General features: G+C 73.2%; 103 protein-coding genes (2 of these 103 cut by a window edge). 61 read left to right on the top strand and 42 right to left on the bottom strand.

The window, feature by feature from the left end:
• Positions 1–215 carry the end of a transglycosylase domain-containing protein gene (locus BLW43_RS10855; RefSeq protein WP_093253346.1) on the top strand. Its footprint begins 1666 nt before the window's first position, so 215 of the gene's 1881 nt are visible here — the last part of the coding sequence; its start codon lies off the left edge, out of view; the stop codon is at positions 213–215.
• Complete coding sequence (locus tag BLW43_RS10850; RefSeq protein ID WP_217632153.1) at positions 212–841, top strand: nucleotidyltransferase family protein; 630 nt, start codon at positions 212–214, stop codon at positions 839–841. Before BLW43_RS10855 ends, BLW43_RS10850 begins: the two co-directional genes overlap by 4 nt.
• On the opposite strand, the gene BLW43_RS10845 is transcribed toward BLW43_RS10850, so the two are convergent.
• From BLW43_RS10845 to BLW43_RS10805, 9 genes are all read right to left on the bottom strand, one after another.
• Positions 817–1761, bottom strand: coding sequence for a 1-phosphofructokinase family hexose kinase (locus BLW43_RS10845; RefSeq protein ID WP_093253103.1), 945 nt, complete (start codon positions 1759–1761; stop codon positions 817–819). The two genes, BLW43_RS10850 and BLW43_RS10845, sit on opposite strands and share 25 nt — an antisense overlap.
• A gap of 28 nt (positions 1762–1789) precedes the next feature.
• The gene (gene ahcY, locus BLW43_RS10840; protein WP_093253101.1) at positions 1790–3181 is read right to left on the bottom strand and encodes an adenosylhomocysteinase; all 1392 of its coding nucleotides are present in this window, start codon (positions 3179–3181) and stop codon (positions 1790–1792) included.
• A gap of 92 nt (positions 3182–3273) precedes the next feature.
• Positions 3274–5010 carry an ABC transporter ATP-binding protein gene (locus BLW43_RS10835; protein ID WP_093253098.1) on the bottom strand — a complete coding sequence of 579 codons (1737 nt, stop codon included), beginning with the start codon at positions 5008–5010 and terminating at the stop codon, positions 3274–3276.
• 105 nt (positions 5011–5115) lie between these two features.
• Complete coding sequence (locus BLW43_RS10830) at positions 5116–5802, bottom strand: HTTM domain-containing protein (RefSeq protein ID WP_093253095.1); 687 nt, start codon at positions 5800–5802, stop codon at positions 5116–5118.
• Positions 5799–6230, bottom strand: coding sequence for a hypothetical protein (locus BLW43_RS10825; protein WP_175478850.1), 432 nt, complete (start codon positions 6228–6230; stop codon positions 5799–5801). The genes BLW43_RS10830 and BLW43_RS10825 overlap by 4 nt, the downstream gene beginning before the upstream one ends.
• A gap of 76 nt (positions 6231–6306) precedes the next feature.
• Positions 6307–7644, bottom strand: a complete 1338-nt coding sequence (gene accC, locus BLW43_RS10820) for an acetyl-CoA carboxylase biotin carboxylase subunit (RefSeq protein WP_093253093.1) — start codon at positions 7642–7644, stop codon at positions 6307–6309.
• A gap of 5 nt (positions 7645–7649) precedes the next feature.
• Positions 7650–8135, bottom strand: coding sequence for an acetyl-CoA carboxylase biotin carboxyl carrier protein (gene accB / locus BLW43_RS10815; protein ID WP_093253090.1), 486 nt, complete (start codon positions 8133–8135; stop codon positions 7650–7652).
• 162 nt (positions 8136–8297) lie between these two features.
• On the bottom strand, positions 8298–9071 hold the full coding sequence (locus tag BLW43_RS10810; protein WP_093253087.1) for a DsbA family protein: 774 nt from the start codon (positions 9069–9071) through the stop codon (positions 8298–8300).
• 56 nt (positions 9072–9127) lie between these two features.
• Entirely contained in the window at positions 9128–10462 is a 1335-nt protein-coding gene (locus BLW43_RS10805; protein ID WP_175478849.1) for a M48 family metalloprotease, read from the bottom strand.
• A 58-nt stretch (positions 10463–10520) separates the two neighbouring features.
• Between BLW43_RS10805 and BLW43_RS10800 the strand changes: the two genes are divergently transcribed.
• A complete protein-coding gene (locus BLW43_RS10800) occupies positions 10521–11669 on the top strand; it encodes an aminotransferase class I/II-fold pyridoxal phosphate-dependent enzyme (RefSeq protein ID WP_093253341.1) in 1149 nt (382 codons plus the stop codon).
• A gap of 106 nt (positions 11670–11775) precedes the next feature.
• Here the strand turns inward: BLW43_RS10800 and BLW43_RS10795 are convergent, their stop codons facing one another.
• Complete coding sequence (locus BLW43_RS10795; RefSeq protein WP_093253071.1) at positions 11776–15069, bottom strand: Rne/Rng family ribonuclease; 3294 nt, start codon at positions 15067–15069, stop codon at positions 11776–11778.
• Between the two features lie 390 nt (positions 15070–15459).
• Between BLW43_RS10795 and BLW43_RS10790 the strand changes: the two genes are divergently transcribed.
• The 3 genes from BLW43_RS10790 to prfB all read left to right on the top strand — a co-directional run bounded on the left by BLW43_RS10790 (position 15460) and on the right by prfB (position 20680).
• Positions 15460–16734: an N-acetylmuramoyl-L-alanine amidase gene (locus tag BLW43_RS10790; RefSeq protein ID WP_093253069.1), complete on the top strand. Its 1275-nt coding sequence runs from the start codon at positions 15460–15462 to the stop codon at positions 16732–16734.
• 74 nt (positions 16735–16808) lie between these two features.
• Positions 16809–19367 (top strand): penicillin-binding protein 1A, encoded by a 2559-nt coding sequence (locus BLW43_RS10785; protein ID WP_093253066.1) that lies wholly within the window; start codon positions 16809–16811, stop codon positions 19365–19367.
• 185 nt (positions 19368–19552) lie between these two features.
• On the top strand, positions 19553–20680 hold the full coding sequence (gene prfB, locus BLW43_RS10780) for a peptide chain release factor 2 (RefSeq protein WP_093253064.1): 1128 nt from the start codon (positions 19553–19555) through the stop codon (positions 20678–20680).
• A 681-nt stretch (positions 20681–21361) separates the two neighbouring features.
• On the opposite strand, the gene BLW43_RS10775 is transcribed toward prfB, so the two are convergent.
• The 3 genes from BLW43_RS10775 to bcp form a co-directional block, all read right to left on the bottom strand.
• Positions 21362–21898, bottom strand: a complete 537-nt coding sequence (locus BLW43_RS10775) for a bactofilin family protein (protein WP_093253061.1) — start codon at positions 21896–21898, stop codon at positions 21362–21364.
• The gene (locus tag BLW43_RS10770) at positions 21888–23348 is read right to left on the bottom strand and encodes a peptidoglycan DD-metalloendopeptidase family protein (RefSeq protein WP_093253059.1); all 1461 of its coding nucleotides are present in this window, start codon (positions 23346–23348) and stop codon (positions 21888–21890) included. Before BLW43_RS10770 ends, BLW43_RS10775 begins: the two co-directional genes overlap by 11 nt.
• A 104-nt stretch (positions 23349–23452) precedes the next feature.
• Positions 23453–23938: a thioredoxin-dependent thiol peroxidase gene (gene bcp / locus BLW43_RS10765; protein WP_093253056.1), complete on the bottom strand. Its 486-nt coding sequence runs from the start codon at positions 23936–23938 to the stop codon at positions 23453–23455.
• 99 nt (positions 23939–24037) lie between these two features.
• Between bcp and BLW43_RS10760 the strand changes: the two genes are divergently transcribed.
• Positions 24038–27424: an AsmA-like C-terminal region-containing protein gene (locus BLW43_RS10760; protein ID WP_093253054.1), complete on the top strand. Its 3387-nt coding sequence runs from the start codon at positions 24038–24040 to the stop codon at positions 27422–27424.
• A 24-nt stretch (positions 27425–27448) separates the two neighbouring features.
• On the opposite strand, the gene tyrS is transcribed toward BLW43_RS10760, so the two are convergent.
• Positions 27449–28690 (bottom strand): tyrosine--tRNA ligase, encoded by a 1242-nt coding sequence (gene tyrS / locus BLW43_RS10755; RefSeq protein ID WP_093253051.1) that lies wholly within the window; start codon positions 28688–28690, stop codon positions 27449–27451.
• A 77-nt stretch (positions 28691–28767) separates the two neighbouring features.
• Positions 28768–29421, bottom strand: a complete 654-nt coding sequence (locus BLW43_RS10750) for an alpha/beta hydrolase (RefSeq protein ID WP_093253047.1) — start codon at positions 29419–29421, stop codon at positions 28768–28770.
• Between the two features lie 183 nt (positions 29422–29604).
• On the opposite strand from BLW43_RS10750, the gene BLW43_RS10745 reads away from it, so the two are divergent.
• The 13 genes from BLW43_RS10745 to BLW43_RS23500 all read left to right on the top strand — a co-directional run bounded on the left by BLW43_RS10745 (position 29605) and on the right by BLW43_RS23500 (position 38561).
• Complete coding sequence (locus tag BLW43_RS10745; protein ID WP_093253044.1) at positions 29605–30090, top strand: Rrf2 family transcriptional regulator; 486 nt, start codon at positions 29605–29607, stop codon at positions 30088–30090.
• Positions 30087–31175 carry a cysteine desulfurase family protein gene (locus BLW43_RS10740; RefSeq protein WP_093253041.1) on the top strand — a complete coding sequence of 363 codons (1089 nt, stop codon included), beginning with the start codon at positions 30087–30089 and terminating at the stop codon, positions 31173–31175. The genes BLW43_RS10745 and BLW43_RS10740 overlap by 4 nt, the downstream gene beginning before the upstream one ends.
• Positions 31176–31186: 11 nt before the next feature.
• Positions 31187–32707 carry a Fe-S cluster assembly protein SufB gene (sufB, locus tag BLW43_RS10735; protein WP_093253039.1) on the top strand — a complete coding sequence of 507 codons (1521 nt, stop codon included), beginning with the start codon at positions 31187–31189 and terminating at the stop codon, positions 32705–32707.
• 28 nt (positions 32708–32735) lie between these two features.
• On the top strand, positions 32736–33020 hold the full coding sequence (locus tag BLW43_RS10730) for a hypothetical protein (protein WP_093253036.1): 285 nt from the start codon (positions 32736–32738) through the stop codon (positions 33018–33020).
• Positions 33017–33304: a hypothetical protein gene (locus BLW43_RS10725; protein ID WP_093253034.1), complete on the top strand. Its 288-nt coding sequence runs from the start codon at positions 33017–33019 to the stop codon at positions 33302–33304. The genes BLW43_RS10730 and BLW43_RS10725 overlap by 4 nt, the downstream gene beginning before the upstream one ends.
• Positions 33301–33426 carry a hypothetical protein gene (locus tag BLW43_RS24575; protein WP_281243499.1) on the top strand — a complete coding sequence of 42 codons (126 nt, stop codon included), beginning with the start codon at positions 33301–33303 and terminating at the stop codon, positions 33424–33426. Before BLW43_RS10725 ends, BLW43_RS24575 begins: the two co-directional genes overlap by 4 nt.
• The gene (locus BLW43_RS10720; RefSeq protein ID WP_093253031.1) at positions 33423–33725 is read left to right on the top strand and encodes a hypothetical protein; all 303 of its coding nucleotides are present in this window, start codon (positions 33423–33425) and stop codon (positions 33723–33725) included. Before BLW43_RS24575 ends, BLW43_RS10720 begins: the two co-directional genes overlap by 4 nt.
• Before the next feature lie 2 nt (positions 33726–33727).
• Positions 33728–34483, top strand: coding sequence for a Fe-S cluster assembly ATPase SufC (gene sufC / locus BLW43_RS10715; RefSeq protein ID WP_093253028.1), 756 nt, complete (start codon positions 33728–33730; stop codon positions 34481–34483).
• Positions 34483–35721, top strand: coding sequence for a SufB/SufD family protein (locus BLW43_RS10710; RefSeq protein WP_093253025.1), 1239 nt, complete (start codon positions 34483–34485; stop codon positions 35719–35721). Before sufC ends, BLW43_RS10710 begins: the two co-directional genes overlap by 1 nt.
• 12 nt (positions 35722–35733) lie before the next feature.
• On the top strand, positions 35734–36333 hold the full coding sequence (locus BLW43_RS10705) for a YIP1 family protein (protein ID WP_139284035.1): 600 nt from the start codon (positions 35734–35736) through the stop codon (positions 36331–36333).
• Positions 36334–36437: 104 nt separating this feature from the next.
• Positions 36438–37019 carry a hypothetical protein gene (locus tag BLW43_RS10700; protein ID WP_093253019.1) on the top strand — a complete coding sequence of 194 codons (582 nt, stop codon included), beginning with the start codon at positions 36438–36440 and terminating at the stop codon, positions 37017–37019.
• On the top strand, positions 37016–38257 hold the full coding sequence (locus BLW43_RS10695; protein WP_245731013.1) for a cysteine desulfurase: 1242 nt from the start codon (positions 37016–37018) through the stop codon (positions 38255–38257). Before BLW43_RS10700 ends, BLW43_RS10695 begins: the two co-directional genes overlap by 4 nt.
• Before the next feature lie 127 nt (positions 38258–38384).
• Positions 38385–38561, top strand: coding sequence for a hypothetical protein (locus BLW43_RS23500; protein ID WP_175478848.1), 177 nt, complete (start codon positions 38385–38387; stop codon positions 38559–38561).
• Between the two features lie 21 nt (positions 38562–38582).
• On the opposite strand, the gene BLW43_RS10690 is transcribed toward BLW43_RS23500, so the two are convergent.
• Positions 38583–41048 carry a penicillin acylase family protein gene (locus BLW43_RS10690; protein ID WP_093253014.1) on the bottom strand — a complete coding sequence of 822 codons (2466 nt, stop codon included), beginning with the start codon at positions 41046–41048 and terminating at the stop codon, positions 38583–38585.
• A 107-nt stretch (positions 41049–41155) separates the two neighbouring features.
• Here BLW43_RS10690 and BLW43_RS10685 point away from each other — a divergent pair, with 107 nt between their 5' ends.
• Positions 41156–42019, top strand: a complete 864-nt coding sequence (locus tag BLW43_RS10685) for an NAD(P)-dependent oxidoreductase (RefSeq protein ID WP_093253011.1) — start codon at positions 41156–41158, stop codon at positions 42017–42019.
• A gap of 109 nt (positions 42020–42128) precedes the next feature.
• Positions 42129–42899: an SGNH/GDSL hydrolase family protein gene (locus BLW43_RS10680; RefSeq protein ID WP_093253008.1), complete on the top strand. Its 771-nt coding sequence runs from the start codon at positions 42129–42131 to the stop codon at positions 42897–42899.
• 35 nt (positions 42900–42934) lie between these two features.
• On the opposite strand, the gene BLW43_RS10675 is transcribed toward BLW43_RS10680, so the two are convergent.
• A complete protein-coding gene (locus BLW43_RS10675; RefSeq protein WP_093253006.1) occupies positions 42935–43507 on the bottom strand; it encodes a lipid-binding SYLF domain-containing protein in 573 nt (190 codons plus the stop codon).
• Between the two features lie 90 nt (positions 43508–43597).
• Here BLW43_RS10675 and BLW43_RS10670 point away from each other — a divergent pair, with 90 nt between their 5' ends.
• The 3 genes from BLW43_RS10670 (at position 43598) to BLW43_RS23495 (ending at position 44685) form a co-directional block, all read left to right on the top strand.
• The gene (locus tag BLW43_RS10670) at positions 43598–43972 is read left to right on the top strand and encodes a DUF2237 family protein (protein ID WP_093253339.1); all 375 of its coding nucleotides are present in this window, start codon (positions 43598–43600) and stop codon (positions 43970–43972) included.
• A 340-nt stretch (positions 43973–44312) separates the two neighbouring features.
• Positions 44313–44501: a hemin uptake protein HemP gene (locus BLW43_RS10665; protein WP_093253003.1), complete on the top strand. Its 189-nt coding sequence runs from the start codon at positions 44313–44315 to the stop codon at positions 44499–44501.
• A gap of 7 nt (positions 44502–44508) precedes the next feature.
• Positions 44509–44685, top strand: a complete 177-nt coding sequence (locus BLW43_RS23495) for a hypothetical protein (RefSeq protein WP_175478847.1) — start codon at positions 44509–44511, stop codon at positions 44683–44685.
• 7 nt (positions 44686–44692) lie between these two features.
• On the opposite strand, the gene BLW43_RS10660 is transcribed toward BLW43_RS23495, so the two are convergent.
• From BLW43_RS10660 to BLW43_RS10580, 17 genes are all read right to left on the bottom strand, one after another.
• Positions 44693–45226, bottom strand: coding sequence for a ParB N-terminal domain-containing protein (locus tag BLW43_RS10660; RefSeq protein WP_093253001.1), 534 nt, complete (start codon positions 45224–45226; stop codon positions 44693–44695).
• 144 nt (positions 45227–45370) lie between these two features.
• A complete protein-coding gene (locus BLW43_RS10655) occupies positions 45371–46219 on the bottom strand; it encodes a GNAT family N-acetyltransferase (RefSeq protein ID WP_245731012.1) in 849 nt (282 codons plus the stop codon).
• Positions 46220–46298: 79 nt separating this feature from the next.
• Positions 46299–47495, bottom strand: a complete 1197-nt coding sequence (locus tag BLW43_RS10650) for an ABC transporter substrate-binding protein (RefSeq protein WP_093252996.1) — start codon at positions 47493–47495, stop codon at positions 46299–46301.
• 98 nt (positions 47496–47593) lie between these two features.
• Complete coding sequence (locus tag BLW43_RS10645; RefSeq protein WP_093252993.1) at positions 47594–48589, bottom strand: hypothetical protein; 996 nt, start codon at positions 48587–48589, stop codon at positions 47594–47596.
• Positions 48590–48788: 199 nt separating this feature from the next.
• Positions 48789–49733, bottom strand: coding sequence for a lactate/malate family dehydrogenase (locus BLW43_RS10640; protein WP_093252990.1), 945 nt, complete (start codon positions 49731–49733; stop codon positions 48789–48791).
• Positions 49734–49812: 79 nt separating this feature from the next.
• The gene (gene pufC, locus BLW43_RS10635; RefSeq protein ID WP_093252987.1) at positions 49813–50928 is read right to left on the bottom strand and encodes a photosynthetic reaction center cytochrome PufC; all 1116 of its coding nucleotides are present in this window, start codon (positions 50926–50928) and stop codon (positions 49813–49815) included.
• A complete protein-coding gene (gene pufM / locus BLW43_RS10630; protein ID WP_093252976.1) occupies positions 50928–51935 on the bottom strand; it encodes a photosynthetic reaction center subunit M in 1008 nt (335 codons plus the stop codon). Before pufM ends, pufC begins: the two co-directional genes overlap by 1 nt.
• A 13-nt stretch (positions 51936–51948) precedes the next feature.
• Positions 51949–52806: a photosynthetic reaction center subunit L gene (gene pufL, locus BLW43_RS10625; protein ID WP_093252973.1), complete on the bottom strand. Its 858-nt coding sequence runs from the start codon at positions 52804–52806 to the stop codon at positions 51949–51951.
• Between the two features lie 117 nt (positions 52807–52923).
• Positions 52924–53124 (bottom strand): light-harvesting antenna LH1, alpha subunit, encoded by a 201-nt coding sequence (gene pufA, locus BLW43_RS10620; RefSeq protein WP_093253336.1) that lies wholly within the window; start codon positions 53122–53124, stop codon positions 52924–52926.
• A 16-nt stretch (positions 53125–53140) separates the two neighbouring features.
• Positions 53141–53347, bottom strand: coding sequence for a light-harvesting antenna LH1, beta subunit (pufB, locus tag BLW43_RS10615; protein WP_093252970.1), 207 nt, complete (start codon positions 53345–53347; stop codon positions 53141–53143).
• Between the two features lie 131 nt (positions 53348–53478).
• Positions 53479–53703 (bottom strand): hypothetical protein, encoded by a 225-nt coding sequence (locus BLW43_RS10610; protein ID WP_093252967.1) that lies wholly within the window; start codon positions 53701–53703, stop codon positions 53479–53481.
• A 25-nt stretch (positions 53704–53728) separates the two neighbouring features.
• Positions 53729–55180, bottom strand: a complete 1452-nt coding sequence (gene bchZ, locus BLW43_RS10605; RefSeq protein ID WP_093252964.1) for a chlorophyllide a reductase subunit Z — start codon at positions 55178–55180, stop codon at positions 53729–53731.
• A complete protein-coding gene (bchY, locus tag BLW43_RS10600; RefSeq protein ID WP_245731011.1) occupies positions 55177–56874 on the bottom strand; it encodes a chlorophyllide a reductase subunit Y in 1698 nt (565 codons plus the stop codon). The genes bchZ and bchY overlap by 4 nt, the downstream gene beginning before the upstream one ends.
• Positions 56875–56877: 3 nt before the next feature.
• Complete coding sequence (locus BLW43_RS10595) at positions 56878–57888, bottom strand: chlorophyllide a reductase iron protein subunit X (protein ID WP_093252961.1); 1011 nt, start codon at positions 57886–57888, stop codon at positions 56878–56880.
• Positions 57885–58814 carry a chlorophyll synthesis pathway protein BchC gene (gene bchC / locus BLW43_RS10590; RefSeq protein ID WP_093252958.1) on the bottom strand — a complete coding sequence of 310 codons (930 nt, stop codon included), beginning with the start codon at positions 58812–58814 and terminating at the stop codon, positions 57885–57887. The genes BLW43_RS10595 and bchC overlap by 4 nt, the downstream gene beginning before the upstream one ends.
• A 144-nt stretch (positions 58815–58958) precedes the next feature.
• Positions 58959–60113 carry a methyltransferase gene (locus BLW43_RS10585; protein WP_245731010.1) on the bottom strand — a complete coding sequence of 385 codons (1155 nt, stop codon included), beginning with the start codon at positions 60111–60113 and terminating at the stop codon, positions 58959–58961.
• A complete protein-coding gene (locus BLW43_RS10580) occupies positions 60094–60963 on the bottom strand; it encodes a polyprenyl synthetase family protein (protein WP_093252952.1) in 870 nt (289 codons plus the stop codon). The genes BLW43_RS10585 and BLW43_RS10580 overlap by 20 nt, the downstream gene beginning before the upstream one ends.
• Positions 60964–61103: 140 nt before the next feature.
• On the opposite strand from BLW43_RS10580, the gene crtD reads away from it, so the two are divergent.
• The 5 genes from crtD (at position 61104) to BLW43_RS10555 (ending at position 66038) form a co-directional block, all read left to right on the top strand.
• The gene (crtD, locus tag BLW43_RS10575) at positions 61104–62687 is read left to right on the top strand and encodes a 1-hydroxycarotenoid 3,4-desaturase CrtD (RefSeq protein WP_245731009.1); all 1584 of its coding nucleotides are present in this window, start codon (positions 61104–61106) and stop codon (positions 62685–62687) included.
• Between the two features lie 143 nt (positions 62688–62830).
• Positions 62831–63607, top strand: a complete 777-nt coding sequence (locus BLW43_RS10570) for a carotenoid 1,2-hydratase (protein WP_245731008.1) — start codon at positions 62831–62833, stop codon at positions 63605–63607.
• A 79-nt stretch (positions 63608–63686) separates the two neighbouring features.
• On the top strand, positions 63687–64100 hold the full coding sequence (locus tag BLW43_RS10565) for a 6-pyruvoyl trahydropterin synthase family protein (RefSeq protein WP_245731007.1): 414 nt from the start codon (positions 63687–63689) through the stop codon (positions 64098–64100).
• Between the two features lie 40 nt (positions 64101–64140).
• A complete protein-coding gene (locus tag BLW43_RS10560) occupies positions 64141–65250 on the top strand; it encodes a glycosyltransferase family 4 protein (RefSeq protein WP_093252947.1) in 1110 nt (369 codons plus the stop codon).
• On the top strand, positions 65247–66038 hold the full coding sequence (locus BLW43_RS10555) for an SseB family protein (protein ID WP_093252944.1): 792 nt from the start codon (positions 65247–65249) through the stop codon (positions 66036–66038). Before BLW43_RS10560 ends, BLW43_RS10555 begins: the two co-directional genes overlap by 4 nt.
• 3 nt (positions 66039–66041) lie before the next feature.
• On the opposite strand, the gene BLW43_RS10550 is transcribed toward BLW43_RS10555, so the two are convergent.
• A complete protein-coding gene (locus tag BLW43_RS10550) occupies positions 66042–67145 on the bottom strand; it encodes an esterase-like activity of phytase family protein (RefSeq protein WP_139284034.1) in 1104 nt (367 codons plus the stop codon).
• A 41-nt stretch (positions 67146–67186) separates the two neighbouring features.
• Entirely contained in the window at positions 67187–68056 is an 870-nt protein-coding gene (mepA, locus tag BLW43_RS10545) for a penicillin-insensitive murein endopeptidase (RefSeq protein ID WP_093253326.1), read from the bottom strand.
• 195 nt (positions 68057–68251) lie between these two features.
• Here mepA and fnrL point away from each other — a divergent pair, with 195 nt between their 5' ends.
• Positions 68252–69004, top strand: a complete 753-nt coding sequence (fnrL, locus tag BLW43_RS10540) for a transcriptional regulator FnrL (protein WP_245731006.1) — start codon at positions 68252–68254, stop codon at positions 69002–69004.
• A 34-nt stretch (positions 69005–69038) separates the two neighbouring features.
• On the opposite strand, the gene BLW43_RS10535 is transcribed toward fnrL, so the two are convergent.
• The gene (locus BLW43_RS10535; RefSeq protein WP_245731005.1) at positions 69039–70562 is read right to left on the bottom strand and encodes an alpha/beta fold hydrolase; all 1524 of its coding nucleotides are present in this window, start codon (positions 70560–70562) and stop codon (positions 69039–69041) included.
• 78 nt (positions 70563–70640) lie between these two features.
• On the opposite strand from BLW43_RS10535, the gene BLW43_RS10530 reads away from it, so the two are divergent.
• The 6 genes from BLW43_RS10530 (at position 70641) to BLW43_RS10505 (ending at position 77598) form a co-directional block, all read left to right on the top strand.
• Positions 70641–72410: an SLC13 family permease gene (locus tag BLW43_RS10530; protein ID WP_093252933.1), complete on the top strand. Its 1770-nt coding sequence runs from the start codon at positions 70641–70643 to the stop codon at positions 72408–72410.
• A gap of 5 nt (positions 72411–72415) precedes the next feature.
• Positions 72416–72757, top strand: a complete 342-nt coding sequence (locus BLW43_RS10525) for a hypothetical protein (protein WP_093252930.1) — start codon at positions 72416–72418, stop codon at positions 72755–72757.
• A 77-nt stretch (positions 72758–72834) separates the two neighbouring features.
• Entirely contained in the window at positions 72835–73581 is a 747-nt protein-coding gene (locus BLW43_RS10520; protein ID WP_093252928.1) for a YebC/PmpR family DNA-binding transcriptional regulator, read from the top strand.
• Positions 73582–73887: 306 nt separating this feature from the next.
• Positions 73888–76203 carry a tetratricopeptide repeat protein gene (locus tag BLW43_RS10515; RefSeq protein WP_139284033.1) on the top strand — a complete coding sequence of 772 codons (2316 nt, stop codon included), beginning with the start codon at positions 73888–73890 and terminating at the stop codon, positions 76201–76203.
• 130 nt (positions 76204–76333) lie between these two features.
• Positions 76334–76906, top strand: coding sequence for a hypothetical protein (locus BLW43_RS10510; RefSeq protein WP_093252923.1), 573 nt, complete (start codon positions 76334–76336; stop codon positions 76904–76906).
• A gap of 35 nt (positions 76907–76941) precedes the next feature.
• Positions 76942–77598, top strand: coding sequence for a YggS family pyridoxal phosphate-dependent enzyme (locus tag BLW43_RS10505; RefSeq protein ID WP_093252921.1), 657 nt, complete (start codon positions 76942–76944; stop codon positions 77596–77598).
• Positions 77599–77842: 244 nt separating this feature from the next.
• On the opposite strand, the gene xth is transcribed toward BLW43_RS10505, so the two are convergent.
• Both xth and BLW43_RS10495 read right to left on the bottom strand, forming a co-directional pair.
• A complete protein-coding gene (gene xth / locus BLW43_RS10500; protein ID WP_093252919.1) occupies positions 77843–78622 on the bottom strand; it encodes an exodeoxyribonuclease III in 780 nt (259 codons plus the stop codon).
• 456 nt (positions 78623–79078) lie between these two features.
• Complete coding sequence (locus tag BLW43_RS10495) at positions 79079–79969, bottom strand: N-acetylmuramic acid 6-phosphate etherase (RefSeq protein WP_093252916.1); 891 nt, start codon at positions 79967–79969, stop codon at positions 79079–79081.
• A 194-nt stretch (positions 79970–80163) separates the two neighbouring features.
• On the opposite strand from BLW43_RS10495, the gene BLW43_RS10490 reads away from it, so the two are divergent.
• The 4 genes from BLW43_RS10490 to BLW43_RS10475 all read left to right on the top strand — a co-directional run bounded on the left by BLW43_RS10490 (position 80164) and on the right by BLW43_RS10475 (position 85057).
• Positions 80164–81300, top strand: coding sequence for a glucosamine kinase nucleotide-binding domain-containing protein (locus tag BLW43_RS10490; protein WP_093252914.1), 1137 nt, complete (start codon positions 80164–80166; stop codon positions 81298–81300).
• The gene (locus BLW43_RS10485) at positions 81297–82412 is read left to right on the top strand and encodes an N-acetylglucosamine-6-phosphate deacetylase (RefSeq protein ID WP_093252911.1); all 1116 of its coding nucleotides are present in this window, start codon (positions 81297–81299) and stop codon (positions 82410–82412) included. The genes BLW43_RS10490 and BLW43_RS10485 overlap by 4 nt, the downstream gene beginning before the upstream one ends.
• 233 nt (positions 82413–82645) lie before the next feature.
• Positions 82646–83764 (top strand): OB-fold nucleic acid binding domain-containing protein, encoded by a 1119-nt coding sequence (locus tag BLW43_RS24730; protein WP_425441175.1) that lies wholly within the window; start codon positions 82646–82648, stop codon positions 83762–83764.
• A gap of 825 nt (positions 83765–84589) precedes the next feature.
• On the top strand, positions 84590–85057 hold the full coding sequence (locus tag BLW43_RS10475; protein ID WP_093252909.1) for a YtoQ family protein: 468 nt from the start codon (positions 84590–84592) through the stop codon (positions 85055–85057).
• Positions 85058–85228: 171 nt separating this feature from the next.
• Here the strand turns inward: BLW43_RS10475 and BLW43_RS10470 are convergent, their stop codons facing one another.
• Positions 85229–86683 (bottom strand): caspase family protein, encoded by a 1455-nt coding sequence (locus tag BLW43_RS10470; protein WP_093252907.1) that lies wholly within the window; start codon positions 86681–86683, stop codon positions 85229–85231.
• Between the two features lie 64 nt (positions 86684–86747).
• Between BLW43_RS10470 and BLW43_RS10465 the strand changes: the two genes are divergently transcribed.
• From BLW43_RS10465 to BLW43_RS10435, 7 genes are all read left to right on the top strand, one after another.
• Positions 86748–87107: a CU044_2847 family protein gene (locus tag BLW43_RS10465; protein ID WP_093252905.1), complete on the top strand. Its 360-nt coding sequence runs from the start codon at positions 86748–86750 to the stop codon at positions 87105–87107.
• 2 nt (positions 87108–87109) lie between these two features.
• Complete coding sequence (locus BLW43_RS10460; RefSeq protein WP_093252903.1) at positions 87110–88063, top strand: TrmH family RNA methyltransferase; 954 nt, start codon at positions 87110–87112, stop codon at positions 88061–88063.
• Positions 88064–88272: 209 nt separating this feature from the next.
• Positions 88273–88764 carry a CoA-binding protein gene (locus BLW43_RS10455; protein ID WP_093252901.1) on the top strand — a complete coding sequence of 164 codons (492 nt, stop codon included), beginning with the start codon at positions 88273–88275 and terminating at the stop codon, positions 88762–88764.
• Between the two features lie 165 nt (positions 88765–88929).
• Positions 88930–90234: an O-acetylhomoserine aminocarboxypropyltransferase gene (locus tag BLW43_RS10450; RefSeq protein WP_093252895.1), complete on the top strand. Its 1305-nt coding sequence runs from the start codon at positions 88930–88932 to the stop codon at positions 90232–90234.
• Between the two features lie 8 nt (positions 90235–90242).
• Positions 90243–91637: a LysM peptidoglycan-binding domain-containing protein gene (locus BLW43_RS10445; RefSeq protein ID WP_093252893.1), complete on the top strand. Its 1395-nt coding sequence runs from the start codon at positions 90243–90245 to the stop codon at positions 91635–91637.
• Positions 91638–91755: 118 nt separating this feature from the next.
• Positions 91756–92958: an alpha-D-ribose 1-methylphosphonate 5-triphosphate diphosphatase gene (locus BLW43_RS10440; RefSeq protein WP_093252891.1), complete on the top strand. Its 1203-nt coding sequence runs from the start codon at positions 91756–91758 to the stop codon at positions 92956–92958.
• Positions 92959–93059: 101 nt separating this feature from the next.
• The gene (locus BLW43_RS10435) at positions 93060–95111 is read left to right on the top strand and encodes a putative bifunctional diguanylate cyclase/phosphodiesterase (protein WP_093252890.1); all 2052 of its coding nucleotides are present in this window, start codon (positions 93060–93062) and stop codon (positions 95109–95111) included.
• Positions 95112–95202: 91 nt separating this feature from the next.
• Here the strand turns inward: BLW43_RS10435 and BLW43_RS10430 are convergent, their stop codons facing one another.
• Positions 95203–96237 (bottom strand): sigma-54 interaction domain-containing protein, encoded by a 1035-nt coding sequence (locus BLW43_RS10430; RefSeq protein ID WP_093252887.1) that lies wholly within the window; start codon positions 96235–96237, stop codon positions 95203–95205.
• A 269-nt stretch (positions 96238–96506) separates the two neighbouring features.
• Between BLW43_RS10430 and BLW43_RS10425 the strand changes: the two genes are divergently transcribed.
• From BLW43_RS10425 to BLW43_RS10410, 4 genes are all read left to right on the top strand, one after another.
• Positions 96507–97322, top strand: a complete 816-nt coding sequence (locus BLW43_RS10425) for an OmpA family protein (protein WP_175478845.1) — start codon at positions 96507–96509, stop codon at positions 97320–97322.
• Positions 97323–97563: 241 nt separating this feature from the next.
• Positions 97564–97881 carry a hypothetical protein gene (locus tag BLW43_RS10420; protein WP_139284031.1) on the top strand — a complete coding sequence of 106 codons (318 nt, stop codon included), beginning with the start codon at positions 97564–97566 and terminating at the stop codon, positions 97879–97881.
• Positions 97882–97934: 53 nt separating this feature from the next.
• A complete protein-coding gene (locus tag BLW43_RS10415; protein WP_425441174.1) occupies positions 97935–99779 on the top strand; it encodes a M3 family oligoendopeptidase in 1845 nt (614 codons plus the stop codon).
• Complete coding sequence (locus tag BLW43_RS10410) at positions 99772–100758, top strand: sugar phosphate isomerase/epimerase family protein (protein ID WP_093252881.1); 987 nt, start codon at positions 99772–99774, stop codon at positions 100756–100758. The genes BLW43_RS10415 and BLW43_RS10410 overlap by 8 nt, the downstream gene beginning before the upstream one ends.
• A gap of 103 nt (positions 100759–100861) precedes the next feature.
• On the opposite strand, the gene secB is transcribed toward BLW43_RS10410, so the two are convergent.
• Positions 100862–101353 carry a protein-export chaperone SecB gene (gene secB / locus BLW43_RS10405; protein WP_093252878.1) on the bottom strand — a complete coding sequence of 164 codons (492 nt, stop codon included), beginning with the start codon at positions 101351–101353 and terminating at the stop codon, positions 100862–100864.
• Between the two features lie 595 nt (positions 101354–101948).
• Between secB and BLW43_RS10400 the strand changes: the two genes are divergently transcribed.
• From BLW43_RS10400 to BLW43_RS10360, 9 genes are all read left to right on the top strand, one after another.
• Entirely contained in the window at positions 101949–102446 is a 498-nt protein-coding gene (locus BLW43_RS10400; protein WP_093252876.1) for a division/cell wall cluster transcriptional repressor MraZ, read from the top strand.
• Positions 102447–102565: 119 nt separating this feature from the next.
• Positions 102566–103561: a 16S rRNA (cytosine(1402)-N(4))-methyltransferase RsmH gene (rsmH, locus tag BLW43_RS10395; protein WP_245731017.1), complete on the top strand. Its 996-nt coding sequence runs from the start codon at positions 102566–102568 to the stop codon at positions 103559–103561.
• The gene (gene ftsL / locus BLW43_RS10390; RefSeq protein ID WP_093252870.1) at positions 103558–103905 is read left to right on the top strand and encodes a cell division protein FtsL; all 348 of its coding nucleotides are present in this window, start codon (positions 103558–103560) and stop codon (positions 103903–103905) included. The genes rsmH and ftsL overlap by 4 nt, the downstream gene beginning before the upstream one ends.
• Positions 103902–105746 carry a peptidoglycan D,D-transpeptidase FtsI family protein gene (locus BLW43_RS10385; RefSeq protein ID WP_093252867.1) on the top strand — a complete coding sequence of 615 codons (1845 nt, stop codon included), beginning with the start codon at positions 103902–103904 and terminating at the stop codon, positions 105744–105746. The genes ftsL and BLW43_RS10385 overlap by 4 nt, the downstream gene beginning before the upstream one ends.
• 7 nt (positions 105747–105753) lie before the next feature.
• The gene (locus BLW43_RS10380; RefSeq protein ID WP_425441173.1) at positions 105754–107289 is read left to right on the top strand and encodes a UDP-N-acetylmuramoyl-L-alanyl-D-glutamate--2,6-diaminopimelate ligase; all 1536 of its coding nucleotides are present in this window, start codon (positions 105754–105756) and stop codon (positions 107287–107289) included.
• The gene (locus BLW43_RS10375) at positions 107286–108755 is read left to right on the top strand and encodes a UDP-N-acetylmuramoyl-tripeptide--D-alanyl-D-alanine ligase (protein ID WP_093252864.1); all 1470 of its coding nucleotides are present in this window, start codon (positions 107286–107288) and stop codon (positions 108753–108755) included. The genes BLW43_RS10380 and BLW43_RS10375 overlap by 4 nt, the downstream gene beginning before the upstream one ends.
• Positions 108755–109843, top strand: a complete 1089-nt coding sequence (mraY, locus tag BLW43_RS10370) for a phospho-N-acetylmuramoyl-pentapeptide-transferase (protein WP_093252861.1) — start codon at positions 108755–108757, stop codon at positions 109841–109843. Before BLW43_RS10375 ends, mraY begins: the two co-directional genes overlap by 1 nt.
• Positions 109840–111273 (top strand): UDP-N-acetylmuramoyl-L-alanine--D-glutamate ligase, encoded by a 1434-nt coding sequence (murD, locus tag BLW43_RS10365; RefSeq protein WP_093252857.1) that lies wholly within the window; start codon positions 109840–109842, stop codon positions 111271–111273. The genes mraY and murD overlap by 4 nt, the downstream gene beginning before the upstream one ends.
• Positions 111270–111550 carry the start of a peptidoglycan glycosyltransferase FtsW gene (locus BLW43_RS10360; RefSeq protein WP_093252854.1) on the top strand. Its footprint extends 862 nt past the window's final position, so 281 of the gene's 1143 nt are visible here — the first part of the coding sequence; the start codon lies at positions 111270–111272; its stop codon lies off the right edge, out of view. The genes murD and BLW43_RS10360 overlap by 4 nt, the downstream gene beginning before the upstream one ends.

The raw sequence follows: 111550 nt of genomic DNA, 5'->3' as shown, positions 1-111550 counted from the left end.
GCGTCACCGGCGGCGGCCTGCCCGCCGAGATATGGCGCGAGACGATGGCGCGGCTGCACCAGGGCCTGCCGGCGCGGCCGCTGCCCGAACTGCGCCCCGCGCCGCGCGAGGCGGTCGTGGCGCAGGCCCGAGAGCCAGAGCGCACGGCCGACGAGGACGAGACGCTGATCGGCGGCATCCTGTCGGACGTGATGCGCGCGCTGGGGGTGAATTGAGCACGCTGGAGGCGCGCTTTTGCGACATCCTGCGCGCCGACCCGGTCGCCATGGCGGGACTTCGGCTGGCCCGCGACAGCGGCCTGCCCGATTGCTGGCTCGTCTCGGGCGCGCTCTACGGCGCCGTCTGGAACAGCCTTTCCGGCCGGTCGCCCGGCTACGGCCTCAAAGACGTCGACATCGTCTATTTCGACGCCGGCGACCCGAGCTGGGAGGCGGAGGACGCCGCGATCCGCGCCATGCCCGCCGCGCTCCCGTGCGCGCAGGGGCCGGTTCCGGTGGAGCTGCGCAACCAGGCGCGCACGCATCTGTGGTTTCCGCGCCGCTTCGGCTTCGCCTACCCCAAGCTCGCGAGCGCGACCGGATCGCTGCGGTTCTACGCCTCGCGCACCCACGCGGTCGCGGCGCGGCTGTCAGGTGCGGAGATCGTCGTCGCGGCGCCCTTCGGTCTCGACGCGATCTTCGCGCGGCGGCTGACTCCCAACCCTGTCCTGCCGAACCGCGCGACCCATGAGGCGAAGAGCGCCCGCATCGCCGCGTTGTGGCCCGAAGTCGTCGTCGAGCCTTGGCCCGAGGCGGCGGGACCGGCTCCCGCCGGGCTTCAGAGCGGCGCCGCCGTCACCTGAGGCAGCAGAAGCGCCACCGTCTCGGCGTCGCAGAGCCGGGTGTCGGGCGTCGTGACGGCCGCCGCCGCCGCGGCGACGCCGAAGGCGCAGGCCCGCTCCGGGGCGTCGCCGCGCGCGAGCCCCATGGTGAAGGCGGCCATGAAGCTGTCGCCTGCCCCCACGGCGCTGACGACCTGCACCTTTGGCGGCCGGCAGAACCAGCGGCCCGCCGCATCGGCGACGACCGTGCCCTCCGCCCCACGGGCGATCGCGACGATCTCCGCCGCGCCCCGCGCCACGAGGGCGCTCGCCATGGCGGCGGTGGCCTCCGGAGGCCCGGGCGGCGCGCCGGCCAGCTCCGCCGCCTCCGCGTCGTCCATCCGCAGCACGGCGAGGCCGGCGCCCTGCGCGGCGGCATGCGCCAACGCCGGGCCCGACGTGTCGAGCGCGACCCGCGCGCCGCGCGCCGCGAGCCGCCGCGCGAGCGCCGCCGGATGGTCGGCGGCGAGCCCCGGCGGCAGGCTGCCGCTGATCACCACCCAGTCGCCCGGCGCGACCTGGGCGGCCACGAGCGCCGCCGCCGCCTCGGCGTCGGCAGCGCTCCAGGGCGCGCCGGGCGTCACGAAACGGTACTGCGCGCCGGTCGTCGTCTCGATGACCGAGAAGTTGCGCCGCGTCTCGCCGGGCGCTGCGACGGCGAGCGGCGCGAGGCCCTCGGCGCGCAGCAGCGAAAGCACCGCCTCGCCGGCCGCGCCGGCGGCGGCGACGAGCGGCGCGCTGTCGCCCCCGAGGAAGCGGATGGCGCGGGAGACGTTGACGCCGCCGCCGCCGGGGTCGCTGCGCGGCTCGGCGCAGCGCAGCTTGCCCCCCGGCGCGACCACCGGCGTCTCGGTCGAGAGGTCGAGCGCCGGGGACAGCGTGACGGTGAGGATGCGCCCCATCGTCCGCCCTCTCCGGCGCCCGAGCCGATCAGTAGCGGTAGTGCTCGGGCTTGAACGGACCCTGCGGACTCACGCCGATATAGGCCGCCTGCTCCTCGCGAAGCTTGGTCAGCCTGACGCCGAGCTTGCCCAGATGCAGCGTCGCCACCTTCTCGTCGAGGTGCTTCGGCAGCACATGCACGGTGTTGGAGTACTGCTCGCCGCGCACGAAAAGCTCGATCTGCGCCAGCACCTGGTTGGTGAAGCTCGCCGACATCACGAAACTGGGGTGCCCCGTCGCGTTGCCGAGGTTCAGCAGCCGGCCCTCCGACAGCAGCAGCATCCGCTTGCCGTCGGGGAACTCGATCATGTCCACCTGCGGCTTGATGTTGGTCCACTTGTGGTTCTTGAGGGCGGCGACCTGGATCTCGTTGTCGAAGTGGCCGATGTTGCCGACGATGCACATGTCCTTGAACAGGCGCATGTCGTCGATGGTCACGACGTCCTTGTTGCCGGTCGTGGTTATGACGATGTCGGCCTTCGGCGCGGCGTCCTGCAGCGTCATGACCTCGAAGCCGTCCATCGCGGCCTGAAGCGCGCAGATCGGGTCGATCTCGGTCACGACGACGCGGGCGCCGGCGCCCTGCAGCGAGGCGGCCGAGCCCTTGCCGACGTCGCCGTAGCCGCAGACCACGGCCATCTTGCCGGCCATCATCACGTCGGTGCCGCGGCGGATGCCGTCGACCAGCGACTCCTTGCAGCCGTACTTGTTGTCGAACTTCGACTTGGTGACGCTGTCGTTCACGTTGATCGCCGGGAACGGCAGCTGGCCCTTCTTGGCGAGCTGGTAGAGACGGTTGACGCCGGTCGTCGTCTCCTCGGTCACGCCCTTGATCGCTGCGCGCTGCTTCACGAAGAAACCGGGCGACTGCTTCATGCGCTTCTTGATCTGCGCGAAGAGGTATTCCTCCTCCTCGGAGCCGGGCGTGGAGAGGATGTCCTCGCCCTCCTCCGCCCGCGCGCCGAGCAGGATGTACATCGTGGCGTCGCCGCCGTCGTCGAGGATCATGTTGGTCAGGCCGCCGTCGGCCCACTGGAAGATCTGGTCGGTGTAGGTCCAGTAATCCTCCAGCGACTCGCCCTTGATCGCGAATACGGGCGTGCCGCCCGCGGCGATGGCGGCGGCGGCGTGGTCCTGCGTGGAGAAGATGTTGCAGGAGGCCCAGCGGATCTCGGCGCCCAGTTCGGCGAGCGTCTCGATGAGCACCGCGGTCTGGATGGTCATGTGCAGCGAGCCGGTGATGCGCGCGCCCTTGAGCGGCTTCGCGGCGCCGAACTCCTCGCGGCACGCCATCAGGCCCGGCATCTCGGTCTCGGCGATGGCGATTTCCTTGCGGCCGTAGTCCGCGAGGCCGATATCGGCGATGGCGTAGTCTTTCATGGGTGCTTCTCCGTGAGACGGTCGCGGTTGGACCTAGCAGCGTGCAGCCCTGCAATCAACTCGCGTCATCGGTGCGCCGGCGACGCCGCGCCTCACTCCGCCGCCACTTGCCCCGAGGCGAGGGACTGGGCGGCCTGCATCCGCGCGTAGAGCCCGCCGCGGGCGACGAGGTCATGGTGGCCGCCTTCCTCGCGGACGCCCTCGGCCGTGAGCACCACGATGCGGTGGGCGTTGCGGACGGTGGCGAGGCGATGGGCGATGATCAGCGTCGTGCGCCCCTGTGACAGCGCCTCCAGCGAGGCCTGGATCTCCGCCTCGGTCTCCACGTCCAGCGCCGATGTCGCCTCGTCGAGAATCAGCACCGGCGGATTCTTCAGGAAGATGCGCGCGATCGCCACGCGCTGCTTCTGCCCGCCCGAGAGCCGCACGCCCCGCTCGCCGACCACCGTATCGAGCCCGTCGGGAAGGCTCTCCACCAGACCGCCGAGCCGCGCACGGCGCACGGCCTCGACGATCTCGGCCTCCGAGGCCTCGAGCCGGCCATAGGCGACGTTCTCGCGCAGCGTGCCGCCGAACAGGAACACGTCCTGCGAGACGACGCCGATGTTGCGCCTGAGCGAGGCGAGCGTCAGGTCGCGCACGTCATGGCCGTCGAGCGTCACCGCGCCGCCCGAGACGTCGTAGAAGCGCGGAACCAGGGCGAGCAGCGTCGTCTTGCCGGCGCCGGAGGGGCCGACGAAGGCGATCGTCTCGCCCGGCGCGACGCGCAGCGTGAGCTCTCCGATGACCGGACGGCCGGCGTCATAGGCGAAGCTCGCGCCCTCGAAGGCGACGGCGCCCGCCGCCCGGCCCAGCGCCAGCGCGCCGGGCCGGTCCGCGATGTCCGGCTCGGTCTGGAGAAACTGCCGATAGCGCCGGAAGCCGGCGATGCCCTTGGGATAGCTCTCCAGCACGTTGGAGACCTTCTCCAGCGGGCGGTAGAACACGTCGATCAGCAGCAGGAAGCCGACGAAGCCGCCCACGGTCAGGCTGCCGGCGGAGACGAACCACGCCCCCGCCACAAGGATCACCACCTGCAGCAGCCGCATCCCGAGGTAGTTGATCGAGATGGTCGAGGCCATCAGGCGGTAGGCGTCGAGCTTGGCGCGGCGGTAGCGCTCGTTGTCGGCGGCGAACAGGCGCCGCTCATGCTCCTCGTTGGCGAAGGCGCGCACCACGCGGGCGCCGCCCACCGTCTCCTCGATGCGGGCGTTGAAGGCGCCGACGCGGTCGAACTGCGCTTCCCAGTTCGCCGTCAGCCTGCCGCCGTAGCCGACCACGAGCCAGACGACGAGCGGCGCGATGCAGGCGGCGATCATCGCCAGCTGCGGGTGGACCCAGACCATCAGCGCCAGCGCGCCGAAGAAGGTCATCACGGCGACGAAAACATCCTCGGGGCCGTGGTGGGCGACCTCGCCGATCTCCTCGAGGTCCTTGGTGAGCCGGCCGACCAGGTGCCCCGTCTTCTGCCCGTCGAAAAAGCGGTGCGAGAGCCGCTGGAGATGGTCGAACGCCTTGCGGCGCATCTCCGTCTCGATGGCGATGCCGAGGACATGGCCCCAGTAGGTCACCACCGCCATCAGCCCGGTGTTGACCAGATAGACGGCGAGAAGGCCCAGCGCCGCCAGCAGCACGAGTCCCCAGTCGCCGGAAGGCAGCAGACGGTCGACGTAGAACTTCACCGCCACGGGGAAGCCGAGCGAGAGCAGGCCGACGAGCACCGCGGAGCCGAAATCCAGCAGGAACAGCCGCCGGTGCGGCGCATAATAGGCGGCGAACGCGCGCAGCATGGCCAATCCTCCAGATCGAGGCGTGAGGTAGCGCAGGCCGCGGCGTCGCGCCACACCTGGCTCGCCCTTCGCGAGGCGCAACGCCGTCGCCGTGTCGCCGCGGCCTCACCCCATGAGCCGCGCCTGAAGCCACAGGAGCGACGGATAGGCGGCGAGCCAGGCCCAGAAGAAGCGGTTCAGGCCGAAGAGCGCGGCGTTGGCGAGGTGAAACGCGGCGGCGACGACGAGGCTCGCCGCAAGCGCCGCCGGATGCAGGAAGCTCAGCGGAAACAGGATCTCGAACAGCATCACCGCCCAGCCCGTCGCCCGCATCAGCGCCGGGCGGCCGGCGAAGCCGCGCAGGTTCCCGCTGACGGGATAGGTCGAGAACAGGAACACGTCGCGCAGCGCGCGCCCCGTCCGCCAGTCGGGGTTGACGATCTTCACCCAGCCGGAAATCGCGTAGGAGAGCGTCAGCTGCCCGGCGAGATAGGCCAGCGAAAGCGCGCGCCACGCCGGCTCGGGCGCCCAGTGCGCCCCCGTCAGGCAGATCAGGCAGAGCAGCGTCATGCGGTCGCTGCCGCCGTTGTAGGGGCCGTCGAAGCGTCGCAGGACGAGCAGCCCATGCGCCAGCAGCGCCGCGCAGACCCAGCCCGGCGCGACGCCGAGCGCCAGCGCCGCGGCCAGCGCCAGCCGCGGCGCGAACAGCGCCGCCTCGCCGCGCAGGGGCGAGGCCATGTGCTCCAGCGCCTGCTGCGCCAGCGCGAGCGCCAGCAGCGCCTCGGTCAGCCGCAGCGCGAGATCGAAGCTCACGACGCCGGTTCCGGCGGGTCGCCGGCGGGCGCGTCGATCGGAGAGACGTAGACCGTCCGCTCGACCAGCCGCTCGCCCTCGCGATGGACGGTCACGAGGCGGAACCGCAGCGCCCGCCCCCGCGCCTCGGGCGTCGCCGCGCGGATGCGTTTGAGGATCTCGCGCCGGGCGTGGTCGCGGCCGTCGGCGATGATCCGCTCGGCGCAGCTTGCGAGATAGAGATCCTCGTTGCGGCGCGGGCTCCAGAACAGCCGGGCGATCATCTGCGCCGCCGTCAGACGCGCCGGGGGCGGACGAAAGGCGCGCCATGCCTCCGCCGGGCCCGCGCCGACATGCGCGACCTCGATCCGCGGCGACGGCTCGACTGCGGGAAAGAACCGCCATGACGGGAACAGGGCGGGCAGGAACAGGGCGAGCATGCGGATCATGCCGGCGATGCTGCCGCCGCCCGCGTTCACGCCGCGTTAACGACGACGCGCGCGGCGGCGCGGCCCGTGCCCGGCGTCAGGCGCCGAGCCAGTTCTCAAGCCAGTGGATGTCGTAGTCGCCGCGCCGCAGGTCCGGGCTCTCCAGCAGGGCGCGGAACAGCGGCGCGGTGGTGTCGACGCCGTTGACGATGAGCTCGGCGAGCGCCCGGTCGAGCCGCGCGAGCGCGTCGTCGCGGTCCTCGCCCTGCACGATCAGCTTGCCGATGAGGCTGTCGTAGTATGGCGGGATCGCGTAGCCGTCATAGAGCGCGCTGTCCATCCGCACGCCGGGGCCGCCGGGCGCATGGTAGGCGGTGATGCGGCCCGGCGAGGGCGAGAAGCTTGGCAGCTTCTCGGCGTTGATGCGGCACTCGATGGCCCAGCCTTTCGGCACAAGGCTCTCCTGCGTGCGCGACAGGCCGAGGCCGGCGGCGACGCGGATCTGCTCGCGCACGAGGTCGATGCCATAGACCATCTCGGTCACGGGATGCTCGACCTGCAGGCGGGTGTTCATCTCGATGAAGTAGAACTCGCCGTTCTCGTAGAGGAACTCCACCGTGCCGACGCCGCGATAGCCGATGTCGGCCATCGCCTTCGCGCAGGTCTCGCCGATGCGCGCGCGCGTGGCGGCGTCGATGACCGGCGAGGGCGCCTCCTCGAACACCTTCTGGTGGCGGCGCTGGAGCGAGCAGTCGCGCTCACCGAGATGCACCGCCGCGCCGCGGCCGTCGCCGATCACCTGGATCTCGATGTGGCGGGGCTTGGAGAGATACTTCTCCAGATACACCGCGTCGTCGCCGAAGGCGGCCTTGGCCTCGGCGCGCGCCGTCTGGAAGGCGATGGGGAGCTCCTCGGCGGTGCGCGCGACCTTCATGCCGCGGCCGCCGCCGCCCGACGCCGCCTTGACGAGCACCGGGTAGCCGATCTCGTCCGCCACCGCCTGCGCGGCCTCGACATGGGAGAGGGCGCCCTCCGAGCCCGGCACACAGGGCACGCCGAGGCGCTTCATGGTGTCCTTGGCGGCGATCTTGTCGCCCATGATCGAGATGTGCTCGGGCGTCGGCCCGATGAAGGTCAACTCGTGCTCCTCCACGATCTGCGCGAAGGCGGCGTTCTCGCTGAGGAAGCCGTAGCCGGGGTGGATCGCCTCGGCGCCGGAGATCTCGCAGGCCGTGATGATCGCGGGGATGTTGAGGTAGGACTGGCCGGCCGGCGGCGGGCCGATGCAGACGCTCTCATCGGCGAGCCGGACATGCATCGCGTTAGCGTCCGCCGTCGAATGCACCGCGACGGTCCGCACGCCCATGTCGCGGCAGGCTCGGTGGATGCGCAGCGCGATCTCGCCGCGATTGGCGATCAGGATCTTGGAGAACATCGCGCTTATTCGACGATCATGAGCGCGGCGCCGAACTCGACCGGCTGCTTGTCGGCGATGAGGATCTGCCTGACCACGCCGGATTTCGGCGCGGGGATCTGGTTCATCGTCTTCATCGCCTCGATGATCAGCAGGGTCTGGCCCTCGCGGACGGTGTCGCCCACCTTCACGAAGTTCGCCGCGCCGGGCTCCGGCGAGAGATAGGCGGTGCCGACCATCGGCGACACGACGGCGCCGGGATGATCGGCGGGGTCGGACGTCTCTGCGGCGACGACCAGCGTCGGCGCCGGCGCGGCGGGGGCCTGCGCCGCACCGGCCGGGGCCGGAGCCGCCATGACCGGCGCCGGGGCGGCGGCGCGGCTCAGCCGCACGCGGAGCTCGTCGTCCTCGCCGTATTCTCGGGACACCTCGATCTCGCCGAGATCCGTCTCGCGCAGAAGCTGGGCGAGCGCACGGATGAAGGCGATGTCGTCGTCGGGGCTCTTGCTCATCGGATCTCGCTTCCGCGCCGCCGGCTCGAACGTCCCGGCGTTGCGCTGGTTGGTGGGGGCGGCCGCCCGGCGAGGCGCTTATACGCGGCGAACCCGGCCGCGCCAAGCGCCCGGGCGCCGCGCTGCGGCAAGGCTCCGCCGCAGGGCGTCACTGCGCGGGCGTCATTGCGCTGCGGCGCGGGCTTCCGCCACAAGCTCCCGCATCTGCTCCACCTCGACATAGCCGCGCAGGATACGGTCCCCGATGATAAAGCTCGGCGTGCCCTCGATCTTGAGATCCTTGGCGAGAGAGTAGGTCTCCCGAATGCGCTCCGCGATCTCGGGCGCCTCCATGGCGGTGCGCAGGTCGCCCTCCTCGATGCCGGCGCCGCCAGCCAGCCGCAGCACGGCCGCCTCGTCCAGCGCGCCGCGGAAAGTCATCATCGCGTCGTGGAAGCGGTCATGGGCCGCGCGGTCGAGGCCCTGCGCGGCCATCGCGGCGCGCGCGGCGAACACGCTGTCCGCCCCGAGGATCGGGAACTGCTTGTGCACGAGGCGCAGTTTCGCGTCGCCGTCCAGAAGCTCCGTGACATGGGGATGCGCGGCCTTGCAGTAGCCGCAGCGGTAGTCGGAGAACTCCACCACGGTCACGTCGCCGTCTGCGGCGCCGAAGACGGGGCTGTAGCCGTCGTCCAGCAGCGCCTCGGCGTGCTGGAACACGAGCTGCGCGTCGGCCGTCGCCTGAGCGTCGCCGCGGCGGCTCTCGAGGATCTCCAGCGCCTCGAGGATGATCTCGGGATTGGCGAGGATGTAGTCGCGCACGCGGGCGTCGACCTCCCCGGCCTGCTCGGGGGTGAGCGCCTGCTGCGCGGCGGCGGGCGTTGCGGCGGCGACGGCGAGCGCCGCGGCGCAGGCGAGGCCGGCGGCGCGCAGGCGCGGGGTGAGGGCGAAGGTCATGGGCATGGGCTCCTGCGTGTGACGCTCCGGGCGGCGGCGCCCCGCAGCGGGAAGGGTCAGTCGTTGTCGGGGGCGAGGGCGGCGATGTCGTCGGCGCGCAGCCATCCGGGCGACCCGGTGGGCAGCAGGCCCATGGCGCGACGCGCGAGCCGCGCGGCGGAGTCGAGATCGCCGCCCAGCGCGACGCGCTCGGCGGTGGTGAGGGCGGCCATGCCGTCGTCGCCGGCATGGGCGTAGGCCCGCGCGAGGTCGCGCAGCAGCCCCGGCTCGCCAGGGTCGTCGCGGACCGCGCGCTTCAGCAGCACGAGCGCCTCATCCTCGGCGCCGGTGGCCAACAGCGACCGGCCGAGCGCGCCCGCGATCAGGGGCTCGGCCGGCGCCAGGGCCACGGCGCGGCGATAGGCGGTCACGGCTTCCGGCGCCCGACCGCTCTCCAGCAGCACCTGACCGCGCAGCTCCCAGTAGAAGGGGTCGTCGGGGCGCCTGTCGAGCAGCCTGCCGAGCGTCGCCAGCGCCGCGTCGACGTCCGCCATCCGGTGCAGGGCGATCGCGCGGCGATAGAGGTTCATCTCGCTGTCTGGCTCGTCCGCGAGCTCCAGGCGCGACAGCACGCGCTCGGGCCGTTCGAGAAAGCCGTCCAGCTTGGCGCGCATCCGCTCGTGCCAGTAGTCGATCTGCGGATCGAGCGGCGCGCCCTTCATCGGCGACTGCGCGATGCGGCTCTCGAGCAGGCTGATGCGCTCGGAGGAGAGCGGATGGCTGAGCGCGTAGGGGTCGAGCCGCTGGGTGCTGAACACCTCCTGGCCCTTGAACAGCCTCAGGATCTCGAGCATCCCGCTCGGGTCGACGCCGGCGCGGTTCATGTAGCTGACGGCCGCCTGGTCGGCCGAGGCCTCCTCCGCGCGCGAATAGGCCAGAAGACTGCGGCGGATCGCCTCCTGACCGCCGAGAACGGCGGCGGCGCCGAGATCGGCGGAGCCGGCCGCGGCGGCGCCGGCCGCGGCGAGGATCGTGGCGAGCAGCGCCGGGCCGGCCACCTGCCGCGCCGCGATGGCGCGCCGCGCGAGATGCCCGCCGGTGATGTGGCCGGTCTCATGCGCGATCACCCCGATGATCGTGTCGGCCTCGGGCATCCGCCGCAGCAGGCCGGTGTTCAGCACCATGGTGCGACCGTTCGCCACGAAGGCGTTGAGCGCGGGATCGTCGAGCAGCAGCACGCGCACGCTCTCCGGCGCGACGCCGGCCGCTTCGAAGATCGGCCGCGTCATCATCGAGAGCGTGCGCTCGATCTCGGCGTCCCTGACGAAGCCCCCCGCGCTTGCCGGGAACGCGCAGAGCAGCGCCGCAACAAGGCGGAGCATCGCGGACAGCTTGCGCACCGTCGCAGACATCGCGACCTTTCCCAATACGGCGCATGCCGCTTCGTTACGCACATAAGGGCTATGGATGATGCGGATTTCAAGGCGAGGGGCGGTCGATCCGTTCATCGTGATGGAGGTGATGGAGGCCGCGCGCGCGAGGGAGGCCGCCGGCGCCGACGTCGTGCACATGGAGGTCGGCCAGCCCGGCGCGGCGGCCCCGGCCCGCGCCATCGAGGCGGCGCGGGCGGCGATGGCGCGCGGGCCGCTCGGCTACACGGTGGCGCTTGGCCTGCCGGAGCTGCGCGAACGCATCGCGCGCCGCTACGCCGAACGCCACGGCGTCGTCGTCGCGCCCGAGCGCATCGCCGTCACGGCGGGAGCCTCGGCGGGCTTCCTGCTCGCCGCGCTCGCGCTGTTCGACGCCGGCGACCGGGTGGCGCTGGCGGAGCCCGGATATCCCGCCTACCGCAACATGGCCCGCGCGCTCGACCTCATCCCCGTCGGCGTGCCGACGGGACCGCAGACGCGGTTCCAGCCCGACGCGCATCTGCTGGCCGACGCCGGGCGCGCCGGGCGGCTCGCGGGCGTGATCGCCGCCAGCCCGTCGAACCCGGCCGGGACGATGCTCGACCGCGCCGCCATGGCCGCGCTCGCCGTCGAGTGCCGGCGCATCGGCGCGACGCTGGTCTCGGACGAGATCTATCACGGGCTGGAGCATGGCGCGCGCGCCGTCTCGGCGCTGGAGGTCGACCCCGACGCGGTGGTGATCAACAGCTTCTCGAAATACTTCTGCATGGCGGGCTGGCGCGTGGGCTGGATCGTGGCCCCGCCCGAAGCGATCGCCGCGGTGGAGCGCCTCAGCCAGAACCTGTTCATCTGCGCGCCGCACGTCTCCCAGGTCGCCGCGCTCGCGGCGATGGACGCCGAAGACACGCTGGAGGCGGAGGTCGAGGTCTATCGCGCCAACCGGGCGCTGCTGCTGGAGGAGCTGCCGAAGGCCGGCTTCCGCTCCTTCGCGCCCTGCGACGGCGCCTTCTACCTCTACGCCGACGTCGGCGACCTGACCGATGACAGCGTCGCCTTCTGCCGGCGGATGCTTCAGGAGGCCGGCGTGGCCGCGACGCCCGGCGTCGACTTCGACCCGCCCAGGGGGCGCTCCTTCGTGCGCTTCAGCTTCGCGGGGCCGACGGCGCGGATGCGCGAGGCGGCGCGACGGCTCAGGGACTGGCGGGGCTGAAGGCGGTTCCGGCCACGCTTTCAGCCACCGTCGGGACCGATCGGCCGCAGCGCCCGGCCCGCCCAAAGGCCCCGGCGCGCCGAGCGGGCGCGCCGGGCCGCACCCCTCAGCGGGCGCCGATGCTCCACCAGCCGCGGCGGCGCGGACGTGGCGTCTCGGGCTCGCCCTCCGAAGCGGCGGGCTCGGGCTGCGACGCGGGCGCTTCGCCCGCGTCCGCCGCGACGACCCCGGCCTGAGCCGCCGCCTCCTGCCCGGGCTCGGGCTCGACCGCATCGACCTTCGGGGTCTCCGCGGCGGGTTCGGGGGTGGGCGCTGAGGCGGGCTCAGGCCGCGCCGCGACTGGCTCAGGAGCGGCCGTCTCCGAGGCCTCCCGCGCCGCGGTCTCGGCGGCGGCGGCTTCGGCCTGCGCCTTGGCGGACGGCTTGCGCGCGCGACGGCGCTTGGGCTTCGCCGGCTCCTCCGCCTCGGCCGCGCCGGTCTCCGCCGCGTCGGCCTCGACCGCGCCAGTCTGCGCCGCGCCAGTCTGCGCCGCGTCGGTCTGGACCGCGTCGGTCTGGACCGCGTCGGCTGGAGTGGCCTCGATTGGCGCCGCAGCCTCGGCGCTCGCCCGGGGAGCGGAGGACTCCGGCGCGTCGACCGGAGCGGCGTCCTTTGCGGTTTCGGGCGCGGCAGCCTGCGCGACAGCCGGCTCGCGCGTCGCCGGCGCCTCGGCGGTCTCCGCATCGTCGCGGCCGTCGTCTTCGCTGTCGCCGAAAACCTCCATGCCGCCGGGCGAGTTCTGACCGGCCGCGGCGCCGCCGCGCTCCTCGTCCTCGCGCCGCCGCCGGCGGCCGCCGCGCTTGCCGCGCCGGCGCTTGGCCTTGCCGTCGCCGCGGCCATCCTCGCCATTGTCGCGCGGCGAGGCGGCTCGGGCCTCGGCCTGGCGGCCTTCCCCCGAACGGACAGGCGCTTCGGCCTCCGCCTCGACCTCGTCCTCGACGTCGTCCTCGGCGTCGGCGCGCGGGTCGTCGAACGCCGCAAGGCCGGCGCCAGCGCCGGCGCGCACGGTCGCGGGGGCTGGCGTCGGCTCGGGCCGCGCCGCCGCCGCGCGCACCCGCTCGATACGGTGCTCGGGGCTGATCAGCGCAGGGTCGCCTTCGACCATGACCGACATGCCGCAGCGCGCCTCGATCGCCATCAGATGCGCACGCTTCTGGTTCATGATGTAGTTGGCGATCGAAACCGGCGCCTTCACCCTGAGCTCGGCGGCGCGCTTCTTCACGCCCTCCTCCTCGACCTCGCGCAGGATGGACAGCGCGAGGCTGTCGTCTGACCGCATGAGCCCGGTGCCGTGGCAGTGCGGGCACGGCGCCGTCGACGCCTCGATCATGCCGGGCCGCAGCCGCTGGCGGCTCATCTCCATGAGCCCGAACGGCGAGATGCGGCCGATCTGGATGCGCGCGCGATCCGACGACAGGCGGTCCTTCATGCGCTTCTCGACCGCGGCGTTGTTGCGCCGCTCGTCCATGTCGATGAAGTCGATCACGATCAGCCCGGCGAGGTCGCGCAGGCGCAGCTGGCGCGCCACCTCGTCGGCGGCCTCCAGGTTGGTCTTGAGCGCCGTCTCCTCGATCGAGCCTTCACGGGTGCTGCGCCCGGAGTTGACGTCGATCGCGACCAGCGCCTCGGTGACGCCGATCACGATGTAGCCGCCCGATTTCAGCTGCACGGTCGGGTTGAACATCGCCGCGAGATAGCTCTCGACCCCCTGGCGGCTGAACAGCGAAATGTCGTCCTTGTAGGGCTTCACGTTCTTGGCATGGCTCGGCATGAGCATGCGCATGTATTCCTTGGCCTCGCGATAGGCCTCGTCGCCCTCGACGAGCACCTCGTCGATGTCCTTGGAGTACAGGTCGCGGATCGAGCGCTTGATCAGCGAGCCTTCCTCGTAGATCAGCGCGGGCGCGACGCTCCTGAGCGTCAGCTCGCGGATCTCCTCCCACTGGCGCAGCAGGAACTCGTAGTCGCGCTTGATCTCCAGCCGGGTGCGCTTGGCGCCGGCGGTGCGGATGATCAGGCCCATGCCCTTGGGCGCCTCGAACTCCGCCGCGATCTCCTTGAGCTTCTTGCGGTCCTCCGCGGAGGTGATCTTGCGGGAGACGCCGCCGCCGCGCGCTGTGTTCGGCATCAGCACGCAGTAGCGTCCGGCGAGCGACAGATAGGTGGTCAGCGCCGCGCCCTTGTTGCCGCGCTCCTCCTTGACGACCTGGACCAGCATGATCTGCCGGACCTTGATCACCTCCTGGATCTTGTAGTTGCGCATCCGCGGCTTGCGGGGGCGCATCTCCTCGCGCGGCTCCTCGGCGCCGACGCTCTCGACGCCGGAATCCTCGTCCGGGGCCTCGGCGGGCTCGGCCTCGCGCGCGGCCTCCGCCGGCGCGTCGGCCCTGCTGGCGGGCTTGCGGGTGCGGCGGCCCCGGGTCGAGCGCTTCCTCGGCGCGGCGCCGGCGTCTTCGGCGACGGTCTCGGCCGACGCCTCCGGCTCGAACGGCTCGCTGACGCTCTCCGCGCTGTCGGCGCCGGCGCCCTCGGCGATGGAGGCGGGGCCGGACCGCGTGGCGGCGACGTCCTCGGAAGGCGTTCTCGCAGAATCGTCCGGGCCGTCGGCCCCGGCGACCGCCTCGTTCGGGCCCTGCTCGGAGGCCTGCTCTGCGGCCTGTTCTGCGGCCTGTTCTGTGGCCTGTTCTGGGACCTGTTCTGTGGCCTGTTCTGGCGTCCGCTCCGGGTCGCCGAGCGCGGCGGCTTCGGGCGCAGGCGCCTCCTGAGCAGCAGCGCCTGCGTCCGACGGCGCGTCGCCACCCGCGTCCGCGGCCTCGACCGTCTCGGTCTTCGCCGGCTTTTTGCGGCTGCGCGTACGCTTGGCGGGAGCAGGCTTCTTGGGCGCTTCGGCCATCGGCTCGGCGGCGGACCCGGCGTCTTCGGCCGAAGCTTCCGGCTCGACCGAAGCTTCCGGTTCGGCCGAAGCTTCCGGCCGGGCTGGGGTTTCCGGCTCGAACGGGGCTTCCGGCTGGGCCCTGGCCGGGCGCGCGCGCCTGGGACGCGGGCTCTCGGCTTCGCGCTGCTCCTCAGCCGCTTCCGCCTCCTCGGCGGCGATCAGCGCCTCGCGGTCGGCCACCGGGATCTGGTAGTAGTCGGGGTGGATTTCCGAGAAGGCCAGAAAGCCGTGGCGATTGCCGCCGTACTCCACGAAGGCCGCCTGCAGCGACGGCTCCACCCGCGTCACTTTCGCGAGGTAGATGTTTCCGGAGAGCTGACGTTTATTGATGGACTCGAAGTCGAATTCTTCAACCTTGGAGCCGTCCGCCACAACGACCCGGGTCTCTTCCGGGTGGGTGGCGTCTATGAGCATTTTCTTGGGCATGGATCCGCAAATGGACAGGGCCCGGACCGCGGCGCATCGCCGCGCGGGCCTGGGGTGTGTGGGAGAGGACGATGGGTCGACCCGCCGCGGATGCGTCGCGTCCGCCGATGGCGGGCGCGCTGGCGTCGCGCGATCTCTGGTCGAAACCCATGCGGTCCCCTGTCAAATGGCAGCGCCGCGCCGTCAGGCGGGCGGCCGGTCGTGCGGAGCGGCCTTAAGGCGCCGCCCGGAGCTTCGGGTTCGACTGCGCGTCCGATGGACGCTCACGACCCCGTCCGCCATGGCTCCGGGAAAACTACGTCTCGCCGTCTCGGATTGCGCGACGCCGGTTGCGAAGGCGCCGCAAACCGAGCAGCGTCAGACACTACTCACGGCGGCGCGGAAATGACAATGGCTTTCTCGAGATGCTCGCCGCGGCGCCGCACGGAACGCCCCGGGCGCGGCTGCGCCCCGACGCCGACGGGGCGGCCGCGCCGCGACGAGGCGGGCGCGGCGGTGATCGTCCGGGCCGCGGCGGCCTGCGCGCTGCTGGCGCTGGCGCTGGCGGCCCCGGCCGGGCGCGTGGCGGCGGAGATGCGGGACCAGCCCGCGGCCGCGGCGCTGGCGCTGGCGCCTGACGGCGGCGGCGTGCGGCTGGAGGTTCGTTTCACGGGCCCCGCGCCGGCGACGCGGGCGGTCTTCACGCTCGACGATCCGCCGCGCGCGGTGATCGACCTGCCGGAGACGGACTGGCGCGGGCTTGCTCCGCCGCCGCCAGCGGGGCTTGCCCGCAGCGTGCGTCTGGGCCTCGCAGCGCCGGGCCGCTCGCGGATCGTGATCGATCTCGACGGTCCGGCGCTGCCCGCCGCCAGCGTGGCGGGTGACACGCTGACCGTCAGCCTGCAGCGGGTCGAGCGGCGCCGTTTCGCCACGGCCGCCGGATGGCCCGAAGGGCTGGGGCCGGTCGCCGCCGCCGAACCGCCCGCGCCGCTGATCGTCGTCGATCCCGGCCATGGCGGCGCCGATCCGGGAGCTTCGGGCGGCGGGGCGCTGGAGAAGGACGTCGTGCTAGGGGTGGCGCGCGCGATGGCCGATGCGCTTCGCGCGAAAGGCTTTCGGGTCGCCATGACGCGCGAGGACGACAGCTTCGTGCCGCTCGATGCGCGCAGGGCGCTGGCGCGGGCGACCGACGCCGACGCGCTGATCTCCATCCACGCCGACGCCGCGCCGCAGCGCACGCTTTCCGGCGCCAGCGTCTACACGCTGTCGCAGGCGGCCAGCGACGCGGCGGCCGAGGCGCTGGCGCGGCGCGAGAACGCCGCCGATCCGACCTACGCCGCGCTCGAACCCGACGTCGCCGCCATGCTCGAGTCGCTCGCCGCGCCGCGCACCGCGGCCCGCTCCCGCGCGCTCGGCGCGGCGCTGCTGGAGGGGTTGGCGGAGATCGGCCCCACCCTGCCGGCGCGCCCCCTGCGGGCGGCGGCCTTCGTCGTGCTGCGCGGGGCCGAGACGCCTTCGGCGCTCGTCGAGCTCGGTTATCTCTCTAACCCCGATGACGCCGCGCGGCTGACGGACCCGGTCTGGGCCGAGCAGGCCGGCCGGGCGCTGGCCGCCGCGGCGGCGGGCTGGGCGCGCGCGGCGCTCCCGCCGATTTTCCGCGCGGGCGATCCTGTGCTACCTGACTAGGGTTTCGAGTCGCGGTCCCGCGGGGATCGTGCGGCGCGTATTGGGGCGCGCATCATGTCCGGGGCCTGCGCCTTATGCTGAAACTTCTCGCCGGCGTCGCCAGCCTGCTCTCCCTGGGAGCCATCGCGGCCGTCTGCGGCCTCGGCCTGATCGTGTGGATGTACGATCGCGGCCTGCCCGACCATGAGAGCCTCGCGGCTTACGAGCCGGCGACCCTGACCCGCGTCTACTCCGGCGAGGGGCGGCTGATGGCCGAGTTCGCCCGCGAACGGCGCATCTTCACGCCGATCGACGAGATCCCCGAGATCGTGAAACAGGCGTTCATCTCGGCCGAGGACAAGAACTTCTACACCCATGCCGGGATCGACCCGCTGGGCATTGCGCGCGCGCTCGTCGCCAACGTCCAGGCGATCCGCTCCGGCGACGGGCGGCTACAGGGCGCCTCGACGATCACGCAGCAGGTCATGAAGAACTTCCTGCTCACCTCGGAGCAGTCGCTGGAGCGCAAGATCAAGGAGGCGATCCTGTCGGTGCGCATCGAGCGCGCGCTGAGCAAGGACCGCATCCTCGAACTCTATCTCAACGAGATATTCCTCGGCCAGAACGCCTACGGCGTGTCCGCCGCCGCCCAGCGCTATTTCGGCAAGACGCTGGAGGCGCTGACCGTGGGCGAGGCGGCGTATCTCGCCGCGCTGCCCAAGGCGCCGAGCGACCTGCACCCGGTGCGCCAGCGCTCCCGGGCCGAGGGCCGGCGCGACTATGTCCTGCGCCAGATGTACGAGAACGGCGTCATCGACGAGATCGGGATGCTCGCCGCGCAGGCCGAGCCGCTGGCGACGCTGTTCGACGCCGGCGCGAAGCCGGAGGTGGCCTCCGTCGACCGGCTCAACCACTTCACCGAGGAGGTGCGCCGGCAGCTTTCCGGGCAGCTCGGCCACGAGGCGCTCTACACCGGCGGGCTGACCGTCCGCGCCACGATCGAACCGAAGCTCCAGGAGGCCGCCGCCGAAGCGCTGCGGCGCCAGCTCGAGGAGTACGACCGGAACCAGGGCGGCTACGGCGGCCCCGTCGCGCGGATCGAGGACGCCGACCTGTCGGACCCCGTCGCGGCGCGCGAGGCCATGGCGCGCGTCGCCCTGCCGCGCGACATCCCCGGCTGGCGGCCGGCGCTGGTGCTCGCCGTCGCCGACGACGCCGCGACGATCGCGGTGGAGGGTGAGACCGGGACGGCGCGGATGACCCGCGACGACATCCGCGACAGCCGCCCACGCCTGCCGGGCGACCGGCTCGGTCCGCGGGCGAAGGACGCCTCGGAAGTCTGGACTGCCGGCGACGTGGTCATGGTCGAGGCGCGCGAGGGCGGCGGCTGGGAGATGCGGCAGATCCCCGAGGTGCAGGGCGCCTTCATGGCGCTGGACATCGAGACCGGGCGCGTGCTCGCCATGCAGGGCGGCTTCTCCTACGACAGCAGCGTGTTCAACCGCGCCTCCCAGGCCCTGCGCCAGCCCGGCTCCGCCTTCAAGCCGTTCGTCTACGCCGCCGCGCTCTCGCAGGGCTACACGCCGGCGACGGTCGTCCTCGATGCGCCGGTCGTCGTGGAGGCCGGCGGCGGCCTCTGGAAGCCGCAGAACTCCAGCGGCAGGTTCTACGGCCCCTCGCCGATGCGCATCGGTCTGGAATTGTCGCGCAACCTGATGACCGTCCGCCTGGCCCAGGAGGTCGGGATGGACGTCGTGGCGCAGTATGCGGAGCGTTTCGGCGTCTATGACGACATGCCGGAGCATCTGGCCTACGCCCTCGGGGCCGGGGAGACGACGCTCTACGACATGGTCGCCGCCTATGCGATGTTCGCAAACGGCGGGCGGCGCATCAAGCCGACGCTGGTGGACCGCGTGCAGGACCGGCGCGGTGAGACGATCTGGCGCCATGACGCTGCGATCTGCGTCGGCTGCGGGGCGCCCTACCGCCCAGGCGCGCAGCCGCCGACGCCGCTGCCGACCGGCGAGGAGGCGCTCGACCCGGTGACGGCCTACCAGATCGTCTCGATGCTGCGCGGCGTCGTCACCCGCGGCACCGCGACCCGCCCCTTCGCCGACGCGCCGGTTCCGGTCGCCGGCAAGACCGGCACGACCAACGACGCCAAGGACGTGTGGTTCGTGGGCTTCACCTCGGAGATGGCTTTCGGCTGCTACATCGGCTTCGACGACCCGCGCCCGCTAGGCCCTCGCGCCTTCGGCGGCACGCTCTGCGCGCCCATGGTCGCGGAGTTCGTCAAGGCGGCCTATGGCGACGGGACGCGGCTGGCGCACGAGTTCACCCCGCCGTCCGGCGCCGAGATCATCACCGTCGACCGCTGGAGCGGGAGGCCGCTGCCGGGCGGCGGCGCGAACGCGATCGCCGAGGTTTTCCGCGCCGGCGAGAGCCCGCTGGCGATGCAGGAGATCGGCGGCGGCCCGTTCTACTTCACCGGCGGCGACTTCCCGGCGTCGCTCGACGCCCAGCCCGGCGACGGGGACGGAACCGGTCAGCCTTCGGCGGGCGGCGGCGACGCCGGCGCGACCGCGGAGGCGCCGGGCCGACGCCGCGCGCCGCCGACAGGCGGCGGCTTCGCCGCGCCGGGCGGGCTGTACTAGGCGCGCGCAGGCGCCCGGGGCCCATTGGGCGGGAGAAGGCGCGCGGCGGTCCGTCGACGGAGCAGGGGGCGCCGCGCCAAGCGCCGGCGCCTTTACCGGCGGCCCGGTCGCCGATACCTAGACGGGTCTTGGAAGGCTCGCCGCCGCGACAGGCGGCGCAGCGGAAGACGGAAGGATCACGCCCCGTGCGCGCGGAGACCGAGAACAACATCGCCGCCATCGAGAAGTCCCTGGAGCTGCTGCGCCAGCGCATCGGCTGGGAGACCGCCGAGCACCGGCTGGAGGAGTTCAACGCCCGCGTCGAGGATCCCACGCTCTGGGACGACCCGGCCAACGCGCAGAAGCTGATGCGCGAGCGCCAGACCCTCTCCGACGCGGTCGACGGCTACAGGGCGCTCGCCCGCGAACTGGCCGACACGGTCGAGCTGATCGAGCTCGGCGAGGCCGAAGGCGACGCCGAGATCGTCGCGGAAGCCGAGTCCGGCGTCAGGGCGCTGCGCGAGCGCGCGGCGCAGCGCGAGATCGAGGCGCTGCTGTCGGGCGAGATGGACGCCGCAGACACATTCCTCGAGATCAACTCCGGCGCCGGCGGCACCGAGAGCTGCGACTGGGCGCAGATGCTGGCGCGCATGTACATCCGCTGGGCGGAGGCGCACGGCTACAAGGTCGAACTGCAGTCCGAGACCGCCGGCGAGGAGGCCGGCATCAAGTCGGCCACCTACCAGATCAGGGGGCAGAACGCCTATGGCTGGCTCAAGAGCGAGTCGGGCGTCCATCGGCTGGTGCGCATCTCGCCCTTCGACAGCCAGGCGCGGCGGCACACCTCGTTCAGCTCGGTGTGGGTCTATCCGGTGGTGGACGACAGCATCGAGATCGACATCAACCCGTCCGACCTGCGCATCGACACGTTCCGGTCATCCGGCGCCGGCGGCCAGCACGTCAACACGACCGACAGCGCGGTGCGCATCACCCATCTGCCGACCGGCATCGTCGTGACGAGTTCGGAGAAGTCGCAGCACCAGAACCGCGCCAACTGCATGGCGGCGCTCAAGGCGCGGCTCTACGACATCGAGATGAAGAAGCGCACCCAGTCGATCCAGGACGCGCATGACGCCAAGGCGGACGCCGGCTGGGGCAACCAGATCCGCAGTTACGTCCTCCAGCCCTACCAGATGGTGAAGGATCTGCGGACGGGCGTGGAGACGTCGGACAGCGGCGGCGTGCTCGACGGCGACCTTGACCAATTCATGGCCGCCGCGCTGGCGCTGGAAGTCTCCGGGAAAAGCCGCGCCGAGGCGCTGGCGGAGGACTGACGCGGCGGGCGGGGCCGGTTCGGCGTCCCGCCGCCGGCCCCATGAGCCGCAATGGCCGCCTCAACCATGTCCGCGGCGGCGCGGTCAACGCAATGCGTCGCGGCGAAGCGCCGGGCCGCTCCTGCGATCCGGCGCCGACGTCGGCGAAGGCCGCGGGCCCGGAAACCGGCGCCGCCGCGTCAGCGGTGAAGCCGGCGGCGAGCAGGGCGCGAAACGGGTCGTGCGCCCCATCCTGGCGCGGCGTCTTCCGGATCACCCGGCGGCCGCGCCCAGCGCCAACCATGCAGCGCGACCTGCTCTGGCTCTGGGGTATCGCAAAGTCGCTCATCCTTCGCGCGGTCCGAACCCGCTTGTCGCAACGGCGGCGAACGGCCCCGAGGAACAGCCCGCATCAGAACGCCCGGATCGCGCTTTCGCCACCACGCGCACATCCCGTTCGCGCCCGTCAGGCGCCGACGACGCTGCCCCCGTCGTCTGACCGCTGGTCAGGGAGATCCGGGGCGCGCCCACAGCCGGACGCGACGCCCCGCCAGCGGGGCCGGGCGCGACGCCCCGCTGGAAAGCGCCCTACGCCTTTGCTCTCGCGAAAGAGACCGCGACGGACGGCGCAGGCGTGAGCGGCCGCGCGCCTTCGCCGTCCGTCGCCTCATGTCAGCGTATCAAGCGCCGCGGAACGACCGCTCAGGCGCCCGTGTCGCCGCCCCCCGGCTTGGCCGGGGCCGACGGCTTCGCCGGTTCGGAGGCGCGCGCCGGCGCAGGCGTCGGAGAAGGCTTGCCGTCGCCGAGCGGGTCGTCCCGGCGCTGGACCGAGCCCTCGAAATGGGCGCCGCTCTCGATCGCGATGGTCTTGTGGATGATGTCGCCCTCGACCTTGGCCGTCGAGGTCAGCCGCACCTTCACGCCGCGCACCCGACCCCGGATCAGGCCGTGGATCACGATGTCGTCGGCCATGATCTCGCCGGAGATCGTTGCGCCCTCGCCCACCGTGAGCAGATGGGCGCGGATGTCGCCCTCGATTATTCCATCAACCTGCATGTCGCCGGTCGTGGTGATGTTGCCGACGACCGTCAGATCGCTGGAGATCGACGACGGCGCCGGCTTCGGCTTCGCCGCGGCGGCCGGCGGCTGCCCGTAGCCCTGCTGTGCGGGCTCGGCGCGCTCCTGCAGCTTGGGCGCGGCGGGTTCGATAGGCTCGGTGATCTTGGGCTTAGAGAACATGTCTGGCGGCCTTGATGAACGTCATGGGATCGACGGGGCGCCCGTCGACGTGGATCTCGTAGTGCAGATGGCTGCCCGTGCTGCGCCCGGTGCTGCCCATGTCGCCGATGCGCTCGCCGCGGACGACCCGCTGTCCCACCTTCACGCGCTGCCGGCTGAGGTGAGCATAGACCGTCCCGACGCCGAAATCATGGCGGATCTCGATCATGCGCCCGTAACCGCGGCGCACGCCGGCGAAGGTCACAACGCCGTCGGCGGGGCTCAGGATCGGCGTGCCGACCGGCCCCGCCATGTCGAGCCCGTCGTGGCGCGCATAGCGGCCGTTGATCGGGTCGCGGCGGCCGCCGAAACCGCTGGTGAAGCGCGGCCCGCGCACCGGCGTGGCGAAAGGCATCCGCTGGGCGGCGGCCCGGAGCAGGCGCACGCGGGAGAGGTCTTCGACCAGCGCCGCGGCGCGGACGTCGATCTCCAGCGCAGCGCCCTCGTCGCTCGAAGGCGTCGGGCGCGGCGTCGGCGCGACGACGCCGGCTCCCGCCACGGGCGCAAGGGCCGCGGGCGAGGCCGTGTCGTTGTCTTTCGCGACGTCGTCGGGGACGAACGGGCCGCCGGAGGCGCCTGGGGACGCGTCGGGGCCGGACGTCTCGGGACCGGGACCATCGAGCGCCGCGGTCTCGCTGCGCAGTTCGCGCAGAATGTCGCCCACATCGACGCCGGCCTTCTCAAGCATGTCCTCCAGCGGCGCGATGCTGAGTTCGGCCGCGCGCTCCAGTTCGCCGAGCAGCGCCGCCTGTCGGGCGCGCGCCTCCTGCTGGCCGGCCTGCATCGCAGCCAGCGCCGCCGACAGCGCGCCGGCCTGCGCCGTCGCGTCGTCGCGCTGGACGGCGGCGCCTTCGAGAGCCCCGGCGATCCGCGCCAGCGTGTCGGCGAGATCCGCGCGGTCGTCCTCGACGCGCGACAGCCGGGCCTGCGCCGCCGCGGCGGCGCGCTCCGCCCCGGCGCGCGCCGCCGCGGCGTCTGCGAGCGCGGCTTCGGCCGCCTCGGCCCGCGCCGCCAGCGTGGCGGCCTGGGCGAAGGCGTCATGCCGGCGCGCCAGAGCCTGGGCCATCGCGTCGAGCCGCGCCTCGGCCTCGGTGAGCGCGGCGGCGTCGGCCGCGGCGGCGCTCTCGATCTCCGCGATGCGCCGTTCATAGGCCTGCGCGATCCCGTCAGCCTGCCGGTCCGCCTGGACGAGCCCGACCGCCCCGAGACCCTGGGACGCCAGCCCCTGCGCGGCCAGCAGCCCCGTCGCAGCCACAAGCCAGACCACGAGCAGCAGCGCGGCGGCAAGCGTCGCCGCCTGGGCGCCCGATCCGAGATGCATGCAATGACCGACCTCGCCGGACCGGATGACGATGGTCTTGTCGGCGAACAGGCGCTGCGTCGCGGCGGGCAGGCGGGGGGGCTGCTTCAAGGCCGTCTCCGAAGCTGTTGACACGCAGACTGAGCCATAGGCGACGACCGCCGCCTGCGCAACCGGCGGGTGGCGGCGTCGCGAGCGTGGCGGGCGCGGCAGACTCAGCCGCGCACCGCAGCCAGAACCTCCTCGACATGGCCCGGCACCTTCACCTTGCGCCAGACCCGCGCGATGCGACCCTCGCCGTCGATCAGGAAAGTCGCGCGATCGATTCCCATGTACTTCTTGCCGTACATGCTCTTTTCGATCCAGACGCCGTATCGCTCGCAAACGTCGCCATTTTCGTCGGAAAGAAGCGCGACGGAAAGGTTGTGCTTGTCGCGGAACTTGTCATGTTTCGCAACGCTGTCCTTGGACACGCCGAGCACGACTGCGCCGGCGGCGGTGAAGGCCTCTGCGTGTTCGGTGAAGCCAAGCGCCTCCTTGGTGCAGCCGCTGGTGTCGTCCTTGGGGTAGAAGTAGAGCACGATCATGCGGCCCGCGAAGTCCTCCAGCCGCGCCGATCCGCCGCCGTCGCGCGGCAGGTCGAAGGCGGGGGCGGCGTCGCCGGGCGAGAGTTCTGGAGCGGTGGACGCGGCGTCGGTCATGACGGATCTCCGGATGGGGAAACAGGAAGGCTCAGGCCTCGCCGGACGACATACGTCGCGCGCCGTCCCGTCAAGGCGCGCGCGCCGGGCGCCGACGCCATGAGGCGCACCTGGTCGCGCGCCGCGGCGCCGATGCGCCGGAGGCGGCGGGTGGCGCGCTTCTGCGCCCGCGCCGTCGCCTTGAGCGCGGCGCTTGCGCTCGCCGCCGCGGCGGCGCTCGCGTGGCGGCTGTCGCTGGGACCGGCGCCGCTCGGCCCGGCGGGCGCGATGATCGCCGCGGCGGCGTCGAGCGCCCTGCCGGGCGGATCGGTCGAGATAGGCGGCGTCTCGCTGACCGCCGGCGAGGACGGGCGGCCCGGCCTCGCCTTGCGTCTCGAGGACGTGACGGTGCGCGACGTCGATGGCCGACCGGTCTTCTCCGCGCCGGAAACGGTGCTGAAGCTGCGTCCGCTGCCGCTGCTGATCGGGCGCTTCCGCCCGACCGACGTGGTGATCAGGAACGCGAGCGCGCGGCTGACGCGCGCCGAAAGCGGCGCGTTCAGCTTCGGCGTGGGCGGCGAGACGGACGCGACCGCGCGACTTGCGGGGCCGGACGGGGCCGGGGAGGGCGCGGCGGCCGAGGAGGGCGTCGCGGCGCTGGTCTCCCGGCTTGGCGAGGGCGAGGCCCCGTCGGGCCCCCTCGCCGTGCTGGAGTCCGTCGTGCTGGAGCGTCTGGCGCTCACCTATGACGACCGGTCGAGCGGGCGGATATGGACCGCCGAGCGCGCCGACCTGCGCCTCGTCAACGGACCGGACGGCCTGCGCGCGACCGGCTCGATCGTGCTGCCGCAGGGGCGCTACGGGACGGTCGCGCTCCGCGCGGAGGGCGCGCGCGAGGCCGGAGGCGCGGCGGCCTTCTCGGTCAGCTTCAGCGGCGTGGCCCCGGCGGACCTGGCGGCGCAGATCCCCGCGGTGGCGGGGATGGAGGCGCTGGAGGCGCCGCTTCAGGGCCGCGCGCGCGTCGCCATCGACGGCGCCGGGCTGCTGACGGCGTTCTCGATCGACGTCCGCGCCTCCTCCGGCGCGCTGCGTCTCGGCCCCCGGACCGTCGAGCTGCACGGCGGCGCCGCCGCGTTCGCGTTCGATCCGGCGACCGGCCGCTTCGACCTGACCCGGTTCCGCCTCGCCGGCCCCGAGGGCGAGGCAAGCGGGTCAGGCGCCGCCGTCGTTGCGCGCGCGGCGGACGGCGCAGCGCGGTCCGTCGTCGCCGAGCTCGAACTCGACGCGCTCGCGGTCGACGCGCCGGAGGCGTTCGCGACGCCGCAGCGCTTCGACGCCGGGCGCGTGTCGCTGCGCGCGCGCTTCGATCCGCTGCGCATCGAGGTGGCCGAGGCCAACCTGGCGCAGGGCGCCCTCTCGCTCTCGGCCAGCGGCGAGGCCGCGCGCGACGGCGAGGGCGTCTGGACCGGAGCGGCGACGGCGCGGCTGGGTCCGGTGGACGCCGGGCAGGCGCTCGCGCTCTGGCCGCCCGACGCCGCGCCGGGCGCGCGGGTCTGGCTGATGGAGAACCTGGAGGCCGGCGTGATCGACCGGGCCGACTTCGCCGCCCGCGTCACGCCCGACGGGCCGCAGCTGGCGCTGACCTTCGCCTTCAGCGAGGCCGTCGCCCATTTCCTGCGCCCGATGCCGCCGATCACGGGCGCGGCGGGCTGGGCCGCGCTGGAATGGGACGCGCCGCGCGGGACGCCTGCGAGCTTCGGGCTGACGCTCGACGCCGGCGAGGTTTTCGCGCCCGGTGGCGGCGCGGTCGCGCTCGCCGGCTCGACCATGACGCTGCCGGACGTCGACCACCCGCTGGCGCAGACCGAGATCGATATGCGCGGCGTCGGGCCGATCGCCGTCGCGCTGGAGCTGATCGACGGCGAGCCGCTGGCGCTGCCGCGCAGGATCGGGCTCGATCCGCGCTCGGTCTCCGGCGACGCGCAGGCGCGCGGCCGGATCGATCTGCCGCTGCTGAAGGATCTGACGCTGGAGCAGGTCGCGGTCGCCGTATCCGCCGCGCTCACGGACGTCTCTGCGTCGCCGCCGGGCCTCGACGTGCGGGTGACGTCGGACGCGCTGGCGCTGCGGGCGGATACGGAGGAGCTCAGCCTGGAAGGCGCCGCGCGGATCGACGGCCTGGCGGCGCAGGTCTCCGTGCGCGAGGTCTTCGCCCCCGGGCCGGGCGCGCCCTCGACGTTCCTGAGCCTGTCGGGCGGGCTCTCCAGCGACCAGCTCGCGCGCCTGGGGCTCGACCTCGCCCCTTACGCGAGCGGGCGCGCCCGCGGGTCGGCGAAGCTGGAGCGCTTCGCCGGCGGGGCGACCGACTTCGACGCCCGCCTCGACCTCGCCGGCATGGCGATCGACGGCGCGCCGCTCGACTGGCGCAAGGCGGAAGGCGAAGACGCGTCGCTGCGGCTCTCGGGGCGGATCGACGGGACCGCGGGGGGGGGCGCCGTCGCGCTGTCGGCCATCGCGCTCGACACGCGCGATCTGTCGGTGCGGGGACGGGCGCGGCTGGGCGGCGACGGGGCCCTTAGATCGCTCGACCTGTCGCGGGTGCGGCTCGACGACAGGCTCGACGCGACCCTCGCGCTCACCCGCGCAGCGGACGGCTTTCGCGCGACCGTCGGCGGCCGCCTGATCGACCTCGCCGCGCTTGGCGACGCCGCCGCGGAGGGGGGCGGGAGCGGCGGCCCCTCCGGCCCGCCGGTGACGGCGGAGCTGGCCGTGGAGCGGCTGCAGATCACCGGGCCGCTGGCGCTGACGGACGCGCGCGGCGACTATCGGCGCGCGGGGGGCGTTGCTACGGCCTCGATCTCGGGGCGCGTCGGCGCGGCGTCCGTGACGGCGCAGAGCCGACAGGGGCCGGACGGCGAGACCGTGCGGCTCGAAGCCGACGACGCCGGCGAACTGCTCCGCGCGGCAGGGCTCTTCGGCGACGGCGTCGGCGGCCGCCTCGCCGCGGACGCGCGGGTGGAGCGCGGCGCGCGGCTGCGCCTCGCCGGCGAGGCGAGCATCGTCGGCATGGCGATCTCCGACGACCCCGCGCTGGAGGAGATGCTGGCGCGGGCGGACCTCGAGGCCGCGCGCCGGGGCAGCCTGCGCTTCGACCTGATCCGCGCGCCCTTCGTGCTGGAGGGCGACCGGGTGACGCTGGGCGAGACCGTCGCCTACGGGCCCGACATCGGCGTGACGATCAAGGGCGCCTACGACATCGGCGCGGACGACCTCGACCTCGACGGCGTTTTCAGCCCCGCCTTCGCGCTGAACGGCGCGCTCAGCCGCGTGCCGCTGCTCGGCGATCTGCTGACGGGGGGCGAAGGGCGGGGGCTGATCGCCTTCAACTTCTCGCTGAGCGGCGACGCGGCCGACCCGGAGATCAGCGTCAATCCGCTGTCGGTGCTCACGCCCGGCGTGCTGCGCCGCATCTTCGCGCTGGAGGGCGAGGCGCCGGCGGCGGAGTGAGAACGGCCGCGCGCCGGCCGCCGGTCACTCCGCCCTGACCAGCGCGTGCCGCTTCTTGCCCGCCGACAGCTTCACCGGGCCCTCGCGCAGCCGATCGGCGCTCACGATGGCGGCGACGTCGGCGACCGGTTGATCGTCGACCCGCGCGCCGCCTTCGGCGATCAGCCGCTTGGCCTCCTTCATCGAGCCCGCGAGGCCCGCCCGCACCAGAAGCTGCGTGACCGGCGCATCCTCGGCGGGGGCCGTGACGGTGGGCAGGTCCGCCCCGGCGCCGCCCTGCTCGAACGTCTCGCGCGCCGTCGCCTCGGCGGCGGCGGCGGCCTCCGGGCCATGGGCCAGGGTCGTGACGGCGTTGGCGAGCGTCTTCTTCGCCTCGTTGATCTCGGCGCCGCCGAGGCGCGCGAGGCGGCCGATCTCGTCCATCGGCAACTCGGTGTAGAGCTTGAGAAAGCGGCCCACGTCGGCGTCGGCGGTGTTGCGCCAGAACTGCCAGAACTCGTAGGGCGACAGCATTTCGGCGTTGAGCCAGATCGCGCCCTGCGCCGTCTTGCCCATCTTCCTGCCGTCCGCCGTGGTCAGCAGCGGCGAGGTGAGGCCGTAGACCTCGGCGCGGGCGACGCGGCGGGTGAGGTCCACGCCGTTGACGATGTTGCCCCACTGGTCCGAGCCGCCCATCTGCAGCACGCAAGCATGGCGGCGGTGCAGCTCCAGGAAGTCATAGGCCTGCAGCAGCATGTAGTTGAATTCCAGGAAGCTGAGGTTCTGCTCCCGATCCAGCCTCAGCTTCACGCTGTCGAAGCTCAGCATCCGGTTGACGCTGAAGTGCCGACCGTAGTCGCGCAGGAACTCGATGTACTTGAGACCGCTCAGCCATTCGTCGTTGTCGGGCATGACGGCGTCGGTGGGGCCGTCGCCGAAGGCGATGTAGCGGTCGAACACCTGCCGGATGCCCGCCATGTTGGCGGCGATCTGGGCGTCGTCGAGCAGCGGGCGGGCGTCGTCCTTGAAGGACGGGTCGCCGATGCGGGTCGTGCCGCCGCCCATCAGGCAGATCGGCCTGCCGCCGGTCTTCTGCAGCCACCGCAGCATCATGATCTGGATCAGCGAACCGACATGCAGCGAGGTCGCGGTCGCGTCGAAGCCGATGTAGCCCGCCGCGCCGCCCTCCAGAAGCTTCGCGTCCAGCCCCTCGTAGTCGGTGCAGTCCTGGATGAAGCCGCGCTCCTCAAGGATGCGCAGGAAGTCCGATCGCGGCTGGTAGGTCATCTTGTGGCCCCGGAGGCTGGCTGTTCCCCCGCGGCTATAGCGGCCCGCGCGCCGCTGGAAAAGCGGGGCGCGACCGATCAGACCTCGGCCGTCTCGCGCAGCCGCATCTTAACATAGCCCTCGACGGTGGACACCATCTCGTCCATGCCCTCGTCGAAGAAGTGGTTGGCCCCCTGCACCACATGGTGCGTGATGGTGATGCCCTTCTGCGTGCGCAGCTTCGCGGCGAGCTTTTCGATGTCGCCCATCGGCGCGATGCGGTCGGCGTCGCCGTTGACGATGAGGCCCGAGGACGGGCACGGCGCGAGGAACGTGAAGTCGTACATGTTCGCCGGCGGCGCGACCGAGACGAATCCCGCGATCTCGGGCCGGCGCATGAGCAGCTGCATGCCGATCCACGCCCCGAAGGAGAAGCCGGCGACGTAGCAGCCCCGCGCATTGGGGCAGAGGTGCTGCAGATAGTCGAGCGCCGAGGCGGCGTCGGAGAGCTCCCCGATGCCCTGGTCGAACTCGCCCTGACTGCGCCCGACGCCGCGGAAGTTGAACCGCAGCACGGAAAAGCCGAGCCGGTGGAAGGCGTAGTGCAGGTTGTACACGACCTTGTTGTTCATCGTCCCGCCGAACTGCGGATGCGGATGCAGGACGATGGCGATCGGCGCGTCGCGCGACGGAGACGCATGATAGCGCCCTTCGAGCCGCCCCTCGGGTCCGGGGAAGATGATCTCTGGCAACGCGCGTCTCCTCGTGACAGGCGGAAGCTTGACCCAAACGGTCAGATATCCTAGAACTATTCTAAGTCCACTGCGCCACGCCCCGCAGTGTCTGCGAGGTAGGCGGCGAAGGAGCCGGCGTCAACGGGCCGGTTGGTCCGCGTCCACGCCGCATGGCGGTCGTGTCAGGACTGGAGGATCGAGTTGAAGCTCAGCACCAAAGGCCGATACGCCGTGACCGCGCTCGCCGACATCGCGCTTCAGGGCGACTCGAAGCTCGTCACGCTCTCGGAGATTTCGCAGCGGCAGGACGTTTCGCTGGCCTATCTGGAGCAGCTTTTCGTCCGGCTCCGCAAGGCGGGCCTCGTCGAGAGCGTGCGCGGTCCGGGCGGCGGCTACAGGCTTGCGCGGCCCGCCAAGGAGATGCGCATCATCGACGTCATGGCGGCCGTGGACGAGACGGTGAGCGCCATCCGCTGCGAGGACGGCGTCGAGCAGGGCTGCGGCGGGTCTCGCGCCAAGTGCCTGACGCATAACCTGTGGGAGCGGCTGTCGAGCCATGTCCACGTCTTCCTCAGCCAGACCACCATCGCGGATGTCGTGGGCGACACGCTGGCGCCCTGCCCCGCCGCGCCGACGCTCTGGCCCGAGGGCGTGAAGGCCGGCGCGGCCCTGGAGGCGCGCGCGTGACGCAGCGCGTCTATCTCGACTGGAACGCGACCGCGCCGCTGAGGCCGGAGGCGCGCGCGGCGATGCTCGCGGCGATGGACGCGCTGGGCAATCCCTCCAGCGTCCATGCCGAAGGACGCGCGGCCCGCGCGATCCTGGAGGTGGCGCGCGCGGACGTGGCCGCGCTCGCGGGATGCGCGCCGGAGGCGGTCGTCTTCACCTCCGGCGCCACGGAGGCCGCGGCGCTCGCCGCGCCCGGCCTACCGATGCGGTGCTCGGCGGTGGAGCACGACGCCGTGGCGCTGCGCTACGGTCTCGCTTCGGCGCTGCCCGTGGACGGCGACGGCGTGGCGGTGCTCGATTCGGTCGAGGACGGGGCGCCGCTGGCGCTGATGGCGGCGCAGAATGAGACCGGGGCGCTGCAGCCCGTGGCGGAGGCCGCGGCCCGCGCGCCCGTGTTCTGCGACGCGGCGCAGGCCGTGGGCCGGGTGGCGTTCGATTTCGATGGGCTGGGTATCAGGGCGGCGGCGGTCTCGGCGCACAAGCTCGGCGGCCCGGCCGGCGTCGGCGCCGCGATCCTGCGCGACGGACGCGCCGGCGACGGCTGGCTTACCGCACAGACCGGGGGCGGCTTCGGGCAGGAAAAGGGCGCGCGCCCTGGCACGCAGAACCTGATCGGCGTCGCCGGCTTCGGCGCGGCGGCCGCCGCAGCGGCGCGAGACCTCGATGGAGGCGTCTGGGAGCGCGTGCGCGCGCTTCGCGACGCGATGGAGGCGCGGCTTGTCGAAGCGGCGCCCGACGCCATCATCATCAGCCATGGGGCGCCGCGTCTGCCCAACACGACCTGTGTTGCGACGCCGGGCTGGCGCGCGGAGACGCAGGTGATGCAGGTCGATCTCGCCGGCTTCGCCGTCAGCGCCGGCGCCGCCTGCAGCTCCGGCAAGGTCGGGCCCAGCCGTGCGCTGCGCGCGATGGGGCTGGACGAGGACATCGCGTCGAGCGCCATCCGCATCTCGCTGGGGCCGACGACGACCCGACACGACATTGACCGGTTCTGCGCCGCATGGGCCGGGTTTCACGCAAGACGCCGCGACCGCGCGGCATGAAGGAGGCGACAATGGCCGCACTCGACACCGTTGAGGTCAAGGAAGGCGTGGACGCCGACACCGTCGCCGCCGTGAAGGCGATGGGCAAGTACAAGTATGGCTGGGAAAGCGACATCGAGACCGAGTTCGCCCCGAAGGGCCTGAACGAGGACATCGTGCGTCTGATCTCGGCCAAGAAGAACGAGCCGGAATGGATGCTCGAATGGCGTCTCGGCGCGTTCAAGCGCTGGCTGACAATGGAGTCGCCGGACTGGGCGATGCTGAACATCGCTCCGATCGACTACCAGGAGCAGTACTACTACGCCCAGCCCAAGAGCTTCATCGAGAAACCGAAGTCGCTCGACGAGGTCGACCCCGAACTGCTGCGCACCTACGAGAAGCTCGGCATCCCGCTAAAGGAACAGATGATCCTCGCCGGCGTCGAGGGCGCGGGCGCGGCGGCGGCGGAGGGCCGCAAGGTCGCCGTCGACGCGGTTTTCGACAGCGTGTCGGTCGGCACCACCTTCAAGAAGGAGCTGAACGCCGCCGGCGTCATCTTCTGCTCCATCTCAGAGGCGGTGCAGGAGCACCCGGAGCTGGTGAAGAAGTATCTCGGCTCGGTGGTTCCCACCTCCGACAACTACTTCGCGACGCTCAACTCGGCGGTGTTCTCGGACGGCTCGTTCGTGTACATCCCCAGGGGCGTGCGCTGCCCGATGGAGCTGAGCACCTACTTCCGCATAAATGCCGAGAACACGGGCCAGTTCGAGCGGACGCTGATCATCGCCGAGGAAGGCGCCTACGTCAGCTACCTCGAAGGCTGCACGGCGCCGATGCGCGACACCAACCAGCTGCACGCCGCGGTGGTGGAGATCGTCGCGCTCGACGACGCCGAGGTGAAGTACTCCACGGTGCAGAACTGGTATCCGGGCGACGAGGAAGGCCGCGGCGGCATCTACAACTTCGTCACCAAGCGCGCCGACTGCCGCGGCGCGCGCTCGAAGGTGTCATGGACGCAGGTGGAGACCGGCTCGGCGATCACCTGGAAGTATCCGTCCTGCATCCTGCGCGGCGACGACAGCCAGGGCGAGTTCTACTCGATCGCCATCGCCAACAACGCCCAGCAGGCCGACACCGGCACCAAGATGATCCATCTCGGCAAACGCACGAAGTCGCGGATCGTCTCGAAGGGCATTTCGGCGGGCCGGGCGCAGAACACCTATCGCGGGCTGGTGTCGATGCACCCGAAGGCGGCGGACGCGCGCAACTACACGCAGTGCGACTCGCTCCTGATCGGCGGCGACTGCGGCGCCCACACGGTGCCCTACATCGAGATCAGGAACGCCACCGCCAAGGCGGAGCACGAGGCGACCACCTCGAAGATCGCCGACGACCAGCTCTTCTACTGCCGCGCCCGCGGCATGGACGAGGAGGAGGCCGTGGCTCTGGTTGTCAACGGCTTCTGCCGCGAAGTGCTGCAGGAACTGCCGATGGAGTTCGCGGTCGAGGCGCAGAAGCTGGTGGCGATCTCGCTGGAGGGGAGCGTCGGCTGACGTCCGGCGCGTGACTGGAGACGGATCGATGATGGTTCAGGCGACGCCGCGGCTGACGACGCCGATCGCGCGGCTCAAGATGCGCCTCTCCGGCGCCGGTCGGCGCGAGACATGGCTGGCGCTCGGCCACCTCTTCGTCGTCGCGCTCGCGCTGGAGGACGAGGAGGCCGCATCGGCGCTGCTCGACATTCTGGCGCTTGACGCGGCGTGGCTGGGGCGGATGGAGGCGCTGGTGATCGTCGCGGTTCTGGCGCTCCAGGGGCTCGTCACGCTCGGCTGGGTCCGCTGCAGCCGGCCGGAGCGTCCCCGGTGACGGTGCGCGGGCATGTGCAGGCGCGGCTGCTGCGGCTGTGGCGCGACCTGCGCTCAATGGCGACGCTGCGGCGGCGCGAGAAGCGGCTTAGCACCTATCTGCTGCGGCTGCTGTGCCTCGCGCTGCTGGCGGCGCTGCCGATCAAGAAGCTCATCCAGCTCGGCGCGCTCGGCTTCCTGCTGGCGACCGTGAAGGCGGCCGTCGCGGTCGCGCTGGTGGTCGGCGTGCTGGCGACGGCCTTCGCGATCGAGGCCGTGCTCCGCCGGCGGCGGAGGCTCTCGTGATCGCCGCGGCCACGCCTTCGGACGAGGGACGGCGGAGCGCCGCCCGTGGCGGCGTCATCCTCGGCGCGGCGATGATCATGGCGTCGGCGCCGAGCGCGGCGGCGAGCCTGGCGGGCGCATGAGGCGGGAGGACCACGACATCCGGGGCGAGGACTACGAGCCCGACCCCCGCATGCGGCGGCTGCGCGTGCTCGCGCAGCTCATCGACAAGCCGCTGTTCGTGCTGCTGGTGATGGCCGCCTTCGCGCTGGCGGCCCGCGGGCCCGGGCTGGTGATCGACGGCTACCGGCCGTCAGGCTGGTTCGTGCTCGGCCTGTGGCTCTGCCTCAGCGTGGCGGCGCGGCTGATGGTTCTGGGAATTCTGGCGCGGTTTCGCGCCCGGTGCGGATTGACGGCGCGGCGCGCCGCGCAAGGAGAATGACGATGCTGAATATCGACAACCTGCATGTGAAGCTCGAGGACGAGGGCGCCCCGATCCTGAAGGGGCTGTCGCTCGACGTGCCTGCGGGCGAGGTGCACGCGGTGATGGGCCCCAACGGCTCGGGCAAGTCGACGCTCTCCTACGTCCTGTCCGGCCGCGACGGCTACGAGGTCACGGCCGGGTCGGCGCAGATGGACGGCGAGGATCTGCTGGCGATGGAGGCGGAGGAGCGCGCCGCCCACGGGCTGTTTCTCGCGTTCCAGTATCCGGTGGAGATCCCCGGCGTTTCGAACATGATCTTCCTGCGCACGGCGCTGAACGCGCAGCGAAAGGCGCGCGGCGAACCCGAGCTGAACGCGGCGGAGTTCCTCAAGCTGGTGCGGGCCGAGGGCCAGAAGCTGCGCATTGACGCCGACATGCTGAAGCGCGCGGTCAACGTGGGCTTCTCGGGCGGCGAGAAGAAGCGCAACGAGATCCTGCAGATGGCGGTGCTCCAGCCGCGCTTCTGCATCCTCGACGAGACCGACAGCGGGCTCGACGTCGACGCGATGAAGCTGGTCGCCTCCGGCGTGAACGCGCTGCGTTCGCCCGACCGCGGCTTTCTCGTGATCACGCACTACCAGCGGCTGCTCGACCACATCCAGCCCGACGTCGTGCACATCCTGCATGACGGGCGCATCATCAAGACCGGCGGGCCGGACCTCGCGCTCAAGGTCGAGAACGAGGGCTACGAGGGCCTGATCGAGGCGGCCGCGTGATGGCGAGCCCCGCGAAGACCCCGCCCACCTCCAGGCTCACCCCGGCCAAGGCGGAGGCGGCCGAGGCGCTGCTGTCCACGCCCCGCCCCGCAGGCGAGGCGGCGTGGGCGCAGGAGGTCCGCGCCGCGGCCGAGGCGCGGCTGCGCGCAATGGGCGCGCCCGCCCGCCGCGACGAGTACTGGAAATACGTCGACCCCGCCCCGCTGCTCGCGGGCGCGGAGGCCGACGTCGCCGGCGGCGCGTTCGACGCCGTGGATGGGCCGGCGGCCCATGTCGGCGGCGCGGCGCCCGCGCTGGAGGGCGTCGAGGCTTCGACGCTCGGCGCCGCGCTCTCGGCCGATCTGGGCTGGGCGCGGGCGCTGTTCGGCGTGCTGGAGCTGGCCGGCCAGGAGAAGGTCGCCCGCCCGCTGGCGGCGCTCAGCACCGCGCGCGCGGCCCACGGCTTCGCGCTGCGCGCCGTCGGCAAGGCGCCCGCGCCGCTGCGCATCGTCAACGCCGCGGGCTTCGCGCGCCATCTGGTGCGGGTGGAGAGCGGCGCGGAGCTCACCCTGCTGGAGACCGGCGCGGCGACCAACACGCTGTTCGAGATCGATCTGGCCCCCGGCGCCACGCTGCACCACATCCGCGTGCAGGAAGGCGCCCGGCCTGCGGCGGCGGCGCAGGTGTTCGCGCGGCTCGGCGAGGGCGCAGCGCTGCGCAGCTTCACGCTGGCCGCTGACGGCGCGCTCACCCGCAACGAGACGGTGGCGGATCTGGCCGGCGACGACGCGTCGGCGCATATCGGCGGGGCCGTGCTGGCCAAGGGCGCCACGACGATCGACAGCACGGTTTTCGTGACGCATTCGGGCCTGCGCGGCGAGAGCCGGCAGGTCTTCAAGAACGTGGTCGACGAGGGCGCGCGCGCCGTGTTCCAGGGCAAGATCTTCGTTCGGCCCGAAGCGCAGAAGACCGACGGCTACCAGATCAGCCAGTCGATCCTGCTCTCGGAGCGGGCGGAGTTCCTCGCCAAGCCCGAGCTTGAGATCTACGCCGACGACGTGAAGTGCTCTCACGGCTCGACGACGGGGGCGATGGACCCGGAGGCGCTGTTCTACCTCCGCGCCCGCGGCGTGCCCGAGCGCGAGGCCGTCTCCCTGCTCGTGGCGGCCTTCGTCGACGAGGCGGTTGCGGAGATCGAGGACGAGGCGCTGGCCGATCTCGTGCGCGCGCGGGTCGCCGCGTGGATGGCGGCGCGCTGAGCGCCGCGTCCCGTGACCCGCCCAGCAAGAGAGCGCGCGCCGTCCGGTCTGGTCGACCGCATGGCGCGCACCTGGGCCCGCCCGCGCGCCGGCGTGCGGCGCGAGATCGAGACGGCCGAGGAGTCGCGCCTGCTGTTCTACGCCTTCGCCGCCTCGGCGCTGGGGGTGATGGCGGCCGTGGGCGGCCAGCTGCTGAACCCCTCCGTCGCCGTCGGCGCGCAGCGCGAGCAGTGGATCGTGACGCAGGTGGTCGTGGGCCTCTTCATCCGCCCCATCGGCCTCTACGCGGCCGCCGGCGTCATGGGCCTCGCCTGCCGCGCGGCCGGCGGCGCCGGCGGCTGGCGGGACACTCGGGCGGCCTGCTTCTGGACGGCGCTGACGGTCGCGCCGGCGGCGGTGGCGCTCGCGGTTCTGGGCGCCGGCGCCGAGGCATACGGCGTGGCGCCGGCCGGCGCGGCCGCAGCCGGCCTCGCGGCGGGATCGGTGCTCTGGGCGCTGCTGCTTGCGCCCGGGCTGGCGGAGGCGCACGGCTTCAGGTCTTCGCTGCCCGTGTTCGCCGCCTTCGCGGGGCTGGGCGCTGCGGCGGGCATGCTCGGAGGCCTGGCGGGATGAGACGCGGAGGTGTCGCCTCACGCCGCGCGATCGCGTATGCAGGCGGCGGACTGACAAACGGACGCTCCCCGAACGCGGCGCCCTGCGCGAGGCTCGATCACCCAATGTACGCCAATTCCATCGCCGCCTTTTTCGATCTCGTGACCCGCGGCCTCGCAGCGCCGAGGGCGGTCGCGCGGATCGTCATCGACCGCGCGCCGGACCTGCGGGAGCGCTTCCTGATGGTCGGGCTGGCCGCGGCGCTGCAGGGCGCGCTCTGGGCGCTTGCGGGGCTGCTTGCGCCGCAAGTGGCGGTTGGCCTCGCCGGGATGCTGGCGCTGGCCGCGGTGCAGTTCGTGAACTATGTCATCACGGCGACGGCCGCCTATCACATCGGCGCCCGCCTCGGCGGCAAGGGCGGCCCGGCGGATGTCGCGACGGCGGTGGCGTGGCACGGGGTGCTGGTGGCGGCGCTGACGCCTCTGCAGGCAGGGGCCATCGCCGGCGGGGCTGGCGGCGAGATTTCCGGCGTCGGCGCGATCATGCTCGTGTGCTACGCTGGCCTAAACGTCTGGCTGCTGGCCTCCTGCATCGCGGAGGCGCACCGTTTCGCCAGCACCGGCAGGGTGGCCTTCTTCACGGTGGGGCTGTTCATGGCGCTGGGGCTGCTGCTGAGCCTGTTTCTTGGAGGGATGAGCACGCCATGATGGATGGAGCGAGCCGCGTCTACGACGTCGAGGCGATCCGGCGGGACTTTCCGATCCTTTCGCGGGAGGTCTATGGCAAGCCTCTGGTCTATCTAGACAATGGCGCCTCGGCGCAGAAGCCGCAGGTCGTGATCGACGCGGTGACGCGCGCCTATGCGGAAGACTACGCCAACGTCCACCGCGGCCTGCACCACCTCTCGACCGTCTCGACGGAGAAATACGAGGCCGTGCGCGAGACGCTGCGCCGGTTCCTGGGCGCGGCGCATGAGGACGAGGTCTGGTTCACCACCGGCTCCACCTTCGGGATCAACCTCGCAGCGTCGTCCTGGGCGGCGCCGCGGCTGGGGCCCGGCGACGAGATCGTGCTGAGCGTGATGGAGCACCACGCCAACATCGTGCCGTGGCACTTCCTGCGCGAGCGGCAGGGCGTCGCGCTGAAATGGGTTGAGCCGGACGCGAGCGGCGCGCTCGACCCGCAGGCGGTGATCGACGCGATCGGGCCGCGGACAAAGCTCGTCGCGCTCACCCACATGTCCAACGTGCTGGGCACGGTCGTCGACGTGAAGGCCGTCTGCGCCGCCGCGCGGGCGCGGGGCGTGGCGACGCTGCTGGACGGCAGCCAGGCGGCCGTGCACATGCCCGTCGACGTGAGCGACATCGGCTGCGACTTCTACGCGATCACCGGGCACAAGCTCTACGGGCCGACGGCGTCGGGCGCGCTCTACGCCCGGCGCGAGCGCCACGGCGAGATGCGCCCGTTCATCGGCGGCGGGGACATGATCCGCGAGGTGTCGCGCGCTAACGTCACCTACAACGACGCGCCGCACCGCTTCGAGGCCGGCACACCGGGCATCGTCCAGATGATCGGCCTCGGCGCGGCGATCGAGTACATGGAAGGCCTAGGCATGGACGCGATCGCCGCCCATGAGGCCGACCTGCGCGACTATGCGCGCGAGCGGCTGGGCGGGCTGAACTGGCTCTCGGTGCAAGGGAATGCGCCTGGCAAGGGGGCGATCTTCTCCTTCACGATGGAGGGGCAGGCGCACCCGCACGACATTTCGACCGTGATCGACCGGCGCGGCGTGGCCGTGCGGGCGGGTCATCATTGTTGCCAGCCGCTCATGACGCATCTCGGCGTCTCGGCCACCTGCCGCGCGTCTTTCGGCCTCTACAACACGCGCGCGGAAGTCGACGCGCTGGTTGACGCGCTCTCGGCGTGTCGAAGCCTTTTCGAATGATGCACCGTATCAGATCGAAACGAAATAAAGGTACTATTAACTGAGGTGAATGCTGGACAGCGCATGCATTAAGGGTATGGTCATACAAAGGTCGTAAGTGTTTACGGCGTTTGAACGAGGTGCCAAGATGCCATGTGTCCCAGCCCCGACCCGCGCCAACCTGCCATCCGACGCGTTCAACTTCTCGCAGGCGCCCGATGTCGTCGCCCGCAGCTACGACAATGCGGAGACCCTGATGCTGGCGCCCTGGCGCGCCTTCTGGGCGCTCGCCTTCGAGTCCCTCGACGCGCGCTACTGGCGCTGACGGGACGGCGACCGCCCGCCGTCAACGCTCGGGCGTGAGCACGGTCGTCCCCTGCGCGCCGGCCCGGGCGTCCTCCGGCGCCAGCGACATGGCGATGTAATCGCCGCGCCGCCACAGCTCGGACTGGTCGTCGTAGTGCCGCGACAGCGGATGGCCGCTCTGGCCGGTGGCGACGATCATCACCGACCGGTCGAGTTCGGCGAAGTCGTAGACCACCCTCAGCCCGGCGGCATGGATGTTGGCGTCGGGGTTCGGGCCGCGGCCCGGCGACTGGCCCATCATGATCGTGTGGTCCCCGCCTCCGCTTTCGTGCTCGATGTTGACCAGCGTGCCGAGGACCGGCGCATAGCCCAGCGGCGCGTGGACATGGGTGGCGACATGGGCCGCGCCCCAGCGCCAACCCGTAGGCCCTTCGCCGTAGCGCTGCGTGAGCTCGCCCAGCGCGTCGTCGAGCGCGCGCCGGGCCATGTCGGCGCAGGTCTCGCGCTCCGGCGTCTTGACCACGTCGCACCAGCGCGCCGCGCCGTCGATGTCGCGGTAGACCCGCTCGACGAAAAGCGGGCGCGGCCCGGCGATCTCGCGAAACAGCGGGCCAAGCTCGTCCTCGGCCAGCCGGCGCGTGAGGGCGCGCATCCACGCAGTGAAGATCAGCGGCTCGGGGTCGTGGGGCGACATGGCGCCGTTCCAGTCGGCCAGCCGGGCCAGCGCGGCCTCGCGGCGGACCGCCGCCGGGCCGTCGTTCTGCGCCTCGCCCCACCAGAGGTCTCGCGCGATGAGCGGCAGCACGCCCCGCGCCATGTCCGACACCGCGTCGTTCTGAAGCTCCATGAAGCTGTCGCGGGTGTGGAACGGGCGTTCGTTCAACCTGCTCTCGATGCGGCGAATGCGATAGGGCGCCGCCCAGTCGAAGCTGAGATGGAGCGGAAACGGCGCGTCGGTCGTACGGTTGTTGGCGTTGGCGACCGCGCCCGATTCCGGCCGCAGGACGCCGGGCGAGGCGTCCGCTGGCGCCGGTCCCTGCCAGTCGTTCTCCGGCAGCCAGCCGAGGGACGGCGTGCGCCCGCGCGTCCGGCTGTCCGCCCGCCGCAGGGGCGCCACGCCGGCCGTGACCATGCCGACGCCCGTCGCGTCCGCCATGACCACGTTCTGCGCCGGCGCCGTGTGCAGCGCCGCGGCGGCGGCGCCTTCCTCCAGCGTCCGGGCGCGCATCATCGCGATTGCGGCGTCCATGGCGCCGTCGCGCGGGCTGAGCGCCGTCCACGCGAGCGCGGCGACATGGCCCGGCGGCGTGATCGAACTGAAATCGAGCTCGCCGCCAGCTGGCGGGACCGGGCCGTGACGCGTCCAGACCAGCCGAAGCGTCTCGACGCCGCCGCCACGCACGCCGATGCGCTCCGTCCGCGTCCGCAGCGGCGCCCAGCCCTCCGGCGTCAGATACTGCGAAGGGTCGTCGGGGTTGAGCCGCTCGAGATAGATGTCCTGATCGTCGACATGGGCGCTGGCGAGCCCCCAGCCGAAACTCCCGTTGCGCCCGATCAGGATTGCGGGAATGCCGGGGATGCCCGCGCCGATCGCGTCGAAGCCGGGGCTGGAGAGCCGGGCGAGGTGCCAGACCCCCGGGGCCGACAGCCAGAGATGCGGGTCGGCGGCGAGCAGCGGCGCCCCCGCCGCCGCGCGCGAGGCGTCGACCGCCCAGACATTGGACGCGCCGCCGCTATCGGCCTCGGCGAAGGGCGAGAGCGGATGGGGCGCGCGCGGCGCGTGGGCGTGGCGCACGGGCCCGAGGCTCCTGAGGTCGGCGTAGGCCGGCAGAGCGATCACGCCGTCGTCGGGATAGACAGGGTCGAGATCGGCGAGCTGCTCCGGCGTCACCTGCGCCAGCAGCCGCGCGCGCCGCGCCTCGATCGCGGCGGCGCCGGTCAGCCGAAGCGCCATCAGCTTGACGACGCTCATGCTGTCGGTCGGCGTCCAGGGCGCGAGGCCGTCCTCGCCGAACAGGAAGAACTCCGGCGCGCCGCGGCCCAGCGCCCCCTCGTTCACCGCGCGGATGCGCGCGTTCACGCCCTCCGCATAGGCCTCCATCAGCGCCCGCGTCTCCGGCGAGGTCATCGCGACCGCCTCGCGGGCGTGGGCCGGCAGCTCGAGCGCGCGCATCGACCGGTCCACCGGCAGCGCGTCGGGGCCGAACAGCTCGGCGAGACGCCCCTGCGCGGCGCGGCGGCCAAGCTCCATCTGCCACAGCCTGTCCTGCGCATGCGCCCAGCCGAGCGCGAACATCGCGTCAGCGTCGCTCTCTGCGAAGATGTGCGGCACGGCGTGGAGGTCGCGCACGATCTCAACCGGCCCGGCGACGCCCGACACGGTCCAGCGCGCCTCGTAGTCCGGCAGGGAGCGCGCGGCGAGGTAGTAGGCGAGCCCCGCGCCCAGCAGCACGGTGAGCGCGGTGAGCCCCAGAAGGGAAGCGAGCACGCGGAAAAGCAGACGCATGGGCTTGAGCCGTCTCCCGGTTCCGGGCCATCGTCCGCCACGCCAGCAGGGCGGGCCGCGCATCGACGCCGGCCCAGAGCATAGAACCGGCGCGGGAGTGAGGGAACATGGCCAAGGCGGCTTTTCTGGGTTTGGGCGTGATGGGCTTTCCGATGGCGGGGCACCTCGCCACGGCCGGCTGCGCTATGACGGTCTACAACCGCACCGCGGCGAAGGCGGGCCAGTGGGCCGAGCGCCATGGCGGCGCCGCCGCGGCGACCCCGCGCGAGGCGGCGGCGGGCGCGGAGTTCGTGATGGCCTGCGTCGGCGACGACGACGACCTGCGCTCGGTGGTTCTCGGCCCCGACGGCGCGTTCGCCGGCATGGCGAAGGGCGCGGTCTTCGTCGACCACACCACCGCTTCGGCCGAAGTCGCGCGCGAACTGGCGGCGGAGGCGGCAAAGCTCGGCCTCGGCTACATCGACGCTCCGGTTTCGGGCGGCCAGGCCGGCGCTGAGAACGGCCAACTGACCGTCATGTGCGGCGGCGAGGCGGCGGACTACGCCCGGGCCGAACCGCTGATCATGGCCTACGCCAAGGCGAGCCGGCTGATGGGCCCTGCGGGCGCGGGGCAGCTCACCAAGATGGTCAACCAGATCTGCATCGCGGGGCTGGTGCAGGGGCTGAGCGAGGGGCTGGCCTTCGCGCAGAAGGCGGGGCTCGACGGCGAGGCGGTGGTGGACGTGATCTCCAAGGGCGCGGCGGGCTCGTGGCAGATGGAGAACCGCCACAAGACCATGCTCGCCGACACGTTCGACTTCGGCTTCGCGGTCGACTGGATGCGCAAGGATCTGCGCATATGCCTCGCCGAGGCGCGCAACAACGGCGCGCGGCTGCCTGTGACCGCTCTCGTGGACCAGTTCTACGCCGAGGTGCAGGCGATGGGCGGCAATCGCTGGGACACGTCCGCGCTGGTGAAGCGCCTGCGCTGAGCGCCGGCTACGCACAGACCGCCCGCGCCCCTTGCGGTTGCGCGGACGTCGGCCGACACTTCCTGCGCGCAGGCCACGAATGATCCTGCGCGCAGGGAGGAGACATCGAATGAAAAGCGTATTCCTGACGCTGGCGCTGTTCTGCGCGGCGCCGGCCCTCGCCCAGAGCGGCGAGGCGCTGAAGCCGTCGCAGGTTCTGTTCGTCGGCAACAGCTATCTCTACTACAATGACAGCCTTCACAACCACGCCGTCCGGATGGCGCGCGAGGCGGGCGGCGAAGAGGCGCCGGACTACAACTATCGCTCCATCACCATCTCGGGCGGCTCGCTCGAGCACCATCCGATCGCGGGCTACCTCGAACCCGGTGCAGTCGGCTACGCTGAGCCGTTCGACGTCGTGGTGCTACAGGGCCACAGCGCGGCGGCGCTGTCCGAGAAGCGCTCGGACAGCTTCCGCAAAGCCGTCGCGGCCGCGGCCGAGGCCGCCGAGGCCCATGGCGCGACGCTCGCGCTCTACATGACGCACGCCTATGCGGAGGGCCACAAGAGCTACGCGCCGGAGAACATCGACCGCATCGCGGCGCTCTACGAAACGGCCGCGCAGGCGCATGGCGCGGTGCTGATCCCTGTCGGGCGGGCCTTCGAGGAGGCGCGGCGGCGCAGGCCCGACCTCGCGCTCCACAAGGAGTTCGACTACAGCCACCCGTCGCTGGAAGGCAGCTACCTGGCTGCGGCGACCGTGTTCGCGACCCTGTACGGCGCGTCGCCGGTCGGGCTCGACTACGACTACTTCGGGGCCGTCGACGATGCGACGGCGGCGTTCCTGCAGGAGGTCGCGGCGGACGTCGCGCTCGGGGCGCCGGCGGCCACCGACGGCTGAGCGGCGCGCGGCCCGGCGTCGCCGGGCCGCCCTCCTCAGCGCTCGACGCGGGTGTACTTGCCGCCTTCGATGCTCGCGCCCGCCATCAAACCGTCCTCTCCGAAGATGAAGGCCACGATGGGGGAGCGGGCCGTCGTGCTGTCCAGCCCCAGATTGACGCCGTCGCCGGGAAAGGTCACTTCGGCGTCGGCCCCGATCGACCACCCCTTGGCGTCGCGGAAGCCGTCGAGCGCGGCGTCGGTCATGAAGAACAGCGCCTGCTTGGTGGACTGCACGCCGGCCTGAAAGCCGAAGGACGCCGCGCCGAAGGAGTAGTAGCCCGCGGTGGCGTCGGCGACGAGCAGCGCGCCCTCGCCATAGGCGCCGCCCACGACGAAGCCGCCCTTGATGATGTCGGGCATCACCAGCGCGCCCTTGGCCTTGGCGTAGAGATCCTGCGAGCCGGGCACGGTTGCGAACAGCTGCTCGAGGGCCTTGCGCACCTTGATGTCGATAACCTCGGCGTCCTCCGCGCTTGCGGGAGCCGCGAGACAGAGGGCGCCGAACAGCGCGGCGAGCGCCGCGCGACGGGTGGCGGCGCGGGGCTTGGCGAATGGGCTGGCTGGCATCGGGTTCTCCTGACGATGCGACAATCTTCGCGGGAAGCACTATACCGGGGGCACCATGGATTGGACAGGAGAGACCGGATGGACGAGACCATGATCGACGCGTCGGAGAACGTGCTGGGCGCGCCGCTTGAGCCCTGCTCGCTGGCGCCCATGACCGGCTTCTTCCGCAACGGCTGCTGCGACACGAGCCCCGCCGACCGCGGCTCCCACACCGTCTGCGCCGTGATGACCGCGGAGTTCCTCGCCTTCTCGAAGATGCGCGGCAACGACCTGTCGACGCCGCGCCCGGAGTTCGGCTTTCCGGGCCTGAAGCCCGGCGACCGCTGGTGCCTGTGCGCCGCGCGCTGGACCGAAGCGCTGGAGGCCGGCGCCGCGCCCAGGGTGCGCCTCGTCTCCACGCATCGCAGGGCGCTGGAGCACTGCGCGATGGAGGACCTGCGCGCCCATGCGGCCGACCTGAGCTGAGCCGCGCTCCGGCGCGCTTGACAATTCCCGACAGATTCACTCAGTATTACCGCGACGCCTTGGAGGGCGTCGCGTCCAAGCCGGCGACGTCCGCCCGAGAAGGGCGGGTCGCAGCCAGGGCGGTGCTCTCGAACCGGAGATCCGCCATGTCGCCCATGCGCCACGCGCCATTGACGCCCCATGCGGGGCCGCCATGCCGCCCTTCGCCCGCCGCAGCCGCCGCAGCCGCCGCGCCGCCAGGGGCGGCCGCCCCGCCCGCCGCATTCGGGCTGCTCGCCGAAACCTGCGCCGACGACGCGGCCGCCCTCTGGGAGGCTCTGGCAGTTCGCTGGGGGTGGGCATGAGCTATTTCGACCCCGCGCTCGGCGCCCCCGCAACCGCGCGGCCAGCCCCCTCGCAGACTCTGACCGAGGCCTCGGTCGACAGCGCGACGTTGCTCGCCGGCTCCCGCATCCTGCTCATCCGTCACGCAGGCGAGACCTACACGCTGCGCCTGACCCGGCAGAACAAGCTGTTGCTGACGAAGTGAGGGATCGATGACCAAGGAACTGGCGGCGGCGCGGACGCCATGCCCCGCCGGCGCCGTCGCTGCGCCTCCCTGCCGGGAGCCGGGAGAGGGTCTCGCCGAGACGCAGGCCCTGCGCCCCTGCCGCCGCGCCTGCGCCGAGCCGGAGCTGCGCTGCCCCCTGCGCGACCTGCTGCGCTGCTTCTGAGGCGGTCCTATTCGTCGGCGGGCGTCGATGCGACGCGGGACAGGCTGCGCGGCCCGGTGAAGAGCAGGAAATAGACCATCGGCTGCGCGCTCGTCGTCCAACGCCGCAGCCGGTCGACGAGAGCCGCCGGCGTTCCCAGAAACTCGAAGAACCAGATCAGCCGCGTCGTCCAGCGCTCCTCGCGGAGAAGCCTGAGCGCGGTCAGACGGTGGCCGCCGTCGACCACGATCCACTTTCCCTTCTGGCCGATGCGACAGATGATCGGCGCCGTCGGCACATAGCCGCGCGCGCTGATCAGGCGCATCAGTCGGCGCAGGCGGGCGCCGTCCGCCCGTTCGGCGTTCTTGAACACGATGGCCGGCAGCACCGCCTCGTGGACCATCACCATCGCGAGATCCGCGCTGAACCTGATGCGCCCAAGGTCTCGCCGCCGCATGACGTACTGCATCGGCAGCTTGGCGAGCACGGGATAAAGCTCGGGCGGTATGTTGCTGTCGCGCGATACGGCGCCGACGCCCTCATCCACCTCAGGATCGATCATCTTCCGAACCTCAGTCGCAGCGGCCGACGCCGCCTCCGCCCAACGGTCCGCCGCCCCGGATTCTCCAGGCGACCGTCCCCAACGCGCCTGCACCTAACATGCAGGGCCGACCTTGACGAATGCTCCGGGCCCCGTCGTGCGGGGTCATCCGAGTTCGAGCGTACCCACGCCGAAGAGCCGGGCGGCGTCCTCCGCCGGCGCGGGCCCACGCCACATGCGCGCCGTCTCGAAGGCGGGATTGAAGCCGAGTTCCAGCATCAGCCGCTCCGCCGCGGGATTGGCGGACGGCGCATCGATGGAGACGGGCGCCCCGGCCGCCCCTGCGCGGTCGACAAGGGCGCAGGCCAGCGCGGCGGCTTCGGCGGGCGTCTCGGCGATCAGGGGACCGATCTTGAAGCCCTTGGCGCAGGCCCTGATGGCGCCGAGACCGCGCAGCACGCCGTCGCCCGGAAGCGCGAGGGATTTGCGCGTCGCCGTCTCCGTCAGCCACGCGCGCAGGAAGGCGGGGCGGGCGTAGCCGTTCACCCGCGCGTCGAGGCGCAGGGCCGCCCCCCACATGGCCGGGAGCGGCGGCGACGCCGCGGCGCAGGAGACCGCCGGCGGCGAGCCTGTCCAGCGCGCCGCGCGCCGCGCCGTCGCGAAACCCTCGCGCGCATAGTTCGCCTGCTGCGCCGGGACGCCGTCGAGCCCGACGGAGGCGCCGCCCATGCGGGCGAGACCGGCCCGCCACAGCGCAAGGCCGAAGCCACGGCCGCGGCAGGTCGGCCGGCAGAGGTAGAGGCCGAGAAAGCCCACCCCGGGCGCATGGCGCACGACTGAGACGGCGGCGACGGGCTCCCCGCCCAGCGCGCCGAGCATAAAGCCCTCCGGATCCGCCGCGTGGAAGGCCGCGGCGTCGTCGAGGCCGGGGTTCCAGCCCTCGTCGCGCGCCCAGCCCAGCACGCCCTCAAGCGCGTCGCGATCCATGGGGCCGATGGCGAGGCCGGCGCTCACCGTGCGCAGGCCCAGCGGGGCGATCCCTTCGGCGCGGGGTCTGCCGAGACGCCCGCGCCCGTCGCGCCCCGACCCGCGGTCATTCGATGGCCGAGATCACCGCGAAGCCGTCGCCCTCGACCTTGAAGAGCGCGTAGGCGCCCGGCACGTCGCCGTTCGCGTCGAACTCCATGTCTCCGGCGGCGCCCTTGTAGTCGATGTCGGTTCCGGCCGCGATCAGGCCCTTCGCCTTCGCCCATTCGCCGGGCAGGATCGGCTCGCCCGGCGCGCCGGCGACCGCGCGCAGCGACGCGCCCATCTTCGCGAGGTCGCCGCCGGCGTGCTCGAAGGCGAGCGCGACCAGCATCCCGGCGTCATAGCCGGAGGTCGCGAAGATGGCGTTCGGGTCGCCCCCTGCGGCGACGGTCGCCGCGTTGAAGCGCTCCAGCGCCTCGCCGCCCTCGCCGGTGGGCGACGACGCGACGAAGCTCGTCAGGTTCTCCGCGCCAAGCTCGCCGATGATGTTCTCGGCCTTCATGCCGTCGCCGCCGACGAAACGCTCGAAGAAGCCGTTCTCCAGCGCCTGCCGCAGGATGGTGAGGCCCGAGCCGTCGCCGTAGTCGAAGATCGCCAGCGTGTCGGCGCCGCTGCGCGACAGCTCCGCAAGCTCGGCGCGGTAGGAGGCCTTGCCCTCCTCATGCGCGGCGAAGACCGCCACCTCGCCGCCCTGCGCGGCGTATTCGGCGCGGAAGGCCTCGGCGAGGCCCTTGCCGTAGTCGTTGTTGAGATAGGTGACGGCGACCGGCCCGTAGCCCTGCGCCTTCAGCGCGCGGGCGAGCGCGGCGCCCTGGTAGTCGTCGGATGGGACGGTGCGGAACACGGTGTCGCCGTCCTCCAGCGCCGTCACCGCCGGCGAGGTGGAGGCAGGCGAGATCAGGATGCGCCCGGCGGGAATGGTTGCGGTGTTGGCCGCCGCCAGCGTCGCGCCCGAGCAGTGCGCGCCGACGATGGCCGCCGCGCCCTCGACGTTCACGAGCTTGGAGGCCGCATCGCCGCCGGACTGCGGGTTGCAGCCCGCATCGCCGACGACCGCCTCGATCTGGCGGCCGTCCAGCAGCCCGCCCTGCGCGTTCACCTCGTCGAAGGCCAGCCGCGACGCGTCGATGATGGCGGGCGCCAGCGCGGCGATCGGGCCCGAGACGCCGCCGAGCAGCCCGAACTTCACCGCCTGCGCGTCGGCGCCGCCGGCGCCCAGCGCGACGAGAGCCCCCAGGGCCCCTGCAAGATGCCGTTTCATCGCTCTCTCCCCTTGGTTCCGGCGAACCGTCTGCGCGGCGCGCCCGCTGCACGCAGTGATGCCGAAAACCGCCGCGCTTCGCCAGTGGCGCGACGGGTCTAACCGAGTCTTGCGTCGATGGCGCGCCAGCCCTGGGTCAGCTCCGCCGGCGTGAGCCGCCGTTCGTGGAAATACTGCCGCGAGTGCACGGCGGTCGTCTCCACCATGCGGTTGGCGAGCGATCGCAGCTCGCCCTCAAGGTCGTCGCTGAAGTCGATCTCCGACGCCGCGAGCTGCCGCCTGCGGCCCTTCAGGTAGCCCAGCTTACTGTTGATCTCCTGGCCCAGCGCCGCGGTGTTGGCTGCGGCGGTGACCTGCTGGGGATTGTTCGGGTCCGCCGCCTGGAGCAGCGCCGCGAACATCTGCCGGACCGTCACCATCCTGCCCCTCAGCCCGAGCGAGGTGAGCAGCCTCTCGTAGGCGTTGGCGTAGTTCTCGGCGGCGCGCTCCTCGAGGCAGCTGTCGCGCGCCTTCGCGACGCGGTGCAGCGCCTCCGAGGCGGTCAAACCCTTGCCGGTCAAGCTCTTGGATGCGTAGCTCATGGCGTGCAGCGCGGCCTCCCGCACGTTGTTCAGGCTATGCCCCTCGGCCTTCAGGAACAGATACGGGTCGGGGTCGGCCGGTCGCTCGATCTGCACCAGCAGTTCCTTGTAGCCCTTCAGGAACTTCCAGTCCTTAGACAGCGAATAGGCGTTCGCGCCCGAGAGGTGCGAGGAGGCGCGGGCCGAGACGTGACCCAGCAAGACCAGCGACGCGAGCGCCGCCTGCACGTCGACGGCCTCCTGCGGCGTCAGCTTCAGCATGTAGGCCCCCTTCTCGGTGGGGTGCAGCGCCCATGCGACGATGAACAGCGCATGGAACCGCTGGTGCGTCCAGTTCGCGACATTGTCCGCGAGCATCGCCGGGAAGTCGCCGCCGGGAACGGCGCTCGCCATGAAAGTGCGCCAGCCCTGGGGCGTGCGAAAGTCGTGCTTGAAGATCTTGTCGGCCAGCTTCTTCGCTTCGGCGTCGCCCTGCGCGGACGCCTTCACAAGGCCTGCGATGCTGCCATACATGCCGCTCCCCCCGTAGCGCTTCACCCCGTGAACATGGGGCCACGGGGGCGGGCCAAGCGCAACACGCGGGGCGCGCGCGCGCGCCACACACACGCGGCATGGTCGGCGCCGCGCGCAGTCGGCCGGCCGCCAATCGCCAGACGCCGCCGGCCAGACGCGTCTGGCCGGACGCCTCCGGCCGAATGCCTCTGGCCTGCCGTCAGACCGCGATTTCCGCCGCCGCCGCCGCCACGATCTCCGCGCTCAGCCGCAGCGCGGCGGTCTCGGCCGCGTCGAGCGCAGGCGTGAGCGTCGCCCGGACGCCCCCCGCGCCGACGATGCGCGGCAGCGAGCAGGCTGCGCCCGCTGCTCCAGCCACCGGCCCGCCGCGGATGCAGCAGGTGAGCGCCGCCCCCTCGTCATGGATCACGGCCTCCGCGAGCCGCGCCATGCCGGCGCCGATGCCGAACCATGTCGCGCCCTTGCGCGCGATGATGCGATGGGCGGCGCGGCGCACGCCGGCGTCGATCGCCGAACGCTCCTCCGGGCCGATCGGGCGGCCGAGTTGCGCCGCCGCGTCCGCCAGCGGCAGCCCGCCGACCGCGGCGCCCGACCAGGCCAGCACCTCGCTGTCGCCATGCTCGCCCAGCACGTTGGCGTGCACCGAGCGGCTCGACACCCCCAGATGCGCCGCGAGCAGGGTTCGGAACCGCGCGGTGTCGAGGATGGTGCCGGAGCCGATCACCCGCTCCGGGCCGACGCCTTCCCGCGCGGCGATGCGCGCGGCGAGGTCGGTCATCACGTCCACGGGATTGGAGGCGACGAGAAGCACCGCGCCGGGCGCCGCGGCGACGATCTGCGGCACGAGCGCCGCGAACACCTCGGCGTTGCGCTTCAGCAGGTCCAGCCGGCTTTCGCCCGGGTCGCGCTGGGGCACGCCCGCCGCGATCATGACGACGCCGGCGCCGGCGATCGCCTCGACCGGCCCGGCGCGCACAATGGTCCCGCGGGCGAAGGGCGCGGCGTGCTGGATGTCCTCCGCCTGCCCCACCGCGAGGTCGGCGCTGCGGTCGACGAGCGTGATCTCCACCCCCACGCCGCGCATGACGCAGGCGTAGGCGCAGGCGGCGCCCACCTGTCCGGCGCCGACGACGGCGATCTTCATGGCGCGGCCCTCCCCTGTCGAAAGCGGAAGGGCCCGGCGTCTCCGCCGGGCCCCGCCAGTCCCGTGCGACGGCGCGGGATCAGTTCGCCATGGCCTGCTGCTGCGCGGCCGGGGCCGGCGCGGCCAGTTCGGGCCAGTTGCTGATCATGTCCTTGCCGGCAAGCGGCTTGTAAAGGCCCTGGTGGCAGGTGGAGCAGTTCGCCTTCGGCGCGTCGCCCGTCACGCCGAGACGGTGCTCGGGATAGACCGGCTGGAGCGGCGCGAGGTACTCGTTGTTCAGTTCGCGCGCCATCCGGATGCCGTACCACGCCGTGGTGCGGGCGGGCGGCCCCTGGTCCCACTGCCCCATCGAGCGGGTGTTGTGGCAGTAGGCGCAGTTCACGCCGAGCGAGGCGGACATGTGCACCATGAGGCCGAACGTCCACTCCGTCGACTTGATCCCGCGCTCGGGATACATCTGCTCCCGCACGTTCTGCGAGATGACCGTGATCGCGTTGTCCTCGAGCAGGAACTTCTCGAAGACGTTCGAGGGCAGCGAGGCGGACTGCACGCGGCTGTTGGGATGGTTCTGGTTGTTGTCCCATCCGAGAAGCTCCCGGCCCTCGTCGGCGGGCTCGTTGAACCAGATGTACTCGGGCACGTTCAGGCCGCGGTGACAGGTGTAGCAGTTGACGCCCGCGGGCGCGACATGATCGCCCCAGTTGGCGTTGACGTTCTGCGTCATCTGGATCATCCGGCGCGCGACGACCTTGGGGTAGTAGTCGTCGGAGGCGAAGTTGCCGTCCTCGCCGTGGCAATAGGCGCAGCCCTGCTCGGGACTGACCCACTGGGTGATCGCGTTCATCAGGCGGTTGAAGTTGTCGACCGAGACATGGCCGAGAACCTGCACGTTCTCATAGTATTCGCCGGCGATGTCGGCGCCTTCCTCGACTTCGTAGGGCGCTTCGTCTTCAGGGTAGAGATCTACCGTGGCGAGCGCGGCGGCATAGACCTCGGCGTTCTGAATCGTCGCCATGCCCGTGCCGCGATAGCCCGCCTGGGCGGTCTCGGTGTCCGTGGCCCCCCCGAGGGGGCCATAGACGAAGATGAGGGCGAAGATGACGCCAAGGATGACCACCGCCTTGGTGGGGAACCACTCGTTCCACGGCTCGCGGGAGGCGCGCTCCCAGTAGCCTTCAGGCTTCTCGTCGGCCATCACATGTCTCCCGGATTGGTCATGACGCGGACGCCGGCGCCGTAGGACGGGTCGGCCGGGCTCAGCGCCACGGGATCATAGACCTGGGGGTAGTCCGCGGCGAACCCGTGCTCCACGGCCCAGAGGTACCAGTTATCCACCACGGTCCCGGTGAGCAGGATGCCGATGCCCCCGGTGATCGGCGTCAGCACCGCGAACCACCACGCCCAGCGATGGATCGACTCCATCGAGGCGTTGAAGCCCATGGTCCAGCGCCAGAACAGCGCCGCGCGCTCGGAGGCGGTGCCGCGGTCGGTGATCTGGTCGATCTCACGCTCGGCCCCGAGGCGGGAGCAGGCGAGGATGGTCGCCCCGTGCATCGCGAACAGCACGGCCGAGCCGTAGAGGAAGGCGATCGAGAGCGCGTGGAACGGGTTGTAGAACAGGTTGCCGTACTTGAGCGAGAAGGCCGTCGTCCAATCGAGGTGCGGGAAGATGCCGTAGGGCACGTTCTCGCTCCAGGTGCCCATGGCGATCGGGCGGAACAGGCCGAGCACAAGGATCAGCCAGAAGCCCGCGCACACCGCATAGCCGATGTGGTAGCCCATGCCCATCGCCTTGGCGCGCTGGAAGGCGTGCACGGCGAAGCTGACGAGGCCCAGCAGGAAGAACGCCGAGGCGATCAGGTACCAGCCGCCCTGGTTGAGCGGCACGAGCAGGCTGAGCCCGTATTCCGGCCCCGGCGGCTCCAGCGCCAGCCAGAACAGCTGGCGCAGCATCTCGACCGGGTTCCAGCCCACCGAGGCGAGCATGTTGAAGCCGATGATGTTCGCCCAGAGCGTGAACGACACGAGCGCGACGGCGCCGGCCGGGGCAAGGTTCAGCGGCCCAAACTGGGCGTTGCCGATCTTGCCGACCCAGTAGTTGAAGAAGGGCGTTCCAACCCGGCTGTCGTCGGTGGCCGGGGCCCCCATCTCGAGCGGACCGCGGACCTGAACGGCGGTGAAGATGTTCTGATAGTCAGCCATTTCCCATCCCCCCTTACTGGTTCACGGCCCAGTTGACCGGCCACACGGGCAGATCGAGCCACCAGTTCCACCACTCGGGCCAGCTCTCGGTCCAGATCGGGCCGGAGATGACGATGCAGACCGCGCTCCAGAAGGCCGCATTCACCGCCAGCAGGGTGCCGACGCGATGGATGCCGAGCGTGCCGACCGAGTAGCCGATGAAGTCGCGGAAGAAGCTGTCCTCATGCTCCGGCTGCCTGACCTCCTCGCCTTCCTGCGGGTTGACCGAGGAAAGGACGAGCGCGCCGTGGAACGCGAGGAAGATCGCGTTCACGAAGAAGAAGCTTACGGCGATCATGTGCGCCGGATTGTAGTGGAAGTGCAGATACTGGTAACCGACGTTCGACACCCAGTCGAGATGGCTGAAGATGCCGTAGGGGAAGCCGTGCCCCCACGCGCCGAGCAGCAGCGGCCGGATCACGACGAGCGTGACATAGGCCAGGATCGCGATCGAGAACGCTGCCGGAACGTGCAGCCCCATGCCGAGCTTGCGGCTGATCTCGACCTGACGCAGCGCCCATGAGCTGAAGGCCATGACCGCGCAGAAGGTGATCAGCTGCCAGAAGCCGCCTTCCTTCAGCGGCGCGAAGGCGAGCCCGTAGCTGAGGTCGGGCGGCGCGATGTTGATGAGCCACGGGTTCCAGGTCTGGATGCCGTCATGGCCGAGGGCTGCGGCGTAGAAGATCAGCGCGGTGCCGATGACGCTGAAGAACACCGTCACCACGCCGAAGAAGCCGACGTAGAGCGGGCCGATCCAGAAGTCGAACAGGTCGCCGCCGACCAGCGTCCCGCCACGGACGCGATATTTTCTCTCAAAACTGAGCAGGGCCATGGCAGATGCCTCCGATCGGTCCCCTGGGGCGCGGCCGGCTCAGAGCGCAGGCCGCGGATGAACTTTGGTCGCGGCGGGCGAGGCTCGGCCCCGCCCGCAGCTCGGGCCAGCCCAGCGTCAGCCGAGCATGGTCTGGGCGATGGTCGCCAGGGTCGCCGGATCGACGGACGCGACCGGGTTGCCCTCGAACCAGTTGAACCGCTCGGTGCTGAGCAGAACGAAGTGGATCATGACGGCGAGGCCGAACAGGAAGATGCCCTGCACGACGAAAACCCGGCGCGGGTCGAAGACCAGCCAGATCTTGTAGAACTTGTCCATCATTTCCATGTTCCCCTTAACCGATCATCGTGAGCGCGGCGGCGGCGTTCTCGAGAGCGGCGAAGCCCTCGGGACCCGCCAGCCACGGCCGCCACAGCCACACGAGGAAGTGAGCGACAACGGCGACGCCGGTGAACAGCACGAGACCCTTCATGTAGATCTCGTGGAGTTCCTTGGCCTCCGCGTCGGTCAGTCCCGACATGGACGTCTTTTCGTCAGCCATAAACTAGCCTCCGACTGAATGGCCACTTGGGCCGACGCCGCGCTGAACCCGCGCGGCAGGGCCCCCGGAGAATTCTTCCGCCGGGGATCGTCACGTCGACCTGAAGTCGACGCAGCGAATTCTGGAGCCGCTCAGCGCATGAACGCGAACGGCGCAACGGTGTTGGCGGCTTCGCGCGCCTCGCCGATGATCGACTTGCCGGTGCTCTTGAACGGGCGCCACGCGCGCGGCAGCAGGCGCCCGAAGGCGGCGACCACCAGAAACAGCGCGGCGAGCGCCCAGAGCAGCACGATGAACTCCAGCCGGTCGCGCTGGCGCAGCACGGCGAAGTCCGTCGAATGTGCGGTGTCGGCCATGGTCGGCTCTCCTGTCTGCGGCCCGTCAGGCCGGCTGGTCGGCCAGCGCGGTCACCCGCGCGGCGGTGATGCGATGCGCCCCTTCGGCCCGCGCGGCGCGCTCGGCGGCGTCGCGAAGGGCCTTGGCGGCGGATATCCGGGTCAGGACCGGGTGTGTCTCCACGATCCGGTCGAAGGCGGCCTTGGCCTCGGGATCCCAGGGAAGTTCCTCGCGTCCGCGGGTGGGCGTGGGGTCCACCGCGTCCAGGTCGGTTCCGAGAGGCAGGATGTTGAAGAGCGCATCGAACAGCGCATTGCATACCTCCTGGATCAGGTAGGTCGCGCCCGCGTAGCCCATGAAGGGCGTGCCGGTGTGCCTGCGGATGATCGCGCCGGGGAAGGACGCGGGGATGTACTGGGGCGCGAACGGCCCCTTCCCCTTCGCCTCAGCCGCATACATCCGCTCATTGTAGCTGCCGAACAGCACCAGCGGCGGCGTCTTGCGGATCGCCTCGCGCACGGCGGCGTTGTCGGGCTTAACCCCGGCCGAACGCTGGAAGGCGAACGCGCAGGGCAGCCCCATGTCGTCTTCGAGGAAGTGCCGGACGCCTCGCGCGTAGGTCTCGGTCGCCACGATCCCGAAGGAGGCCGTGGCGAAGAAGTCCTGCGTCACCGAGCGCCACAGGTCCCAGAGCGGCTTGATCGTCGTGTGCTTCTCGCGCGCGATGAAGGGCTCGGGGTCGACGCCGGTCAACTCGCCCAGCTTGCGCAGGAAGCGGGTGGTGCTGTCGAGGCCAATGGGGGCCTGCAGATAGGGCCGCTCCAGCGCCTCGCACAGCTTGCGCCCGAACTCGCGGTACATGCAGACGTTGACCTCGGCCATCGCCAGCTTCGGCACGTCGGCGAGGTGGCTTCCCAGCGGGAAGACCATGTGGACCTCGCAGCCGATCCCCTCGACCAGCCGGCGGATCTCGGCGAGGTCCGACGGCATGTTGAACGTGCCGTACATCGGGCCGATGATGTTGACCTTCGGCCTCTCGCCGTCCTTGCGGGCTTTAAGCGCCGGGATCTTCTTCGCGCCGAACTCGGTCCAGAGCCACAGGAGCGCGCGGTCCGCGCTCTCCCACTGGTCCTCGTCGATGGTGCGCGGCAGGAAGCGCTTGATGTTGGTGCCTTCGGGCGTCACGCCGCCGCCGATCATCTCCGAGATCGAGCCGGTGACGACCACCGAGGGCAGGTCGCCGTCCAGCGCCTCCCAGGCCCGCTTCATGGCCCCTTCGGTGCCGTGCTGGCCGAGCTCCTCCTCGCCGAGACCGGTCACGACGATGGGCAGCTCGTGCGGCGGCAGAGCGTCTGTGTAGTGCAAGACCGAAGTGACGGGCAGGTTCTCGCAGCCCACCGGGCCGTCGATGATGACCTGCAGCCCCTTTATGGCGGTGAAGGCGTAGACCGAGCCCCAGTAGCCGCCGGCGCGGTCGTGATCGAGGACGAGGGTCATGAGCCGATCGCCTCCTCGTTCGCGCGAAGCTTGGCGACCTTGCGGGCGTATTTCGCCTTGAACTCGGGCCGGTCCTGCGGCGTGTCTTCCCAGACGCCGGCGGCGTGGCCCCCGCCGACGCCCTCGAAGAAGTCCTTCATCCGGTCGAAACGGCCCTTGTTGCCCATGGCGGCGTTCACGACCTGGGCGAGCGAGCCCGCGCCCGCCGGGCCCATCAGCGGCCGCGCCGAGATGAGGTTCGTGAAGTAGAGGCCGGGCGTGGCCTTCTCCTTGGCGTGCTGCACGACCGGCGTGGTGCCGATGGCGAGGTCGGGGCCGAATTCCTCGACCGCCGCGACATCCTGCTCCAGCGAGGCGCGGAACTGCACGCGCACGCCGCGCGCCTCCAGCCACTCGCGGTCGGGCGCGGACCATTTCGTGCGCGGGCAGGCGGTGCCGACGTAGGGAACATCGGCGCCGCTCTCGATCAGGAGGCGCGCGACCAGGAGTTCGGATCCCTCGTAGCCCGAGACCGTGACGCGCCCGTTGATCGGCATGGCGGCGAGCGCGCCCCGGATCGCCGGCAGCATGGCGTTCTGGGCTTCCGCGATCTTCTCGGCGGAGACGCCCGCCGCCTCGCCCACCGCCTTCAGCCAGGCGGCGGTTCCGTCCACGCCGACCGGCGCGGAGCCGACGACGGGGCGGCCCGCGGCCTCGAACTCGCGCACGCTGGCGGTGTAGAAGGGGTGGATCGCGCCGACCACCGCGCAATCGAGCGCGGCATAGAGCTCGCGCCATTCGCGGGTCGGCACGACGGGCCCGGCGGCGAGGCCCATGGGCGCGAGCATGGCCGCGATCCCCATCGGGTCGGCGGGGAACATCTCGCCCAGAAGCGTGACGGTCGGGCGCTCCTCACGCGCGCGGGGCGCGGCGACCGGGCCGGCCGCGGCCTCCTTGCGGGCGTAGTTCAGCATCGCGCCGGCCAGCACGTCCTTGGCCTCGGCATGGGTCGGCACGCCGAAGCCCGGCACGTCGATGCCCACGACGCGAACGCCGTTGATCTCCTTGGGGAGCAGCTGGAGCGGCACGCCGGAGGCGGTCGGGACGCAGAGGTTGGTCACGATGATGGTGTCGTAGCGCTCGGGGTCGGCCAACTCGTGCACGGCGTCGCGCACGTCCTCGAACAGCTTGCCGGTGACGAGGCTCTCGGAGTTGAACGGAACGTAGCCGACGGTGCGCTTGGCGCCGTAGAAATGCGAGGTGAAGGTCAGGCCGTAGACGCAGCAGGCCGAACCGGACAGCACCGAGGCGGTGCGCCGCATCCGCAGGCCGACGCGCAGGGAGCCGAAGGCGGGGCACATCGACTGCGGCTTGTCATGCGGGCCCACCGGGTAGTCCGCGGCGTAGCGCGCCAGCGTCTCCGACTTGCCGGCGGCCTCGGCGGCGGCCTTCAGCGTGGCCCTGCCGCCGTGACAGCCCGCGCCGTCCTCCGACTTCGGCCCCGAAGCCGCAGGGCCTGACGCCGCGTCTTCAGGCAGGGCCTCGGGCTTTTGCGCCATGGCCTCCGCCTCGCGCCGCATCGTTCCGGCCCGCTTCGTCATGGCGGCGGCCTCCGCGCGCATGTCCGCCGCCTCGTTGGCGAGCGGCGTCTGACCGGCCTCGTCGTAGAGCGCCTCTCCGGCGCCGGCGGCTGCGGGGGTGCGGGGGTCGTCCATGGCTCAGACCTCGTCGTAGACGACTTCGAGCGACGGCTTCGGGGCGTAGCTCGCGCCCCGCATGTCCGCCTGCGACGCCGGCTTGAGCGTGACGTCGCCGCCGGTGTCCTCGGGAGAGAACAGGCCCAGCAGCCCGTCCTGCGTCAGCGGTTTCGGGCGCATCGGCGGCGCCTCGGCGACATTGGTGGCCAGCGCCTCGAACACGCTCGCCCACTCGCCGCCGGGTCGGCCGATGATCTCGTAGTTGGCCGATTTCTTGCGGATGTCGTCGTTGGCGGGGATCGCCGAGAGGATCGGGATGCCCACGGCCTCGGCGAAGGCCGCGGCCTCGCCGGTGCCGTCGTCCTTGTTCACGACAAGGCCCGCGACGCCGACATTGCCGCCGAGCTTGCGGAAATACTCCACCGCCGAGCAGACGTTGTTGGCGACATAGAGGCTCTGGAGGTCGTTGGAGCCGACGACGATGACCTTCTGGCACATGTCCCGCGCGATCGGCAGGCCGAAGCCGCCGCACACGACGTCGCCCAGGAAGTCGAGCAGGACATAATCGAAGTCCCAGTCGTGGAAGCCCAGCTTCTCCAGCGTCTCGAAGCCGTGGATGATGCCGCGCCCGCCGCAGCCGCGGCCGACCTCCGGCCCGCCCAGCTCCATCGCGAACACGCCGTCGCGCTTGAAGCAGACGTCCTCGATGCGCAGCTCCTCGCCGGCGAGCTTCTTCTTCGTCGAGGTCTCGATGATGGTCGGGCAGGCCTTGCCGCCGAACAGCAGCGAGGTGGTGTCGGATTTCGGGTCGCAGCCGATCAGCAGCACGCGCTTGCCCTGCTGGGCCATCATGTAGCTGAGGTTCGAGAGCGTGAAGCTCTTGCCGATGCCGCCCTTGCCGTAGATCGCGATGATCTGCGTCTTCTTGGTCGGCTCGGTGGTCACCGGCGCGTCCGGCTCCTGCGCCGCCTCGGCGCGCAGCGCGTCCACCATGTCCGCAAGGTTGGGAACGTTTCCGTCAGCGGGGGTCATGCGGCCCTCCAATCCAGGATCATCTTGAGGCAGGCGGCGTCCTCGAACGCGGTTCGGTAGGCGGCGTCCGCATCGGTGGCGGGCGCGTGGTGGGTGATCAGACCGGAGAGATCGAGGAACCCCTCCTCGATCAGCGCGCGGGTCGCGGCGATGTCGGCGGGCGTGAACTCGGCGGCGATGCGCAGCCGCGTCTCGCGCATGAAGGCCGGCGGGAAGGCGAAGGACACCCGGTCGTAGAAGCCCGCCAGCACCACCTCGCCGCCGCGGGAAAGCCGCGCGATGGCCTGGTCGAGCACGCCCTCGGCGCCGCTGGCGTCGTAGATCGCGCGATAGTCGCGGCGCTCGTCGGCCTCGGGGTCGATCACGTCGTAGCCCATCGCGCCAGCGCGCCGGTCGGGGTTGGTCTCCCAGACCGTCGGGGCGTCGCCGCCGGCGGCGACCGTGAGGCGCGCGATCAGCCGACCGAGAACGCCGTGGCCGATGATGAGATCGGGGCTGCGCCCGCCGGCGATGGCGTGGCGCGCCGTGGCGGCGAGCGCGATCAGCACGCCCTGCTCGCCGAGGCCCGACGCGACGCGGATCGCGCGCTGGCCCGGCAGCACGAGGCGCTGCGAGGCGCCGCCGAACAGGCCGCGGACCGGGCCGAAGCAGCGGGCGCCCGGCGCGAACACCGCATCGCCGACCCGGAAGCCCGAGCCGGCGCCGGCCTCGACCACCTCGCCGACCGATTCGTACCCGGGCACCAGCGGGTAGCCCATGCCGGGAAAGGCGGGCATCGCGCCCGACCAGAGCAGCCGCTCCGTGCCGGTGCTGACGCCGCTGTAGGCGATGTCCACGACGATGTCGCCATCCTGCGGCGCATCCAGCGCGAGGTCGGCGACCGAGAGGCTCCGGGGTTTCTCCATGACGACGGCGGTGGTGCGCATCGGTCTCCTCCTTCGGTGGGCGGCTGGGTCGTTGAGAGCGCCCGGCGCCTGCCTCGTCCGTGTCATGTCATCCTAAAATGACGGTCAACTATGTCAAGTTAAGTTTACAGCTTGCCGCATGAAGCGGCCCGGCGCGCCGCGTCGTCAGGGCGTGGCCACCAGCACGCGCGCCAGCATGGGCCGCGCGGTGCGCGCCTCGCGCACCGCGCCGAAACCCGCCGCCCTGAGCAGCGCCGTCAGCTCGGCCGCCGTGCGCGGACGCCCCGAGCCCATCGCAAGCAGGTAGAATCCGAAATAGGCGTCGCCGACGGGCTCGGCGCCCGGCGTGCCGGCCATCGTCTCCGCCACCATGACGGCGCCGCCTGCCGGCGTGGCCTTGCGCACGGCGCCCAGCAGGCGCAGGGCCGGCGCGTCGTCATGGTCGAAGCAGACGCGGATCAGCGAGATGAGGTCGTAGCCCTCGGGAAGCGCGTCGTTGAAGAAGTCTCCGCCATGGGCGCGCGCCGGGACGCCGTCCTGCGCGAATCGCGCTTCGGCGCGCTCGGCGACCGCGGGAAGGTCGAACACCGCAAGCTCGAGGCCCGGCGCCGCCTTCGCCGCCGCGCAGACGAAACGGCCCTCGCCGCCGCCGACGTCGAGCAGCCGGCGCCGCCCCCGCAGCGGGGCGGCCGCCACGACGTCCTCAAGGAAGGTCGCCTGGCTCGCCGCCATCAGCGCAGAATAGTCGGCCACCTTCTCCGGCGTCAGGGCCCCGGCGGCGGCGTTGCGCGAATAGGCCCAGTAGTCGCCGATTCGCCCGCCCCGGTTTTTCAGCAGCGCCACGGGGTCGGCGAGGTCGGCGTAGAGCGCGGCGTGGTGCTCCACCATCTCGCGCACGCCCGCGGCGCCCAGCATGGCGGCGCCGAGATCGCCCAGCGTCCAGCGCCCGTCGTCGCAGCGCTCCGCCAGCCGCAGCGACGCCGCCGCGCGCAGCAGCCGCTCAGCGGCGTCGCGCTCGAGCCCGATTCGGCGCGCGAGCGCGTCGAGCGTCAGCGGCTCGTCGGCCAGCGCCTCGAAGACGCCGAGCTTCACGCAGGAATAGAGGATCTGGCTGTAGACGAAGCCCGCGGTGAGGTCGAAGAGCGCCCGCGCGCTTTTAAGCGCGACGGGCCGCGTGAACGGAAACCCCGCCGCCCAGCGCTGGAAGCGGGCGTCACCCAGCCGCGCGTTGCGGAACCGCCGCCAGCGGTCGCGCAGCGACATGCGCTGCGGCGCGCCCGGCCCCTGGGCCGCGCCGCCCTCAAGCGACGCTTGCGACAAGGCTCTTGGGCGCCAGACGCCGGGCCTGAAGCTTCACGAGTTCCCGCAGTTCGCCCGCGCCGGGGCAGGGCGGGATCGCCGCGACGGCCTCGCCGATGAGCGCTTCGAGCCGCGACACGGCGCCGGAGACGCCGAGCGCAGCGACGGCGTTCGGCCTTGCGTGGGCGCCGTCCTGCCCGCAGGGCTTGCCGATGTCGCCTTCCGCGCCCAGCGCGTCGGCGAGGTCGTCGGCGACCTGATAGGCGGCGCCGAGCCGCGCGCCGACCGCGCGCCAGGGGCCGGGGTCGGCGCCCGCCGCGACGGCGCCCGCGGTCGTCGCGGCTACGAACAGCGCGCCGGTCTTGGCGCGGTGGTAGGCCTCGACGTCGACGGCGGTCTCGCTCTCCCAGCCCTGCCCCGCTGTGATGCCGTGCGGCATGCCGACGGCGCGCGCCACGACAAGCGTCACGGCGGCGGCGGCGGCGGGGTCGGCGGGCGCGGCGCGGGCGATCGCCTCGAAGGCGGCGACGATCAGCGCGTCGCCGGCCAGCAGCGCCAGCGCCTCGCCATGGACGGCGTGCACCGAGGGCAGGCCGCGCCGGGTGGCGGCGTCGTCGAAGCAGGGCATGTCGTCATGGACGAGCGAAGCGCAGTGCAGAAGCTCGAGCGCCGCGGCGCCGGCGTCAGCCAGCGTCGGGTTCGGCTCGCCGCAGGCTGCCGACACGGCGAGCAGGAGGCGCGGGCGGACGCGCCCGCCGCCCGGAAACACGCCATGGCGCAGCGCGGCGGCGAGCTTCGGCGGGGCTCCGGGGCCCTCGGCGCGGCGCAGCGCCGCCTCCAAGGCCGCCTCGATGCGCGCTCCCTGGTCCATGGCGGCGATCTCCCCGATCTGACAGGCGTTGTCCGCATCACCTGTCGTTGTTACTGTCAACAAGAGTGGACAGTCGCCAGCTTCAAGTCAACAATCAAGGAACGGTGACGCAAGCCGACGTCGGGAAGGGAGCGACCCTCTTGAAGGGTGGAGCGATACGCAGCGCGAGCCGGGCACTGGTCGTCGGCGCCGGGGTCGGCGGGCTGAGCGCGGCGGCGCGGCTGGCCGCCGAGGGCCTCGACGTGACGGTGCTGGAGCGCGCGCCGACGCCCGGCGGCAAGATGCGCGAGCTCTCGCCCGCGGGCCGGCCGCTCGACGCTGGACCGACCGTCTTCACCATGCGCTGGGTGTTCGACGAGCTGTTTGCGGACTGCGGCGCGACCTTCGATGACGCCGTTACCCTGCTGCCGGTCGACCTGCTGGCGCGGCATGGCTGGACCGACGGCTCGCGCTTCGACCTGTTCGCCGACCCGGCGAGGGCCGAAGAGGCGGTCGCCGCCTTCGCCGGCCCGGCCGAGGCGCGCCGCTACGGCGCCTTCCGCGAACGGGTCCGGCGCATCTACACCGCGCTTGAACGGCCGTTCATCGCCGGCCAGAAGCCCGGCATGGCGCAGCTCCTCGCGCGCGTGGGCCTCTCGCGGCTGCCGGCGCTGCTGGAGACGACGCCCTTTCAGAGCATGGCGTCGGCGCTCGCCGACAGCTTCGAGGACGCGCGGCTGCGACAGCTCTTCGGGCGCTACGCCACCTATTGCGGCTCCTCGCCCTACGCCGCGCCGGCGACCCTGATGCTGGTGGCCCATGTCGAGCTCGACGGCGTGTGGATCGTCGAGGGCGGGATGCACGGCATCGCCCGAGCGCTGGAGCGGCTCGCCGTCTCGCGCGGGGCGGTCTTCCGCTACGACGCCCATGTGGCGGAGATCGAGGTCAGCGGCGGACGGGCGCACGGCGTGCGGCTGTCGACGGGCGAGAGCATCCCGGCGGACCTCGTGGTGTTCAACGGCGACGTCGGCGCGCTGGCGTCGGGGCGGCTTGGCGCGGCCTGCGCCGGTGCGGTCCCGCCGGTCCCGGTCGCGGAGCGCTCGATCTCGGCCCTCGTCTGGTCGGCGGAGGCGGAGACCTCGGGGTTCGACCTCGCGCGCCACAGCGTGTTCTTCGACGCCGTGGACTATGCGCGCGAGTTCCGGGCGATCTTCGCCGAGCGGCGCGTCGGCGACGCCCCCACCGTCTATGTCTGCGCGCAGGACCGCGGCCCCGACGCGACGTCCGGCCCCGGCGGGCCGGAACGCCTGCATATCCACGTCAACGCCCCTGCCGACGGCGACGCGGCGCCCATGAGCCAGAAGGAAATCGCCCGATGCCAGTCGATGACGCTCGACCACCTCTCCCGCTGCGGCCTGACGCTGACGCTGCGGGAGGACGCGACGATCCTGACGCCGCCGCAGGGCTTCGAGGCGCTGTTTCCGGCGACGGGGGGCGCGCTGTTCGGGCGGACGACCCACGGGGCTTTCGGGGCGTTCGGGCGGCCGGCGGCGCGGACGCGGCTGGCCGGGCTCTACGCGGCGGGGGGCTCGGCGCATCCGGGGGCGGGCGTGCCGATGGCGGCGATGTCTGGGCGGCTGGCGGCGGCGGCGGCGCTGGAGGACCTGTCGAAGGCGTCGCGCGGCCGGACTTCTCGCAGCCGGTCCCGCCCGGCGGCTATCTCTGGTGGTACGTCGACGGGCTGAGCGACTGCGGGCGCTACGGCGTCTCGCTGATCGCCTTCGTCGGCTCGGTATTCTCGCCCTACTACAAGTGGGCCGGCCGCCGCGACCCGGAGAACCACATCTGCCTCAACGTCGCGCTCTACGGCCCCAGGTCGCGCTGGACCATGACCGAGCGCGGCCGCGACGCGCTGCACCGCGACGTGGAGATGTTCCAGATCGGTCCCAGCGCCCTGCGCTGGGAGAACGACGGCCTGACCATCGACATCGACGAGACGGCGGTGCCGCACCTGTCGCGCGTGCGCGGCCGCATCCGTCTCCAGCCCACCGCGCTCAACGCCGAGCCGTTCCGGCTCGACCGCGACGGCCTGCACTGGTGGCGGCCGATCGCGCCGGCGGCGCGGGTGTCGGTCGAACTCGACGGCCCGGCGCAGAGCTGGCGGGGCGCGGGCTATCTCGACATGAACTGGGGCGACGCGCCGCTGGAGGCGGGTTTCACGCGGTGGGACTGGTCGCGCGCGGCGCTGCCCGGCGGGCGCAGCGCGATCCTCTACGACGCGACATGGCGGGGCGCCGATGGGCGCGCAGAGGGCGGCGGGGACGGGAGCGCGGACGGGAGCGCGGACGGGAGCGCGGACGGGGGGCTGGCGCTCGCGCTGAGGTTCGACGCGAACGGGGAGGTCGAGCGGCGCGAGCCCCCGCCGCGCACGGCCCTGCCCGGCACGCTCTGGCGGGTGGCGCGGCGGGTGCAGACGGATGAGGGCTCGTCGCCGCGCGAAGTCCGCCGGCTGGAGGACAGCCCGTTCTACGCCCGCTGCGAACTCGTCAACCGGCTCTGGGGCGAGGAGGCCCACGCCGTCCACGAGACGGTCGACGCCGACCGCTTCGCGACGCGCTGGGTCAAGCTGCTGCTGCCCTGGCGCATGCCGCGCGCGCAGATCTGATCGGGCCGGGCGCCCGCCGGGGGTTGGACCGGACGCCGCGCGCGCCTATGACATGCGCGACCCTCAAGGAGCGCAAGCCATGTCCGCAGCCGGGATGTACGCCGTCGAAGTCCGCGACCATATGCTGATCGCCCACTCCCTGCCCGGCGAGGTGTTCGGCCCGGCGCAGGGGATGCACGGCGCCACCTATGTCGTCGACGTCTGCTTCATGCGCGAGACGCTGACCGAGGACCGCATCGTGGTCGACATCGGCCGGGCGCATGACGCGCTGAAGGCGGCGCTCAAGCCGCTGAACTACCAGAACCTCGACGCGGCCCCCGAGACGAAGGGCGAGCTGACGACGACGGAATGGCTCTGCCGCTTCATCTTCGAGCGCATCGCCGAGGCGAAGCGGGCCGGCGGCCTCGGGCCGGGCGGCGATGGCGTGCAGCGCATCCGCGTCACCCTCAACGAGAGCCACGTCGCCCGCGCCTGGTTCGAAGGGCCGGTCTGAGGGGAGGGGGCCGGTCCGGGCCCGGACGGGGCGGGCCACCATGGCGCTCAGCGCCGCCTTCGCCGTGCCGGGCGACATCGACGCCCCGACCGGCGGCTACGCCTATGCGCGTGCGCTTCTCGCCGCGGCGCCCTCGGTCGGGCTGGCGCTCGACCTGCTGCCGCTGCCCGGCGGCTTCCCGCTGGCCTCGCCGGACGCCGTGGCTGGCGCGCTGGCCGCGCTGGCCGCCGCTCCGGCGGACAGGCCGCTGCTGATCGACGGTCTCGCCTACGGCGCCCTGCCCGCCGGGGGCCTCGCGGCGGTGAGGGCTCCGATCGTCGCGCTGACGCATCATCCGCTCTGCCTGGAGACCGGGCTCGCCCCGTCGACCGCCGACCGGCTTCGCGGGAGCGAGGCGGCCGCGCTCGCCCTGGCGTTCAGGGTGGTGACGACCAGCGCGGCGACGGCCCGCGACGTGATCGAGCTTTTCGGCGTTCCGGCGGAGCGGGTTTCGACGGCGACGCCGGGGCTGACGATTCCGGCCGAGCCCGCGAGGGGCGACGCGGCGCCGCCCGTCATCCTCACCGTCGCCTCGCTGACGCCGCGCAAGGGCCATGACGCGCTGCTCGACGCGCTGGCGCTGCTCGGCGCGCGGCCCTGGCGGGCGCGCTGGTGCGGCGCCCGCGGCATGGCTCCGGACTGGGAGCGCAGCCTCGCGGCGAAGGCGCAGGCGCTGGGTCTCGCGCCGCGCATCGCGATCGAGGGCGCCATGGCGCCGGAGACGCTGGCCGACGCCTACGCCGGCGCGACGATCTTCTGCCTGCCCTCGCGCCATGAAGGCTACGGCATGGTGTTCGCCGAGGCGATGGCGGCGGGTCTGCCGGTGGCTGCGGCGGACATCCCGGCGGCCCGCGAAGTGGTCGGACCGGCCGGCGTCCTGACGCCGGTGGACGACGCCGAAGCGCTGGCCGGGGCGCTCGCGGGGCTGCTCGACGATGGGGCCGAGCGTCGTCGGCTCGCCGCCGCCGCCCGCGCGCGCGCGGCGCGCTTTCCGGGCTGGGAGGAGACGGCCCGCGTCGTCGCGGGCGCCCTGTCCGCCGCGCTCGCCGAAGCGCGGGGCGGGCCGCACGCCGGCCGCCTCGACGCCGGGCGCGGGGAACGGGCGCCGTGACGCCGCTCGACGCGGCGTGGCTGGCCGTCGACGCCGACGGCGGCGGCGAGGACGCGCGGCTACGGTTCTTCGCGCTGCTGCTGGAGACCGAGCTCTGCGTTCCCGTGCAACCGGGCGAGGCCGGCGCGCCGCTCGCCTTCGACTTCTCCGAAGGGCCCGCGGCGCTCGCTTTCGACGACGACGCGCGGATGGCGGCGTTCTTCGAGGGGCCGACCGAGTACGTCTCGCTTTCGGGCCGCGCCCTGGCGGCGGCGCTGGCGCGCGCGGGGCTGGGACTGGGCCTCAACTTCGGCGACGCGCCCTCGGCGCAGCTTCTTGACGCCGCGGCGATCGGCTGGCTCGCCGCCGAGATGGGCGGCCGGCTGGAGGCGGAGGCGCTGGCGGGGCCGCTGCGGCTCGGGCCGCCGCAGGGCGTCGACCCGGCCCTGCCCGCAGCGCTGGCGGCGCGGGCGGCGGCGTTTCCGGGCCTGATCGCGGAGGCGTGGCTCGTGCGCCTCGGTCGCGACGGACCTGCCGAGACCGGCCCCGGCGGACTTGTCGCGCTGGTGGCGCTCGCCCCCGCCGCCAGACGCGCGGCCGAGGGCCTTTGCGCGGCGCTCGCCGCCGCGGCGGCGCCCCATGCGCCGGCGGGGGAGGCGGTCGACGCGGCGGCGCTCTCGGCAGGAGACGAACTGCTCAGGGCCGCGGCGCGCGTCGGCCTGCCGCTGCATGCGCCGCCGTCGCCGCCGGACGACGCCGCGGGCGCCCAGACGCCCCAGACGCCCCAGACGCCCCCGCGGCTGCGCTGAGGGTCAGTCCAGCGCCAGCTCGAGCAGAAGCGTGCGCTGGAGCGGCTGGAAGTTGTCGTCAGCGACGATCAGCAGGCGCGTGGCGCCGCCGGCGTCCCGCCAGACCGAGAGACCCTCCATGTTGTCGACGCCGCCGTTGACCGTCAGCACCGTCCGCGGCGCCAGCATGGGCCAGTCGGAGAGGTCGGCGGCGCGGACCCGCCACGAGAACCCGCCCGACAGCAGGGCGAAGTCGCGCTCCAGCACATAGAGGGTCCGGCCTTCGGGCTCGATCGCCGCATCCGTCACCAGGAACGGAGCCGCGCGCGGCAGCGCGCCGACGCTCCACGCGCCCGACGGCGCGCGGCGATGCACGGGGAACGGCCGCTCGAGCGCGCCCGAGCGCTCGGGGATGGCGTAGAGAGCGCCGTCCGGCCCCGCCGCCAGGGCCTCCAGACCGCTGTTGCGCTGCAGGGCCGCAAAGGCCGGCGGCGCGTCGATCTCGACGGAGCGACCGGCGGCGGCGCCGTCGCCCGGCAGGCGCCAGATGCGCGACGGCCCCTCGAAGGCGACCGCGAGCGCGCCGTCGGGCAGCCGCGTCAGCGCCTCGGCGTCGTCGGCGCCCCAGGGTCTCGGCGCGCCGTCCGGACCAGGCGGCTGCGCGGCCTCGGCCGCGACGAGGCCGGCGAGGGCGCCGTCCCTGCGGTTCAGGCGGGCCTTCACGAGAAGCCCCCGGTCGCTGACGAACACGACGCCGGAACCGTCGGGCTCGACCACGACGCCCGACAGGCCGCCGAATCGCGGATCGTCGGACGTCAGGACGAAGGCGCCCGTCACGCGCAACCCCACCGCACCCCGCGCGGCCCATGCGAGCGGGCGGGCCTCCACCTCGATCGCGGCCCATGCCGTCGCCGGCGCGCCGGCGCGCCGCGGCCTCGGCGCCGGCGGCGGGGCCGCTTGCGGCGCGAGGCCGGCCGCCTCGCCAGGCGCACCCGCAGGAGACGTCGCGGCGGCGGCGAGCAGATCCGGGGCCTCGGCCGTCCGCGCCGGCGCGGGAGCGGGAGCGGCCGCGATCGCGGCTGCGGCGGCGAAGGCCAGCGACAGCGCTCCGAGCCCCGCCCGGCGCAAGACGGATGCGGCCGGCCTCGCCCTGCGCCTCCCGCGGGCGGTCAGGGCGCGCTCGCGACGGCCGCGCAGGCCGGCGGCAGATCGGCCATCGAGAGCGGGCGGCGCGGCTTTGGCGGCTCCTTCGGCGGCGGAGGATTGAGTGCCTCGTCGGAGAACCACCAGTCGAGCGTCGCGTCGCACCCGTCTCCGGCCGCCGGCGGCGCCTGGTCCTCGCAGGACGGCGAGCCGGCGGGACAGGCGAGCCGCACATGGAAATGATGGTCGTGGCCCCACCACGGCCTTACGCGGCTCAGCCATTCCCGGTCGCCGGGCGGCGCCCAGCGGCACAGCTCCGCCTTGATCGCCGCGTTGACGAAGATGCGCGCGACGCCGGGATCCCGCGCGGCGGCGCGGATGAGCCGGGCGTGGTCGTCGGTCCAGGAGGCGGCGACGCGGCGCCGGTCCGGCGCGACCTTGTTCACGGCGGAGCGGCTCTCGCGCTCCGCGCGGCTCATACGCTCCTCGCCGGGCCGCGTCAGCCAGATGTCGACGTCGAGTCCCACCTGATGGGACGCGTGGCCGGACGTCATCGGCCCGCCCCGCGGCTGGCTCATGTCTCCGACCAGCACGCCGGGCCAGCCCAGCGCCAGCGACGCCTCGCCGAGCCGCGCGACGAAGGCGACGGTCTCGGGATGGCCCCAGGCGCGGTTCCGGCTGGGGCGCATCGTCTGCCACCCCGGCCCGTCCTCGGGCAGCGCGGCGGCCCCGGCGAGGCATCCGCGCGCGTAGCCGCCGATGGCCTCGGGCGCGCCGGACGCCGGCCCGGTCAGCGCGCCGAAGCGGTTCTTCGCCGGACCGCCATCGTCCGCAGCGAAGGCGGCGGCGGCGGCGAGCGCCGCGGCCAATGCTGCTCCGATCACCGTCTTCGCCATGGCCAGGTCGCCCACTGCGGCGCGCCCCGTCGGCGGCCTCAGCCTCGACTATGCCCGCGAACCGCGCCGCCGTGAACCCGGCCGACCGGCGGCGGCGCGGCGCACCCCTGCGACAAGGCGCCTGCAAGCGGGCGGATCGACCGGGCGGCGGCGGCGCGTTAGTCTTGTCTCAGCATTTTCGGGGGGAACGGTGCCATGCGCGCCCTAGCCATGCCTCAGGACGGTTCGGGCGCGCCGCGCTTCTCCCACGTCGCCTGCGGCGACTGCCCGATCCGCGAGCGCGCCGTCTGCGCCTACTGCGACGGCGACGCGCTGGACGCGCTTTCGGCGATCAAGACCTACCGGGAATATCCGGCCGGACGCGACATCCTCGCCGCCGGCGAGGTGTCGCCGATGGTCGGCAGCATCGTGCGCGGCGTGGTCAAGCTCACCAAGTCCCTGCCCGACGGGCGCGCCCAGATGGTGGGCCTGCTGTTTCCGGGCGACTTCGTCGGCCACCCGGGCCGCGCGGAGGCCGCCTATGACGCGACCGCCGCGACCGAGGTGCAGCTCTGCCTGTTCCAGCGCCAGCCCTTCGAGACCCTGCTGCGCGAGACGCCGCAGCTCGAGAAGCGCCTGCTCGACATGACGCTGACCGAGCTCGACGCGGCGCGCGAATGGCTGCTGCTGCTCGGGCGCAAGACGGCGCGCGAGCGCATCGCGACCTTCCTGATGGCGCTGGCCGGCCGCGCGCGCCGCGCGGCGCCGGCGGGCCTGCCGGATGGGGCGCCGTTCTGCTTTCCGCTGCCGCTGACGCGCGGCGAGATGGCGGAGTATCTCGGCCTCACCATCGAGACCGTCAGCCGCCACATGACGCGGCTGCGGGCGGAGGGCGTGCTGGCGTTCTCGGACGCCCGCAGCGTCTCGGTCCCGGACCTCGCCGCGCTGGCGGCCGAGGCGGGCGACTGACCGCACTTGCGAACCACCAGGCGCGCGCGCGGCTTCAGCCCGCGACCATCGGAAACGTCACGCCGATCGCCCAGGCGAACACCGCGGCGTTGGCCAGCCCTCCCGCCCACGGCTCCCCGGTCCGCCGCCATGCCCAGCCGCTGAACAGGCCATAGACGAGAAAGAAGATCAGCAGCGCCGGCGTCAGGATGATGAGGAAGAACAGCCGCTCGAGATCCAGCGCCACCGCTCCGGCCAGAGACCCGAGAAACAGCAGCTTCGTGGCGGCGTAGGCGAGGCGCGGCGCCGCCGGGGCGCGCGTCAGCCATTCGTCCGCCAGAAACCACGGCGACATGCCCACGAGCAGCGCGGCGATGATCGGCAGGCGCGCCTCCACCGGCCAGAAGCTCGACACATGGGCGTCGAGCGCCGGCCCCAGGGCGCCGAGCGCGAAGGCCGCGACCAGGAGGGCGGGCAGCGCCGCACGCGCGAACGCGGCGCGCGGCGGCCGCGCGGCGCCGGCCAGCCACAGCCCCAGGGCGGTCAACGCGCCGTAGAGCGCGAAGTGCAGCGCCAGATAGTCGCCGACGACCACCGGCAGGAAGCGGACGTCCATCGCCGTTGCGAGCAGCGGCGTCGCAATCGCCGGGCCAGCGGCGACAGCCCAGAAGCGCCAGCCGCCGAGCCCCGCCCCGGCGCGGGCCGGGCCCGGCGGCAGCAGCGCCGCGAGCGGCCAGGCCAGCGCCACCAGCGCGCCGAGCATCAGCAGTATCCACGGGCCCCGCGGCGAGACCGGCGGCGAAGCGCGCTCCCTGTCGAAGGCGGCGTCGAGCCATGCGACGGCCTCGCGGACGGTCGCGGGACTGTAGAGCACGCCGATGTGCTCGACGCCGGGCGCGAGCGCGGCGCGTCGCGCGCCATGCTCGGCGTGCGCGCCGTAGGTGACGCCGAACACGGCTTCGGATCCGGCGTGGGCTCGGGTGCGCTCGAGCGCCCAGTCGGCGAGCGCGCCCTCCCAGGCGCCGGCGATCATCAGCAGGTTGCCGGGCCGATCCGCCGCCACGACAGGCGAGAAGGCCGACACGGCGATCGTCGCCGTCACGCCCCGCCCCTGCTCCACGGCCAGCCGCGCGATCACGTCGCCCGCCATCGAATGGCCCAGCAGCGCGATGCGCCCGTCCACGCCGTCAAGGCCGCGCGCGGCCGCCGTCACCTGCCCGAGCTGCGCGAGGATGCCCGCGGTGGCGCCGTCCACCGCGGTCACGTCGCCGGCCATCGGGCGCGGATGCCGGCCATGGCCGAGGAAGTCGAAGCTGACGACGACATATCCCGCCTGCGCCAGCGCCGTGGAGATCGCGCGCATCAACTGGCGCGAGCCGGAGAAGCCGTGGGCCACGACCACCGCCGGCGCAGGGACCGCGGCCGGCGCCGACGGGCGGCTTACGGTCACGGGCGTCTCGCCCACGAAAATCTCGTCGCGCAGCACGCCGTTCTCGGCCCTGGCGAGCATCGCCAGCGCCAGCGCCAGCGCCGCGAGCGCGGCGAACCCTGCGGCGAGGCGCAGCCGCCACCGCCGCAACCCGCTTGCGCGGGAGGGCTGCGTCAGTCCACTAGTCGGGCCGTCCGACGAGGGCTGATCAACGCTGGAAGGCGTCCCATGTTCGTGCCGCCGGAATTCGCCGCCCATTTCACCCTCGTGGTCCTCGCCGCCACCTTCGCGCTGTTCGTCTGGGAGCGCTACCCGCCGGAGGTGGTCGCGCTCACCGCGCTTTCCACCCTCCTGGCGACCGGCGTTCTGAGCGCAGGCGAGGCGCTGGCGGCGCTCTCGAACCCCGCGCCGGTCACCATCGCCTGCATGTTCATCCTCTCAGGCGCGATGGTGCGCGTGGGCGTCCTGGACGCGGTGACGGAGGTGATCGCGGCGCGGGCGCAGGAGCGTCCGGCCGTCGTCATCGCCGGTTTCGCCGGGCTGGTGCTGGTCGGCTCGGCCTTCATGAACAACACGCCCGTCGTCGTGATGATGATACCGGTGGCGATCAAGCTGGCCCCCGCCATCGGCGCGAGCGCGTCCCGCCTGTTGATCCCGCTGTCCTACACGGCGATCCTCGGCGGTCTCTGCACCATGATAGGCACCTCGACCAACCTGCTGGTGGACGGCGTCGCGCGGAGCCACGGGCTCGAACCCTTTGGCATGTTCGAGATCTCCGCCGTGGGCGTGGCGGCGGCGGTCGCGGGCGTGCTCTATCTCGCGCTGATCGGGCGGCGCCTGCTGCCGGAGCGGCGCGCGATGTCCGACAGCCTCGCGGACCGCCGGTCGCTGCGGTTCATCACCGAGCTCGCGATCCGCGAGGATTCGCCGCTCGTCGAGCAGCGGACGGCGGACGTGGAGTTCTTCCGACGCGACGGCGTGCGCGTCATCGACGTCCTGCGCGGGGACGAATCGCTTCGGCGGACCCTGAGCGAAGTGCTCCTGCGCGCCGGCGACCGGGTGATCCTGAAAACGGGCGCGGAAGAACTGCTCTCGCTGCGCCAGAGCCGCTTCATGGGCGGCATCGACCGCCTTTCGCAGAAGAACAGCGTCACCGTCGAGGCGCTGATCACGCCGGGGTGCCGGCTCATCGGGCGCTCGCTGGGCAAGCTGCGGCTGCGCCGGCGCTACGGCGTCTATCCGCTCGCGGTGCACCGGCGCGACCAGGCGACCGGGGTGAAGCTCGACGACGTCGTGGTGCGGGTGGGCGACACGCTGCTTCTGGAAGGCGACCCGGACGACATCCGCCGGCTCGCAGAGGACGTGGACCTCGTGGAGCTGTCGCGCCCGGTGGCGCGGCCCTACCGGCGGGACCGCGCGCCGATCGTACTGGCGGCCTTCGCCGGCGTGGTGGGGCTGTCGGCGCTCGGCGTGGCGCCGATCGCCACGCTGTCGCTGATCGCCGTCGCCGTGGTGCTGCTGAGCCGCTGCATCGACGCGGACGAGGCCTTCGCCGCGGTGGACGGGCGCCTGCTGTCGCTCATCCTCGCCATGCTCGGGGTCGGCGCGGCGCTCGACAAGACCGGCGCCGTCGCGATGATCGCCGACGGCGCGGCGCCTTTCCTCGGCGGGCTCGACCCGCGGCTGGTGCTGTGGGGGATGATCCTGACGACTTCGGTGCTGACCGAGGCGGTCACCAACAACGCGGTCGCCGTGGTCATGACGCCGGTGGCCATCGCCCTGGCGACGAGCATCGGCGTGGACCCGAGGCCCTTCGTCGTCGGCGTGATGATCGCCGCGTCGGCGAGCTTCGCGACGCCCATCGGCTACCAGACCAACACGCTGGTCTACAGCCCCGGCGGCTACCGCTTCAGCGACTACCTGCGCGTCGGCGGGCCGCTCAACCTGCTCGTCGGCGCAGTCGCCGCCATCGTGATTCCACTGGTCTGGAGCTTCTGACGCCCATGCAGGAAGCGCTTTTCTTCGTATGCCTCGGCGGCGCGCTGGCGGCGGCGATCCTCGCGCAGGGGCTGCTCTTCGCAGCGCGCGAACATGTCGCGCGCGAGCATCCCGAATGGCGCAGGTCGCTCGCGGCGGGCGGCTTCGGGCTGCGGATGGGCGGGGAGGACGCGCGGCTCAGACGGCGCATCCTGCGCCCGCTGCTGACGGGGCGGATGCCCGCAGGCCCGGCGGAGGACCCCGTGCTGCGCCGGCTGGGCGGCTGGCTGCGCGCGGCCTTCTCGATCGTCGCGCTCGGCCTTGGCGGCGTGGTGCTCATCATGTGGCTGAGGGTGCAGGGCGGCTGACCGCCGGCGCCGCTTGAGGGGGCCCTCACGCACGCCTATAAGGCGCCCGCAAGACGGATCGACAGGGGAGAGGCGCCATGGCCGGGCATTCCAAGTGGGCGAACATCCAGCACCGCAAGGGCCGGCAGGACGGCATCCGCGCCAAGTTGTTCTCCAAGCTCTCGAAGGAGATCACCGTTGCCGCCAAGATGGGTGATCCTGATCCAGACAAGAACCCGCGACTTCGACTTGCGGTTCGCGAAGCACGCGCGAACTCGATGCCGAAGGACAACATCGATCGCGCGATCAAGAAGTCGCAGGCGGGCGATCTCGAGACCTATGAGAACATCCGGTACGAGGGCTACGGGCCGAATGGCGTGGCGGTGATCGTCGAGGCGCTGACCGACAACCGCAACCGCACCGCCTCCAACGTCCGCAGCACCTTCGCCAAGAACGGCGGCAACCTCGGCGAGACCGGCTCCGTCAGCTTCATGTTCGACCGGATGGGCGCCGTCGCCTACCCGGCCGCCGTGGGCGGGGCGGACGCGGTGATGGAGGCGGCCATCGAGGCCGGCGCGGATGATGTGGAGAGCGACGAGGACGGCCACCTGATCTGGTGCGCCGCCGACGACCTCTCCGACGTCGCCAACGCGCTGGAGGCCACGCTGGGCGAGCCGGAGAGCGCCAAGCTGGTCTGGCGGCCGCAGACCATGACCGAGGTCGACGAGGACGCCGCGCGCACCCTCGTCAAGCTGATCGAGACGCTGGAGGACGACGACGACGTGCAGACCGTCACCGCCAATTTCGAGATGAGCGAAGCGGTGATGGAGAAGCTGGCGAGCTGAGGCGACGGATCCCTCGGCCCGCCCGCGACAGCGCGCGGCGGGGCCGCCCGACGACGCAGGACGGCGCGCGACGGCGGCGTCGCGCAGGGCCGCGAACGTCGCGCCGCCCGACGCGACAGCGGGGCGCAGGAGCCGGCGAACGGCCGCGCAACCCCTTGACCGGTCTCGATCCCGCACGGCCCGGCCGCAGCGCGACAGCGCGGCAACGCGTAAGCGCGAAAACGCCCCGGCTTCATCGGCGCCGCGCGCTTTCGTGCACGCGCCGGAAGGGTTACCGTCCGCTCAAGGCGATTGCAGGGCGGGCGGATGGCGCAGGGCGAACCGGCATTCTGGGAGTTCCTCTGGCGTAACCCGTGGACATGGAGCCACGCCGAGTTCGCAACTTTCGCCGTCCTGCTCGGGGCGGCTGGCTCCGCGATCTGGGGTATTGTCGCTTACATGCGGTGGCTGCAGCGGAACCCCGACCTGCCGCAAGCAGCCGGCGCGGAACCGCCCTTGCCCACACCCGCCGCTCACACTCCCCCGCCCAAGCCGAAATGGCCGGCGTTCACCAATCTGCGGCCTGACCTGCACCGCGAGATCGTCGGGCGGGAGGGGGCGGTGGCGGCGCTGGACGCGACGCTGGCGCGGGCCTCCGGCGCGGCGCTGACGCCGGCGGCGGCGCTGCATGCGGCGGGGGGCATGGGCAAGACCTCGCTGGCGCGGCTCTACGCCAGGGAGCGGCGCGCGCGGTTCGAGGGCGTCTGGTGGCTGGAGGCCGAGACGGAGGTGACGCTGGTCGAGGGGGTCGACGCGCTGGCCGGCCGGCTGGGGCTGGCGGTCGAGGGCGACGCGAAGGCGCGGGCCGCGGCGGTGTGGGAGGCGGTCGAGGCTCGGCGCGCGCCGTGGCTCATCGTCTACGACAACGCGCCCTCGCACGCGGTTGTCGCGCCGTGGCTGGCGTGGGGCGCGGCGGTGAAGCTGCTGGTGACCTCGCGCCAGAAGGATTTTCCCGATAGCATTTCCGTGCTGCCGGTCGACGCGCTGGCGGGCGACGCGGCGGCGGAGGTTCTTGAGCGCGAGGCGCGGCGCTTCGACGACCGCGCGGGCGCGCTGCGGCTGGCCGAGGCGCTGGGCGGGCTGCCGCTGGCGCTGGTGCAGGCCGGGGCCTACGCGCGCGAGACGACGTTCGGTTTCGACGCCTGCCGGGAGCGGCTGGTCGAGATCATCGAGCGGACGCCGGACGGGGCGGATTATCCGGCGAGCGCGGCGGCGACGCTGGAACTTTCGCTGGCGCGGATCGACCCGCAGACGCAGGCGGGCGCCGACGAGTGGGCGCTGCTGCGGCTGATGCCGTGGCTGGCGCCGGAGGGGATCGACGCGAAGCTGGTGCTGGATGTGGCGGAGAGCGCGCGGTCGGCGGATTACCGTGAACCGATTCCTGGCGACCTGCGCGCCCTCGCCGCGGACGAGGCGCGCCTGCAGGCGGCGGTCTCGCGGCTGGCGGCGCGGGCGCTGGTCTCGACCGAGGGCGCCGGGCCGGCGCGGCGCGCGGCGCTGCACCGGGTGACGGCGCTGATCCTGCGCCGGCGGCTGGCGGCGGAGGCGGGCGGCCTGCGCGCGACGGCGGCGGCGGTTGCGGCGGCGGGGTATCCGGGAGCGGATCGTGATGCCCAGAACCGGGCGAGTTGGCCCGACTGCGAGCGGCTCAACCCGCATGTGGCGGCGCTGGCCGACGCCGCGAGCGGGCCGCCGGCGACGGCGGCGATGGACTTCCTGCTCAACCAGGCGGCGGTCTACTGGGGGGAGCACGCCGAGACCGGGCGGGCGCTGGCCTATGCCGCGACAGCGCTGGCGCTGAGGATCGCGCGGCTGGGGCCGGATCACCCCGGGGTGGGAATCGGGAACGCGATGCTGGGGCACCTGCGCCGCGAGGCAGGCGACCTGTCCGGCGCGGTTGCGAGCGGCGAGGAAGCGCTGCGCATCGCCGAGGCGCATGGAGATCCGACCATCGGCACTGACCTTTCGAACCTTGCCCTGACGCTCAAGGCGCTTGCGGCCCGGAAGCGCGCCGCCGGCGCGGCCGAGGAGGCGGCTGCGCTGCTGGAGCGCGCCGAGGGGCTGGAGCGGCGGGCCTGGGCGGCGGACCGGGCGCGGCTGCCGCAGGGCGCGCTGATCCGCCGCCTGCCGCGCGGGCGGGCCCCGGCGCAGGGCGACGCCCAGGGCGACCCGGCGCTGCTGGAGTACTGCGCCGTGCGCCTGAACAACCTCGCCGGGACCTGGCGCGCGCAGGGCAGGCCGGGGCGGGCGCTGTGCTTCGGCGCGGCGGCGCTGCGGCTGCGGCGCGCGGCGTTGGCGCCGGGGGACCATCGGATGGCGTTCTCGCTCAACAATGTCGCGACCTATCTGATGGAGGCGCGCCGGCCGGCGGCGGCGCGGCCGCTGCTGCGCGAGGCGCTGGACATCCGCGAGGACGCCTTCGCCGCCAACGACCGGCATCCGCTTCGCGTCGCCACCGCGCGGTCGCTCGCCTTGTGCCATTTCGCGCTGGGCGAGGAGGCCGAGGCGCTGGCGCTGTCCGCGGCCTACGGGCTCGATGCGGAGGCGCTGCGCGCGAGGGCGGCGGCGCATCGCCCCGGCTGAGCCGGGCGGCGCGGCGGAGCGGGTCCATCGCGCACGGTTTGTCCGATATGCGACAAGTTCGCTTGCGCTTAACCATCACACGTCTAAAGTGTCGGCACGCGGAAACGGGCGGATGCGGGGAGGGGTTGGCGTGACGCGACATGGCTGCATCCTCGCGGTGCTTCTGCCCCTTGCGGCCGCCCTGGCGCCCGTGGCGGCGTCCGCGCAGATTTTCGGGGGGGCCTCGGCCTTCCCGCTCGACACGCCCGACGCGCCGCTCGTGAGCCTCTGCGCCGCGGAGTGCGAGCCGTCGGGAGCGGGCTCCCCGGTCACGGTGACGGTGGGCGGCGAGACCTCGCGCGTCGACGTCACCCGCTTCACCCCCAACCCGCGCTTCGGCGGCTCGGAGACTGGCGCCATCGGCGCGGCGGCCTCGGCTTACGGATTCGACTTCGGCGGCGCGTTCCACAAGGCCGACGAGAGCCACGACGACCGCGTGAGCTTCGGCGCGGCCTTCGTGCGCGGCGCGCTGCGCTTCGGCGGCGGCCTCAGCTTCGGCGTGGGCCCGGCGGAGGACCAGCCGGGAGCGGCGAGCCTCGGCCTCGGCGTCGCGCTGGCGCCCGGCCTGTCGGTGGACGGCGGCGTGGCGTTCAGCGAAACGCCGCAGGGCGAGGCGCGCGAGACGGACGTCGAATACGGCGTGCGGATGCGCTTCGACTTCTGAAGCCCGCGAAAGACCTCTAATGCCGGTTGAACATCATGTCTCTTGAGAGCGTGCGTGCGCGCATCGCCGCCGCGACCCGCGCCGCCGGCAGGCCCGAGGGCGCGGTGACGCTGGTCGCCGTCTCCAAGGTGCAGCCGCTGGAGCGGGTGGAGGCGGTGCTGGACGCCGGCCAGCGCGTCTTCGGCGAGAACCGGGTGCAGGAGGCGGCGGGCAAGTGGCCGGCGCTGCGCGAGCGCTTCGCAGGCGTGACGCTGCATCTCATCGGCCCGCTGCAGACCAACAAGGCGAAGCAGGCGGTGGAGCTGTTCGACGCGATCCAGACGCTCGACCGGGAGAAGCTGGCGGCGAAGCTGGCGGACGCGATGGCGGCGACCGGGCGGACGCCGGCGCTGTTCGTGCAGGTCAACACCGGCGACGAGGCGCAGAAGGCTGGCGTGGCCCCCGAGGCGGCGGACGGCTTCATCGAGGCGTGCCGCCGCGACTACGGGCTGACGCCGGCGGGGGTGATGGCGATCCCGCCCGCCGACGCGGACCCCGCCCCGCATTTCCGGCTGCTGCGCGAGATCGGCGCGCGCAACGGGCTGGCCGGGCTGTCGATGGGGATGAGCGGCGATTTCGAGGCGGCCATCGCCGAGGGCGCGACCCATGTGCGGGTGGGCTCGGCGCTTTTCGGAGAGCGCGACTACGGCTGAGGCGCCCTCCGCCCAGTCCCCACAGGCTGGCCCCCACACGCTGGCCCCCGCACGCTGGCCCCCTCACCCCGGCCCTCTCCCGCAGGCGGGAGAGGGGGCGATGGCGGCGCTGACGGCGCCATGGCGGCGAAGGCCGCGCGCGGCTTCGGTCGGGCGGCTGGGGGCGGGCGTATTGGGGGATGTATCTCAGGCTGGCGGCTTCGGAACGGCGCGCGCCGGCCGGGGTCGCCGCGCGGCGCCCGCATCAGATATCGAGGTCGATCCAGAGCGGGACGTGGTCCGACGGCTTCTCGCCGCCGCGCACGCCGCGGTCGATGGCGCAGGCCCTGAGCCGGTCGGCGGCCTGCGGCGTCAGCAGGGCATGGTCGATGCGGATGCCGTAGTTCTTCGGCCAGGCGCCGGCCTGATAGTCCCAGAACGTGTAGGCGACGTCGTCGTGCAGCGCGCGGTAGGCGTCGTACCAGCCGAGGTTCAGGATGCGGCGGAAGGCGGCGCGCGTCTGCGGCAGGAACAGCGCGTCGTCGGCCCAGGCGGCGGGGTCGTGGACGTCGCGCGGCTCGGGGATCACGTTGTAGTCGCCGAGCATGACGGCGGGCTGCTCCTCGGCCAGCAGCGCGCGGGCGCGGGCCTCGAGCCGCTCCATCCAGGCGAGCTTGTAGACGTATTTCGGGCCGGGCGCGGGGTTGCCGTTGGGCAGGTAGAGGCCGCAGACGCGCACGGCGCCCCGGTCGCCGGAGACGGTCGCCTCGATCCAGCGCGCCTGCGCGTCGTCGTCGTCGCCGGGCAGGCCGAGCGAAAGGTCCTCCAGCGGGCGGCGGGAGAGGATCGCGACGCCGTTGAACCCCTTCTGGCCGTGGACGGCGACGTTGTAGCCGAGATCCCCGATCGCCTCCGCGGGGAAGCCGGCGTCCTCGGACTTGATCTCCTGCAGCACGGCGACGTCGGGGCGCGCGGCCTGAAGCCAGTCGAGCAGGGCGGGCAGCCGCGCCTTGACGCCGTTGATATTGAACGTCGCGATCTTCATGGGGCGGCCTCCGCGCGGGTCGTTCGGGAGGCTTAGCGCGGGGCGCGGGGGATGGCGAGCGCCGGCGGGCGCGGGCGGCGGTCGGACGTCCCGCTCGGCGGCCTGCGCGCCCGGCCGCCGTCGGCCGCGGCGATCTGCGCGGCGATCCACCCATGCGCGCATGGCCGCCCCTCCGGGCCTTCGAACGGGCTGCGCGGGCGCCCCCGTTTGCGCCGGGACGTCGCCCCCGGCTAGCGATGGAGCGTTGATGGAGGCCGGCACCGAGGCGCGGCGGGTCGCCGTTCCGACGCCGCCCCTGCGCCGGGATGTCGCGCGCGACGCTCGACGGGCCGTCGCCGGGAGCCCGCGGCGCAGGGCGGAGCGCGGCGGGCGCGCCAAGAGCCCGGGCGGGCGCAGGCGCCGACGGCCGGGCCAGGCCAGTCGGGCGGGCGCGCGGGACTTGGGGCCGCCCGCAGGCTAGCGGCGCCCGTCGATCTCGGCGAAGGCGGCGCGCAGGCTGGGCGCGCGGGCGGCGAGGGCCTCGGCCTCGGCGAGCGACAACCCGCGCAACGTCAGCGCCGCCGCCTCGATGCGCGCGCCCGACGCCGCCAGCGCGGCCCGCGCCTCCGCCTCGCCCGCGCCGGTGATCGCGCGCAGGATGGCGAGGCGGCGGCCATCCAGCTTGGCGTTGGAGGAGGCGAGCCGCGCCATCAGGTTGTCGTAGGTTCCGCCAAGGCGCACCATGATGGCGGTGGAGAGGATGTTCAGCGCGGCCTTCTGCGCGGTGCCGGCCGCCATGCGGGTGGAGCCGGCGACGACCTCGGCGCCGGTCTCCAGCAGGATCGGCCGGTCGCTGGCCTCCAGAAGCGGGGTTCCCGCATTTCCGGCCAGCCCGATCACCAGCGCGCCGGCCTCCCGCATCGCCTGCGCGACCGCGACGGCCCAGGGCGTGCGACCGCTCGCCGCGACGCAGAGCGCGACGTCGCCCGGCCCGGGGTTCAGCGCGCGCGCGGCGGCGGCGGCGCCCTCCGCGTCGTCCTCGGCGCCCTCGACCGAGCGGGTCAGCGCGCCCTGCCCGCCGGCCATGAGATAGACCAGCCGTTCGTCCGGCCAGCCATAGGTCGGGCGCAGCTCCACCCCGTCCTGCACCGCGATGCGTCCCGAGGCGCCGGCGCCGGCGTAGACGAGCCGCCCCCGCCCCTGCGCGAGGCGGACCGCGGCCTCCGCCGCCGCCGCGGCGAGTTCGGCGCGCCGGGCGTTCACCGCCGCCGCCGCCGCGAGCTGCCCCTCGGCGAGGGCCGCCACGATCTCCTCCACAGGCCACGCGTCGAGGCCGCGGAACCGCTCGCTGACGTCTTCGGTGCGCATTGGGCCCCTCCCGATCGGACGCAACCAGTTGAAAGACGCGCGCGGCGGGCGCAAGACGCTGCGGGTCGCAGGCGCAAGGCGCGACGCGACGGGACGCGACGCGACGCGACGGGACGCGACGGGACGGGACGGGACGCGACGGGACGCGCGCGCAGGGCGCGACGGGGCGCGCGCGGCGGAAAGGGGCCGGGGGCTTGAGCGCAGGCGCGGCATGGCTGGCGGCGGCGGACGGGGGCGGCAGCGGGCTGCGCCTGCGACTCTGCGCGCCGGACGGGGCGCGTCTGGCGGAGGCGACGGCCGGGCCGGCGAGCCTGACCCACGGCGTCGAGGCCGCGCGCGCCGCCATCGTCGCGGCGCTGGCGCAGGCGACGGCGGCGGCCGGCCTCCGCCCGGACGCGCCCATCCGCCTCGCCCTGGCGCTGGCCGGGGCGCGCAGCGCGGCCCGACGCCGCGCCCTGACGGCGGGCGGCGGCTTCGGGGCTGCGGAGGTCATGGTGATGACGGACGGCTACGCGAGCCTTTTGGGCGCCCATGGCGGCGGCGCGGGCGCGACGGTCGCGATCGGCACCGGCGTCATCGCCATGGCGCGGCTGCCGGACGGGCGGGTGGCGGAGGCGAGCGGCTGGGGCTTTCCCGCTGGCGACGAGGGCGGCGGCGCCTGGATCGGCCTCTGCGCGGCGCGGGCGCTGACGCGGGCGCTCGACGGGCGCGGGCTGGCCTCGCCGATGACCGAGGCGGTCGCCGCGCGCATCGGCCGAACGTCGGAGCAGGTCGCCGCATGGCTGCTCGAGGCGGGACCGACCGACTACGCGGCGCTGGCGCCGGCCGTGGCGGCGGCGGCGCGGGACGGCGACGCCGCGGCGGCCGCGATGCTCGACGCGGCGGCGCTGGAGACGGCGCAGGCGGTCGTGGCGCTCGACCGGCAGGCGCTCGCGGCGCAGGACATGCAGGAGCGCGCGGGGCCAGGCGCCGAGGACGCCCCTGCGCCCGGCGAGATGGCGGCGGGCTCAGGGGCGTCCGCGCCTTCTCCGCGGAGGGAGCAGCAAAAGTCCGCACCCGACCCCGAGACCCGCGAGGCCGAGGCCCGCGGAGCCGGGAGCGCGGCGGCGCCTTGCGCCGGGGGCGCGGCTGGGCCGGTCGCGCTGCTCGGCGGGTTGGCCGGGACGCTGGCCCCGCGCCTGCCCGCCCCCCTGCGCGCACGCCTCGTCGCGCCGCGGGGCGACGCGCTCGACGGGGCGCTCATGGCGCTGCGCGGTCTCGCCCCGCCCGAGCGTCTGCCGCAGGAAGACGCCGCGTCGCCGCCTCGGGCCTCGCCGGGAGATGCGTCATGAGCGTCGCGCTCGAAGGCTCGGTGCTGACGCCGGACGGCTGGCGCGCGGGGCGGCTGCGCTGCGACGCCGGCGTGATCGCAGTGGAGGGCGCCCCGACCGAGACGCCGGCGGCGCCCTTCGTGCTGCCCGGCTTCGTCGATCTGCACGTCCACGGCGGCGGCGGCGCGGACATGATGGCGGGCGGCGACGCGATCCGCCGGGCGGCGCGGCTGCACGCCCGCCACGGCACCACGGCGCTGCTGGCGACCTCGGTGACGGCGCCGCCGGAGGCGACCGCGGCGTTTCTCGACGCGGTGCGAGACGCGATGCGGGAGGGGGCGCCGGAGGGGGCGCAGGAAGGGGCCCGCGTGCTCGGGGCCCATCTCGAAGGCCCGTTCCTCAACCCAGCCAAGCTCGGCGCCCAGCCGCCCTTCGCCGCAGCGCCGGATCTGGCGCTGCTCGCCGACTGGCTGAAGCGGGCGCCCGTGCTGGCGATGACCTTCGCGCCGGAGTGCGACCCCGGCGGCGCGCTGCTGGCCGCGCTGAAGGCCGCGGGCGTCAGGCCGCAGATCGGCCACACGCTCTGCTCCTACGCCGAAGGGACCGCGGCGCTGCTGGCGGGCTGCGGCGCGACGCATCTCTTCAACGCCATGTCGGGCCTCGCCCACCGTGACAACGGCGCGGCCGGGGCGGCGCTGGCGCATGCCGAGTTCGCCGAGATCATCCCCGACCTCATCCATGTCGAGGCCGGGGCGATCCTCGCCGCGCGCCGGGCGATCCCGGGCCTCTACGGCGTGACAGACGCCACGGCGGGAGCGGGCATGCCGGACGGCGTCTATGCGCTGGGCGGCCAACGGGTGATCAAGCGCGGCGGGGCGATGCGGCTGGAGAGCGGCGCGCTGGCGGGCTCGGCGCTGACCATGGACGCAGCCCTGCGCAACCTCGTCGCGATCGGCCTGCCGCTGGCCGAGGCGTCGCGGCGGCTGAGCGCGACGCCGGCGGCGTGGCTGGGCCGCGCCGACATCGGGCGCCTCGCGCCGGGTGCGCGGGCGGACGTGGTGACGCTGAACGGCGCGCTGGAGGTCGAGCGGGTGCTGATCGGCGGCCGGCCGGTCGACCTTATGAGAGCCTGACCCGAAATTCGCCGGATGGCGGATTTCAAGGCCGGCCACCGCCCTGAAACCCCTTTCCCACCCCCATGCATTGCGCAGTTCGAATGGCCGGGAGGCTAGGGCGGGGCTGTGGGCAGAGACCCGAAGCGGCGTTTCGGGTCAGACTCTGAGGCGGCTCGGCCCCGGGACGGTTGGACACCCAAGAGGTGGCGAATCGATTGCGCGGGCGCATATGTTCGCATTATGTTCCGATCATGAGCATCATTCCACCTCCCTCCGGCGCGGCAGGCGCGGCGCATTTCGCCGGCGAGCGCAGCCTCGCCGCCCGCCGCCGCGCCGACGCCCTGCGCGCGCGGGCGGACCCGGAGGGCGCGCGCCCGGCGAAGCCGGCGCGCGCGCCGCTGCCGCCGCATCCTGCGTCCTCTGCGATCCATGGCTGCTGGCCGCGCCCGCCCGCCTGCGTCACGGCGCGGATGATCGGCGGCGCGCCCTTCGCGGGCGCGGCCGACCTGCGCCCCGATGGCGCCGGTCTCGCAGGGGGCGAGACGGACGCCGCCGACAGCGCTGCAGGGAAGCCGGGCGCGGCGGAGGCCGGCGCGGGGTTCTCGTCCATGTCCGCCGCACCCCGGCGACTGCCGTCTCGCCCCCTCCCCTCTCAGGCCACCACCTCTCAGGCCAGCGGGTCTCTCGCAGACCGGGCTGAGGGCGGCGAGGCGCCGCCGGGCGCCGGGGGGCTCGGCCACGGCCGGCGCGGCGGCCCGGCGCTTGCCGACGCCTCAGCGCGCGCGGATGGGCGCGCAGATGGGCGCGCGGATGGGGCGGCGCTTGCGGACGGGGCGGCGCTTGCGGACGGGGCGGCGCTTTCTCACGGGGCGGCGCTTGTCCCCCATGGCGCGCTGGCGGCCGCGGCCGGGCTGGTGATCGTCCGCCAGCGCCCTGGCAGCGCCAAGGGCGTGCTGTTCATCACGCTGGAGGACGAGACCGGCGTGGTGAACGTGGTGGTCTGGTCCAAGGTCTACGAACGGCACCGCCGCGCGGTGCTGGCGGGGCGGCTGCTGCGCGTCACGGGCCGCGTGCAGCGCGAGGGCGCGGTCGCGCATCTCGTGGCCGAGCGGATCGAGGACGTCTCCCACCTGCTCGACGCGCTGGCGGAAGGTCGCGTCGGCGCGCGCGACGACGTGGGCGCGGCGAGCCTCGCGCCCGCCGACGAGGTGCGCCGCCCGCAGCCGGAGGGCTCGCGCCCGCCCGCCTACGGCGCCGCAGGCCGCGCACGGGGCCTCGTCCGCGGCGCCGCGCCCCGGGCGACGCACCCGCGCGACCAGTCGAAGCTGCTGTTCCGCGCGACTCCGAGCCTGCCGGCGCCGGAGAGCTGAGCGTTGCGGCCGGCGGAAAGCGCGCCGCGCGCGATCGGCTCCCGATCCCGACGCCGGATCCCGACGCCGGCCGCAGCCGCGCGCCGGCTCGCGCAGCCGGCCCTGTTCCGGGTCGTGCGCGCAAACGGCTCAAGAGGCGCGCGCGGACGACCGAAGGGGCCGGCGCCGCCCATCGCCGCAGGCGCTGCAAGTTCGAGCGCCTCCGCGCAAACGGGAAAGCCCCGCAGGCGCCGACAAGGCCGCCGAACCAGCCCCCCCGCGAGAGCGCGCCGCCGAGCGCGTCCACGAGCGCCATCACCCCTTCCGCGAACCCGTGCGCGAAAGAGCACGCGCGCAATGGCAGTTGGGCGCGCTCATCTTCGGTCGTGCGGCGGCTGGCGCTCGGGCGCTCGGGCGCTCGGGCGCTCGGGCGCTCGGGAGCGAGCCGCAGCGCGCCTTCGCCGGCAAGCTCCGCCCGCCTACCACATCGCGCGGCCCCCGATCGCACAGCACGCCTCGCCCCCCCCACCCTCCGCGCCGCGCCCCGCAGCATCTCGCCAAGGGCGCCGTCGCGCCCGACCTGCACGCTGCAACACACCGGCGCAATCGCATTGCGCCCGTCTCTGGCCGCCCGTCTCTGGCCGCCCGTCTCTGGCCGCCCGTCTCTGGCCGCCGCCCCTCGCGATCCCCGCTGCGTGCAGGAGGTCGCGGCGCGTGCGCGGCGCGCGGTCGCCTGGCGCCGGCGCGGAGCCCCGCCGGCAGGCGCGGCTGCGCCGGGGTCGCCGGTTGCCCCGCCTCCGCGGCGGAGGCCATAAGCGGCCAGTCAAACCGAACGGAGACCTCCCGATGACCTCGACGACGACCTGGAACGTGTACCTCTCCGGCGAGATCCACACCGACTGGCGCGAGACCATCGCCGCCGCCTGCGCCGCGCGGAAGCTCCCCGTCGCCTTCTCCGCGCCGGTGACGGACCACGAGGCGTCAGACGACTGCGGCGTGGCGATCCTCGGGGCCGAGCCGAACAAGTTCTGGCATGATCGCAAGGGCGCACAGCTCAACGCCATCCGCACCCGCACGCTGCTGGAGAAGGCCGACGTCGTGGTGGTGCGCTTCGGCGAGAAATACAGGCAGTGGAACGCGGCCTTCGACGCCGGCTATGCCGCAGCCCTCGGCAAGCCCCTGATCATCCTGCACGGCCCCGACCACGCTCATGCGCTGAAGGAGGTCGACGCCGCCGCGCTGGCCGTCGCCGAGACGCCGGAACAGGTGGCCGCCCTGCTCGCCTACGCCGTGACCGGACGGCTCGACGGCTGAAGGCGCGCAATTGCGCCGCGGCGCAGGCGCTCAGGCGTTCGCCGGCCTCGCCCCCCGCGTCCGACACAGCGCCGCCGCCCCGGCCCGATGAGAGCCTCCGCCGCCATCCCTCGACCGTGGCCGCCGTCCTCGACCGACTGGCGCGCGTCCGACGATGCGCCGGCGCCGCGCTCAGTAGCCGGGATAGACGGGGTAGAACGCCACCGGCGCGCTGTTCTCCATCGCGAGCGCGAGGAGGATGACGATCCCAAGCGCGACGAGAGCCCAGTTGCGCAGCCGCGTGCGCCGCGCGTCGGCCGGCCCGCCCGCGCGCGCGCCCCACAGCCGGTCCGCGAAGGTCGCCGGCGCGGCCTCGCCGGCGCCGGCCGTCCTGCGCGCGAGCTCGCCGCGCAACGTCTCGCGCTCGCCCTCGGCGCGCGACAGCGCATTTTGCAACTGCGCGATCTCAACCCGCCGCAGCTCAGCCGCGGCGGCCAGATCCGACCGCTCCTTGGCCTCCTGCGCGGCCCGCGCGCGGCCGCGCTCCGCCTCGGCCTGCGCGGCGGCGAGCGCCTCGCGAGCCTCGTCGCATTCCCTGCGCAGACCCGCCGCCTCGGCCTCCGCCGCCTTGCCGGCCTCCCGCGCCGACGCCAGTTCGCCCCGCAGCGCGGCCGCCGCCGCCTCGGCCCTGGACGCGGCCTCGGCGCCCGCGGGCCGCGCGAGCGCCTGCCGCAGCCAGTCCGCCACTATCACGTTGAGGTCGTCGAGCCGGGCGAGGCGCTGCTCGAACTGGCGGCTGACGTCGGCGGCCATGCGCGGGTCCGCCTCGGCCATGTCCCACAGCCGCGCTGCGGCGCCGAGCGCCCCGTAGAGGTCGCTCTCCCACAGCGCCGCCACTGCGTCGGCCGGCAGCGGCCGGCGCGGATTGGGGTTGCGCGCGAGGATCAGCGCCGTGGTCTGGTCGTCGACCCAAAGGCGCGGCCGCATCGCCGGATTGTCGTCCGGCGCGCGCCGCGCGACATAGCGGTGCAGGTCGTTGATGGTGATGAACTCCCGCTCCGCCGCCGCCTCGCCGTTCTTCAGCGCGTCGACGACGTGGCGGGTGAAGATCGACCGGCCGTCGACCTCGAAGGCGCTCTCCTCCGCGCCTGAGGCCGCCAGCACGAAGCGCCCGTGGCCGCCGGGGTCGAAGTCCGTCCGCACCAGGAGGTCGCTCCCGCCGCTCTTGGCGCCGGGCTGGAAGGCGCCGCTGTGGCAGCAGTCGAGCATCAGCACCTGACGGCGCGAGCCGCTGCGGCTCATGCGTTTGCGGATGAAGTCGGCGTCGAGCGACATCGGGCTGGGGTCGTCGGGGTCGGTGCGCGGCAGGGCGAGGTAGAGGTCGCCATGCGCGTCGCGCACGCCGTGACCGGAATAGTAGAGCAGCACGGTGTCGTCGGGGTGGCGGTTCGCGAACAGGCGGTTGATCGCGGCGCGCGCCTCGTCGAGCCCCGCGTTGAGCAGGAGCTCGGTCTCGAAGCCGGCGATCGCCTTGTCGCCGAGCGCCTCGCGCAGCGCGATGACGTCCGCCGACGGCGCGGAGAGACGCGCGAGGCGCGCGTGCTCGTACACCGAATTGCCGATCAGCAGCGCGACCTTGTCCGCCATCGACGCCCCCGCTCCGTTCTGGAACACTGTCGCCGACGCGCGCGCTTACCGGCAAGGACGAAGAATGACCAACCTCATGGTTTTCGACACGCCGCACGGACCGGTGGCGGTGGAGATCGACGACGCGGCCGCCCGCGCCGCCGGCGCCCGGCCGCAGGGCGGCATGGTCGCCAAGGGCGGCGGCCCGCAGGAGACGGTGGCGAAGGCGCCGGGCAGCTTCAGCGATGCGCTCGGCGTGCTGCGCGCCTGCGCCGGCGGGGTGACGGACGTGCTGTCGCAGCTCGCCGTGGCGCCGAGCGAGGTGGAGGTGCAGGTCGGGCTGAAGCTGAGCGGCTCGGCGGGCTTCGTCATCACCCGCGCCGGCGCGGAGACCGAGCTTTCGGTGAAGCTGACCTGGAAGCCCAGCGCCAGCCCGGCGGCCTGAGCATGGCCGGGGGCGGAAGCGACGGCGGCGGCGATGGCGGCGGCGATCGGGGCGGCCATCAGGGCTTGGGCGGGCGGCGCGACGGGCGCGGCGGCTCTGGGGGCGGCTCTGGGGGCGGCGGCGACCACCGCGGCCACGTCCGCGCGGAGGCGCGACGAGCGGGGCCGGGCCGCGCCGCGCCCTGGCGCCGCCCGGAGGACGCGGAGGACGCGACGGTGTGGCTGTTCGGCCTGCATGCGGTGCGCGAGGCGCTGGAGAACCCCGCCCGCGTCCGCCGCCGGCTGATCCTCACCCGCAACGCCGCCGACCGGCTGGCCGAGGCGGTCGCGGCCTCGGGCATGACGCCCGAGATCGCCGACCCGCGCCGTTTCACCGCGCCGCTCGATCCCGCCTCGGTGCACCAGGGCGCCGCGCTGGAGGCCGAGCCGCTCGACTGGGGCGACGTGTCGAGCCGGTGCCGGCCCCTTCCCGACGACCCCGCGCCCGTCGCGCTGCTGCTCGACCGCGTGACCGACCCCCACAATGTGGGCGCGATGCTGCGCTCGGCGGAGGTCTTTGGCGCGCGGGCGGTGATCGCGCCGCGCCGCCACAGCGCGCCGGAGACCGGCGCGCTCGCCAAGGCGGCCTCGGGCGCGCTGGAGCGCCAGCCCTATCTGCGCCCGCCAAACCTCGCCCGCGCAATGTCAGCGCTGAAGGAGATGGGCTATGCGCTGATCGGGCTCGACGGCGCGGCGGGGCTGGCGCTGCCGGAGGCCGTCGCCGCGACGGGCCGCCGCCCGCTCGGGCTGGTGCTCGGCGCGGAAGGGGCCGGGCTGCGGGAGCTGACCGCGAAGACCTGCGATTCGCTGGCCGCGATCCCCGCCGCGAGCGCCTTCGCCTCGCTCAACGTGTCGAACGCGGCGGCCGTTGCGCTGCATCTGGCTCACGCCAGGCGGAATGTGGCGGGTCGAGACTGATTGCGCCAGAAATGTGGCAATTAACCAAAACGAGAACGAGACTTCCCTACCAATCCGGAGTATCGTCTCCACATGTGATGCGGGGCCGGTCGGCGCACGCCGGCCAGCCCCACCACTCACTGTCCCTCGTTCCGACTTTGCGCCCGCCTCGTGCGGGCGCTTTTTTTTGATGCTAGGGGATCGCTCGCACCGTTTAAGGGAGCCATGCGATGCGCCTGCCGAGTTACAGCCACGCGACGCTGCGCAGGATTCTCCAGCGCACGAAGGTCATCGCCGCAGTCGGCGTCTCGGTCAACCCGGTTCGTCCATCGGCCTATGTCGCGCGCTATCTGGCGCAGAAGGGCTACAGGGTGATCCCCGTCAATCCGGCCTATGTCGGCCAGGAGATCGGCGGCGAGCCGGTGCGCGCCAGCCTCGCCGACATTCCTGCAGACCTGCGGATCGACATGGTGGACGTGTTCCGCCGCTCCAGCGAGGCCGGGGCGGTGGTGGACGAGGCGCTAGACGCGCTCGGCGACCGGGGGCTCTCGACCGTCTGGATGCAGATCGGCGTGATGGACTGGGAGGCGGCGGCCCGCGCGGAGGCGCGGGGCGTCGAGGTCGTGATGAACCACTGCCCCAAGATCGAGCATCAGCGGCTGTTCAACGAGCTGCGCATCGGCGGCTTCAACACCGGCGTGATCTCGTCGCGCCGAAGCTGAGGCGGCGGCCCGAAAGGCGGCGGCCCGAGAAGCGCCGGCCCGAGAAGCGGCGCGCCGCCGCGCCCCTGTCGGGCGCCGCGCCCCTGTCGCGCCGCCGGCCGGCGGTGTAGGCTCCGCGCGCGCAGGGGCCAGAAGCTCCCGCGAGACCGCTCTAGGAGGGAGATCATGGCGAATCGCACCTACGGCTTCGACACGCTTCAGGTCCATGCCGGGTCGCAGCCTGACCCCGCCACCGGCGCGCGGCAGACGCCGATCTACCAGAACACCGCCTATGTCTTTCGCGACGCCGACCACGCCGCGGCGCTCTTCAATCTCCAGGAGCTCGGCTTCATCTACTCGCGGCTGCAGAACCCCACGGTGGCGGTGCTGGCGGAGCGGGTGGCGACGCTGGAGGGCGGCGTGGGCGCGGTGGCCTGCGCCTCGGGCCACGCCGCGCAGATCATGGCGCTGTTCCCGCTGATGCGGCCGGGCCTGAACTTCGTGGCCTCGACGCGCCTCTACGGCGGCTCGGTCAACCAGTTCAACCACGCCTTCAGGCATTTCGGCTGGGAGGTCCGCTTCGTCGATTTCGAGGACATGGCCGCAGTGGCGGCGGCGATCGACGAGAACACCCGCGCGGTGTTCTGCGAGGCGATCGCCAACCCCGGCGGCTATGTCACCGACCTCGCCGCGGCCTCGGCGGTCGCGAGGCAGGCCGGTCTGCCGCTGGTCGTCGACAACACCACCGCGACGCCGTACCTCTGCCGCCCCTTCGAGCATGGCGCCGACCTCGTCGTGCATTCGACCACCAAGTATCTCTGCGGCCACGCGACCTCGATGGGCGGCATGGTCGTGGACAGCGGAACTTTCGACTGGACCGCCTCGGGCAAGTTCCCCGCCCTCAGCGAGCCCTGCCCCAGCTACCACGGGCTGAAGTTCCACGAGACCTTCGGCAACCTCGCCTTCACCTTCTACGGCATCGCGGTGACGCTGCGCGACCTCGGCATGTGCCAGGCGCCGATGAACGCCTTCGAGACGCTGATCGGCATCGAGACCCTGAGCCTGCGCATGGACCGCCACTGCGCCAACGCGCTGAAGGTGGCGTCGTGGCTGGAGCGCCACCCTGCCGTGAGCTTCGTGAACTACGCCGGGCTGCCGTCGAGCCCCTGGGCCGAGCGCGCGAAGCGCTACTGCCCCAAGGGATGCAGCGCCATCTTCACCTTCGGGCTGAAGGGCGGCTACGACGCCGGCGTGAAGCTGGTCGATTCGGTCGAGCTGTTCAGCCATCTCGCCAATCTCGGCGACGCGCGCTCGCTGATCATCCACCCCGCCTCGACGACGCACCGCCAGCTCACGCCTGAGCAGCAGGCGGCGGCGAACGCAGGGCCGGAGGTGATCCGCCTGTCGATCGGCATCGAGGACGCGGACGACCTGATCGCCGATCTGGAGCAGGCGCTCGCGGCCAGCGCCGGCGCCGTCGCGGCGGAGTGATCGGGCCGATGCGACACGGTGGAGGCGCGGGCGGGAAGCGTCGGGCGCCGACGCTGCTCGCGGCGCTGGCCGCGGGCGCGCTGGCCGCGGCCGCGGCCGGCGGCGCGGCGGCGCAGGAGCTGCCCTGCGGCGAAACCTATGTCATCCAGCGCGGCGATACGCTGCAGCGCGTGGCGCGGCGGGCCTATGGGCCGGGCGCCAGCTACATCCCGCTCTGGCGTTTCAACCGCGGCCGGGTGGCGACGCGCGACCCGTCGCTGATCGAGATCGGCGACGTCATCGCGATCCCGTGCCTCGACGCCGACGGCGACCCCATCCCGTTGCCGGCCGGCGTCTGGCCGCAGGCGGTCGGATCGGCGGGGTCCACGGAGGAAGCTGCGCTGCCGCCCCGCGGCGCAGAGGACGCGCTTGCTGGCGAAGGGACCGACGCGGCCAGGCGCGAAATCGGGGAGCGCGACGCGGACGCGCAGGACGGGGAGACGCAGGACGGGGGTGCGCAGGACGCGGACGCATCGCATAGGGCCGCTTCGCCAGAAGCGACAAACCCGGCGGCGGCCGGGGCGACAAACCCGGCGGCGGCCGGGGCGACAAACCCGGCGGCGGCCGGGGCGGCGGACGGGGCCGCCGGCGACGATGCGGAACCCTTTGGAGCCTCGGACGACGCGGCGTCCGGAGAGGCCGACGCGGCGCGACCGGCCGCAGCTGCGTCCGCAGCCGGGTCCGCCCGGGCGGTCATGCTGCGCGTCGGCGCGGACGCCGGCGCGGCCGAGGCGGTCGCACGGGCCGCGCTGACGCTGACGCTCGGCGAGGACGGCTACGGCGTCGAGCCTGCCGCCGCTCCCTCCGCCGCCCCCGCCGCGGCGGAGGCCGGCGGAGCGGCAACGCCCGCGCCATCGGGCCTCACCGTGCCGCAGATCAGGCCGGACTGCCCCGCCGCGGAGCGCTTCTGCGGCGGGAGGGCGTGGTCGCGGCCCCTGGTGGAGCGGATGCTCGTCGTGCACCTCGCCGCGGACGCGCCGTCGCCCTCGACGCCGGGCGGGCTTTCCGGCGCGCGGCTCTGCGCCACTCGGGCGGCCGCGCCGGCGGCGCTGGCGGCGCTCGGCTTTCCCGCCGCCGGGCTCCGGCAGCAGGACGCGCTGGGCTGCTTCGCGGCGGTCATCGCCGGCGAGGCCGACGCGGTGATCTCGGAGGCCGCCGACGCCGACGCCGCGATGGCGGCGCCGCAGGCGTCCGCCGCGCTGGTCGAGGCCGTCGCGCTGGCCCGCTTCGCCACGCTGCGCGCGGCGGCGCGCAGCGACGACGCGCAGGGGCTGGCGGCGCTGGCCGCGCTCGACGCCGGGCTCGCCCGCCTGCGCGAGAGCGGGCGCTGGCTGGACGCCGCCTCGGGCGCGCTCGCGCCCTGACGCCCCGCGCCGCCGCCGCGCGACAGCGTCAGCGGTCGCGCGGAAATCGACCGCGCCGGGCGCACGCCGCCCGCGCCGCACGCGGCCCCGACGGGGCGCGCAACCATCTGGAGGCGCCATGGGCGTTCAGCGCGCGCAGGCCGGGCAGACCCCGGCGGACGGGTCTTCGGCCGGGGCCGGCGAGACCGTCCTCGCCAACGCCCGCGTCGTCACGCCCGACGCCGTGCTGCGCGGCGCGGTGCTGATCCGCGACGGGCTGATCGCCGACGTGAGCGCGGGGCCATGCTCGGCGGCGGGCGCCGTCGATCTAGACGGCGACTACCTGATCCCCGGCCTCGTCGAGCTGCACACCGACAATCTGGAGCGCCACCTGCGCCCGCGCCCGGGCGTCGACTGGCCGCGCCGCGCCGCGCTCGCCGCCCATGACGGCGAGTTCGCCTCGGTCGGCGCGACCACGGTGCTGGACGCGCTGCGCGTCGGCTCCATCGACGACCGCGACAGCGGCCTCGGCGACTACGCCGCCGGCGCGGCGGAGGCGGCGGCGCAGCTTCGCGCGCTCGGCCTGCTGCGCGCCGACCATCACATCCACATCCGCTGCGAGCTGTGCTCGCCGAACCTGATCGCCGAATACGACCGGGTGGGCGGCGACCCGCGGGTGCGGCTCATCTCGGTGATGGACCACACCCCCGGCCAGCGCCAGTTCGCGCGGCTGGAGAAATACGTCGAGTACTACCAGGGCAGGAAGGGCTTCTCCGACGCCGAGATGGCCGCCTTCATCGAGACCGCCCGCCGCCTGCAGATCGCCCATGAGCGCGACAACCGCGCCGCGCTGGCCGAGCGCGCGCGGGCCCGCGGGCTGATCGTGGCGAGCCACGACGACGCGACCGCCGAGCATGTCGCCGAGAGCGTCGAGATCGGCGCCGCAATCGCGGAGTTCCCGACCACGGCGGTGGCCGCCCGCGCCTCGCGCGCCGCGGGGATGCAGGTGCTGATGGGGGCGCCGAACCTGCTGCGCGGCGGCTCGCATTCCGGCAACGTGTCGGCGCTGGCGCTGGCGGAGGCGGGACTCGTGGACATCCTGTCCTCGGACTATGCGCCCGCCTCGCTGATGCTGGCCGCGTTCAAGCTCGCCGAGGAGGTGGAGGCCTACGACCTGCCCGCCGCCATCGCCTGCGTCACCGCCAACCCCGCCCGCGCCGCCGGCTTCGCCGACCGCGGGGCCGTCGCGCCGGGCCTGCGGGCCGACCTCGCGCGGGTCTACCATGTCGAGCGCCTCTGCGTCGTGCGCGGGCTGTGGCGGGAGGGGACGCGGGTGCTCTGAGGCGCCCGCAACCGCCCGCGCCGCCCGCTTAACTTCCCGTCAAGCCCGCGACCCTATCGCTGGGGCCGGGATCTGCAGGGGGCGACATGAAGCGGCGACGCATGGGCGCAGGGTTCCTCGACGCTGCGAGCGCGGCGCCGGCGGTTCTGTGGCGTCGCTACCTGCTGTCGATGGCGGTGATCGTCGCCGCCGTCTTCGCGGTGGAGCTGAGCGCCCGCCTCAACCTCGAAACGGGCCGCGAGCGCGCCCTCAACGTCGCCGAAAGCGCCCGGCAGGAGGCGCGGCTGAGGCGCCTTGGCGACACCGCGCGCGATTTCACCGAGAGGCCGACGCTGGCCGGCCGCATCGCCCTTGGCGAGACGCTGACGCTGTTCGAGCGCGGGCATGCGGCCCTCTTGGCGGAGTCGCGGCGCGCCGCCGCGCTGCGCGCCCTGTTCGACGGCCCGGACGGGCTCGACGTCGCCGCGCGCGCGGCCGCCGGCGACGCGCGGCGGCTGCTGATCGGCGCGCCGGACCCGGCGGCCGCCCTGGCGCGGCTGCAGACGGAGAGCCGCGGCGCGCTCGCCTTCGCGATGCGCGCCGCCGCCGCGGCCTTCCAGGCCGAGGCCGCCCGCGACATGCGTCGCGCCGAGGCGGCGCGGACGGCGACGGTAGCCGCGGTGCTCGCCGCGCTCCTGCTGCAGGCCGCCTTCGTCGTGAGACCCGGGCTGCGCGCGATGCGCCGCGCCCTCGCCGGCCTGCGCCGCCGCGGCGCGCGGCTGGCGCGGATGCGCGCCGCCGCCATGACCCGCGAGAACGCTCTGCGCGCCCATGTCCGCAGGGCCGAGCGGCTCGCGCGGGAGGACGCGCTCACCGGGCTCGCCAACCGCCAGGGGTTCCACGAGGCGCTGCGGGAGCGGCTGGCGCGCGATCCGGACGGCGTGGCCGTACTCCACATCGACCTCGAGCGCTTCCGCCAGGTCAACGACGCGCTGGGGCAGGCGGCCGGCGACGGCGTTCTGCGCCACGCGGCGGAGGCGCTGCGCCGCCACGCCGGGGCGGGCGCGTTCATCGCCCGCGTCGGCGGCGACGAGTTCGCCGTCATGACCGTGGACGGCGCCGGGCGCGAGGCGCTGACGGCCCTGGCGAGCCGGCTGATCGGCGCGCTGGCGCTGCCCGTGGCGGTGGACGGCGAGGTGTGCCGCGTCGGCGCCAGCATCGGCGTGGCGGACGGCCGCGCCCCGGACGCGGCGTCGCGGTCGCCGACGTCGCCCTTCGCGCCCGCGACGCGCGCTGCGCAGACGCTCGCCGAGGCGGCGCTGGCGCTCGACGCCGCCCGCAGGGCCGGCGGCATGCGCAGCGCCTTCTTCACGAGCGACCTGCGCGCGAGGGCGGAACGGGCCCGGCGGCTCTCCGACGACCTGCTCGCCGGCCTGCCCCGCGGCGAGATCGCGCCATTCTACCAGCCGCAGTTCTGCGCGCGGACGCTGAGGATCGTCGGGGCGGAGGCGCTGGCGCGCTGGCGCCACCCCGAATTCGGCGTGCTGGCCCCCGCCGAGTTCCTGCCGATCGCCGAGGAGCTCGACCTGCTGGGCGAGATCGACCACGCCATTCTCGTCACGGCGCTGGGAGACCGGGCGCAGTGGCGCGCCGAGGGCGTCGCGGTCGACCGCGTGTCGGTCAACGTCTCGATGCGCCGGCTGCAGGACGAGGGGCTGATCGAGAGCCTGCGCGGCCTAGACATGGCCCGCGGGACCGTGGCGTTCGAACTGCTGGAGTCGAGCTTTCTCGATGCCCGCTGCGGGGCGGCGTCTTGGAACATCGACACGCTGAACGAGATGGGCGTGGAGATCGAGATCGACGACTTCGGCACCGGCCACGCCTCCATCGCCAGCGTGATGGCGGTGCGGCCGCGGCGGCTGAAGATCGCCCGCGAGCTGATCATGCCGGTGGTCGACAACCCGCGGCAGCGCGACGTCGTGCGCGCGCTGGTCGGCATCGGCCGGACGCTCGGCTGCGAGATCGTCGCCGAGGGCGTGGAGACGCCGGAGCACGTCGCCGCCGTCCGGGCGCTCGGCTGCGACGTGCTGCAGGGCTACGCGCTCGCGCGCCCGATGGCCGGGGACGCCGTCGCGGGCTTCGCGCGGGAAGGGGCATGGCTGCGGACGGCGTGACGCAGGCGGGCGCGGCGCCGTCGTTGCGGGCGGCGCGGCGGCTGTCGGGTCGGTCGTCTGGGCGGTCGTCTGGGCGGCTGTCTGGGCGCGGCTAACGGCGCTCGGTCGGCGCGACGCCGAGATCGGCGAGCTTGCGGTAGAGCGTGGTGCGGCCGATCCCGAGGCGGCGCGCGGTCTCGCTGATCCGGCCGCCGCACTGGCCGTACACCCTCAGGATGTGCTCGGCCTCGACGTCGGCGAGCGTGCGACGGTCCATCGCGGCGTCCTCGGCGAAGGCGCGTACGGAGCGGGCGGCCTCGTCCTCGGGCCGCGCCGCGCCGCCCGGCTGCTCCAGATGCCGCGCCGTGAGCGCCCCGCCGCCCGCCAGGACGGCGGCGCGGTGGAGCGCGTTCTCCAGTTCGCGCACGTTGCCGGGCCAAGGCGCGGCCCGCAGGGCGTCGAGCGCGTCCTGCGTCAGCTCAGGCGTCGCGACGCCCTCGGCCCGCGCGACGGCGGCGAGGATGCGGCGGGCGAGCGGCGCGATGTCCTCCCGCCGGGCGCGCAGCGGCGGGATGCGGATGGGAAACGCGCTGACGCGGTAGAACAGATCCTCGCGGAACCGCCCGGCGGCGACCTCGCGCCGCAGGTCGCGGTTGGTCGCGGCCAGCACGCGCACGTTCACGCGCTGCGGGCGCGCCGCGCCGACAGGGTCGATCTCGCCTTCCTGCAGCGCGCGCAGCAGCTTGACCTGCGCGGCGAGCGGCAGTTCGCCGAGTTCGTCGAGGAAGATCACGCCGCCGTCGGCCTCGGCGAAACGGCCGGTCTGCCGGGCCACCGCGCCGGTGAACGCGCCGCGCTCGTGGCCGAACAGGATCGACTCGACCAGCGCCTCGGGCAGCGCGCCGCAGTTGACGGCCACGAACGGCCCCGGCGCGCGCGGCGAGGCGGCGTGCACGGCGCGGGCGAACACCTCCTTGCCGACGCCGCTCTCGCCTTCGAAGAGCACGGCGATGTCCGACGCCGCGGCGCGCATCGCCAGCGACAGCGCCGCGCGGGTCGCGGGGCTCTCGGCCACGAGCCGGACCGGCCCGCCCGCGGAGGCCGCAAGCAGGTCTCCGGCCTGATCGAGTCCGTCGCGCGCGCCCATCGGCAAGTCTTCGCCCGGCCATGGTTAAGGGAGTGTTGCCGCGGCGGCCCCAGGTCGCCCCGCCGCGCGCTCCGCAGACCCGCGCAGTGTTGTCATTCTGCGACGCAGCGACCAAACTCACACGCGAAGCTGATCTCCCAGTCGCTTCGCGATTGTGGCTTTTCCGCTTTCATGCAAGAGAACATGCAGGTTTGGCCGGCGGGCCGACGAGGGCAAGAGACCACATAAGGGGCAGGCGACGGTCGCCCCGGAACGGAACGGAGAGAGGGATGAAAAACATTTCCCGCGCTATTCTCGCTGTCGCGGCTGTCGGCACGGCGGGCTGCACCAACCTTCACGGCGGATCGCTGGTCGACACGTTCTTCGCCGAGGGCTTCCTTGGCGAGAGCATCGGCGGCAGCGGCTACAACGCTGAACTGGCGCGCGCCTACCAGCAGCTCGCGGCCTACAACGCCGAGACCGACGTCAACTGGCTCGACTCGACGGTCTACATGGACCGCTCGCGTCAGGCCGCCGCGGGCAACCCGCCGGAGCTGTTCCAGCCCGCCGAGTACGGCGTGAACGGCGACCTGGAGGCCCTGCGCGCCCAGACGCTGAGCGCGATCTCGGACTACGCCTCCGCGCGCCCGGCCGAGTGCGCCAGCCTCGCCGCGCATTACGACTTCCTGGTGGAGCAGACCTACCAGGCGCCCGGCACCAACCTCGCCGGGGCCCGCAACCGCTACAACTCGTCGCTGTCTGCCTGCACCGGTCTCGGCGACGCCGACCTGACGGTGTTCTTCGGCTTCAACAGCTCCGCACTCGACGGCATCGCGAACGCGGTGATCGACGACGTCGTGAACGCGGTCAGCGCGACCGCCGAGGCGATCTCGGTCGTCGGCCACACCGACACCGTCGGCTCGGTCACCTACAACCAGCGCCTCTCCGAGGCCCGCGCCGCCTCGGTCGCCGACCGCATGATCTCGCTGGGCATCGACCCGTCGCGCATCACGCAGGCCGGCCGTTCGGAGCTCGAGCCCGCGGTCGCCACCGGCGACGGCGTGCGCGAGGCGCGCAACCGCCGCGTCGAGATCGCGGTCGAGTGACGTCCCGCGGCGCTTCGGCGCCGCAGTCGACCGGAACCCGCGGCGCTTCGGCGCCGCCTTCGAACGCAAGACGACAGCCAGCGCCCCGCATGAAGGCATGCGGGGCGTTTTTCGTCGTCGGGCGGCAACCGGCGCACCCGGCCGCGTTGACCCAGCACCCGAACCGGCCCATCTCATCGTCATGATGAATCGCACCGTCTCAGCAGCCGCGCGCAGCCTCGCCGCAGGGGCGGCCGTCGCCATGGCGCTCCACGGACCCGCCGCGGCGCAGGGGACCGACGACCCGGCCCCGAGCGAGCCGCCGCTCGGCGCGCTTCTTGAGGATCTGCTGCGTCCCGGCGGGCCGATCGACCAGATGACCCAGAGCGCGCGCGAGGCCATCGAGGCGCTCCAGCAGCGGACGGGCCCCTGGGCCGATGCGCTGGGCGCAGTCATCGCCAACCCCGACGCCTACGAGACGCCCAAGACCCTGCCGAACGGCGACATCGTCATCCGCAGGCGCGCCGAGCCGTCCGACGAACCGGACGAGACGCCGCCGCCGCCGCCAATCGACCTTTGACGCAAGCCGCGGCGCGCTCGAGCGCGCCGCCCGACCACATCGCCGGAGTCGCCATGACCACCCTGCCCGACGCCCTCGCCCCTGACGACATGCAGACCCGCGCCCCGGCCGCCGACGGCGCCGACGCGGCTTTCGGGGCGATGCCGGAATGGCGGCTCGACGACCTCTACGCCGCGCCGGACGACCCCGCGCTCAAGGCCGACATCGACTGGGCGCGGCAGGCCTGCCTCGACTTCGCGGCGCGCTACGAGGGCCGGCTCGCGGGTCTCGACGGCGCCGGGCTGGCGGAGGCCGTCGCCGCCTATGAGCGCATCGAGAGCAGGCTCGGCCGCGTCGTGAGCTATGTAAGCCTGCGCTACCAGCAGAACACGGTCGACCCCGCCCGCGCCAAGCAGCTCGGCGACGCGCAGACCGCGATCACCGACCTCACCACGCCGCTCGTATTCTTCACGCTGGAGCTGAACCGGCTGGAGGAGATCACGCTGCAGACGCTGCTCGACGGCAGCCCGGCGCTGGCGCGCTGGCGGCCCTGGATCGAACGCGTGCGCGCGTTTCGCCCGCACCAGCTGTCGGACGAGCTGGAGAAGTTCGAGCACGACCGCTCGGTGGTCGGCGTCGCGTCCTGGGTGCGGCTATACGACGAGACCACCGCGGCGCTGGAGTTCGACGTCGACGGCGAGACGCTGTCGCTCGAGGCGACGCTCAACCGCCTGTCCGACGGCGACCGCACGCGCCGCGAGGCGGCCGCCCGCGCGCTGACGCAGGTGTTCCGGAAGAACCTGCGCCTCTTCACCCTCATCATGAACACGCTGGTGAAGGAGAAGGAGATCGACGACCGCTGGCGCAAGTATCCCTCGCCCCAGTCGGTGCGCCACCTCTCCAACCAGGTCGAGCCGGAGGTCATCGCGGCGCTCGACGCGGCGGTGGTGGAGGCGCTGCCGCGGCTCTCGCATCGCTACTACGCCATCAAGGCGAAGTGGCTGGGCCTGGAGAGGCTGGAATTCTGGGACCGTAACGCCCCCCTGCCCGACGCCGACGACCGCAAGATCCCCTGGGAGGAGGCGCGCGACGCCGTGCTCGGCGCCTACGCCGACTTCTCGCCGAAGATGGCGGAGCTGGCGCAGCCGTTCTTCGAGAAGGGCTGGATCGACGCGCCCGCCAGGCCCGGCAAGGCCCCCGGCGCCTTCGCCCACCCCGCCGTCGCCGACGTGCACCCCTATGTCCTGCTCAACTACATGGGCAAGACGCGCGACGTGATGACGCTGGCGCATGAGCTCGGCCACGGCGTGCACCAGCGCCTCGCCGCGGAGCAGGGCGAGCTGCTCAGCCGCACGCCGCTGACGCTGGCGGAGACCGCGAGCGTCTTCGGCGAGATGCTGACCTTCCAGCGCCTGCTCGCCGCCGAGACCGACCCGACCAGACGCAAGGCGCTGCTGGCCGGCAAGGTCGAGGACATGCTCAACACCGTCGTTCGGCAGATGGCGTTCTACCGTTTCGAGAGCCGGGTGCATGCGGCGCGGCGCGAGGGCGAGCTGACCTCCGAGCAGCTCGGCGAGATCTGGATGGCGGTGCAGCGCGAGAGCCTCGGCCCGGCGATCACCCTCGGCGACGGCTACGAGACCTACTGGACCTACATCCCGCACTTCATCCACACGCCGTTCTACGTCTACGCCTATGCCTTCGGCGACGGGCTGGTGAACGCGCTCTACGCCGTGCACCGCGACGGCATGGCTGGCTTCCAGGACAAGTATTTCGACCTGCTGCGCGCCGGCGGCACGAAGAAGCACGGCGAGCTTCTGGCGCCCTTCGGGCTCGACGCCGCCGACCCGGGTTTCTGGCGCAGGGGCCTTTCCGTCATCGAGGAGATGATCGACGGGCTCGAGGCGCTGGATGGCTGAGGACGGGCGCCCCCCGGGCGCGGCGAACCGACACGCGGCCGGACAGGCCACCGGCCTGCGCGGCGTAGGCCTGAGCCTCGGCTATTCCGCCGACACGCTGTCGGACCTGCCCGCCGCGATCGACGCGGCTGAGGCGCTGGGCGTGGACAGCGTGGAGATCTTCCTGCCGGCGCTCGGCGTGGTGATCGACGGCCGGGTGCGGCCGCGGGCGCTTGCGATGATGCGCGGCGCCTGCGCAGGGCGGGGCTGCGCCATTACGCTGCACGGCCCGCTCTCAGGTGATCTGGGCGCCGAGGCCGCGGCTCCGCTCCAGGCGGAGGTCGTGCGGGCGTGCCTCGAGACCGCCGCGGAGGTGGGCTGCGGGGTGCTGGTGCAGCACGCGACGGTGGCGCAGGTCGGCCGCGGCGCGGATTTCGCCGACGCCCGCCGCCGCGAGCGCGACGCGCTGGCGGCGCTCGCCGAGGACGCCGCCGCGGCGCGCTGCGTGATCGCGCTGGAGACGATGTGGGCGCGGCCCGGCGAGCGCACCGCGACGGGCGACGAGATCGCCGAGACCCTGTGCGCCGTCGCAAGCCCCTGGGTCGGCGCCACGATCGACTTCAGCCATTCCTGGCTGAACGCCGTCGCGCTGGGCGTCGACCCGATGGCGTGCATCGCGGCGCTGGCCCCCCATGCGCGGCACCTGCACGTCCATGACAGCTTCGGCCGCCCCGCGACCTTCAGGCCTTGGACGCGGGGCGACGCGCTAGCCTTCGGCTTCGGCGATCTGCACCTGCCGCCAGGCGAGGGTTCGCTGCCCTGGGAGGCGCTCGCCGCCCTGCCCTATGCGGGGCCCGCGCTCGCCAATCTGGAGGTCGACGGCCGCTTCAGACACGCCTGGGCGGACTCGGTGAGCTGGGCGCGCCGCTGGATCGGACGCAGCGCCGCGCCGGGCGCGGCTCCTGCACGCGCCGACAGGGCCGCCGCAGGCTGCGGCTGACCGCCCGCGGACAGGGCCGCCCGACCGGAACCCGTAAAGCGACAGGCCGCCGCGTCGCCGCGACGGTCCCGGCCGCTTCCGCCTGCGCGCGGGAAGGGGTCTGTCAGGCCTGCGCGGGCGCGGCGGCCTGCGCGGCGCGGCGACGCTCGAGCTCCTGCTTGTAGATCTGCGCGAAGTCGATGAGGTCGAGCATCAGCGGCGGGAAGCCGCCGTCGCGCGTGACGTCCGCCATCACCCGGCGGGCGAAGGGGAACAGGATGCGCGGGCACTCGATCAGCAGGAACGGGCGCAGATGCGTCTCGGGAACGCCGGTTACGGTGAAGACGCCCGCATAGTCGAGCTCCACCGCGAACACCGTGGCGTCGCCCGCGGTGGCCTTGGCGTTGAGCTTCATCGTCACTTCGTAGCGGTCGTCGCCGCGCGGGCTGGCGTCGAGGTTCACGCCCACCTTGATGTCGGGGCGGCCGTCCTGCGCGCCGCCCTTCTGCGCCGCGACGTTCTCGAAGGAGAGGTCGCGGACATACTGCGCGAGCAGGGACACTTGGGGGTTGAGCTGCTGCGGCTGTGCGCCGCCGTTGGGAATGCTGTCGGCCATGGGTTTGGCTCCGGTCAGGTCTAAGGGCGCTTGGCGGGTAGCATGGGGCGACCCGGTTCACAATCGCGCCCGCGTCAAACGGCGCCGGCCTGACGATGCGCGAATCCGCCCGCGACGCTCCCCACGGCCCCCGCGGCGCCGTCGGGGACCTCGCCGCTCAACCGCCCCATGGAACTTCTCCACATTCGGCGGGATCGCATGGCGAGCCATGGGATAACATGGCAAACGAACATAATTGGAATATGAAAGGAACTTATGATGAACAAACTCGCTAATCGTTACAATGCGATCATTTCTATTCGATCTCTCCCGTGAATCCGCGAGACGATCCACGGGGTTATCCACAGAGTGGCGCAAGAATCCATTTGCAACCCATGCCATCCCATGTCATACCATGACTTGAGCCAACGGGATCAGCCAAGAAAAGACAGAGGCAGGTCAAACAGGCGACCGGTTCGGCTCGGTCGATGGACGGGACGACCGCCGACAAGGCGGCGAGGCGCGAAGTCGATGCTTGGGGCAGTCGGACGGGTCGCGCGCTTTGATCGGCGCGTGACCCGTTTCGCTTTCGAGAAGGGCCGAGGTCGGCGAAACCATGCGGTTCTTCTCGTCAAATGTGAAGAACAGGATCGACGCGAAGGGGCGCGTTTCGATCCCGGCGCCGTTCCGCAAGGTGTTCTACCGCGAGGACGACCCCACGGTGATCCTCATCCCCGCGATGCGCGACCAGCCTGCGCTCGACGGCATGAGCATGTCCCAGTTCGAGCGCATGGTGGAGAGCCTGGAGCAGATGGCGCCGCTCGACGAGGTGACCTATGCGCTGCAGACGCGGCTGATCGCGGAAGCCCGCCAGATCCAGATCGACGACACCGGCCGCATCGTGCTGACGCAGGATCTGCGCGACGCCGCCGGCCTCTCCGGCGACACAGTGCTCTTCGCGGGACTGGGCCGGACCTTCCAGATCTGGAGCCCCGAGGTCTACGAGGAGCGGCTGCCGGCGCTGCGCGCGCTTGCGGCGCAGAACTTCAACCGGCTCCAGTGGAGCGCGGCGCCGAAGCCCGACGCGGGCCATGCCAACGGCGGCGTGGCGTGAGCGGCCCGGAGAACGGGGCGCAGGACGGGCCGCAGGACGGGCCGACGGCTTCGCGAACCTCCGGAACGGCCCCCGATCATGAGAGTGCGCAGGCCGCCGCGCGGGGCCTCCATGCGCCGGTGCTGCTCGATGAGGTTATCGAGGCGCTGCGTCCCGAGCGCGGCGGCGTCTATCTCGACGGCACCTTCGGCGCCGGCGGCTATGCGACCGCGCTGCTGGAGAACGGCGCCGACGCGGTGATCGCCATCGACCGCGACCCCGAGGCCATCGCACGGGGCGCCGAGTGGGCCGGCCGCTACGGCGACCGGTTGGCGCTGGTGGAGGGCCGCTTCGCGCGGCTCGACGCGGTGGCGGCCGAGCGCGGCGTGGCGGCGCTGGCCGGCGTGACGCTCGACGTCGGCGTGTCCTCGATGCAGATCGACGCGGCCGGGCGCGGCTTCTCTTTCATGCGCGACGGCCCGCTCGACATGCGGATGGAGGCGGAGGGCCCGACGGCGGCCGACCTCGTGGCCGAGGCCACCGAGGCCGCGCTGGCGGACATCCTGCACTGGTACGGCGAGGAGCGCGCCGCGCGCCGCGTCGCCCGCGCCATCGCCCGCGCCCGCGCCGAGGCGCCGATCGAGACGACCGCGCGGCTCGCCGAAGTGGTGGCGAGCGCCCTGCCGCGCCAGCGGCCGGGGCAGATCCACCCGGCCACCCGCAGCTTCCAGGCGCTGCGCATCGCGGTCAACGACGAGCTGGGCGAGCTCGCCGAGGCGCTGCAGGCGGCCGAGCGCGCGCTCGGCGAGGGCGGGGTGCTCGCGGTGGTCACGTTCCATTCGCTCGAGGACCGCATCGTGAAGCGATTCCTCCAGTTGCGCGGCGGTCGGGCCCCGCGCGCCTCGCGCCACGCCCCGGAGACGACAGCCGACGCGCCGCGCTTCGAGCTGCTGACGCGCCGCGCCGAGGGGCCGGGCGAGGAGGAGCTGCGCCGAAACCCCCGCGCGCGCTCGGCCAAGCTGCGCGCGGCGCGGCGCACCGGCGCGCCGGCGGGGCCGATCGAACCCGCCATGCTGGGTGCGCCGACGCTCGACCTCGCGGCCATGGGCCTGCGTTCGGCGCGGGGCGCGCCATGAGGGGGCCGCTCTATTTCGCCGCCGCCGCGATGGTCGCCGCCAGCGCGGTGTGGGCCTACCGGGTCAACTACGCCGCGCAGGCGGGGCTCGACCGCGTCGCCGCCCTGCGCGGCGAGATCCGGCGCGAGCGCGAGGCCATCGTGGTGCTGCGCGCCGAGATCGCCCACCTCTCCGCGCCCGACCGCCTGCGCAGGCTCGCCGCGGCGAACGGGACGGAGCTGGCGCTTGCGCCGCTCTCGGCGGACGCGTTCGCGGCGTTCGACGCGCTGCCCACGCCGCCGCCCGAGGCGTTCTGGGCGCGGGCGGATCCCGCGGTCTTCATGGCCCCGGAGGCCGCGCCATGACCCTGCGCGACCCCGGAACCCGCGACGCGCGGATCGCGGATCGCCCCGAAATGGGGCCCGAAGCGCGCCCCGACGCTAGGCCGGGCGGGCGCCTGCCGCTGACGACGCCTGAGCCGCTTGCGGCGCTGCTCAGCGGGGCGGCGCAGCGCCGCCGGGAGGAGGAGACGCCCTCGGCGCAGGCCGAGTGGCGCCTTGCGCTGGTGGCGGGCGTTTTTGCGATGGGGTTTCTCACCGTCGCGCTGCGCATGGCGAGCCTGGCGCTCGCCGAACCTGTTGAGCCGCGCAGCGTCGACGCCGGGCCGGTCTACGCCGAGCGCGCCGAGATCGTCGACCGCGCCGGCCGTCCCCTGGCGATGAACCTGCCGGCGTGGTCGGCCTACGCCCACCCGCACGAGATGGACGCGCCGGGCGCCGCCGTCGGGCGCATCGCCGCCGCCCTGCCCGGCCTCGACGAGGACGCGCTGCGCGAAAGGCTGACCGCCGGGCGGCGCTTCGCCTGGATCAAGCGCCCGGTGACGCCCGAGGAGCGCCAAACGCTCCACGACCTCGGCCTGCCGGGCCTCTACTTCGGGGCGCGGGAGGTGCGGGTCTATCCGGCCGGCCGGATGGCGGCGCATGTCCTGGGCGGCGCGCGGGCCGGCGAGGAGGGCGTGCGCGGCGCGCAGGTGCTGGGCCGCGCGGGCGTGGAGCTTCAGCATGACGCCGCGCTGCGCGACCCCGCCCGCGAGGGCGCGCCGCTGCGCCTGTCCATCGACCTGCGCGCGCAGGCGGCGCTGACCGAGACGCTGGAGGCCGCCCGCGCCGCGACCAACGCCAGCGCCGTCTTCGCGACGCTAATGGACGTGCGCACCGGCGCGGTCGCCGCGCTGGTCTCGCTGCCCGACTTCGACCCCAACGCCCCGCCCTCGCTGGCGGACCCCGACGAGGCTTCGCGCATGAGGGTGCGCCCGGCGCAGGACGTCTACGAGTTCGGCTCGGTGTTCAAGCCGTTCGTCGCGGCGCTCGCGCTAGACCGCGGCGTGATCGGCATGAACGACATGATCGACGCGAAGGGGCCGCTGGTGTGGGGCCGACACCGCTTCCGCGACTACTACCGGATGCCCGATGAGATGGCGATTTCCGACGTGATGGCCAAGAGCTCCAACGTGGCGACCGCGCGCGTCGCGCTGGCCGTGGGCGCTGCGCCCTACCAGGCGTTCCTCCGCGACATCGGGATCACCGAGCCCTCGACGCTGGAGCTGCCCGAGGCCGGGCTCGGCGCGCCGAAGCTGCCGAAGCGCTGGTCGGAGGTCTCCACCATCACGGTCAGCTTCGGCTACGGCGTCTCCACCAGCCAGGTGCATCTGGCCGCGGCCTACGCCGCGCTCGTCAACGGCGGCTTCCGCGTCCGCCCCACGCTCGACCCGGACGCCGCGCCGCCGGGAGAGGAGGCGCGCGTGCTCTCCGCCCGCGCCTCCGAGCACATGCGCGAGGTGCTGCGCGCCGTCGTCACCCGCGGCAGCGGGCGCAGCGCCGACGCGCCCGGCTACCCGGTCGGCGGCAAGACCGGCACGGCGGAGAAGCTGAACCGCAACGGCCCGGGTTACGACGGCGAGCGCACGCTGGCGACCTTCGCGGGCGTGTTCCCGATCGACGACCCCGCCTATGTGCTCGTGCTGTCCATCGACGAGGGCGCCGACACGACGGGGCCGAAGCCGCGCCGCACCGCCGGCGCCATCGCCGCCCCGGCCGCGGGCGAGGCGATCCGCCGGCTCGCGCCGCTGCTGGGCCTGAAGCCGCGCTTCCCAGATGCGGCCGCGGGCGCGGCGCCGGGCGCGCTGCTCGCGGCCAATGGCGGATGAGGGCCCGATGGCGACACTCCACAGCCTCGGCCTCTGCGACGGCCTGATCCTCGGCCCCGCGCCCGACCCCTCGGCGGCGGTGGCGGGCCTGTGCGTGGACAGCCGCGAGACGAAGCCCGGCTTCGTCTTCGCCGCGCTGAAGGGCGGCGCGCTCGACGGCGCGGAATTCGCGCAATACGCGCTGCGCATGGGCGCGGTCGCGGTGATCTGCAGCCTCGACGGCGCGCTGCGGGCGCGCGAGGACGTCGGCGGCTTCCCGGTCCCCTTCATCGTGGACGCCGATCCGCGGCGGCGGCTGGCGCTGGCGGCGGCGCGGTTCTTCGGCGCGCAGCCCGGCACGGTCGTCGCCGTCACCGGCACCGCCGGCAAGACCTCGGCGGCGAGCTTCACGCGCCAGCTCTGGGCGGCGATGGGGCTGCGGGCGGCCAATCTCGGCACCATCGGCGTCGAGGGCGCGGTGACGGCCGCGCTCGCGGCGACGACGCCCGAGCCGATTTCGCTGCACCGGGCGCTGGCGGCGATGGCGGCCGAAGGCGTGACGCATTGCGCCATGGAGGCCTCCAGCCACGGCCTCGCCCAGCGCCGGCTCGACGGCGTCAGGCTGGCGGCGGGCGCGTTCCTCAATCTCGGGCGCGACCATCTCGACTACCACCCGGACATGGCCGACTACGCGAGCGCCAAGCTGCGGCTGTTCGCGGAGGTGCTGCCGGCGGGGGCGGCGGCGGTGATCAACGCCGACAGCCCGCTGGCGCCGGTGGCGGCGCAGATCGCGGCGGCCCGCGGCCTGCGCGCGATCCGCGTCGGGACCGCCGAGGGCGCCGAACTCCGGCTGCTCGACGCCAGCTTCCACGCCGAGGGCCAGACCGCGCGCTTCTCGTGGGAAGGCCGCGAACACAGCGTCGAGCTGCCGCTGATCGGCGGCTTCCAGGGCGCGAACGCGTTGGCGGCGGCGGCGCTGGCCATCGGCGCCGGGTCCGAGGCCGGAGCCGTCTTCGCCGCCCTGCCGCGGCTCGTCGGCGTGCGCGGGCGGATGGAGCATGTCGCGACGCGGGCGAACGGCGCGAGGATCTATGTCGACTACGCGCACAAGCCCGACGCGCTGGCCGCCGCGCTCGACGCGCTGCGGCTGCACACGCCGGGGCGGCTGATCGTGGCGTTCGGCGCCGGCGGCGACCGCGACGCCGGCAAGCGCCCGCTGATGGGCGCCGCCGCGGCGGCGCGGGCCGATGTCGTCATCGTCACCGACGACAACCCGCGCTCGGAAGACCCCGCCGCCATCCGCGCCGCGGTGCTGGCGGGCTGCGGGGGCGACGGGCGGGCGGAGGAGGTCGGCGACCGGGCCGAGGCGATCCTGCGCGGGGTGGACGCGCTGGGGCCGCGCGACCGCCTCCTGATCGCCGGAAAGGGCCACGAGACCGGCCAGATCGTCGGGCGCGAGGTCACGCCCTTCGACGACGCCGAAGCCGCGCGCGCCGCCGTGGCGGCGCTCGACGGGCTGGACGCGGACATCGAAAGCGACCTTGACGGAGAGGACGCGCCATGAGCGGCGGCGGGAGCGACGCGCTCTGGACCGCCGCGGAGGCGGCGGCGGCGACAGGAGGGCGCGTCGACGGCGACTGGGCGGCGACGAGCGTCTCCATCGACACGCGCAGCCTTGCGCCCGGCGCGCTGTTCGTGGCGCTGAAGGGCGACGCGCGCGACGGCCACGGCTTCGTCGGCGACGCGCTGGAGAAGGGCGCGGCGGCGGCGCTGGTCTCCCATCCGCCCGACGGCTTCGCCGCGCCGGGCCGGCTGCTGATGGTCGGCGACACGCTGGAGGGGCTGCGCGGCCTCGCCGCTGCGGCGCGGGCGCGGCTGGCGCCGGAGGCGCGGGTGATCGGCGTCACCGGCTCGGTCGGCAAGACCGGCGTGAAGGAGATGCTGCGCGCAATGCTCAGCGCGCAGGCGGCGACCCATGCGCCGGAGGGCAGCTTCAACAACCACTGGGGCGTGCCGCTGACGCTGGCGCGCAGCCCGCGCGACGCGCGGTTCCTCGTGATCGAGATGGGGATGAACCACGCCGGCGAGATCGCGCCGCTGTCGCGGCTGGCGCGGCCCGAGGTGGCGCTGATCACCACCGTCACCGCCGCCCATATCGGCAACTTCGCCGACGAGGCGGGCGTCGCCGACGCGAAGGCGGAGATCTTCGAGGGCGTCGCGGCCGGCGGCGTCGCGGTGCTCAACCGCGACAACCGCTGGTTCGACCGGCTGGCCGGCGCGGCGCGGGCGCATGGGCTGGAGATCGTCTCCTTCGGCGAGGGCGAAGGCTGCGACGCGCGGCTCGTCTCCGCGCAGCTTCGCGGGCCGGCGACGGTGGTGGAGGCGCGCGTCGGCGGGCTTGACCTCGTCTTCAAGATCGGCGCACCGGGCCGCCACCTCGCGCTGAACGCGGTCGGCGCGCTGGCGGCGGCGCAGGCCGCGGGCGCAGACCTGGCCCGCGCGGCGCTGGCGCTGGCGGCCTGGCGGGCGCCGGAGGGGCGCGGGGCGCGCTGGCGGGTGCATGTCGGCCCCGACGGCGACGGCGTGATCGAGCTGATCGACGAAAGCTACAACGCCAACCCCGCCTCGGTGGGCGCGGCGCTCGAGGTGCTCGCCGCCGCGCCGGTGGAGGACGGGGTGGGCCGCATCGCGCGCGGCCGCCGGATCGCCTGCCTCGGCGACATGATGGAGCTGGGCGAGCAGGAGACGGCGCTGCACGCGGGCATCGCCGACCACCCTGCGCTGGGCGAGGTTGATCTCGTGTTCACGGTGGGCGAACGCATGCGCGCGCTGCATGCGGCGCTGCCCAAGGCGCAGGCCGGCGGCTGGTTCCCCGACAGCCGCGCCGCCGCCGACCGGCTGAAGCGGATGCTCGACGCCGGCGACGTGCTCATGGTCAAGGGCTCCAAGACCGTGCAGATGGGCGCCGTCGTGCGCGCCGTGAAAGCCCTGGGGCAGGCCCGCGACGCATCCGCCCCGGAGGAGACCTGATGCTGTATCACCTGCTTGTCCCGCTGTCGGAAGGCGGCGACCTGTTCAACCTGTTCCGCTACATCACCTTTCGCGCGGGCGGCGCCTTCATGACGGCGCTGGTGCTGGGCTTCGTGTTCGGCCCCGCCGTGATCCGCGCGCTCAGGCGGATGCAGAAGAAGGGCCAGCCGATCCGCGACGACGGCCCGCAGAGCCACATCGTCGCCAAGGCCGGCACGCCCACCATGGGCGGCGTGATGATCCTGGGCGCGCTGGTGCTCTCGACGCTGCTCTGGAGCCGGCTCGACAACGGCTTCGTGTGGCTGGTGGTGCTGGTGACGCTGGGCTTCGGCGCCATCGGCTTCTGGGACGACTTCGCCAAGGTCACGAAATTCTCGGTGAAGGGCGTGTCCTCGCGCACGCGCTTCCTGCTGGGGCTGGCGATCGCGCTCGGCGCGAGCGTCTGGGCGGCGTGGCTCCAGCCGGACGCGCTCTCGGGCCGCATCGCGCTGCCGGTGTTCAAGGACGCGCTGATCGACGCGGGCGTGCTGTTCTTCCCCTTCGCCATGCTGGTGATCGTGGGCAGCGCCAACGCGGTGAACCTGACCGACGGGCTCGACGGGCTCGCGATCATGCCGGTGATGATCGCCGGCGGCACGCTGGGGGCCATCGCCTATGTCGTCGGCCGCACCGACTTCACCGACTACCTGCAACTGCACTACGTTCCCGGCACCGGCGAGATCGCCATCTTCGCCGCGGCGCTGATGGGGGCGGGGCTGGGCTTTCTGTGGTGGAACGCCCCGCCGGCGATGGTGTTCATGGGCGACACCGGCTCGCTGGCGCTGGGCGGCGCGCTCGGCGCCATCGCGGTGGCGACAAAGCACGAGATCGTGCTCGGCGTCGTCGGCGGGCTTTTCGTGGCGGAGGCGATGAGCGTCATCATCCAGGTGTTCTGGTTCAAGCGCACCGGGCGGCGGGTGTTCCTGATGGCGCCGATCCACCACCACTTCGAGAAGAAGGGCTGGCGGGAGGAGACCATCGTCATCCGCTTCTGGATCATCTCGGTCATCCTCGCCCTGATCGGGCTGGCGACGCTGAAGCTGCGGTGATCGCCGTCCGCGGATACGAGGGCCGGCGCGTCGGCGTGCTGGGCATGGGCCGCTCGGGGCTGGCGACGGCGCGCGCGCTGGCGGCGGGGCAGGCGACGCCGGTGTGCTGGGACGACGGCGAGGCCGGCCGCGCCGCCGCCGAGGCCGAGGGCTTCGCGGTGGAAGACCTCGCGCGGGAGGGGCCCTGGCGCAAAGGCATGGGGCTGCTCGTCGTCTCGCCCGGCGTACCGCACCTCTACCCCGCGCCGCACCCGGCCGTGGCGCAGGCGCAGGCCGCCGGCGCGCAGCTCGACAACGACGTGGGCCTCTTTTTCCGCGGCATGGCGATGACGGACGCCGAGGCGCGCGTCGTCGCCGTCACCGGCTCCAACGGCAAGTCGACCACCACCGCGCTGATCGCCCACATCCTGCGGGGCGCGGGCCGACCGGTGCAGATGGGCGGCAACATCGGCCGCGGCGTGCTCGATCTCGACCCGCTGGCGGACGGCGAGACCGTGGTGCTGGAGCTGTCGTCCTATCAGCTTGAGCTCGCGCGCGCGCTGGCGCCGGACGTGGCGGTGTTTCTCAACCTCTCGCCGGACCACCTCGACCGCCATGGCGGCGAGGGCGGCTATTTCGCGGCCAAGCGGCGGCTGTTCGAACTGGGCGCGCCCTCGGCCTGCGTCATCGGCGTGGACGACCGCCACGGGCGCTTCCTAGCCGCGCAGTCGCGCGAGGCCGACCCCGAGGGCGCGCGGCTGATCGAGATCGCCAGCGGCGCGCGGCTGAGGGGCCCCGGCTGGTCGGTTTTCATGAACAGGGCGTTCCTCACCGAGCGGCGGCGCGGCGAGCAGGCGGCGGCGCTCGACCTGCGCGCCTGCCCTGGCCTGATCGGCGCCCACAACCACCAGAACGCCTGCGCCGCCTATGGCGCGGCCCGCGTGCTGGGGCTGGGGCCGAAGGCGATCGAGGCGGGGCTGCGCAGCTTCCCCGGCCTGCCCCACCGCCTCCAGCTTCTCGGAGAGCGGAACGGCGTGCGCTTCGTCAACGACAGCAAGGCCACCAACGCCGACGCCGCGGAGAAGGCGCTGCTGAGCTTCGAGCGCGTGCGGTGGATCGCCGGCGGCGTGCCCAAGGAGGGCGGGATCGCGCCGCTAGCGCCGCTGTTCGGGCGGGTGGCCAAGGCCTATCTCATCGGGCAGGCGGCGCAGGACTTCGCCGCGGCGCTGGGCGCCACGCCCCATGAGCTGTGCGGCGACCTCGCGACCGCCGTGGCGCGCGCGGCGACGGAGGCCGAGCCGGGCGACGTGGTGCTGCTCAGCCCCGCCTGCGCCAGCTTCGACCAGTTCCGCGACTTCGAGGCGCGCGGCGAGGCGTTCGCCGCGCTCGCGCAGGCGGTCGTCGCCGAGCCGGACGGCGGGCAGACGGACGGCGAGGAGGGACCGCGATGAGGACCATGGCGCTCGGCGCGTCGCCCGGCCGCGACGCGTCCATCCTCGGGCGGTGGTGGCGCACGGTGGATCAGGGAACGCTCTGGGCGGCCGGCGGGCTGTTCCTGATCGGGATGGTGCTGGGTCTGGCCGCCTCGCCGCCACTGGCCGCCAAGAACGGGTTGCCGCATTTTCACTACGTCACCCGGCAGGCGTTCTTCGGCGTGCTGTGCTTCGCGACGATCGTCACGCTGTCGATGGCCACCCCGCGCCAGCTCCGGCGACTGAGCGCGCTGGC

This window comes from Rubrimonas cliftonensis, assembly GCF_900107585.1.
Lineage (GTDB): Bacteria > Pseudomonadota > Alphaproteobacteria > Rhodobacterales > Rhodobacteraceae > Rubrimonas > Rubrimonas cliftonensis.
This window is presented reverse-complemented; position numbering and strand designations above follow the sequence as displayed.

What these genes read in the sequence shown, in the direction of transcription:
- BLW43_RS10845 (WP_093253103.1), bottom strand. Translation starts at nt 1,761, where the DNA reads ATGGGGCGCATCCTCACCGTCACGCTGTCCCCGGCGCTCGACCTCTCG.
- ahcY (WP_093253101.1), bottom strand. Translation starts at nt 3,181, where the DNA reads ATGAAAGACTACGCCATCGCCGATATCGGCCTCGCGGACTACGGCCGC.
- BLW43_RS10835 (WP_093253098.1), bottom strand. Translation starts at nt 5,010, where the DNA reads ATGCTGCGCGCGTTCGCCGCCTATTATGCGCCGCACCGGCGGCTGTTC.
- BLW43_RS10825 (WP_175478850.1), bottom strand. Translation starts at nt 6,230, where the DNA reads ATGATCCGCATGCTCGCCCTGTTCCTGCCCGCCCTGTTCCCGTCATGG.
- accC (WP_093253093.1), bottom strand. Translation starts at nt 7,644, where the DNA reads ATGTTCTCCAAGATCCTGATCGCCAATCGCGGCGAGATCGCGCTGCGC.
- accB (WP_093253090.1), bottom strand. Translation starts at nt 8,135, where the DNA reads ATGAGCAAGAGCCCCGACGACGACATCGCCTTCATCCGTGCGCTCGCC.
- BLW43_RS10810 (WP_093253087.1), bottom strand. Translation starts at nt 9,071, where the DNA reads ATGACCTTCGCCCTCACCCCGCGCCTGCGCGCCGCCGGCCTCGCCTGC.
- BLW43_RS10805 (WP_175478849.1), bottom strand. Translation starts at nt 10,462, where the DNA reads ATGTCTGCGACGGTGCGCAAGCTGTCCGCGATGCTCCGCCTTGTTGCG.
- BLW43_RS10800 (WP_093253341.1), top strand. Translation starts at nt 10,521, where the DNA reads ATGCGGATTTCAAGGCGAGGGGCGGTCGATCCGTTCATCGTGATGGAG.
- BLW43_RS10795 (WP_093253071.1), bottom strand. Translation starts at nt 15,069, where the DNA reads ATGCCCAAGAAAATGCTCATAGACGCCACCCACCCGGAAGAGACCCGG.
- BLW43_RS10790 (WP_093253069.1), top strand. Translation starts at nt 15,460, where the DNA reads ATGGCTTTCTCGAGATGCTCGCCGCGGCGCCGCACGGAACGCCCCGGG.
- BLW43_RS10785 (WP_093253066.1), top strand. Translation starts at nt 16,809, where the DNA reads ATGCTGAAACTTCTCGCCGGCGTCGCCAGCCTGCTCTCCCTGGGAGCC.
- BLW43_RS10775 (WP_093253061.1), bottom strand. Translation starts at nt 21,898, where the DNA reads ATGTTCTCTAAGCCCAAGATCACCGAGCCTATCGAACCCGCCGCGCCC.
- bcp (WP_093253056.1), bottom strand. Translation starts at nt 23,938, where the DNA reads ATGACCGACGCCGCGTCCACCGCTCCAGAACTCTCGCCCGGCGACGCC.
- BLW43_RS10760 (WP_093253054.1), top strand. Translation starts at nt 24,038, where the DNA reads ATGAGGCGCACCTGGTCGCGCGCCGCGGCGCCGATGCGCCGGAGGCGG.
- tyrS (WP_093253051.1), bottom strand. Translation starts at nt 28,690, where the DNA reads ATGACCTACCAGCCGCGATCGGACTTCCTGCGCATCCTTGAGGAGCGC.
- sufB (WP_093253039.1), top strand. Translation starts at nt 31,187, where the DNA reads ATGGCCGCACTCGACACCGTTGAGGTCAAGGAAGGCGTGGACGCCGAC.
- BLW43_RS10730 (WP_093253036.1), top strand. Translation starts at nt 32,736, where the DNA reads ATGATGGTTCAGGCGACGCCGCGGCTGACGACGCCGATCGCGCGGCTC.
- BLW43_RS10720 (WP_093253031.1), top strand. Translation starts at nt 33,423, where the DNA reads ATGAGGCGGGAGGACCACGACATCCGGGGCGAGGACTACGAGCCCGAC.
- sufC (WP_093253028.1), top strand. Translation starts at nt 33,728, where the DNA reads ATGCTGAATATCGACAACCTGCATGTGAAGCTCGAGGACGAGGGCGCC.
- BLW43_RS10710 (WP_093253025.1), top strand. Translation starts at nt 34,483, where the DNA reads ATGGCGAGCCCCGCGAAGACCCCGCCCACCTCCAGGCTCACCCCGGCC.
- BLW43_RS10700 (WP_093253019.1), top strand. Translation starts at nt 36,438, where the DNA reads ATGTACGCCAATTCCATCGCCGCCTTTTTCGATCTCGTGACCCGCGGC.
- BLW43_RS10695 (WP_245731013.1), top strand. Translation starts at nt 37,016, where the DNA reads ATGATGGATGGAGCGAGCCGCGTCTACGACGTCGAGGCGATCCGGCGG.
- BLW43_RS23500 (WP_175478848.1), top strand. Translation starts at nt 38,385, where the DNA reads ATGCCATGTGTCCCAGCCCCGACCCGCGCCAACCTGCCATCCGACGCG.
- BLW43_RS10690 (WP_093253014.1), bottom strand. Translation starts at nt 41,048, where the DNA reads ATGCGTCTGCTTTTCCGCGTGCTCGCTTCCCTTCTGGGGCTCACCGCG.
- BLW43_RS10685 (WP_093253011.1), top strand. Translation starts at nt 41,156, where the DNA reads ATGGCCAAGGCGGCTTTTCTGGGTTTGGGCGTGATGGGCTTTCCGATG.
- BLW43_RS10680 (WP_093253008.1), top strand. Translation starts at nt 42,129, where the DNA reads ATGAAAAGCGTATTCCTGACGCTGGCGCTGTTCTGCGCGGCGCCGGCC.
- BLW43_RS10675 (WP_093253006.1), bottom strand. Translation starts at nt 43,507, where the DNA reads ATGCCAGCCAGCCCATTCGCCAAGCCCCGCGCCGCCACCCGTCGCGCG.
- BLW43_RS10670 (WP_093253339.1), top strand. Translation starts at nt 43,598, where the DNA reads ATGATCGACGCGTCGGAGAACGTGCTGGGCGCGCCGCTTGAGCCCTGC.
- BLW43_RS10665 (WP_093253003.1), top strand. Translation starts at nt 44,313, where the DNA reads ATGAGCTATTTCGACCCCGCGCTCGGCGCCCCCGCAACCGCGCGGCCA.
- BLW43_RS23495 (WP_175478847.1), top strand. Translation starts at nt 44,509, where the DNA reads ATGACCAAGGAACTGGCGGCGGCGCGGACGCCATGCCCCGCCGGCGCC.
- BLW43_RS10660 (WP_093253001.1), bottom strand. Translation starts at nt 45,226, where the DNA reads ATGATCGATCCTGAGGTGGATGAGGGCGTCGGCGCCGTATCGCGCGAC.
- BLW43_RS10650 (WP_093252996.1), bottom strand. Translation starts at nt 47,495, where the DNA reads ATGAAACGGCATCTTGCAGGGGCCCTGGGGGCTCTCGTCGCGCTGGGC.
- BLW43_RS10645 (WP_093252993.1), bottom strand. Translation starts at nt 48,589, where the DNA reads ATGTATGGCAGCATCGCAGGCCTTGTGAAGGCGTCCGCGCAGGGCGAC.
- BLW43_RS10640 (WP_093252990.1), bottom strand. Translation starts at nt 49,733, where the DNA reads ATGAAGATCGCCGTCGTCGGCGCCGGACAGGTGGGCGCCGCCTGCGCC.
- pufC (WP_093252987.1), bottom strand. Translation starts at nt 50,928, where the DNA reads ATGGCCGACGAGAAGCCTGAAGGCTACTGGGAGCGCGCCTCCCGCGAG.
- pufM (WP_093252976.1), bottom strand. Translation starts at nt 51,935, where the DNA reads ATGGCTGACTATCAGAACATCTTCACCGCCGTTCAGGTCCGCGGTCCG.
- pufL (WP_093252973.1), bottom strand. Translation starts at nt 52,806, where the DNA reads ATGGCCCTGCTCAGTTTTGAGAGAAAATATCGCGTCCGTGGCGGGACG.
- pufA (WP_093253336.1), bottom strand. Translation starts at nt 53,124, where the DNA reads ATGGACAAGTTCTACAAGATCTGGCTGGTCTTCGACCCGCGCCGGGTT.
- pufB (WP_093252970.1), bottom strand. Translation starts at nt 53,347, where the DNA reads ATGGCTGACGAAAAGACGTCCATGTCGGGACTGACCGACGCGGAGGCC.
- BLW43_RS10610 (WP_093252967.1), bottom strand. Translation starts at nt 53,703, where the DNA reads ATGGCCGACACCGCACATTCGACGGACTTCGCCGTGCTGCGCCAGCGC.
- bchZ (WP_093252964.1), bottom strand. Translation starts at nt 55,180, where the DNA reads ATGACCCTCGTCCTCGATCACGACCGCGCCGGCGGCTACTGGGGCTCG.
- bchY (WP_245731011.1), bottom strand. Translation starts at nt 56,874, where the DNA reads ATGGACGACCCCCGCACCCCCGCAGCCGCCGGCGCCGGAGAGGCGCTC.
- BLW43_RS10595 (WP_093252961.1), bottom strand. Translation starts at nt 57,888, where the DNA reads ATGACCCCCGCTGACGGAAACGTTCCCAACCTTGCGGACATGGTGGAC.
- bchC (WP_093252958.1), bottom strand. Translation starts at nt 58,814, where the DNA reads ATGCGCACCACCGCCGTCGTCATGGAGAAACCCCGGAGCCTCTCGGTC.
- BLW43_RS10580 (WP_093252952.1), bottom strand. Translation starts at nt 60,963, where the DNA reads ATGGACCAGGGAGCGCGCATCGAGGCGGCCTTGGAGGCGGCGCTGCGC.
- BLW43_RS10570 (WP_245731008.1), top strand. Translation starts at nt 62,831, where the DNA reads ATGACCGAGCGCGGCCGCGACGCGCTGCACCGCGACGTGGAGATGTTC.
- BLW43_RS10565 (WP_245731007.1), top strand. Translation starts at nt 63,687, where the DNA reads ATGTCCGCAGCCGGGATGTACGCCGTCGAAGTCCGCGACCATATGCTG.
- BLW43_RS10560 (WP_093252947.1), top strand. Translation starts at nt 64,141, where the DNA reads ATGGCGCTCAGCGCCGCCTTCGCCGTGCCGGGCGACATCGACGCCCCG.
- mepA (WP_093253326.1), bottom strand. Translation starts at nt 68,056, where the DNA reads ATGGCGAAGACGGTGATCGGAGCAGCATTGGCCGCGGCGCTCGCCGCC.
- fnrL (WP_245731006.1), top strand. Translation starts at nt 68,252, where the DNA reads ATGCGCGCCCTAGCCATGCCTCAGGACGGTTCGGGCGCGCCGCGCTTC.
- BLW43_RS10530 (WP_093252933.1), top strand. Translation starts at nt 70,641, where the DNA reads ATGTTCGTGCCGCCGGAATTCGCCGCCCATTTCACCCTCGTGGTCCTC.
- BLW43_RS10525 (WP_093252930.1), top strand. Translation starts at nt 72,416, where the DNA reads ATGCAGGAAGCGCTTTTCTTCGTATGCCTCGGCGGCGCGCTGGCGGCG.
- BLW43_RS10520 (WP_093252928.1), top strand. Translation starts at nt 72,835, where the DNA reads ATGGCCGGGCATTCCAAGTGGGCGAACATCCAGCACCGCAAGGGCCGG.
- BLW43_RS10515 (WP_139284033.1), top strand. Translation starts at nt 73,888, where the DNA reads ATGGCGCAGGGCGAACCGGCATTCTGGGAGTTCCTCTGGCGTAACCCG.
- BLW43_RS10505 (WP_093252921.1), top strand. Translation starts at nt 76,942, where the DNA reads ATGTCTCTTGAGAGCGTGCGTGCGCGCATCGCCGCCGCGACCCGCGCC.
- xth (WP_093252919.1), bottom strand. Translation starts at nt 78,622, where the DNA reads ATGAAGATCGCGACGTTCAATATCAACGGCGTCAAGGCGCGGCTGCCC.
- BLW43_RS10495 (WP_093252916.1), bottom strand. Translation starts at nt 79,969, where the DNA reads ATGCGCACCGAAGACGTCAGCGAGCGGTTCCGCGGCCTCGACGCGTGG.
- BLW43_RS10485 (WP_093252911.1), top strand. Translation starts at nt 81,297, where the DNA reads ATGAGCGTCGCGCTCGAAGGCTCGGTGCTGACGCCGGACGGCTGGCGC.
- BLW43_RS24730 (WP_425441175.1), top strand. Translation starts at nt 82,646, where the DNA reads ATGAGCATCATTCCACCTCCCTCCGGCGCGGCAGGCGCGGCGCATTTC.
- BLW43_RS10475 (WP_093252909.1), top strand. Translation starts at nt 84,590, where the DNA reads ATGACCTCGACGACGACCTGGAACGTGTACCTCTCCGGCGAGATCCAC.
- BLW43_RS10470 (WP_093252907.1), bottom strand. Translation starts at nt 86,683, where the DNA reads ATGGCGGACAAGGTCGCGCTGCTGATCGGCAATTCGGTGTACGAGCAC.
- BLW43_RS10465 (WP_093252905.1), top strand. Translation starts at nt 86,748, where the DNA reads ATGACCAACCTCATGGTTTTCGACACGCCGCACGGACCGGTGGCGGTG.
- BLW43_RS10460 (WP_093252903.1), top strand. Translation starts at nt 87,110, where the DNA reads ATGGCCGGGGGCGGAAGCGACGGCGGCGGCGATGGCGGCGGCGATCGG.
- BLW43_RS10455 (WP_093252901.1), top strand. Translation starts at nt 88,273, where the DNA reads ATGCGCCTGCCGAGTTACAGCCACGCGACGCTGCGCAGGATTCTCCAG.
- BLW43_RS10450 (WP_093252895.1), top strand. Translation starts at nt 88,930, where the DNA reads ATGGCGAATCGCACCTACGGCTTCGACACGCTTCAGGTCCATGCCGGG.
- BLW43_RS10445 (WP_093252893.1), top strand. Translation starts at nt 90,243, where the DNA reads ATGCGACACGGTGGAGGCGCGGGCGGGAAGCGTCGGGCGCCGACGCTG.
- BLW43_RS10440 (WP_093252891.1), top strand. Translation starts at nt 91,756, where the DNA reads ATGGGCGTTCAGCGCGCGCAGGCCGGGCAGACCCCGGCGGACGGGTCT.
- BLW43_RS10435 (WP_093252890.1), top strand. Translation starts at nt 93,060, where the DNA reads ATGGGCGCAGGGTTCCTCGACGCTGCGAGCGCGGCGCCGGCGGTTCTG.
- BLW43_RS10430 (WP_093252887.1), bottom strand. Translation starts at nt 96,237, where the DNA reads ATGGGCGCGCGCGACGGACTCGATCAGGCCGGAGACCTGCTTGCGGCC.
- BLW43_RS10425 (WP_175478845.1), top strand. Translation starts at nt 96,507, where the DNA reads ATGAAAAACATTTCCCGCGCTATTCTCGCTGTCGCGGCTGTCGGCACG.
- BLW43_RS10420 (WP_139284031.1), top strand. Translation starts at nt 97,564, where the DNA reads ATGGCGCTCCACGGACCCGCCGCGGCGCAGGGGACCGACGACCCGGCC.
- BLW43_RS10415 (WP_425441174.1), top strand. Translation starts at nt 97,935, where the DNA reads ATGACCACCCTGCCCGACGCCCTCGCCCCTGACGACATGCAGACCCGC.
- BLW43_RS10410 (WP_093252881.1), top strand. Translation starts at nt 99,772, where the DNA reads ATGGCTGAGGACGGGCGCCCCCCGGGCGCGGCGAACCGACACGCGGCC.
- secB (WP_093252878.1), bottom strand. Translation starts at nt 101,353, where the DNA reads ATGGCCGACAGCATTCCCAACGGCGGCGCACAGCCGCAGCAGCTCAAC.
- BLW43_RS10400 (WP_093252876.1), top strand. Translation starts at nt 101,949, where the DNA reads ATGCGGTTCTTCTCGTCAAATGTGAAGAACAGGATCGACGCGAAGGGG.
- ftsL (WP_093252870.1), top strand. Translation starts at nt 103,558, where the DNA reads ATGAGGGGGCCGCTCTATTTCGCCGCCGCCGCGATGGTCGCCGCCAGC.
- BLW43_RS10385 (WP_093252867.1), top strand. Translation starts at nt 103,902, where the DNA reads ATGACCCTGCGCGACCCCGGAACCCGCGACGCGCGGATCGCGGATCGC.
- BLW43_RS10380 (WP_425441173.1), top strand. Translation starts at nt 105,754, where the DNA reads ATGGCGACACTCCACAGCCTCGGCCTCTGCGACGGCCTGATCCTCGGC.
- BLW43_RS10375 (WP_093252864.1), top strand. Translation starts at nt 107,286, where the DNA reads ATGAGCGGCGGCGGGAGCGACGCGCTCTGGACCGCCGCGGAGGCGGCG.
- mraY (WP_093252861.1), top strand. Translation starts at nt 108,755, where the DNA reads ATGCTGTATCACCTGCTTGTCCCGCTGTCGGAAGGCGGCGACCTGTTC.